The sequence below is a fragment of the Archangium sp. genome (assembly GCF_045802675.1).
In the GTDB taxonomy this organism is placed as follows: domain Bacteria; phylum Myxococcota; class Myxococcia; order Myxococcales; family Myxococcaceae; genus Archangium.
Genome location: NZ_JBJMQO010000093.1, coordinates 57,089 through 172,431, shown reverse-complemented (window position 1 = coordinate 172,431; position 115,343 = coordinate 57,089). Strand labels below are relative to the sequence as shown.

Sequence of the window (115,343 nt, the reverse complement as noted above, 5' to 3'; positions counted from 1 at the left end):
GGAAGCGTCTCGCGTCGCGGGAGGCTCCGTCGGGGGCTGCTCCCCCGGAGGGGCTCCGGGCCCGGTCTCCAGCTCTCGCAAGGACAGCAGGCGGGAGAGCAGCGGCCCTCCGTGCTTGAGCCGGGCAATGCGCTGCGACGGGTAGATGCCGCGTTGCCCCGTGAGGAGGTAGGCGGTGACGGTGACGATGACGACGTGAGGCAGCACGCCCGAGCCGAGCAGCTCCACGGCCATGAGGGACAGGGCCAGCGGTGTGTTGGCCGCGGCCCCGAAGAGCGCGGCGAGCCCCACGCCCGCCGCCAGGTCCAACGGCAGGCCGAGCAGCCGCGCCAGCACGTTGCCGAGCGCCGCGCCCACGAAGAAGAGCGGCGTCACCTCGCCGCCGAGGAAGCCGGCGCTCAGGGTGAGGGCGGTGAAGAGCAGCTTGAGGGCGAAGGCCTCGGGGGGCAGGGTGGGGTCCACGAAGGCGCGCTCGAGGGTGGGCACGCCCAGGCCGAGGTAGTCGCTCGTGCCCACCACCTTCCAGAGGACCACGACGGCGGCGCCTCCGAGCGCCATGCGCAGGGGGAGGGAAGGGACGCGCTTCTCCAGCCGCTTCTTGAGGAAGTGGACCAGCTCCACGAAGGCCACGGCCACCCCGGCCACGGCGACGCCGAAGACGAGCCACTTGCCGAGCACCTCCGGCGTGAGGGGCAGCGACGCGGGGGTGGGGTAGAGCGTGTGGTGGATGCCGAGCGAGCGGGTGACGAGGTCCCCCACCACCGCGGCCACCAGGGCGGGCACGAGCGCCTCGTAGCTCAGCTGCCCCACGGCGACGACCTCGAGCCCGAAGACGGTGCCGGCGATGGGTGTGCCGAAGACGGAGCCGAAGCCCCCGGCGATGCCGGCGGCGAGCAGCTCGCGGCGGGTGGCGGCCGGGACGCGGAAGCGGTGCGCCACGGCGTCCGCGAGGCTGGCCCCCATCTGCACGGCGGTGCCCTCGCGCCCGGCGCTGCCTCCGAAGAGGTGGGTGAGCACCGTGCCCAGCAGCACCATGGGGGCCATGCGCAGGGGGAGCTGCTTGTCGCCCTCGTGCACCGTGTCGATGACGAGGTTGTTGCCGCCCCGGATGGGGGTGCCCCACCGGGCGTAGAGCGCGCCGATGGCCAGGCCCGCCAGGGGCAGGGTGTAGACGAGCACCTCGTGGTGGGTGCGGAAGTGGGTGGCCCGATCCAACAGGTAGAGGAACACCGCCGAGGCCACGCCACACACCCCGCCCACCACGGAGCCGAGGACGAGCCACTGGCCAAAGGAACGCGCACGCTGGTTCAGGGACACTGTCCGTCCTGTTAGAGGCTCCCGGTGTGCGGGTCAATCCCTCCACTGCGAGCGAAATCCCCCTCTGAGGGGGGCGGGAGCCTACTCCCCCCATCCGACAGGGGGACTCGCGTAACTGGAAAACTGCGCTAGAGTCGCGGTCTCTCAGCACCCAATAGACGTCGCGCTCTCCCCCAGCGCCGAACAGAGTCCTGCCTTGTCCAACGCCCCTCTGCCCTCCCAGCCCCCTCCTGGTGGGTCGTTCGAGCATCAAGAGCCTACCCTGACGGGTACCGCCACCCGCGCGGCCGGGAATACCTCGACGTCCATCTCCCCGCTCTACCCGGAGATGACGGGCACCATCGTCGCCCCCATGGAGGCCGGCGAGCTGCCCGATGTGGCCGCCATCCGCGGCCTGCGGTTGGATCAGCTCCTCTTCGTCACCACCGGCCTGCTCGTGGGCGTCATCGTGGGCCTGCTCGCCGCCGTGGCCTGGGTGTCCACCAAGTCCCAGTTCGAGGCGACCTCGGGCCGCTTCACCGAGCAGGTGCAGGCCCAGGCCACCGAGCTCGGCCAGACGCTGAGCCACACCCTGTCGCTCACCTCGGCCACGTCGCTGCGCGACAACAACTACGCCTTCCTCAGCGAGGTGGCGCGCTCCATCATCGCCGACAACCCCAACATCCTCCGCGTGCAGATCTACGACGCGGACAGCCAGTTGGCGGCGGACTCGGCCCCGGACGCGAAGCTGGGCACCTCCACCGAGCGCAAGCCGGAGCGCCGCTGGACCAGCGCCCTCTACGAGGGCAAGCCCATCATCGAGTACCAGGAGCCCATCGACTACGGCTCGCAGAGCGGCAAGGGCGTGGTCGTCATCAGCTACTCGCTGGAGAGCCTGCAGAGGCAGCTGCACGCGCTGGAGTCCTCCAAGCAGGAGTCGCTGCGCCGCAACGCCACCACCATGGCGGGCCTGGGCCTGGGCTTCCTGCTGGTGGCCGGCGTGCTGGTGGCCATCCAGAGCCGCCGGATTACGCGGCCGCTGGGCGTGCTCACCGGCAAGGTGATGCAGCTGGCCGCCGGTGACCTGGGCGCGCGCGCCGAAGAGGTGGGGGGCGCCGGGCGCGAGGTGACCACGCTCGGGGTGGTGTTCAACCACATGGCCGAGCGCATCAACGTGCTGCTCGAGGACGTGCGCGCCAAGGCGCAGCTCGAGCGAGACGTGTCGCTCGCGCGCACCGTGCAGGAGACGCTGCTGCCCGGCCGCGAGGGCTTCCAGGCGGGTCCGCTGCGCATCGCCGGCCTCGTCGTCACCGCGGACGCGTGCGGCGGCGACTGGTGGACGCGCGCCGCCCTGGACGAGCAGCGCGTCGTCATCGGCATCGGCGACGTCACCGGCCATGGGCTGGCCACCGCCCTCGTGGCCACCAGCGCCACCAGCGGTTTCGCCGCGGCCATGACCATGCGCCCGCCCGCGGAGCTCTCCGCCCAGCTGCTCATCTCCTCGCTCAACGTCACCATGGCCCACGTGGGCAAGGGCGAGCACCAGATGTCCAGCGCGCTGGCCCTCATCGACGTGCAGTCGGGCGTCATCGACTACGCGAGCGGCGGCCACCCCAGCCCCATCGTCTACAACCGCCTCTCGCGCCAGGTGGCTTCGCTGCCGGCGCGCGGCGCGCTGCTGGGCGCCAACGCCAACTCCCAGTACGCCTCGCGCCAGGCGCAGCTGCGGCCCGGTGACATCATCGTCTGGTACTCGGACGGCCTCACCGAGTCGCGCGACGCCAGCCAGAAGCAGTACGGCACCCAGCGCCTGGCCGCCGCCCTCCAGGCCAACGCCCACCTGTCCGCCGAGGCCCTGCGCGATGCCATCCTCGCGGATGCGCGTGCCTTCAGTGCCGGCCAGCCCGCCCAGGACGACATCACCGTGGTCGTCGCCGAGTTCAGCCCCGCTTCCCCATGAGCCGCATGAGACGCCTCCCCCGTCCCCCCGTCCGCCGCCTCGTCGCGGCCCTCGTCCTCGCCTCCTCGCTCACCGGCACCGGCGCGTTCGCCCAGTACCGTCCGCCTCCCATGACCGAGTCCCAGCGGCTCGTCCGGGAAGGTGAGTCGGCCCAGGTGGACGCCAGCACCGCCGCCACCTCCGGCGACAAGAAGCGCGCCGAGTCCAAGTACCGCAAGGCGCTCGAGCTCTTCGAGAAGGCGCTCGCCACCGAGCCCACCTCCGTGCCGGCCGCCGCGGGCCTCGGTGCCGTGGGCCTGGCCCTCCAGGACTACACCCGCGTCGCCGAGCGCGTGGCCCCGGTGTACGCGGCCAACCGCGAGTCGCTGGACCTGGCCTATCCGCTGGGCATCGCGCTCTTCAAGCTCAAGCGCTACGACGAGGCCGTCCCCGTGCTGCAGCAGGTGACGGTGGCCAACAAGCCCGAGCACCTGCTCGTCCACTACTACCTGGGCAGCTACTACGCCCTCGTCGCCCAGGACGGTGAGGGCGTGGTGGCCGAGCTGCAGGCCTACCTGGCCCAGCGCCCGGAGAAGCTCGCCGGCAACGACTACCAGATCCACGAGCTGCTCGGCCGCGGCCACCTGCTGCGCAACGACGCGGCGGCGGCGCGCCTGTCCTTCGAGCGCGCCCAGGTGGGCCGGCCCGAGTCCGTCTCCATCCAGATGGGGCTGGGCGCGGTGCTGGAGCTGGAAGGGAAGCTGGCCGAGGCCATGGCGCTGCTCGAGGGCCTCACCGTGCGCTTCCCGCAGGTGCCCGAGGCCAAGGAGCGTCTGGGCCGGCTGCTGCTCGCCTCCAACGACGTGCCGCGCGCCGAGGTGCAGGCACTCGCCCAGGTGAAGCTGGGGAGCACGCCGTCGGCGCACATGCTGCTCGGTGACGTGCGCATGGCCCAGGCTCGGCCCGCCGAGGCGGAGACCGAGTACCGCAAGGTGCTGGACCAGGCCCCCGGCGACGTGGCCGCGCAGATCGCCGTGGGCATGGCGCTGCAGAAGCAGGGCCGCAACGAGGAGGCCATCTCCTTCCTGGAGGGCGCCGTGCAGTCGGGCGCCGACAGCCTGGAGCTGTGGTCCACGCTCGGCAGCGTCAACCGCCGCGCCGGCCGCTACGCGCGCGCCGTCGAGGTGCACCGCCGCGTGGTGGAGATGGCTCCCAAGCAGGCGCTCGGCCACGTGCTGCTGGGCGCGGACCACTTCGCCACCGGCCAGTGGGACCTCACCATCGACGACTACGCCAACGCCCTCAAGGTGGAGCCGGAGAACGCGGACGCGAAGAAGTGGCTGGCCCGCGCGCTGGCCCACCGCGCCCGCGACCGCGCCGGCAACGGGCGCGTGGACGACGCGGTGCGCGACCTGCGCCGCGCCTTCGACCTGGAGCGCACCTCCGACATGGCCCGCCGCCTGGGCGCCGCCCTCCTGCAGCAGGGCGCCTACGCCGAGGCCCGCAAGGTGATGGAGCAGGGTGTGCAGATGCCCGAGACCACCTGGCGCGAGCACCTGCTGCTCGGCTACGCGCGGCTCGGCGCCAACGCTCCCAAGGACGCGCTCGAGTCCTTCCAGAAGGCCGAGCAGATGGCTCCGGACGTGGCCTCGCTGGCGGATGTGTCGGCCGGCTCGGCGCTCGCGGAGATGGAGCTCGGGCAGGTGGACGCCGCCCTCAAGCGGCTGGCCGACCCTGGCACCTCCAAGCGCGCCATCGAAGTCACCCGCGCCAACCTCTCGCGCGCCTACCTGCGCCGTGCCTTCGCGCGGCTCGAGACCGGTGACGGCTCGGGTGCCCGCCAGGACGTGGAGGCCGCCGAGCGCGCCGGGGTCGGTGGCAATGCGTCCGACCTGGGCCGCCTGTCCGCCTTCACCAAGGCGCTCGCCCAGACGGAGGAGGGCCGCTTCGGGGATGCCAGCGCCGGTTTCAAGCGCTCGCTCAGCCCGACGCCCGCGTGGGCCCGGCCAAACACCCGCCAGCTCGTGGACGCCTTCGTCCTCTACCGCCGAGACCAGCTGCCCCAGGCGCGCAAGGCGCTGGCCGCCGCCACCAAACGCCCCATCCCCGAGCAGGCCCAGTGGACGGCCGCCTTCACCAGCGCCCTGTTCCGCCGCGAGGGCGAGCGCGCCTACGGCTCCGGCAACATGCGCGCCGCGGAGAAGGCCTTCAAGTCCGCCCTGGCGCTCGCGCCCGAAAGCCCGGGCCTGCAGCACAACCTCGCCTGCGTGGCCTACCGCGGCAAGAAGACCGCGGACGCCGTGGCCGTCTGGAAGAAGCTCGAGGGCACCGTGCCCCAGGCCACGCTCAACCTCGGCATCGACGCCCAGGAGCGCCGCCGCGACATGGGCGAGGCCGTGGACTCCTACCGCCGCTACCTCGCCTCCGGTGGGCCTCGCGCCGCCGCCGTCCGCGAGTGGAAGGACAGGCTGCAGATGATCTACGGCCTGTCCGATCCGGCCAGCCCCGCCCCGACCTCCAACCCCGTGCCCTCCAGCGCCACCGCTTCGGACAACACGCCATGATTTCCCTCCGCTCGCTCCTCCTGGGCCTCGCGCTCCTGTGCGCGTGGGTGCCCGCCGCTGGCGCGGCCCCCAAGAAGGCCACCCTGGGCGTCTTCCTGCCCTCCACCCTGTCCGACGGCCAGCAGCGCTTCCAGTACGCCGAGTCGCTCGCCGCGAAGCTGACCACGGCCACCGGCCGGCCCACCGGCGCCAAGAGCTTCGCCCGCTACGAGGACTTCTCGAAGGCCGTCTCCGAGGGCATCGTCGACTTCGCCGTGGTGGACTCCTGGGCCGCGGTGCAGCTGGGCGCCAAGGCCACCCCGGTGGCGCTCGCTCCGCTCTCCGGCGACACCTCCCAGCGCTGGGCCATCGTCTCCAACTCCAAGGGCTCGGTGAAGGATCTGGCGGGCAAGCGGCTCGCCATCGTCAAGGGCGCGGGCGCGGCCGACCCCAAGTTCGTCACCAACGTGGTGCTGGCCGGCGACCTGGATGCCAAGAAGCACTTCAAGCTCACCCCGGTGCCCAACGTGGAGTCCGCCCTCAAGATGCTGGAGGCCAAGGGCGCCGAGGCCGCGCTGGTGCCGCTGTCCCTCGTGCCCGAAGGCGTCCGGGTGCTCTTCCGCAGCAGCAAGGTGCCGGGCGCCGTCCTCGTGGGCATGCGCGGCGACGCGGATGACCTGACGAAGAACCTGCAGAAGCTCGAGCCGGTGGCCCCCTTTGGCGCCTTCGTCGCCGTGCAGGGCAAGGAGCTGGAGGACTTCCGCAAGCTGCTCCAGAGCGGCCCGGCCCGCCGCCAGCCCATCCTGGTGGATGCTCCCGCACTGCGCGTGGAGACGAAGGCCCTCATGGACCCCTCGGCCCTCCAACCGGTGTTGCCTTCCTTCGCCGACGCCCTGGACGTGTCGGCGGAGCAACCGGACGACTGACCCGGGGAGGGGGGCGACTTTTCCCTCTCCGAGAAGTTAGAGTAGCGACAATTCGACAAACCGGGCGCTCGGGGATGGCCGTCGCAACAACGGCCTGGGGGAGCGCACCGGTTGGCTGACCCAGGACGTGTCCTCGGACGTTTGTCCTTCACCTCGCGGGACGTAGAGAACGATGCAACCGACTCGAATCGCTTGGCTCCCGGCCCTCGTCGGGCTGATGTGCGGCCTCGCCTCCAACAGTGGGGCGGCGCAGACGAAGTCCACCTCGCCGGCCTCCTCGAGCGCGGGGGGCAGCGGTGCCGTGGCCCAGGCTCCGGCCTCCACGGCGTCGGATGCACCGAAGACGCGCAAGCCCCTGCCGCTGCCGGCTCCGGCCACGAGCAGCAACGTCCCGCAGCGCGCGCCCTTCACCGGGCCGTCCTCCGGGCGGCCGCTGCCTCCTCCCGCCAGCATGGCCGGCGTGGACATTCCGGATCCGCTCGCCGGCGGCGCCTCCAATGACTCCTCGCTCGAGGAGTCCGTGCAGCAGTTGCTCAGCGAGGCCGTGGTGTCCACGGCGTCCAAGCGCAACCAGCGCATCGCGGACGTGCCGATGACGGTGTCCTGGATTCCCGCCGAGGAGCTGGAGGGCACCGGCCAGTTCACCCTGTGCGAGGCCATCCAGTACTTCCCCGGCATGGAGTGCCGCCGTGGCGCCATGCGCAAGGCGGCGGTGAGCGCGCGCGGCCTGGGCTCCAACTACCTCTCCAACCGGCTCCTGCTGCTCAAGGATGGCCGCCCGCTGACGGACCCCTGGACGGGCCAGTTCTACGCGGACGAGACCACGCCGCTGAACAACCTCAAGCAGATTGAAGTCATCCGGGGCCCCGGCTCCTCGCTGTACGGCTCCAACGCCTTCAGCGGCGTCATCAACATCATCGAGCGCCAGCCGTCCGACCTGATGCAGGACGGGCGCGACTGGGGCGCGGACGCGCGGGTGCTGGCCGGCCAGGATCGCACCTGGCGCGCGCAGGCCACGGCGGCCGCACGCGGCGGCCCGGTCGAGGCGCTCGTCAGCTACTACGGCTTCGGCTCGGACGGCCCGCAGCTCTTCAATGACCCGAAGCTCAACCGCGTGGACACCAACGAGGACTCGCTGGTGCACCAGGTGAGCGGCAAGGTGAACGTGAAGGGCGTGGCGCTGGATGCCTCCTTCACCAGCGCCGAGCTCGGCCGTCCCGGTGGCGCGCAGATCTCCACGGTGGGCAACTGCGGCCGCTGCCACTACACGGCCAACGACGTGGAGCACGTGCAGAACTTCAACGCGAGCGCGCAGATCGACCAGCAGGTGTCGGACAACCTGCGCGTGTTCGCCCAGGCGTACACCCTCTTCAAGCGCCGCCAGGTGGAGATGGAGAACGCCTTCAACAGCGAGAGTCCCCAGGAGCCGCTGGGCAAGCGCCGCCGGCTGGGTGGTGAGGTTCGCGGGCTGCTCACCGTGGGCGACCTGAACGTCACCTTCGGCGGTGACTACAAGAACGACCTCGTCAACAACCCCAACGTGCTGCCCGGCCTCACGCTGGAGGACACCCAGCAGCAGATCCTCGGCGGCTTCGTGGACGCGGAGTACCGGCCCGTCAGCCAGCTCGTGGTGAGCGCGGGCGCCCGCTACGACAAGTACCTGATTCCGGAGAAGGTCTGGCAGGCGCGCACGGATCAGCTCTCCCCGCGCGCCAGCGTGGTGTTCCACGCCCGGCCGGACCTGACGCTGCGTGCCAACTACGGCCGCGCCTTCCGCGCGCCCACGCTGGCCGAGCTCGCCATCAACCAGCAGATGTACGCGGCCACGCTGCTCGGCAACGGCACCCTGCGCGCCGAGACGCTGGACACCGTCGAGGCCTCGGTGGACTTCTGGCCCTTTGATCGCACGGTGCGCGTGACGGGCACGGGCTTCTACAACCTGGCCAAGAACTTCATCAATCAGGAGCTCCTCTTCGGCTCCACCTCGCAGTTCCAGAACATCGGCGACGCGAGCGTGAGGGGCTTCGAGCTGGAGGCCGCGGCGCAGGTGGCGGCCATCAACTCCTCGTTCGACGTGGCCTATGAGTTCCTGGACGCGCGCTCGCTCGCCTTCGGGGACCGGCCGGAGCGCCCGCTCGACTACGCGCCCCAGCACCGCCTGTATGCGCGCGGCCGGACGAACTTCGGCAAGGTCGCCTTCGCCGAGCTGTACGCCCTCTACGTGGGCGACCGCTTCGACCCGGGCTTCCAGCTGAACTCCGACACCGGCCAGTTCGAGCAGGTGAAGCTGCCCGGCTACTTCACCGCCACCGCGCGCGTGGGCGCCAACATCACCAAGGGGCTGACGGTGTCCGTGGTCGGCTCCAACCTCTTCAACGCGAAGTATGAGGAGTCCCACGGATTCCCCGCGCCCCCGCTGAGCCTCTTCAGCGAGGTCAAACTCCAGTACTGAGCCGTCACCGTGAGAATCGCCCATCACCCGGGGGCCGTCACTGGCCTCCATCTGATCGCAGATGCGTCCCTGGCTCCCGCCACGCTGGAGCAGGCCGCGCCCACGCTCGTGCGCGGAGGCCTGCCGCTGGTGAAGGGTGGGGCGGGCGCGCGGGCTCCCGCGCGTGAGCTGGTCCTCTTCGACGGCCGCCTGGGGCCGGCTCACGCCGAGCTGCTTCAGAAGGACCCTCCGTCGCTGCTGCTGGCCACGCGCGAGCCGGGGGGCACCCCGTCCGCGTGGGAGGTGCGGGTGCTGGGCTCGCTCGTGCGCGGCGAGCCGCTGCTGCCTCCCAGTGCTCCGGTGGCGAAGCTGTGGTTGGAGCGGGTGGTGGACATCAAGTGCGCCTCGTCCGAGGCGATCGCGCTGGTGGAGGCCTCCAAGGGCAGCCGGAGCGCGGCGAACCTCGCGGCCGAGGTGATGCACGAGCTGGCGGCCAACGCGCTGCTGGACGCGCCGGTGGATGCCAGCGGCACGCCGCTCTATGCCCACCGGCGCGAGTCGGTGCAGGCCGTGGCGCCCGAGCACGTGTGCCAGGTGTCCATGGCGGTGGGCGAGGGGGGCATCTACCTGGAGGCGGTGGACCTGTTCGGGCGGCTGACGCCGGGGCCCCTCGCGAGGGCGGTGGGCTCGCTGGGCGGACGCATGCAGGTGAATGCCTCGGGCGGTGGGGCGGGGCTGGGGATGCGGCGGATCGTGGAGGCGTGCGAGCTGATCGCCGTGCGCGTGGTGCCGGGCAAGGAAACGCGGATGCTGGGCGTGGTCGGGTTCGGTGAGGCGCGCCGTCGTGCCGCGCTTCCCAAGTCCTTGTTGTACTTCAAGTCGGAATGAGGAGCGGGCCGGTGGAGACGCAGGGTTCCAATGCCACTATCAACCGTGTGCGCGTGGGTACCATCAACCACGTGCGCATTGGCGGCGTCATCGATGAGACGTTCCCGCTGACGTCCTCGACGCCGGACCTCGGTGGGCTCCTCATCGTCGACCTGGGCCAGGTGGAGCGCATCAGCTCCTTCGGTGTGCGGCGGTGGATTGAGTTCGCCAGCAAGCTGCCTCCCGGGGGCATCTCGCTGTACGTGGTGAACGCGCCACCGGTGATGGTGGACCAGCTCAACATGGTGGAGGGCTTCGTCGGCGTGGCCCGGGTGTTGTCGGTGCTGGCGCCCTACACGTGCCGCGCCTGTGGCGAGGACCGGCTGCGTCTGGTGGACCTGCAGGCCGAGGCGCCCATCATCGCCGAGGGCCGCGCCCCCGAGCACTCCTGCCCGGTGTGCGCCGGCAAGCTGGAGTTCGCGGATCTGCCGAGCGAGTTCTTCGACTACGCCCAGCGCCAGCAGTTCGGCACGGTGGATCCGGTGGTGATGCGCTACCTGCGCGCCACCACGCCCAGCGCGCCCAGTGCCCTCACCACGCACCTGAAGATCGTCCAGGACGACATCACGTACGTCACCCTCGCCAGCGAGCTGAAGGGCGACCTGAACGTGCGCCGGCTGGCCTCGGGCCTGGAGGGGCGCGTCGCCTTCGACTTCTCCCACGTCACCAAGGTGGAGCCCGAGGCCGTCCCCAAGCTGGAGCAGGTGCTGGCCACGGCGGCGCAGGGCGCCCAGGTGGTGCTGTGCCGCGTTCCTCCGCCGGTGCTCAACGCGCTCACGCGCTTCACCAGGCAGCTCACCGCGCAGATCGGCACGCTGTGGCTGCCCTGCGAGTGCCGCAACTGCGGCCATGAGCACCAGCAGCGCGCCCTGGCCTCCGAGTACCTCGCCAAGCTGCGCGCCAACGCCAGCCCCGAGCGCGAGTGTCCCATCTGCGGCGGTACGGCGCGGCTTCCCTCCATCCCCCAGCTGGTGCCGTTGCTCAGCCGCTCGTCGCTGGTGGACCGGCCCCTGGAGGACCTCGAGGCGCTCGAGCCCCGCGCCCTCAGCCAGTACCTCTTCGGCTCCACCAACGTGGATCCGAACGCCCCCAAGGGCAGCACCTCGGACATCAGCAACTCCATCAGCGCCACCAAGCTGCAGATCATCCGCCGGCTGGGCCAGGGCGGCATGGCCGAGGTGTTCCTCGCCAAGCAGGTGGGCGTGAAGGGGTTCGAGAAGTTCGTGGTGATGAAGAAGATCCTCCCGCAGTTCGCGGAGAGCGCTGAATTCGTCGACATGCTGTTCGCCGAGGCGCGAGCCAACGCGCGCCTCACGCACCCCAACGTCGTGCAGACGTTCGACGTGGGCATGAACGACGGCGTGGCGTACATCCTCATGGAGTACGTGCGCGGCCCGGATCTCAAGAAGCTGATGAACGAGCTGCGGCGCAAGGGCATCGCCCTGCCGCTCGAGCACTCGCTGCGCATCCTCGCCGAGACGGCCGCGGGCCTGCACTACGCGCACAGCTACGTGGACCCGGCCGGCGTGCCCCACCCGGTGGTGCACCGCGACGTGAGCCCCCACAACGTCCTCATCTCGCTCGATGGCGCCATCAAGCTGAGCGACTTCGGCATCGCCAAGGTGCAGGGCGAGGAGAACACCCAGGCCGGCGTGCTCAAGGGGAAGATCTCCTATATCTCCCCCGAGGCGGCCTCGGGCCGGCCCCTGGACGCGCGCAACGACGTGTTCGCCCTGGGCGTGATGCTCTTCGAACTCCTCACGGGCCAGCTGCCCTTCAAGCGCGACCATGACGCGGCCACGCTCAGCGCGATCGTCCGCGAGCCGGCGCCGGTGCCCTCGCAGCTCAAGCCGACCATTCCGCAGGACGTGTCGGACCTCATCCTGCGCGCCCTGGTGAAGGATCCCGCGCGCCGCACGCCCTCCGCCGCGGCCATGCGCGAGGAGATCGAAGCGGTGATGGCCCACCACCGGCTCAACTCGTCGCCAGCGGCGGTGGCCCAGTTCTTCAAGGCCACGCTGGGAGACAGGCTCGCGGAGTTCGGCCCCACCACCAGCAGCCCGGCCACCGGCTCCTTCCCGAGCGTGGCGGGGCACGGGAGTCCGGGCAGTGGGTCGCGCTCCGTTGCTCCCGGTGGGACGGGCGAGCCTTCGGGGTTCGCGGACACGCACGTGCCCGGGCGGACGGCCGGTTCGGGTACGGGCTCGCGTCCCGGAACCCCGTCGAGCACCGGGCAGTTTGGTGCCGTGCCGCAGCCTTCCGCGCCCCCGCGCGCTCCGGCGGCGCCGCCTCCTCCTCCCGCTCGGACGGAGACGGATGAGCGCACCGAGGTCTACCGGCCACCGCAGCAGGGCCTCATCGCCCCCAATGCGATGCCGCCCGAGCCTCCGACGGTGACCAACCCGGGCGCGCAGCCCGCGTCCTCCCGCCCCGCGCCTGTCGTGCCGCCGCCGCCTCCGACCGTGGCCTCTCGTCCGACGGCGTTGTCCTCGCCCGGGATGCCGTCCGTGCCGGCTCCGGCGTCCGCACCCATGCCGGGACGTCCTTCCTTCGCCTCCGCGCCCGCCGCGGCGGCTCCGGCCCCCGTGCCGGGGCGTCCGTCCCTGTCCCCCACGCCCGCGGTGCCGCCTCGTGCGTCCGGGCCCGCGCTGCAGCCCAACGTCCCGGTGTCCGGCCGCTCGGCGACCCACGTGGGGCCCGCGCCCGCTCCGGTGGGGGCTGCCGCCAGGGCCGCGGCGGCTCAGGCGCAGGCTCCGGCGAAACCCGCCGCGCCCAGGTCCTCGCCGCTCAAGTGGGTCGTCATCGGCATTGTCGGTCTGCTGATCGTCGGTGGGGCGGGCGTGGTGGTGCCCAAGATGCTCTCGGGGGGCGGCGTCGAGGTCGTCAACCGCGAGCCGGGCGAGCAGCTCTATGTCGCCGGTCTCCGCATGGAGGACCCCAGCGGCTTCAGCCTGGAAGGTGCCACCCAGAACGTCGTCTCGACCGCGGTGAACGGTCAGCTGCGGCGCTTCGGCATCGCGGTGCGCAAGGACGTCATAGATGTGCGCACCCTGCCCGAGGCGCGGCCGGAGCCCGGGAGCAAGGGCAAGCTGCACGTCGGCGGGCAGCCGGGCTGCTTCGTCAAGGTGGGCGCGGAGATGGCTCCCGGTGCGACGCCGGTGGCCATGTCCATCGAGGCGGGCAGGGAGATCGAGGTGCTCGTCACCTGCCCGAACCAGCCGGTGTGGACGCGTTGGGTGATGGCGGTGCCGGGGCAGGACGTGGAGGTCCTTCCGCTGCCGAAGAAATAGAGGGGACTCCCTCGCGAAGGCCAAAGGGCCGGGGTGCGTGACACATGAAGGGCTGGAATCTCTTTCCTCACCTCGTCGTGCGCACCACCGGGTTTGCCTTCGAGCGGCTGGATCGCCTGAGGTGTCCCGAGGCCGCGGCGAGTGCCCGGAAGCTCTGGGCCGAGCAGCGGCAGTTGGAGGCGCTGAAGGCGAGCGGTCCGCGCCTGCGCCGGCCGCCGTCCGCGGTGCTGGCGGCGTTGAAGGCGGGGCGCCCGGTGGAGGTGGAGGGCCTGGAGTCCCCCGAGTTCTTCACGGCCTACAACGTCCACGCCCGCGCCGCGCAGGAGGCCGCGTCCGCTTTCGAGGCGGCGTTCACCCGTGAGTCCGCCGGGGTGGAGGCGGCGCTCGCGGCGCTGCGCACCGAGCCCCGTTTCCTGGAGGCGGTGGCCAGCTCCAGCCCTCCGGTGGCGAGGGATCTGATCGCCGGCCGGGAGGGCGCGAGGCTGAAGCGGCAGGTGGCCAGCTACCTGCAGCGCCTGTGCGCGAAGAACGAGACGATGAGCTTCTTTGGCCCCATCAACTACGGCCGGGTGGAGCCCGACGCGCCCACGGGCGTCACGGTGCGCTGGTCCGGCCCGGAGCTGCTGGTGGGGCGCAACACCTTCGCGGCCTCGTGGTTGGTGCTGGGCCTGGTGCGCGCCATCGCGGCGGATCCCGAGGTGGCGCTCTGGCTCGTGCTGAGGCGCAAGTCCTTCGCGGCGATGCCTCCGCGCAAGGGCGCGGCCCCGAACCCCGCGAGCATGGAGGAGCTGCTGCCGAGGTTGGTGGAGGCGGTGGATGGGACGCGGCCCCTGGCGGAGCTGCGCGAGGCGCTCGGGGTGGAGTGGCCGCTGCTGATGGAGGCCGTGCGCTTCGGCCTGCAGCGCAACCTGTTCACCCATCAGCTCGAGGTGCCCGCGGCGTCGCACCATCCGCTGGAGGACCTGGCCGAGCGGCTCGCGGGCATCCCCGGCCCGGCGGCCCGTGGGCACCTGCGCGAGCTGGAGGGGTTGCTGCGGCTGATGTCGCGCTACGGCTCGGCGGACGCGGCGGCCAAGATGGCGCTCAACGAGGAGATGGCGAAGCGCGCCCGCGAGCAGTGGAACGTGACGCCACCGGCTCCCGCGCCTGCGTCCGCGGAGGGCTCGCAGCAGGCGCCGCGTGGGGACAGCCACAACTTCTACCAGGACCGGCTCCCCATGCGGGAGGAGTGCGGTGGAGACCTGCGCCTCACGCTGGGCGGCGAGCGCGCACGGGAGCTCACGCGGCGGTTGGAGCCGGCGCTCGGATTGATGGGCGAGGCGGCGCTGCGCACGCGAGAGGCGGCCCGCTCGGCTGTCGCGGCCCTGGTGGGCGCGAGGACGGTGCCGTTCTGGAAGGTGGTGGCGGCGTATGGGGACAAGCCGCTGCCCTATGACACCAGCGTGGCTTCGGCGCTCGCGGCGGCCATCACGGACCCGGCGGCCTCGTGCGTGGAGTTGGATCCATCCGTGCTCCCCACGCCGCGCGAGGATGTGGCGCTGCCGATCGTCACCTCGATCGACCTGCTCGTGGGGGCCTCGGACGTGGAGGCCTGGAGCCGGGGCGAGTACGACCTGGTGGTGGGCGATGTGCACGACACGGCCCTGGTGTGGGGCTGGGCGCTGCAGTTCCACGAGGAGCGCAGGCGGGTGGAGAGCGAGATGGTGCGGGCGCTCGGGGCGCTGCGGCGGCCGATGCCCTTCGTCACCGTGCTGGCCTCACGGCGTACCGGCCTGTTGCCCTCGGAGTTCCCCGGACCCGTCGTCGAGCTGGGTGGCGTGAGCGCCCGGGCCTCGGCGTGGCGGCTGCCCTTCGATGACCTCCAGGTGGAGAGCGATGGACGCACGGCCCGGCTGCTGTCCACGCGGTTGGGGACGGAGGTGTGTCTCTACAACGGCGAGATGGAGAGCCTGGTGCAGACGGCCTTCGCGCTGCCTCGCGTGCGGCCCTTGAGGGTGTCCCTGGGCGCGCACACGCCCCGGTTGAAGCTGGGCGGCGCGGTGCTGCAGCGGGAGCAGTGGCGGTTGGAAGCCGCGGACGCCGAGGCGCTCGTCGCGTGCAAGGACGACAAGGCGAGGCTCCGGACGGCGGTGGGCATCTGGGCGCGCATGGGGCTGCCGGAGCACGTGTTCGCGAAGTTCCCGGGCGAGCGCAAGCCGGTGCTCATCGACGTGCAGAGCCCCGCGCTGCTGCGTGTCTTCGTCAACCTGCTCGAGCAGAAGGGCGAGGTGGTGCTGTCGGAGATGCTTCCCTCGCCGGGGCAGTTGTGGCTCGGCGCGGCGGGCGGGCGGCACACGGCGGAGCTGCGCTGCTGCTTCATGTGGGGCACGGCTTCATGAAGCTGCTCGTCCTGCCGCCCCACCGTGACGTGACGTGCGTGCCGGAAGCTCCCGAGGGCTGGCGGGTGCTCGACGTGGCACGAGCCTTCTGCCAGCGCATGATGGCTCCGGAGACCCTGGCGCGAGCGGTGGAGACGCGCGAGCGCGGGCCCGCCACGCCCGAGACGATGCGGGAGTTGCTGCTGCTGCGCGCGGCGCTCGTGCTGTGGAAGCGGGGGCGGGCGGATGCGCACCGGCCCCTGCGTGCGCTCGGCGCGGTGCTGACGGCGCTCTCGGGTCCCCCGTTGGGCGTGCGCGTGCGGCTGGACGACATCGAGCTGGAGGGCGGCACCACCGAGCGCTCGGCCGATGTGCTGCGGAGTCTCGAGCGGCCCGCGCCCTACGATGAGGACCTGGCCCGTGCGGCCGGGAGTTTCGCGGGAGCGGAGCGGGTGCGGTTGTGGCTGGAGAAGGACCTGCAACTCCCGGCGGCGGTGGCGCTGGCGGCGGCGTGTCCGGCCTCGGTTCCGCTGGAGGTGGCGGGCCCCTTTGTGGCCACGCATCGCACGGTGCTATTGGCGCTCCCGGCCTTCCAGCGGGCCTCCTTTCCCGTGGACGTGGTGCCTCTGCGCTGGAGGGTGATGGGGCTGGACGCGACGGAGCCGCAGCCGCTCACCTGGGTCCCCGAGGGCGCACGTCCCCCGGCGGACGGTGGAGCCTGGGCCGGCCATGTGTCGCTGGGGGCCTTGCTCGACGCCGAGGCCCTCGTGGCGAGTGGCTGCCGTACAGCGGTGGTGGGTTTCTGCGCGGTGGACGAGGGCGGGGTGTTGGGCAGTGACGGCGGACGCGTGCCGCTGGAGCCGCTGGCCGCCGCGGTGGAGCGTTTGCGCTCGGCGGGAGCCCGCGTGGTGGCGGAGTGGTGGGTGGGCGCGCCCGGTGTGGACGAGGCCGCGCACGAGCGGACGTTCACGCTGCTCGGCCAGCGGCCCGTGTTCGATTGGGTTTCCGGAGTGAGGCAGTTCCACTGGACGCGCGGACGCTCTGGCGAGGACTTCGCGGGCGTGCCGGTGCGCTTCCTCGCGCCGCCCGGGGACCGGGACTTGTCTCGCACCGTGCCCTTCGAGGCGCCGGGGACGGTGGCGCACGCCCGCCTGCCGGAGTTGCTCACCTCGTTGGCGGGGAGGCTGCTGCAACGCGCGCCGCTCAGCCCGGGCCGGGTGGCGTGGGCTTCCATTCATCCGCCGAGCCCCGTGGCGCCGGGAGGTGACCGGGTGCGGCTGGATGGGGACTGCGCGCTGGTGCAACTGCCCGCGACGCTGGACGGAGTGGCGAAAACCTCCTGGTACGCGGCGAACCTGCGCACGGGTGGAGTGCTGGCCATGGACGGGCGGCTCGCGCCGATGGTGGCGGGGGCCGAGCAGCCGATGGCGGTGGGTGAGCTCTTCGCAACGCTGCCGGAGGCGCAGCGCGGCAAGGTGGAAGCGGCGCTGGTGGGCCGCGCGGTCCTCGAGAGGGTACACGCATGAGCGAGCGCTGGACGCTGGGCGACGTCTTCGTACTCCGGCACGCGGGTTTCCCGTTCGACTGGCTGGAGGGATTGGGTTTCTCCGAGGGGCTGCGCTCCGAGGTGGTGGCGCTGCTCGAGGACGAGCGGGCGTTGGTGGAGGCCGTGCGCAGCGCCGCGGGCGAGGACGCGGCCCGGACGGCGCGCGAGGCACTGGAGAAGGGCAAGGAGCCCTCGCTCAAGGCGAAGTACGGGCCCGGGTGTACCGAGGCGCTGGAGCGCTACCGGACCCGCCGGGCGGCGCTATCGGCCCGGTACGCGGAGGAGCGGCAGGAGTTGCGCAAGCGCCTGCGCGAGCGGGCGGCGGAGCCCGGTATCCAGGAGGCCGTCTTCTTCTCCAACCCGGCGATGTACGAGAACGTCTGGGAGCGCTACCTGGAGGGGGAGCAGCGGCCGGACAACTCGGACGCGCGGCGGGTGGAGCGGCAGGTCTACACGTACCTCCAGCGCTTCTGCGCGAAGAACGAGACGACGAGCTTCTTCGGCCCCATCTCCTATGGCGAGTGCGATGGAGAGGACGGCTCGGACGTGCGCGTGGTGCCGAGCGGGAGCACGCGGCGGCGCACCTTCCTCACCTTCTGGGCGGTGACGGAGCTGGCCCGAGCGGTGGGCCGCGAGCGCGTGGTACGCCCGCATCTGCCGCTACGAATCAACCCCATCTTCCAGGTGGGGCCGGGCCGAGCGAGCTGCGCGCCGTTGAAGCTGGAGGTGGCGCTGTCGCCGGAGGCGGAGCGGTTGCTCGCGGTGCTGCCCGGGGCTCCGACGTTGGACGTGGCCTCGCGCGCGCTGGGCCTGCCGGTGGAGACGGTGGAGCGGCTCGTGGTGCCGCTGGTGAAGTCGGCGCTGGTATTGCTGGGCCTGCCCTTCGCCGCCAATGACTTCGGCGCCTTCGCGAGCCTGCGCGAGGCGGTGGCGGCGCTGCCCGCCTCGGAGACCCGGGAGCGCTGGCTGTCGCGGCTGGACGAGCTGGAGCGCCTGCGCGCGGAGTTCGAGGGCGCTGGCCTGGCCCGCCGCCGCGAGCTGATGCAGACGCTGGAGGCGCGCTTCACCGAGTACACGGGCAAGCCCGCGCGGCGAGGCGAGGGGCAGGTGTACTCGGACCGGCTCATCCTCTACGAGGAGGCGTCCTCGCCCTTCCGGCTGAAGCTGGGCCGGCGCTTCAGTGAGGAGATGGCGGCGAAGCTGTCGGGAGGGTTGGAGCTCTCGGCGGCGTACGGGGACAGGGTGCAGGGCAGCTACCGCGAGCAGGTGCGCGACGCGCTCGGCTCCGAGGAGCGCCCGCTGGACTTCCTGGAGTACGCGGTGCGGCTGCGGCCGGACCAGGTGTCGGGGAGCCGCTTCGCGCCGGTGCCGCCCATCCTGCTCGACGAGGACATGTCGCGCGCCCGCACGCTGCCCGAGGACTTCCTGGGCACCTCGCAGCCAGGAGGCCGTTACGCGCTGCCGGACGTGTGCCTCGCGGCGACGGGGAACGGGTACGAGGTGATGTGCGCCCGCGTGCACCACCACCTGATGCTGTGGAGCTGGCTGAGCGCCTTCTATCCGGACCGGGCGCGCTATGAGGCGGTGGCCGGGCAGTGGCTGGAGCGCGAGCCCGCGGCCCGCGGCCTGGTGGGATTGGCCATCCGCCGGCGTAACAAGGGCTTCTACGTCTTCCCGGGACGGCGGCTGATGTACTCGGTGTCGGACGTGCTGGACGTGGAGCAGGGCGCGCTGAAGCCGCACGACGTGAAGGTGCTGCCCACGCGCGAGGGGCCGGTGCTGACGGATGGGGAGGGGCAGCGGCTCTCGCTGTACATGCCGCTGGATGACTTCAACACCTATCCGCCGTTCGCGGCGCTGGCGCACCCGCAGGTGCTGCACGCGAAGCTGCGCACCCAGGGCCGGCACCTGCCGAGGCTGAGTATCGGCGGCGCGGTGTACCAGCGCGAGCGGTGGGAGTTGCCGACCACCCCGTTCTCGCAGGTGAGCGGGATGGATCTGCTGCTCGCGGTGGAGCGCGTGCGCCAGGCGAGCGGTTGGCCGCGTTTCGTCTTCATGCGCAGCACCACGGAGCGCAAGCCGTACCTGATCGACACGGCGTCCCCGTTCGCGCTGGAGTTGCTGCTGTACTTGTCGCGAGCGGCGGATCAGCTCTCGGTGGAGGAGATGTACCCGGCACCGGAGCAGCTGTGGCTGAAGGACGAGCGGGGCCGCTACACCTGCGAGATGCGGATGCAGGCGGTGCGCTGGAGCGAGGCTGACCGATGAGCGCGAACCAGGACGTCCTCGTACTCGGGGCCGGAGTGATGGGTTTGTCCGTGGCGCGCCGGCTGGCGACGCTGGGGGCGCGGGTGACGGTGTTGGACCCGATGGACCCGGGAGGGCAGGGCTCGCGGGCGGCGGCGGGCGTGGCGATTCCCTCGGTGCGGTTGCTGGACGACCCGGACATGCTCGCCTTCACGAGGGCGGCGCACGGGGCGCTGGCCGAGGAGCTCGCCTCCCTGGGTGATGGCCTGCACCTGCGGCGGGGCCAGGGCGTGTTCCGGGTGGCGATGGACGCGAAGGGCCGGGACGCGCTCGGACAGAAGGCGGTGAGCCATCCCGAGTGGCTCGGCACCTGGATGGACGCCGCGCGTGTGGTGGAACTGGAGCCGGCGCTCGAGGGCACGCCCATCCTCGGGGCCTTCCTGACGGAGCAGGGCTTCATGGTGGACACGGAGGCCTACCTGAACGCGCTGTTGCACGACGTGCACCGGAGGGGCGTGCGGGTGCGCCTGGGCGAGGGCGCGCGCGGGGTGGCCGAGGTGGAGGGCGGAGTGGAGGTGCGGACGGAGCACGAGACGCTCCGCGCGGGGAGGCTGGTGGTGTGCGCGGGGGCGTGGTCCGGAGGAGTCGCCGGGCTGCCGCCGTTGCCGGTGAAGCCCATGCGAGGGCAGATGCTGACGATCTTCCACCCCGAGGTGAGGCTGACGCGGGTGGTGTCGGGGCCCACCTACCTGGCGCCCTGGCGGATGGGGGAGATCGTCGTGGGCGCGACCGAGGAGGACGCGGGCTTTGCCTGCCACGTGACGCCGACGGGACTGATGCACCTGGGAGCGACGGTGGCGAAGCTGGCACCGAGGTTGCGTGAGGCGCGCTTTGGGAGGGCATGGGCGGGACTGCGCTCGGTGACGCCAGGGGGCAAGCCGCTCATTGGCCGCTATCCGGGGACGAGGTCGGTGCTGATCGCCAGCGGGCATGCGGGGCAGGGCATCCTCACGAGCGCGCTCACGGGCCGCGCCGTGGCCGAGCTCGTCGAGCACGGACGCAGCGAGCTTGCCGCCGCCTTCGAGCCGGAGCGCGTGCTGGCGGTGAGCCCGGAGCGCCCATAGGTGCGTCCGCGGAGTGCAGCTGTCTCCGAATGGGGACGGCCGTCCACGGGGTAGATGTTGTCGGGCAGAGGAGGTGGCGTGGTACGGGGGGTTCTGCCGGGGGAACGCCTCGGAAGCGCCTGATTCCTCTGGGCGATGGATTCAACCTGCCTGAACCACACCACTGGCTCATGCCGTGCAGTGCACCCGTACCATGCACCTACGAAACAAGTACCTCTATCCACTGCTCCTGTTGTGCTCTTTCGGCTGCATCGACATTCCCGAGGTGGAGGGGCCATCCGATTCGAGTGGGTTCTCGCTGGCCCTCCCCGATTCCGCGCAAGCCAGTGTCGTCCAGGGCGATAGCCATACCTTCCAGGTCTCCCTCGCCCGCACGGACGGCTTCAACGACAGCGTGACGATCAGCCTGGTGAATCCCCCGGCGGGAGTCTCGGCGCAGCCCGTGTCGATTCCCTCTGGGAGCACGAGCACCTCCTTCACGGTGTCGGTGGGCGCGAGTGCGGAGCCCGGAATCAAGACGCTCACCGTGCGCGCGACCGCGGGCTCGCAGGTTCAGGAGACCACGGTGGAGCTCAGGGTGGTGCGGCCGGGAGATCTCCTGGTTCGGTGGATGAGCCCGAGTCAGGGAAGGGCGTACGTGAAGGACTCGGTTCAACTCCAGGTCTCGGTGGAAGGGGGGGCCGACTTCGTCGAGCTGCTGAAGGGGACGATCGTTCTGGCGCGGCTCTCCGGGCCCTCGTATCAGTACACCTGGGACACGACCCAGGTGCCCGAGGGGGACTACCCGCTCACGGCCCGAGCGAAGCTCGGGAGCGCGACGTTCACGAGCCCGGTGACCACCATCACGGTGGATCGCACGGCGCCTACCGTGCAGACACGCACTCCGGAGTTGGGGGCCGCCAACGTACCTGCTCGCCAGACCCTCCAGGTGAGCTTCTCTGAGGCATTGAAGACATCCTCCGTGACGGATGCCTCGGTGGTGGTAAGCGCGGGGGGCCTGAGCATCGCCAAGGCGCTCTCTCTGTCTACGGATGGGAAGACGCTGACGCTGGTGCCGACGGCGGCGCTGCCGGTCTCGAGCGCTGTCACCATTTCCTTGGGCATGCCCACGGCGCCCCTGATGGATCTCGCGGGCAACATGTTGGCCTCGTCGACCGCGTGGAGTTTCTCGGTGCCGACCTGGCTCCCGCTGGGTGGAGCGCTCAGTGCTATTCCGGGAAATACTCCCGCCGAGAATGTGACCATGAAGGTCGGAGTGGACGGCAATCCCGTGGTGGCCTGGGCCGAGCCCGACAGCGGCGGGGTGAAGAACATCTACGCCCGGCGTTGGAATGGGGCGAGCTGGGAGTCATTAGGGGGCGCACTGAGTGGAGTCGATGGAAGCACCAGCGCTGACATGCCAGCAATGGCGATCACTCCCGACAACCAGCTCTACCTTGTGTGGCAGGAGTTCAACGGGACCAACATCAATCTCCATGGGAAGAAGTGGAGTGGCACCTGGGAGGCTCTTCCGGCGTTTGATTCCTTGAGCGGTAGCGCTCAGCGTATCCGCCCGGCCATCACGCTCGCTATCTCCAATACTCCTGTTGTTGCTACGACCTACTATGGCGATGCAGGAAGCAGCCTGGAGCCTCTCTTCTGGCTGAATCCGACCTACAATGTATGGTCGTCTCAATCCGGTATCGAACAACCTAGTGGCAGCATCCACGATACTGCCGACGTCCAGATCGCCATTGTGGCTGCGAAGAATGCGTATGTCGTTGCCTATGATGCCTATTCGGATGCTCAGACCATTCGAGGTATCGCCGTGCAGAAGGGTCCTTCTTCCTCCAGTCTCTTGGGCGGAGGAGTTGTGACAAGCCCGGCGAAGCGAACGGCTACCCAGCCTTCGCTTGCTCTGGATGGGTCCGACAACCCCTACATCGCGTGGCAGGAGTGCCCGGATGGTTCCAGCCAGTCGGGCTGCGGCATCTACGCTGCCTTCTGGAATGGTTCCTGGCAGATGCTCGGTACCCTTGTCAGCAGCTCGACGGACAGCACTGCTCCTTCTCTCATCATGGGTAATGATGGACGTCCCATCGTTGCTTGGAGTGGTTTCTTCTCGGCCGAACGGTCCATCTCGGTGAGCCGTTGGACGGGCACTGCGTGGCAGGCCATGGGAGAGCCGCTCAGCGCGGCCTCGGGGGTCAGCACGGCGGCGTTCAAGCCGGCTCTGGCTCTCGACAAGAACGGTCGGCCCCTGGTCGCGTGGCAGGAGTCCGACGGCTCGGTTTCGAACATCTACGTCTACCGCTACAACGACTAGCATCGCGGGCAGAACCCAGAGGAGGACGGGTCCTCTCGTCCTCCAATCCGGGCAACCCCACTTCAGCCAGAGGCCCGCTCGAAGGATGCCACGCTCTCCGTCAGTGCGGGGAAGTCCAACTCGCGCGCGAGCCTCCAGAGTTGCCGCCGGAACACGGGTTCGGACGGCAGGGGCTCCAGGGTGCCCACGAGGATGAGGTTGTTGTACGCCGAGGCGCCGCGCAGCACCGCGCAGTCTTTGAAGGCCCTGGCGAAGGTTTCGATTCGCCAGGTCATGTTCCCCGGCGTCTCCAGCGCGATGTTGAGCACCGCGACGCCTCCGGGCGCGAGCCTGCGCCGGACGTCCTCCAGGAAGAGCGACTCCTTCAGGTGGTCCGGAGTCCCGTCGTCCGAGAACGCATCGAGCAGGATGAGATCGTAACGAGCCCCCTGCCGCGTCATGAAGCTGGCTCCGTCCTCCATGTGGAGGCGGAGCCGGGCGTCCTCCCGCACGCCGAAGAAGCGCCGGGCCACGTCCACCACCACCGGGTTGAGCTCCACCACGTCCACCCTCACCCTGGGCAGCAGCCGGTGCAGCAGCATGGGGAACGCGCCCCCGCCGAGGCCTACCACCAGCACTCGCGAGCGGCCCTCGGTGAGCGCGAGCCCCGCGGTGGCCACGCGCACGTAGTTCGTCGGGACCGCCAGCGGATCACTCTTGAGGATCGCGCTCTGCAGGGTGCCCTCGGGGCTGTTGAAGCGCAGCGTGCGCAGATCGCCCACGTCCACCACGTACACGGTCCCGAATGGCGAGGGCTCCTCGTGCACCACTGTTCCCGAATGGATCACCGCCTCCCAGTTCAACACGGCCCGACTGTCCGGACGAGGGACCTCCCGTCACTTTCCGCTTCACCTGGATCTGTGTCCGCGTGGCATGAGCGCGGGTCCTCTCGTCAGGGGATTAAGGCATGCTCGTTCCCGGGAGGAGGCATGGACTTATCCATCACCTTCGATGACTCGCTCTGGCCACTGCTCATCTCCCGGTTTCATGGGGCGGCCACGGACTCGGAGTACGAGGCCTACCTGGCCCAGGGGACGGCCTACCTCCAGCGCGGTGAGCTGTATGTCAGTGTGCTCGACATGGGGCGGCTCGTCGTGCCCACGGCGGCGCAGCGCCAGCGTCAAGCTGAGTGGCTCCAGGAGCACGACCACCTCCTGCGCGAGCAGTTCCTCGGCGCCGCGCTCGTCATCACCTCGCCCTTCCTCCGGCTGGCGCTGAGCACCGTCCTCCACCTCAAGCCCATGCCCATGCCGTACGTCACCGTCTACGACGTGCCCGGGGGGTTGAAGTGGGCCGTCACCCGGTTGGAGGAGGTCGGTCTGACCCAGTCCGCCGAGCGCATCCGCCACCACTTTGCCAAGTGCCGCTCCTGGTAGCACGTGGCCTGTCGAAGCCTCGGAGGCCATTCTTCCGGGTGCACCCCACGCCCGGCGTGGGCCCCCAGCGGGCGTGGAGCAGGGTAGAGTCCGCTGCGTCTCATGATTGTCCGGGAGCCCTGGGTGTCGCGCCTGTTGGTCGCAGCGGTGGGAGTCTTCGTGCTCGTCGTCTCGGGTTGTGCGCACGAAGGCGGGACCGCCGCGCGCTCCGAGCCGGCCGCTTCCCCCGAGGTCCGGGAGCCTCTTCCCTGGGGTCCCCTCGTCCTTCGCGGGGTGGTGACCTGGGAGGGCAAGCCGGTGGCGGGCGTGACGGTGAGCGCCGTCCCCCATGCCGACGTGCCGCTCTCGGCGCGCACCTGCCCTCATGGCGAGCCCGGGAAGACGATCTTCGACGAGTGCGGCGCCATGAATGGCGAGCTGGCACAGACGGCGGACTGGCTCGGCCGCAGGTCGCCGCTGCGACAAACCATGAGCGATGCCGATGGCTGGTTCGAATTCACCAACCTCCGGGCCTCCACCTATGACCTGTGGGCCAGCGGCCCCATGGGCACCGCCTTCGTGGCCTCCATTCCCGCTGGAGCCAACGTGGCTCGGGTTCCGCTGGAGGCTGGCAGATCCATCTCGGTACAGGTGGAGGACGGCAACTCGGGGCGGCCCCTTCCCGGTGCCCAGGTGGCGCTGCTGCCTCGGGCCGGGGGCTACGCGTTCCTGGCGGCCTCGGATGCTCAAGGCAGGGCCCTCTTCCCACGGGTGCCCTCGGGCGAGTTCCACGCGGTCGCCTCGGCTCGCGGGCGTCTCGTGGACGCGGGCCCGGTGAAGGGGGACGGCCTCTCCCTGCACCTGCACGTGCCTCGGACCCTGTCGGGCCGCGTGCTCCGGGAGGGCGAGGACGGCGCGGCCGGTGTCCGGGTCCAGCTCGAGGGCCAGGGGTTGCAGGGGCTCATGCAGACACAGCCGGACGGGAGCTTCCGGATGGAGCGCCTCCTTCCCGGTCCCTACTCGCTGGTGGCTCGCGAGGGGCAGGAGATCGCCACGGCCTCGGTCCGCATCCCCGAGGATGGGAACCTCTCCGGCGTCCAGCTCTCCCTGGCTCCTTGCGGCGAGGTGCTCGGGCGGGTGCTGCGTCCCAAGGAGGCGCCCGTCTCCGGAGTGGAGGTGGAGCTGGTCCTCACCCGCGATGACTTCTCGCGGAGGCTCCGCGCTACCACCGCCGCGGACGGACGCTTCCGCTTCGAATGCGTGGACCCGGGCCAGGTGCGCCTGTCCGTCAAGGCCGCGGGCCTCGTCCCCCCGCTCGAGCCGAGGGTCCGCGACATGAGCGCGGGCGCCTCGCTCTCGGCCGACTTCCTCCTGCAGCCGGCCGCCCTGGCTCGCGGGCGGATTCTCGACGTCGAGGGACGGGGCATCCGGGGCGTCCGGGTGCTCCTCTCTCCGCGCGAGGTGCCGGGCGTGCCTCCCGCGGGGGATGTGCGCGGCGAGATCCCCCCGGGCGGCGGCAGTGCCACCACGGCCGAGGACGGAAGCTTCGAGGTGGAGGGGCTCGCCGCGGGCCGCTACGCCTACGAGCTCGTGCCGGAGGACACCTTCTTCGGGGCTCGGGGCGAGGTGCGCCTGCCCTCGGCGAACCTGAAGCTCAAACTGCTTCGCCGGCCCGTCCCGGCTCGCGGATCCCCGCCCGGAGGGTGAGCGGCCGGGCGCGTTTCGGGATTTCCGGCCCGCGTGTTCCACCCCTCTTGCTGTGCCTGTTCAACCCGGGGCCGCCCTGGTAGATCCACCCCGACCCGCCTGGGGGGGAGACCCGCCCCGCGCACCCGAGAGGGAGCCTCGTGGCCGAGCAAGTACCGTTTGGAGCCTTGTCGTTCGCAGAGAACCCGGAGCCGCGCTGCCCGTGCGTGCTGCTGTTGGACACCTCCGGCTCCATGAACGGGCGCCCCATCGAGGCGCTCAATGCCGGGCTGCTCCAGTACCGCGACGAGCTGGCCGCCGACAGCCTCGCCTCCAAGCGGGTGGAGGTGGCCATGGTCACCTTCGGGGGCCAGGTGCAGACGCCGCACGACTTCTCCACCGCCGAGTCCTTCTTCCCCAACCCGCTGGTGGCCGAGGGCAACACCCCCATGGGCGAGGCCATCCTCCGCGCCACGGACATGCTGGCGGCGCGCAAGAGCCTCTACCGGCAGAATGGCATCCTCTTCTACCGGCCGTGGATCTTCCTCATCACCGATGGAGGCCCCACGGACGCGTGGCAGGGCGCCGCCGAGCGCGTGCGCCAGGGCGAGGCCGCCAAGGCCTTCTCCTTCTTCTCCGTGGGCGTGGAGGGCGCCAACCTCGACGTGCTCAAGCAGATCTCCGTGCGCGAGCCGCTCAAGCTCGATGGCCTGCGCTTCCGGGATCTCTTCCAGTGGCTGTCCAACTCGCAGAAGGCCGTCTCCCGCTCGCAGACGACGGACGAGGTGCGGTTGGCCAACCCGGCGGCCCCCGGCGGCTGGGCCTCCGTCTAGGAACAGGACGCACCCGTGATGTGGAGGCTGCTCCAGCAGTCCCTGGAGGGGATCTCGCACCGGCGCTCGGGCACACCGTGCCAGGACAGCTGCGCGGGCACGGCCACGGCTCCGGGGCAGGAGTCCTTCCTCGTGGTGGCGTGCTCGGACGGCGCGGGCAGTGCGGTGCTGAGCCAGGAGGGCTCGGCGCTGGCGTGCCGGCGCTTCGTCGAGGTGGCCTGCGAGGCACTCCAGCGTGAAGGCGCGGCGGCCCTGACGGAGCCCGAGGTGATCCGCGGCTGGTACCGGCAGGTGCGCCAGTCGCTGGAGGAGGAGGCCTCGCGGCGCGAGGTGGCGTTGCGCGAGCTGTCCTGCACCCTGCTGACGGCGGTGGTGGGCGAGCGCGCGGCCGTGTTCGCCCAGGTGGGGGACGGCGCCATCGTCGTGCGCCAGGGCGAGGGCTATGCGACCGTCTTCTGGCCCCAGGTGGGCGAGTACGCCAACACCACGTGGTTCGTCACCTCGGCGGACCTGGAGCAGGTGCTGCAGGTGCAGTGCGGCGAGGCGGTGGACGAGGTGGCCCTCTTCACCGACGGGCTGCAGATGATGGCGCTGCACTTCGCCACGCGCTCGGTGCACCGCCCCTTCTTCGAGCCCCTGTTCGCCGCGTTGCGCGGCGCCGCGCAGCCGGAGGACCTGGTGGTGCCCCTGCGCGCGTTCCTGGACTCGCCCGCGGTGAACGAGCGCACGGATGATGACAAGACGCTCGTGCTCGCCGTCCGCGAAGGGTAGGCCGTGTCGCAGACGTTCTTCTTCAACGCGCGAGGTGAGCGGCTGGCCCTGGGTCCCGAGCTGGGCCGGGGAGGCGAGGGCGCGGTGTACACGCTGCCTCGCGAGCCCCAGCGCGTGGCGAAGGTGTACCTGTCGGCGCCCCCGGCGGAGCAGGCCCGGAAGCTCCAGTGGATGGCGGAGCACGCGCCGCCGGGCGTGGAGAAGCTGGCGGCCTGGCCGCTCGAGCTGTTGCACGAGGGCCGTGCCGGAGGCCCCGTGCGCGGCTTCACCATGGCGCGGGTGCACGGCTTCAAGCCCATCCACCTGCTGTACTCCACGGCGAGCCGCCGCAAGGAATTCCCTACCGCGGACTGGGCCTTCCTGGTGCAGACGGCACTCAACTGCGCTGGCGTCTTCGAGGAACTGCACGCCGCCGGCCACCTGGTGGGGGACGTCAACGAGAGCAACCTGCTGGTGTCCCCGAAGGACGCCACGGTGCGGCTCATCGACTGCGACTCGTTTCAAATCCGCGCGGGCGGCCAGGTGTTCCGCTGCGAGGTGGGCGTGCCGCTCTTCACGCCTCCGGAGTTGCAGGGCCAGAGCTTCGCGGGGCGGGAGCGGACGGCGTCGCACGAGGGCTTCAGCCTCGCGGTGCTGCTCTTCCACCTGCTCTTCATGGGACGCCACCCCTTCACGGGCGTCTTCACCGGGCAGGGGGAGATGACGCCGGAGCGGGCCATCCGCGAGTTCCGCTTCGCCTACGGGCGCAACGCGAGGGCGCTGCAGATGGCGCCGCCCGCCATCCACCTGCCGCTGAGCACGCTGCCCGCGGAGCTGGCCACGCTCTTCGAGCAGGCCTTCGCGCCGGACGCATCGAGGACGGGACGGCCCACGGCCACGGTGTGGTACCAGGCCCTGCAGCACCTGGCGCGCGCGCTGCGCTCGTGCCCGCAGGAGCCCACGCACAAGTATCCGCAGCACCTGTCGGCCTGCCCGTGGTGCGAGATGATGGCCACGCGCGGAGTGGCCTTCTTCACCACGCCGCGCCACGGCTCGCCAGGGCCCCAGGGCTTCACATGCGGCCTGCCGGACCTCGAGCCGCTGTGGCTCGAGGCGCAACGGTTGCTGTCGCCGAACCTGGCCACGCCCGTGCTGGCCGCGCCAACGTTCCCGCTGCCCACCGCGCTCCCGGACGATCTCCAGGCGGAAGTGGACCGGGTGCGCCAGGCGAGCCTGGCCATGCTGGTGGGGGGCGTGCTGGCCACGGTGGGCTGGTGGCTGCTGTTGCTGGTGTCCTCGAAGGTGGGGCAGCTGGTGCTGGTGCCGGCGTGCACGCTGCTGGCGAGCGCCTCGGTGCTGTGGTGGCGGGCCCACAGGGGCTTGCGGCTCCCGGCGCTGGCGGCCGAGCAGCAGCGGTTGCTCCAACAGGCGGAGCCGGCCCTGGCCGCGGCGCAGGCCGAGTACGAGCGCTTCAAGGAGGAGCTCAACCGGCTGGCGGAGCGGGCGCGCCAGCTGCTGCACGGGCTGAGGGCGGAGTACGGCAAGCTTCAGCCGGACTACGAGGAGGAGCAGCGCCGGCAGCTCCAGCATCGCGAGACGCTGCAGCGCGAGCAGTTCCTGCGCAACGCGCTCATCGAGGACCATGAGCTCAAGGGAATCGCGCAGGGGCTGAAGTCGAGCCTGGTGCGCTACGGCATCGAGTCCGCGTACGACGTGCTGAAGGAGGACGTGACGAAGGTGCCGGGCTTCGGAGCGGTGCGCTCGGCGAAGCTGGTGGCGTGGGCGAAGGAGGTGGAGAAGGGCTTCCAGTTCGATCCGAGCCTGGCGGTGAGCGAGGCGGAGCGGCGGGCGTTGATCTCCCACTTCCTGCAGCGCAAGGCGGCGTTGCGCTCGAGGCTGGAGGCGGAGGTGGCGCCGCTGCGGACGTGGTCGCAGGAGATGGTGAAGCGCTCGGGAGAGCTGGCGGCGAAGGTGGAGGGGGCGCAGCAACTGAAGACGAAGGCCACGCTGTGGATGCCCGTGGCGCAGCCGGCGGTGGAGGCCGCGCTGAATCCGCCCGCCTGGGAGGACCGGCGCTACGTGCTGGGATTGATGGCGGCGGTGGTGCTCGGAGGGCTGGTGGGCCTGGTGATGCGGGCCACGGGCACGGTGGAGCCCGAGAGCATGGCCCCGCCGCCGGTGGTGCTGGAGCAGGCGGCGCCCGAGGAGCCGTAGTCCGTGAGGGGGTTGCCGCCCACGGCCGCCAGTCCCCGCACGCGGGTCATCTGGCCCTCGGCGTCACGGAGGCGCGTGACACCTGGTCGCGGGGCGTGGACGGCCGTTGCCGTGCTTGCCTTCGCGGAGGGCTGGAGCCCCGGCTCTCGGAAGGTGCCGCGGACCTCCCCGGCTTCGCGTGCAGCTCGGGGCGCTTCTTCAGGACCTCGAGCGCCAGCTCGCGGAAGGCTCGCACCCGCGCCGTGCCCAGCCGCCGTGAGGGATGCACGAGGTAGATGCCTCCGAAGGCGACGGTGTGCTCCGCCAGCACCTGCACCAGCTCTCCCCGCTCCAGGGCCCGGGCGCACGCGAAGTAGGGGAGGTTGGTGATTCCCAGCCCCCGCAGCGCCGCCTCGCGCGCGAGCCCCAGGTGGTTCACCCGGATGTGCGGGCTCACCGGCACCCAGCGCACGCCCGTGCCCTCCGGGAAGGCCCAGCGGGGCGGGCCTCCCTCGGGGGCGAGCGCGATGCAGTCATGGGCCGCCAGGTCCTCCGGCTTCCCCGGTGCGCCTCGCGTGGACACGTAACCGGGCGAGGCCACGAACACGAGCGTCGCATCCGCCACGCGCGCCGCCACGAGCGACGCATCCCCCGGCGTCCCCACGCGGAAGACAATGACGCGCTGTGGACCACGGGCGTCGTCGAGTGCCGGCCCCTCACGGAAGGCCTCCTGAGGACCGGGTCGCGCATCGAGCGGGTGTCCAAGATGCTCGGGCGCCAGTTCGCCTACCTCGTCGAGGTGACGGCGCACGCGGACGAGGCCTGGGTGGAGATGCGCGTCACGGAGCCCTTTCCCATGCGCATCCGCTACGAGTTTGGAGGACTGTGCCGAGGGCACTCGAGCCCGCATCCGCGCGCAGGGCGAGGCCCTGGGGTTCTTCCGCATCGCCGCGCCCTTCCTCAACCGGATGGTGCGCCGGAGCATCACCAACGACCTGGAGAACCTGCGCGAGTACCTGGAAGGGCAGGGCGATGCGTCGGGCGCCCTCCCGGCGCACGGCCGCGGGTGAGGCGGGTCTCTTCCTCTGGCTCAGTCGAGGTTCACCGCGTCGACGCGACGTCCCTGGCGCGTCCTAGGAACTCTTGCGTTCCTCCGGGTTACGCTCGGCCATGGATAGAGGAAAGAGGGCCCGGTGGTTGATATTGGGGTAGTACGCTGCGAGATAGAACTCTCCCCCGATCATCACCCATGCGCGTCTGGCGGGGTGGGTTTGACTCATCAACCATGCCTCCGCTTCTTCGAGCGTGGCAAACGAGGCTTGGGCAACGGGCGGATCGAACTCCTGGAGCCAGGCGAGATACCGGTGGAGACGGCGATTCCGTGGCAGGCGCCGGAAATTCGTTTCGCGCTCATAAACCACATCATGGGGTTTGTTGCCGATCAGCACCTCGGCGAAGAAAGGGGGACTCGGATGCTTCTGGAGCCATGCCTCCGCCTCTTCCCGATTGTCGAACGCGAACATGACATAGGGCTGTGCGTTGGCCTCGAGATGCTCGAGGAAATCAGTGAAGGCTTCGTGCTGGCGGGTGGAGGAGATGAAGCGAAGCGCGTCAAGGATGACCTGGATCCCCGGCTGTTCGTCCGCAGCCGTTGGATCATCGAGAAGCCTCTCGAAGAACGCCTCCGTCTTGCGCAACCGTTCGTGCAACTCCGTGGAGCGTTCCTCGGTGATAGCAGGGGCGCCGTGATGCCCACGGCTCGCTCGATAATCATCAAAGGGATACCATTGGCCGGTGGCGGAGATGAAATCCAGGGCGTCTCGTGCGAGGCCGAGAATTCGTGCCTGCTCTACCGGTTGCCCTCCGTTCCAACGTCTCCCAATCGCCTGCTGTCCATCCGAGAGGATGAGCGGATTCGTCATGGCTTCACCGCCAGGGCTCGGGGCTCGGAATCGGCATCGTACGACGCGAACACGATGACGGGTGCGAGCAACAGGACCCCGCCACTTCCCCCGGTGAGGACGACGAAGGTCACGCCCGCGATGACGACCACAGTTCCCGCCATCAGTTGCTCCCGGTGCTGCTTCACCCAGTCGACCGCTTGATCAATGGCACGGAACTTCACGGTGCCGCCTTCAGCCAGTTCCTTGAGCCGGCTGCAATCCAGGTAGGGTTGTCTGCATACCCCAATGCAGTGCTCCTTCTTCGCGCCCACGCTCATGTGACTCCAATTTTCGCCCGTCAGGCCCGCCACGCACCTGTCCTCGCACGCAATAAGCTCATCATCACAGTCGCGATTGAAGGCAACGTGGACGATGCGCTCGTGAACGTCGTGCGTGGCCACCGGATGGGGATACGCCGCCAGGTCGAAGTCCTTGACGGGCCTCCATGAATGGACCACCTGCCCATCCGGTGCGCTTTCGACGATGAGGACGTACCTGCTCAGATCCCGCGCACTGGTGGGGCCCGGGACCGAGTGCTGGGTTGCACTACAGGAGACCAGCAGCAAACTGAGGCTCAACGCCGTGAGCCTTCCAAGAAACGACCCCACCCACATCCTCATGCGCCCTCCCGCGAGGGCCTGCGTCTACCAGTGGGAGGCAGGGTGGGGCCGCTTATTTCCTTCTCTGGCTCAGTAGAGGTTTACCGCGTCGAACGGGCGGTTGAGCTTGCTGCGCGGGCGGGGCATCGCCTTGCGCAGGGCCTCGGCGTCACCGCTCGTGAGCGCCTTCACCAGCGGGTCCGTCTCCGCCGGAGTCGTGGTGCTCGCCTGGGCGCAGCGCAGCGCCTCCGTCCAATCCTTGCCGCCCTCGGCGAGCGCCTGGCCCGCGAGGCTTTGCGCCACCCGCAGCGGATCTCCAATCACTCGCGCCTGTTCGGCCGCCCGCGAGAACCACTGCGCCGCCGTCGCCGGTTGCGAGTCCAACAGGTGCAGCCCCAGGTCCGCGGCGATCACCTGCTGGTGCAGCGGATCTCCCAGCTCCCCGGCGCACGTGAAGGCCTCGGTGTAACTCGCCACCGCCGCCTCGCGCTCGCCATTGGCCATCTGCAGCGCGGCCAGCCGGTAGCGGTGGTGCTTGGCGAAGTTGGCGCCCCAGTTCGCGCTGATCTTCTCGAAGCGCCTCCAGATGGCGATCGACTCCGGGTAATTCCTCGCCGTCTCCTGCAGATAGCTCGCGTTGGAGATGAGATTGATTTTCAGGTGCGTGGCGCTCGCGTCGTGCAGGTCTCCCACGCAGCGCATGGCGTGCTTCTCCTGCACCTGCGCCTGGGAGAGGTTCTTCTCCAGGAAGTACGTGAGTGCGTAGACGTTGCGGATCCACGCCTCGTGCAGGTAGCGCAGCGGCGACTCGCGGCCGGCCAGCAGCGCGAGCCCGGCCTCGAGCTCGGCGCGGGCGTCCGGCATCTGCGCCAGGCGCTTGGTGCGCGTCAGGGCGCGGAACATGCGCAGGTGCGCGAGCCGCTCCGGCGGTGCCTGCCGCTCCAGTCCCCGGCCGAACGCCTCCAGCGCCTCGTCGTGCTGGCCGGTGAAGACGTGCACCACGCCAACGCTTCGCTCGAAGAGGATGCGCAGCTCCTCCGCGTCCCCGAGACTGCTCTTGTCGATCTCGATGGCCGGCGTGCTGAAGCCCGTGTCGAGCGCGTCCCAGCCCTCGGCCACCCGCGCGGGCGACAGGCCCCTGCCCGCGGCGTCGACCAGCGCCAGTCCGCGCTCGGCGGCGAGCATGGCGCCCTCGTAGTTGGTGGTGAAGAAGCAGCTGCGGATGGCCAGCACGGCCGCGGCGATGCGGTGCTCCAGCGGCGCCTCGTCGTCCACCACCGCGGCCAGGTAGCGGCCCTCCAGGTCCACCGCCGGCTCCAGCTCCCGGCCGGACGCGGGGCCCACGCCGCCGGGGCGCTCGGTGCGCATGCGCTCGCAGAGCGAGTCCAGGAAGGCCCGGCGCCGCTCCTCGAAGAAGGCCGCGTAGTGCGGCCGGCGCACGTTCCACCCGGTGAGGAGGATCCGGCCCTCGAGCTGCTCCAGCCGTCCCCACTCGGCCGCCCGCATCACCGCGCGCAGGCTCACCAGGTCACACTCGCCCGCGCCGTGGATGACGAGCGGCCGCCCTGTCACCCGCAGCGTCTCGACAATCGCCCGCGCCGCCAGGTTGAGCACCCAGAACATCTGCTCGGACTCGCGATGCAGCCGGCGCTCGGACGGCGTGAGGGCCAGGTCCGTCAGGTCCGGCGCGCCCTGGATGGTGCCGGGGAAGAGCCGGTTCCACTCGGCGGGCCGCTGCTGGGCCAGGGGCCGCACCGCCTCGGGAGCCGCGTCCTCGCACGCCCTGAGGATCTTCCGCAGCCCACCGAAGGCCACGGGCAGCGCCACGCCCGCGTCCACTTCGATGGCCGTGGTCGACAGCACGCCTGGCGAGCCACCTTCCACAGAAACCGCGATCGCGCTCCGATTGCTCACAGGGGTACCTCTGGGGGGTCGAGGTTGTTTCCAGGAGCAACGGCCCATTGCACTCCCGGTGGTCTCATTTTTCTTGGAATCCTGAAATGAGTCAAACCCCCTGGGGCATGCTTATCCCCCGGCCGGAATGGAGGGCTGCAAGGACGCGGGGTTTGGAGGAGACTGTGGGCGTCCATGAGTAACTCGGCTCCGGGAGAGTCCCCGGTCCTTTCCTTCCGCCACCTCCTGTCGGACGCCGTCGCCTCCTTCCTCCACGAGGCGGGCCTGGGCGCCGTGCAGGTGGTGGAGCCCCTCAGTGAGCTCATCGTGACGCTGTCGCGCTACCGCGAGGAGGGCGAGCCGCTCTTCCCGGTGGCCTTCCTGGGGGATGACCTGCAGGAGATGCTGCGGGTGCTCGACGGGAAGGACGCGGTGGCGATCGGCACGGGCCCTCGCACGCGCGAGACGATCCAGCGGGCGCTCAAGCAGTGCGCGCCATTGGGCCAGGGGCGGTGGTGGTCGCTGTACGTGCTGCTGGTGCCGGACGGCTTCGCCTACGGCATCTTCCGGACGGACCCCTTCCCGCTGGTGGAGACGCCGCTGGAGCGCATGCGCAGGGCGGGGGATCGCTCGTTGCGGATGGTGGGCGTGCTGCAGCTGGCGGAGAACGTCATCGAGCTGCGCGGCATGGGCGGCCTGTACCGGCACATCTTCCTGTCCGGCGCGAGGGCCGAGGTGACGCTGCCCACGGTGGCCATGGACGAGCTGTCGCTGGGGCTGACGGCGGACGTGAAGGAGCCGGCGCGCGGGCTGACGCGGGACTTCTACCGGCGGGTGCTCTTCGAGGCGATGCAGGCCTCGCACGGCACGCTGGTGGCGGTGCTGCCGCGGGACAGCGAGAGCTCACCGCTCTTCGTGGACGGGGTGATGCTCTCCGAGCCCATCGACATGGTGGCGCGGGTGATGCGCTACCACGAGAGCCCGGGGGTGGAGGCGGCGTCGGCGGTGAGCTCGGCGGCGCAGCTGTTGCGCGGGATGATGGCCACGGACGGCATCACGGTGCTGCGCTCGGACGGCTTCATCCTGGGCTACAACGTCTTCATCCGGCACCCGGAGACGCTCATCCGCGAGCCCGCGCGCGTGGGAGGCGCGCGGCGGCGGACGTACGAGGTGCTATGCGCCCGGGTGGGACGGGAGCTGACCACCGCCTTCTTCCGCTCGCAGGACGGCGCCATCGCCTGCTGCCGGGACTGAGGCCCCGGGCGGCTTCCACGCGGGATTGCGGAACACCAGGCCCAGGCGCACGCGCCACGGGTTGGGGCGCAGCACGTCGCGGACAATGGCGGCGTACTCGTGGAAGGCGACGCGCAGCGGGTTGTACGTGTGGAGGTTCTTGGTGAGGCCGTAGATGGGGCGCTCGTCCTCGGGCTGGAAGGTGCCGAAGAGCCGGTCCCAGATGATGAGGATGCCCGCGTAGTTCCTGTCCAGGTAGCGCGCGTTGGCGCCGTGGTGCACGCGGTGGTGCGAGGGCGTGTTGAGCACCCACTCGAGCGGCCCGAGGCGGCGCACGGTCTCGGTGTGGATCCAGAACTGGTAGAGCAGGCTGAAGGCGTGCTGGGTGAGGATGAGCGCCGGGTGGAAGCCGAGCAGCGCGAGCGGCGCCCAGAAGAAGGTATGCGTCATGGGCGTCCACGTCTGGCGCAGGGCGGTGGACAGGTTGTAGTGCTCGCTGGAGTGGTGCACCACGTGCGAGGCCCAGAAGAAGCGGGACTCGTGATGGACGCGGTGGAACCAGTAGTAGCAGAAGTCCTCGGCGAAGAAGAGCAGCACCCACGCGAGCACGCCGTCGCCGAGCCGCAGCGGCGTGGCCTCGTAGAGCACGGAGTAGAAGGCGTACTCCACGACCTTCCAGCCCATGTAGATGAGCGAGTAGACGGTGCCCATGGTGAGGCTGGCCGCGGTGTCCTTCGCGGCATAGCCCACGAGGCCTTCGTCGCGGTGGCGGGAGAGCCAGAGGCCCTCGACGGCCATCAGCAGGATGAACGCCGGAGTGGCGAACTGGGTGGGATCGAAGGAAGGAAGACTCGCCATGGAGCGACTCCCTAGGGGTGGAGTGGGGAAGAGAAGGCGGTACGGGCGAAGCGGACGAGCAGCGCGAGCATCTGGCTGTGAGCGGGATTGGCGGGCAGCGCCACGCCACCGACGGCGGCGCCCTGCACGGCGTTGAGGATGAGCTCGATGATGGCGTCGAAGTCGGGGTGGGTGGAGGCGACGTCGGGGAAGAGCTCGCGGGCGACGCGGTGCAGGTGGCGGCGGTGCGGCGGGTCCACGCCACTCAGGGCCGAGGCCAGCTCCGAGTCGGTGCGCGCGGCGACATAGAGCTCGATGGCGGCGAGCAGCTCGGGGCGCTGGTAGATGGACCACAGCCGCTCGATGGCCTGGGCGACGCGATCTCCAGCGGGGGCGAGCGCGGGGAGGTCCTCGAGCCCGGAGCGGTACTCGGCGATGAGGCGGGGGAAGAGGTGCTCGACGGCGGCGCCGAGCAGCCCGGCCTTGGTGGGGAAGTGCTTGAAGAGGGCGCCGTGGGAGATGCCGGCGCGCTGGGCAACGGCGAGCGTGGTCGTCCGCGCATGGCCGAGCTCCACCAGGCACTCGACGGTGGCGTCGAGCAGCTTGAGGCGGGTGGAGTCCCGGCGTTCCTGCTGGGTGCGCCGGGCGCGAGGCGAGGCCTCGGAACCCGGGGACGAATCAGCCATACGCGGAGTGTAGCGCCCCTTACTTTAAAAAGAAAGTGAGCACTCACTCTCCAGATTGTTCGAGCCAAACCCCCGAGGAGCCATCAGGGAAACAACCCCTCTCCCCCCGGGAGAGGGACGGGGTGAGGGGACGAGGGCCCCGGGTTCCCACCCTGGAGCCCCACTCCAGGCCCCTCCGGGCCCCTCCGGGCCCGCGTTCAGGCCTGGGGGAGCGCGCGATCGGGGTGGGCCTCGGCGGAGGCGCGGGTGGAAGCGTAGAGCTGGCGGGCCTCCTCGGCGGAGACGCCGCGGAGGAACCAGGCGCGAGCGGCGGTGCCGAGGGCGACGGTGCCGGCGAAGGCCACGGCGCCGGAGACGACATTGCCCGCGCCGGGGAAGACGAATTTGACGAGGGCGCGAGCGGTCTCGCGCAGGGCGAAGGCGGCGCCGACGTTGACGCCGAGGGCGGGGAGGAAGTCGCGAGCTGCCTGGAAGTCGAGCTGCCGGCCGGAGATCCACGCGATGCCGGCGATGAGACTCACCTGGGCGGAGGTGATGGGGATGATGTCGGCGACGGGGATGGGGACGACGGCGAAGCCCATGCAGAGCGAGGCCATGGCGCGGGTGAGGGTGATGGCGAGCTCCTCCTGGAGGGCGCGCACGCGCGTCACGCGGGCGAGGACGAGCCGGCCCTGCTCGGGCAGCTCGCGAAACAGCACCTGGGCGAGCTCGCCCAGCCTCCAGCGCTCGTCCGAGCGGATCGTCCCATCCGGGCGGAAGGACAGGTAGGCGGAGAGGCCGAGCACGGTGACGAGCTCGCCGCGCAGGTCCTCGCGGGAGCGGAGCTTCTCGCGCAGCTGGCGCTCGACGGCCTCGACGTGGCGGAGCTTCTCCTGGAGCTCGGCGGGGTCCTGCTGCTCGGAGAGGTGGAGGTCGGTGCGCTTGGGCTCGAGCAGATCGCAGTGCGTGGCGACGCCGATGAGGGGAGGGCGGAGGCCGTGGGCCTGCTCGACGGCGGAGACGATTTGAGCGAGCACGTCGAGGTCCGCGTCGATGGCGGCATCGACCTCGGTGGCCTTGACGAGGAAGAGGAGGGCGTCGGGGGCCTTGCGGCGGACCTCGGCGAGGATGGAGTCGAGGGGCGTATCGGCGGCGTCGGCCTCCTCGGGGCGGGATCCCTCCTGGATGCCGCGGGTGTCGAGGATGGAGAGGGTGCCGAGCTCGCCCTGGACATCGAACCAGCGGCCCTGGCCTGTCTGTGCCTTGACGTGGCCGACCTCGGCGACGCGGGCGCCGAAGAGGGCGTTGATGAGGGAGGACTTGCCCGAGCCGCGGCGGCCCACGAGGACGAGGTTGGGCGAGCGCTGTTCGAGCAGCAGGGCGCGCAGGTGGGAAATCTTCTGGCGGATGTCGCGGGCGAGCGGATCCGGGACGCGCTCGAGCATCTCCTCGAGCCGGCGGATGGTCTCGGAGATTTCCTGGAACGTGGGTTCGTTCGTGGCGGCCATGGGTCCTCCTCGGAGATGGCCATAACACGGGGCGCGAGGGAGTCTCGTGCTCACGGGTGGACGAGCTTCCGGTGGTGCACGGTGCTCGCCCGGCTGGGCAGCGAGAGGGAGGAGGGCGTCAGAAGGCGGGGAGTGCGACGAGGGATTCGCTCATGGGGCGCGGGCGTGGCAGCGCCCCGCAGCGGAAGAAAATCTCCGGCGCCTCTTCAGGGCGTGGCGTGCCGCATCACGGGTCGCGTGATAGACGGAGGCCCCCATCCCTCGAATCCGCCCCCAGTTTCCTCATGGATTCTGAAGCCTCTACCTCCCCGCGCTTCTTCGTCCTGGAAGATGGCGCCATCGGGTCCCGCTACGACACCGAGGTCGACACAGTCGAGCCAGACAACATCTCGGAGGATGCGCCTCGCTGCCCACAGTGCGGTGACATCATGGGCTTGCTGACCTGGCTTCCACCCTACCGCGTCGAGCTGGAACTCTTCGGCGAGGAGCTGGGGGATTTGATCGATGGCACGGCGTATGACCTGCTCATCTCCGAGCGGTTCATGGCGGGCTTCCGGGCGGAAGGGCTCACCGGGCTGGAGGGCTTTCATCCCGTCGAGGTCCTCCGGGTGCGTTGCATGAGGAAGAGACCGCGCAAGCCCCTCACCGTGCCTCGCTACTACGTCGTCTGGCCCTGCTTCGGCCGGGGAGCGGTGGACCTGGTGCTCAACCGGGTGCGCTTCTCCAAGCCCCCCACCTGCACCGAGTGCCGCTCGACGGGCATCAACGCCACCCACGGCTTCGTCCTGGAGCCGGGCACCTGGGCCGGTGAGGACATCTTCCGCCCCCGGGGTATGCAGGGAAAAGTCGTCGTCTCCGAGCGCTTCAAGGACTTCGTCGAGCGCCATGGGCTGACGAACATGGTGCTCACCCCTACCGAGCAGTTCGTGCGGGACCCCTCCAACCTCGGACCCGCCCCCCTGCCGACCGCGTAGCCGAGCCTCCAGAGCGAAGTGCTGATGGCACGAACGTCTCTTCAGGGCCTGACGTGCCGCATCACGGAACCACCGACTATTTTTTGCCCCGTTTTGCTCGCTTAACCACCTGAGGCAAGTCCCCGTTGATACGACGTTCTTTCCCGCTCCTGAGCCAGTCGACCACCGTGTTGAAATCGGTGGTCCAACAGTCATTGTCAGTTGGGGACACCGGCTGGAATGTGAGGATGTTCCGCGGGTCTTGAGGGTCGGGCAGTAACCAGCGCTCGACCGTGTAGATGAAGGCGCCCCAGCGGCCACGGGCAGGGCCAAGCGAAACGGCGAGCACGTCGAACTCGCTGAAGCGGTAAGGGCGCGTGGACTCCCCGTCCTTCTCTCCAGCACGGCTCTTCTGCAGTTCCACCACGAAGTGGGTGCTCGGCCAGCTTACACGGGTTTTCCACACTTCGTTTGCGTAAAGCGGCTGCTTCCCCTCGGATCGCTGCATCTTGACTTGAACCCTGACCAGCGCATCCCTTGTCGGTGCAGCTGAATCCTCGACCCTGAGCAGTTGTGGCTGCGGCGGACGTCCGAGATTCGGCGCGTCAGTCAACAAGAAATCATAGGGCGGATCACCGCTGATGGGCAGCTCCCTCCATCGTGACGCGATGGTGGGCAGGACATCCGTTGCGAATGCGGCCTCTGCGAAGACCCCACGAATCATGCGGACCGTGAAGTCGGTCGCACGTCCTAATGCGTAGAGCATTCCGTCCGCCGAGATCATCAGCTGCGTTTCGACGGGATGCGGCGGCAATAGCCCGCGGAGGTACACCAGCACATGGCGCCGCTGCTCCTCATTGAGCATATCGAGCAGTCGCTTGACTTCCGCTACCCCTACACTGTCGGTCATATCTTAGCCTTGGGCTTAGGCGGCCGCCCGGCGGCGCGTGGCTCGAAGTTCACCACGTCGGACCGGCGTACGAGCACGTAACCCGCTACCGTGGTCGTTGCGAGGCGGCCCCGCTTGATCAGGCGTGCGATGGCCTGCCGGGACACCTGCCTTAGGCGTGCCGCCTCTGCTTGGGAGATCCACTCGTCCTCGGACGATGGCGATTTTGGGGTTGACATTGTCAACCAATTTCCTTAGGTTACGCCGTAATGGCGCGATGCTAGCCGCGGCGTGTGGCCTGTCAAATTCCCTACTGGTATCTGGCTGTACGTTCTTTTCGTTGTGAATGCTCGTCATGCCCAAACCTCAGTCGACGCATCCTACTCGGGAAGATGTTCCCCACCCGGCAAGTCTGGTCCGCGCGCTCAAGCCGTTCTACCGAACGAACCTCGGCGCTACCTTTCTCGTGGACTCACGTGAGGTGCTGCATCAGCTTCCCGACGAGTCTATCAATCTAGTCTTTACGTCGCCCCCATACGCCCTTCACTTCAAGAAGGAGTACGGTAACGTCTCCAAGGATGAGTATGTCGAGTGGTTGCTGACCTTCGCTCGTGACATCTTTCGCGTTTTGAAGGATGACGGCAGCTTTGTGTTGAACATCGGCGGCAGCTACAACAAGGGTATTCCAACGCGGTCCACCTACCACTTCAAGGTATTGCTTGCACTGGTGGAGGAGGTCGGCTTTCACTTGGCGCAAGAGCTCTTCTGGTTCAACCCCGCCAAGATGCCGATGCCCGCAGAGTGGGTATCGGTACGCCGAATACGGGTGAAGGATGCGGTAGAGTATGTCTGGTGGTTTTCCAAGACGCCCTGGCCGAAAGCCAATAACCGCAACGTTTTGAAGCCCTACAGCGCCGACATGATTCGCCTGAATCAGCGTGGTGTCCGGGCGACCGTTCGACCCTCCGGGCACAACATCTCCGCAGATTTCAACAGGCTTGATGCAGGTGGCGCCATCCCGCCCAATGTCTTCGAGGACGAGCTACCCTCGGATTTCATCAAGGCGGGAAACAACGCCGCCAATGACCGGTACACGAAGCGATGCAAGGAGGCTGGTTTGAGGATTCACCCCGCGCGCTTCCCTGCAATCCTGCCGGAGTTCTTCGTCAAGCTACTCACCGACGAAGGGGACCTCGTTGTTGACCCATTTGGAGGTTCGAACACGACGGGCAAGGTGGCTGAGGACCTTGGTCGCCGCTGGCTAGTGATAGACGAGGTCGAAGAGTATCTTGAGGGAAGCAAGTTCCGCTTTGACGCTGTTACGCCGGGTCTGGCAGCCAAGCGCCAGGGTGGACTGCGAGGTAACAGGCACTGACCGCCCCGACGCAGCTTCAAGAGGATTCTAAATAGCGCGTAGCGCGCAGCGCTTGGCTAGCGGAGAGGGACATGAGACGCAGTTCACCGCGACTTTGCTACAATCTCCAGTGCTTTCACGGCGGTTCGAGGCGCTCATGAAGAGGTAAAGCGCCTGCTGCACGAGTCTTGGGTTATAGGCGTGTAGCTGTCGTCGAAACGACCGCAAGTCAATGCCACGGGCAAGTGCTTGGAGGAACGCTCGCCGTGCTTCGTATTCGGGTGCCCCACGGTACTTCACCGAACTGAGGAAGCGATCGACGTTGCTGTCAACGACAACGAAGTGCGTCCAGTCGAGTCGCGAGGCCCATGGTCCTTGTGGGTTGAGGTCCGGGTTGGCAAGGGCAGACAGGTACATGTTGGCAATCTTGTAGCTCACGCGCCAGACACGTACTAAGGCTTCCTCCAGTGCAAGGGATCGTAGGCGCCTAGTGCGCTGGGTGCGACACACATGCTGGTACAGCGCGGCTAGGTCAGCATGCCCAGCTTCATGCAGCATGAGGGCTGCTGAGGTGGGAACCTTCCCAAAGTCTCCATAGCGGCGAAGCAGCTCTGCATGACGCTTGAGGTGACAATCGGGAAATCCCACCTCCTGGCAGTCCCCCTTGCCAGTTGCGTCCTTCGCTAGCGTGCACTGGGAGTGAAGCGCAGTGAGCGAATGAGAATGCGGGCAAGGGCTCTCTGTCGTGTATCTCAAGAGGAGCGAAGCGCTCGTGAGTTGGCGCACCTCAAGCGGTGCCAGCCCTCGTAAAATGCGCAAGACCTGCACGTCCCGTTGGCGCTGAAAGAGCACTGTTCCAATCAAGAGCTGAAACAGGGCTCCCGGACTTCCCTCCCGTAGGGCCGCAGGCTTCAGCGCGAAGTGACCCAGCCGATCCGGACAGCAGAACATCGCGAGCGTTCCAGGGTCGTCTCGTGTACCGAAGTACGTTCGTAGATACCAAGCGACGACGTCAGACGTTGCGCTGTATTGAGCTCGCGTTGGAAGTATCATGGCGCTGGTGTCAGCCGCTGCCTTTAATTTCGTATCCGTCCGCAGGAGGGGCGCCTTAGCAGGAACGGTGCAGCTCGCCTTCATCCTGAGGTTCCTGCAGAAGGTTCTACCCGACTCCCTGACGAGTCGCCCAGCTTTGTACGCCGCGTATCGACGAGTGCTACGCCCAAGCCGCTGTCGTCTTCTCATGTACCCGGCCACCCCCCGGACGGCAAGGCCGCAGAGGGCGCCTTCGCCGCAGATGAACTGGACGGGGCGAGCGGCCGGAGGTAGCCTCCTCTGGGCGTGTTCGCTGATGCGAGCCGTCGATGCTGGTCGCCTGTCCGGCGCCAGAGCGTGCGCGAGCCCAGTCCGGGCGTACAGCGCGACACGGTGACTGCCGTGCGGAGAGAGAAGAGCGATGAAGCTGAAGTGGGTCTCGCATTTGAGACGTGCTGGCTCCCGTCCTGCTTGGGCGTTGGGTTGGGTGGGCTGAATTCTTGAGCGGAGTGGTGGAGCGGAGTGGGAAGTAACATGACTAAGCAAATGTCAGCCCAGCTCGTATTGCCAGGCGCGGGGTTAGATACACCCGATAAAGGAAATGCTGCCGCCATGCCGCAGCTGAGGCCGTTCTTTGGATACTACGGTGGCAAGTGGCGCGATGCGTTGAAGCATTACCCCCGACCTCGCTTTGACACGATCGTCGAGCCGTTCGCTGGGTCTGCAGGCTATGCTCTACGGTACGCCGATCGACGAGTAGTTTTGTGCGAGATCGACCCGATCATTGCAGGCGTGTGGCAGTACCTGATCAGCGTGAAGCCTAAGGAAATCCTCTCTATTCCGGATCTCCCACTCGACGGATCTGTCGACGACCTTAAGATCAGCCAGGAAGCGAAATGGCTTGTTGGCTTCTGGCTCAATCGTGGCGCGGCGAATCCTCGGAAAAAGCCGTCGAAGTGGATGCGTGACCGGATTCGGCCGGGATCTTTTTGGGGCCAGCGGGTTCGCGAGACTATTGCTTCCCAGGTAGATGCTATCCGTCATTGGAGAGTCTACAACTGTAGTTACGCAGACTGCCCCATGCTCGGCCCTGCAACGTGGTTCGTTGATCCTCCATATGAGAAAGCCGGAAAGCACTACCGGTTTGGCTCGGACGGGCTGGATTACAGCGCTCTTGCCCTCTGGTGCCGCTCACGCTCCGGTGAGGCCATTGTCTGCGAGAACGAAGGTGCCACTTGGCTTCCTTTTCGGGAGCTAGCAGATGTCAAAACAACCCGCTCAGGTCATAGATCCAAAGAGATGATTTGGATGCGATCCTTCGAGGAGCCCCTTGAATAGCGGTAGCTTCGCATTGCAGGGCGAGCAGAATCGCGGCCGTTGCCCGAAAGGCGGCGATGTAAGGCGTAATGCGCTCCGCTCCGACCGATGCTCGAGACGAGCACTTCAGCCGGAGTAGCGCATTGGCTTCCGAGAACCTATCCACTGGAAGATGGCCGCTGAACGGGGACTGCGGAGCGTGCCGACCCTCGACTTGCGCCTCGAGCCGCGCCATGACGGCTGCATATTCTTCAGTGCGCAAGTCAAGGCACTTACCAGCAGCAATCTGTCGTGCCTGTCAGTTTGATGGGCTAATCCCCTTCAGGTAAATCCACGAAGGCACGACCCTCGTGACGAGAAGACGCATCGCAAGGCGTAGCCATGCAGCACCGTTCGGCAACTTTGCTGAAGGGGATTAGGGTGTCGCTCTTGCAGCCCAGGCTCCGCGCCGCTGTGGACGGCTGTGCCCGCTCCCGCCGTGTTCCGAGGCCCCACATTCCGTCTCGCCCACCGGTTCAGGGCGAGTCAGCGTGCACTGTCATCAGCGGCCCGGCGCTACATCCCCGCGGTCTGGGCGATGATCTCCTTCATCATCTCGGAGGTGCCGCCTCCGATGGTGAGCATGCGCACGTCCCTCCAGGCCCGCGCGATGTTCGTCTCCTCGATGTAGCCCATGCCTCCGTAGAACTGCTGACAGTCGTAGGCCACCCGCTGCGCGAGGTCCGCCGTGTACAGCTTCACCATGGAGATCTCCTTCAACGGCCTCCGCTTGCGTTGGAAGAGATCCACCGTGTGATAGGTGAGCTGCCGGGCGGCTGCCACCGAGGTCAGGTGCTCGGCGAACTTGTGGCGCCACACCTGGTACTCGATGAGCCTCTTTCCGAACGCCTCTCGCTCGCGGCCGTATCGGATGGCTTCCTCCAGCATCCGCTGCATCATGGCCACGGCGTTGATGCCCGTCACCAGCCGCTCGCCCTGGAAGCTGTTCATGATGTGGAAGAAACCGTCGTTCTCCTTCCCCAACACGTAGCGCGCGGGAATGCGGCAATCCTCGAAGAACAGAATCGCCGTGTCCGAGGAGCGGTGGCCCACCTTGTCGAGCTTCTTCGACACCGAGAAGCCCTTCACGTCCGTGGGGAACGTCACCAGCGAGATACCCGCGGCGCCCGGGCCCCCGGTCCGCACCGCCAGCACGAGGAAGTCCGCCCGCGTGCCATTCGTAATCCACATCTTCGAGCCGTTGATGACGTAGTCATCCCCGTCCCGCCTCGCGGTGGTGCGCAGGTTCGCCAGGTCCGAGCCCGCTCCCGGCTCACTCATCCCGAGCGCGGCGATCTTCTCTCCCGCGAGCGCCGGGGCGAGGAACTCGCGCTTCTGCTCCTCGGTGCCGACGTCGTTGATGATGGGCGTGGCCATCTGGCCCTGGACCATCAGTGCCATGCTGACGCCCGCGTTGTCGCTGCGCGCCAGCTCCTCGGCGAAGACGGTCACGAACCAGTAGTCCAGCCCGCTGCCGCCGTACTTCGGATCATGGTGGATGCCGAAGAGGCCCAGCTCGCCGCACTTCTGGAAGAGCTCTCGCGGAAAGAGGCCCGCCTGGTCCCATTCCAGGGCGTGGGGAGCCAACTCCTTCTCCACGAATCGCCGGACTGTCTTGCGGAATGTGTCGTGCTCTTCGGTGAATGGATGACTCATGGCTTGGTGGGCAGCAGCGCGAGCACGCGCGAGAGCACCGCGACGCCTTCCTCGTATTCGTCGAGGCCGATGTGCTCATGGGGGGTGTGGTCCAGGGAGGAATCTCCAGGGCCGTAGGCGAGGGTGGGCACCTGCCACGCCGCCGCCACGGTGTTCCAGTCGGACGTCCCCGTCTTCAGCCGGAGCGTGGGTTTGGCACTTCGCTCACGGATGGCCTTCTTGAACGCGCGCGAGAGCTCATCGTTTCCATCCGTGCTGACGGCGCCCTTGTTGGAGAGCGCCTTCACACTGACGCCGGGAACGCCGCCCAGCAGCGCCAGCAGCCGCTCGCCATCGGTGGAGGGCCCGGTGCGGACGTTCACGCTGGCCCGGGCCCACTCCTCGGTGTCCGTCGAGCCCGTCTGGATGGACGTCAGCGAGGGGAGGTTCTGCTCGAAGAGCGGGCGCTCGCGGTTCCACGCGTCGCAGTCGGTGCGCAGCGCGTTCCAGGCCTCGACGATGTGCTCGGCGGCGGCGCGGTAGTCGCGGCTCGCCGTATGACGCCGGCTCGCGCGGTACTCGAGCTCGGCCCGCACGAGGCCCTTGTAGCCGATGGTGATGGCGTGGGCCCCGCTCGGCTCGCCGTTGATGACGAAGTCCGGACGGTAGCGCTCGCGTACGTGGAACGCGCCGCGGGTGATGGCCACCTCCTCCTCGACGCACCCGAGCAGCAGGAACTTCTTCCCCGCGCGCTCGCTCTCGTCGAGCAACTCCACGGCCTCGATGAAGGCGCCAATGGCTCCCTTGGCATCCACGGTGCCGCGCCCGAAGAGCCGTCCGTCTTCTATCCGCACCGGCACCTCTCCGGGCACCGTGTCGATGTGCCCGAGCAGCGCGATGCACGTGCCGCCCTCGCCGAGGCTCGCGATGGTATTGCCCACCTCGTCGGTGTGCGCGCGCCAGCCTCGCTGCTCGAGCCGCTCCGCCAGCGCGCGGGAGAAGGCCTGCTCGTGGTGGCTGGGGCTGTACTGCTCCACCATCCACTTCAGGAATTCGATCGTCTTCTCACGGGCCTGCATGGGCAGCCTCCTTCCGGGGGAGGGTGAATTTGGTTCCGGACTCCTCGGTGAGGGCGACGAACACCGGGCGGGGCACGCGGGAGGCGCTCACGTATACCGAGGGGACTCCGCCCTGGAGCGCCTTGCGCGCGGCGTCCAGCTTGTACCGCATGCGTCCGGCGGCCAGTTGCATGCAGCCCTCCACGTCGTCGCTGTGCCGCACGAGCGTCAGGGGCTCGTTCGGGTTCTCCAGCAGCCCGGGCACGTTCGACAGCATCACGAACGCACGGGCGCCGAGCGCGGTGGCGATGGACGCGGCGATCTGATCCGCGTCGGCGTTCACCAGCACGCCCTCCTCGGTGATCGCGGGAGGGCAGAGGACGGGCACGTAACCCTGGTCCAGCAGCGTCGCCAGGAGGCTCGTATTCACCGAGGTGATCTCCCCGGCGAGGTGCTCCCGGTCGATGCGGACACGCCCTCCGTCATGGATCTTCAGTGGGGGCCGGCGCCTGGCGATGAGCATTCGTCCGTCCGCGCCGCAGAGCCCGACTCCGGGGATGCCTCGCTCGCCGAGCGCCAGGATGACGCGTTTGTTCACCTCGCCCACCCACGCCATCATCAGGACGCGCAGGGTGGCCGCGTGGGTGAGCCGCACCACGTTGCCGGTGGGCGTCGTCACCTCGGGGCGCTCGAGCGAGAAGGCCTTCAGCACGCGCTCGCCCGCCTCCGAGCCGCCATTCACCACGACGACGCGCTCGCCCTGGCGGATGAGCTCCGCGACATCGTTGCAGACGTTCTCGAGATCAACCCCCGCGGCTCCGCCGATCTTGACCACGATGGGGCGGCCGTCCGGGACCTCCGGGTTGTTGGGAAGGGATGGGGCGCTCATCCGATCACACTCGCGCCGCCATCGACGAGCTGCACCGTGCCGGTGATGAACGAGGCGCGCTCGCTGGCGAGGAAGGCGGCGGCGGCGGCGAACTCCTCGGGGAGCCCCACCCGGCGCAGAGGAATGTGGGCCGCCATGGCGCGCAGCCCGGCGTCCACGTCCCCGTCGTTGTTCGTCCCGGCGGTGCGCTCCACTGGAGGCGTGCGGGTGTAGCCGGGGGCGAGGACGTTGACGGTGACACCGCAGTCCCCGAGCTCCTGCACGAGCGCGGACGAGAACCCGACGATGCCCAGCCGCGAGAAGCCCGAGAGGGCGAAGCGGGCCACGGGCCGCACGACGGTCTCCGAGGTGATGAAGAGCAGGCGCCCCCAGCCCGCCGCCTTCATGTAGGGGAGGGCGGCCAGGGCCAGGCTGATCGGCGGCAGGAGCACCGAGTCCAAGGCGTCCTTGTAGGCGCCGAGCTCGAACTTCGTCGCCGGGCCCGGAGGCGGCCCGCCGCTGTTCGTCACCGCGATGTGGAGCGCTCCCAGCCGGCCGGCCACGTCCTCGACCCAGTGGCGGACGGCGTCGGGATTCTTCAAGTCCACGGCGGTGGTGAGCACCCGGCCCCGGGCGAGCTCCTTCAGCCGGCGCTCCGCCTGCGAGAGCTTCTTGGGGTCACGCGCACCGATGGCGACGTGGGCTCCTTCCTTCGCCAGCTCCTCGGCGACGGCGAGCCCCAGACCACTCGAGCCTCCCGCGATGAGCGCGACCCTACCTGTCAGTCCCAGTTCCACGGATATCCTCCCTGTCGCTGCGGGTCGCGGTCTCGGAGCGCACCTGCTCGCGGGCCTGGGTGCGCTTGGGTTGGAAGTAGCCGTAGCGGGCCATCAGCGGCCAGGACAGCGCCTGGGTGATGTTCCTCGCTCGCGCGGGGAGCTCCTTGCGCCAGGCATCGTCCTCGGGACGCAGGAGCGTGGGTCCGCTGCGGAAGCGATCCGGATTGCCGGTGACGGTGTGGTTCCTTCCCAGGTGGACGGTGCGCCCCTGGACCGGATTGGCCGCGTCCCGCGCGCCGACATGCTCGAGCAGTGCTCCCACCACGGAAGCCGGCTCGGCGATGAAGTCCTCGTAGCGCAGGAAGAACGCGCGCTCGGGGTAGCGCTGGATGACGGCCTCGGAGGCGAGATTGAAGCCGACCCAGTAGCTGGTGCTGCGCAGCGCGGACATGGGGACGACGTATTGCTTCGTCTTCGTCCACGAGTGCGTGGCGGCGCGCGGATCCCTCACGAGGTAGAGGTAATAGGGCGTGATTCCTTCAACGTGCGGAAGGAGCGCCGCCTCGGACGGGAGCTTGCCACTGTCCACGAGGGTGTGGCTGTCCGTCGCTCTCGCGATGGCGTGGTAGGCCCGGCTCAGCGTGGCGGCGTACTCACGGACGTCCTCCGAGCGGGTGCCGTCCCGGAGGATGCTCCACGTGTGCCGGGTGCGCACGGACCTCGTCTGGCGCTTCACGACCTCCCGAGCATGGGACACGGGAGTGCTACCCGCGGGGGTCTCCTCCTCGAGCACCTTCGACCAGACACCACAGCGGGTGAGTGCCTCGCCGCAGCCGCAGAAGGTGTTCGAGCCGTTGCCGTAGGCATTCTTCCAGAGGAAGCTGAGCTCGCCAGTGTGAAAGAAGCCCTTCACCTCGTTGAGCACGTTTCCAAGGATGGTGCTGCCATTGCGGCACCAGCCGGTGATGTAGAGAACCTTGATGTTGGATTGAGACACGAGCGCCCCCTGTGCGCACTGCCTTGGGTGTCTTTGGAACCGTCCCGCCGTCAGGCCAGCGAGGCTACGTAGAAGTGCGTGGGCAGGTGGACGACGAGCGCCTCGTAGATCTCCCCGCACACGGCCAGCCCCTCGCGCGGGAAGATGCCCTTGGGGGGCTCGGCGAAACGGATGACGGAGCGGCCGCTATCGAAGATGGTGGCCGCGGCGGTGTAGTCCCCGACGATGACGGTGCCCGGGTTGACCATGCGCGCGCGAGCGATGCGCACGCCCATGTCCGCGAGGTCCTTGAGCAGGCTGCCCTGCCCGACGAAGTAGCGGTAGTAGTCCTCCGGGTTCATCAGGATGCCGTCGGCCGAGCCGCCCACCTGCTCGACGCGATTGCACGCCGCCAGCAGCGAGGCCACGGGCGTCTCGCGAGCCGCCAGCCGGGTGACGCCCGGAGTCTCCAGCAGGCCGCGCACGCGCTCGCCACCGGGGCCGCGAGCGAGCGCCTGGTTCTCCGCGGTGCACAGGCGCACCAGCAGCCGGTAGTCGATGAAGGTCGCGAGCGCCTCCGGGTCGTCCAGCAGCGCGGGGTTGATCTGCACCCACGCCGTGGTGGGCTTGAGCTGCGTCTTGTCCGAGTGGAACTCGAACGTGGCCTCCTGCCGCAGCTGCGCGTCGATGACGTGCTCGGTGGGCGCGGACTGGGGACGGGTCTCGTACCAGTATTTGACCTGCTGCTGCTCCGACTTCACGACCTTGAAGAGGCCCCGCACCGCGATGCGGGGACGGCGCTTGAAGCCCGGGAACGAGTCGGTGATCGTCGTGGAGAACTCCACGGACGCCTTCGTGCCCTGCGCGATGACGGCGTTGGCAAAAGCCCGCCCGGGGGACAGCTCGGTCCCCGCAGTACCATTCGTGCTCATGTGTTCACCTTTGTGTTGGAAGACTTCGGACAGCGAGAGGCTTCAGATGGGATGCAGACCTCGGAAGCCGAGGCCCTCGGTTTCCGCGCGGCCGAGCATCAGATTCATGGCGTGGACGGCCGTGCCCGCCGCGCCCTTCACGAGGTTGTCGATCGCCACGTTGACGACGATCCGGTTCCTCTCCGTGTCCACGTCCACGGCGAGGTCGCAGTAATTCGTGCCCTGCAGCGGCCCGGGCTCGGGGAAGGGCGAGGCGCTCGTATTGGGCCGGAGGAGCCGCACGAAGGGCTTCTCGCGGTAGGCCATCGCGATCGCGCGGAGCGGCTCGGCCTCGTCGAGGGGCCTCGAGGCGAAGCAGTGCACCGTGGAGAGGATGCCGCGCACGCTCGGCACGGCCGTGGCGCTGAAGTGCACACTCGGGCGCGTCCCTGTCACCCGCTCGACGATGTTCTCGATCTCCCCGGTGTGCCGGTGCCCCACCGCGCGGTAGCAGCGCAGGGCCGAGGCGCGCTCGGGATGATGCGACGCGCGATCCGGTGTGGCACCACCGCCGGAGGAACCCGTCTTCGCGTCGACGACGATCTCCGGCTTCACCAGGCCCGCGCGCACCAATGGGAGGATTCCCAGCAGTGAGGCGTGCGCCATGCAGCCGGGCACCGCGACATAGCGGGCCTCGGGCAGCTCGCTGGCGGTCCACTCGGGGAGGGCATAGACGAACCCGGGCACGTCCGCGGGCCGCGGGTGCTTCTTGTACCAGCGCTCGTGGTCCACCGGCTCCAAGCGGAAGTCCGCGCTGAGGTCGATCACCCGGCCCGCCAGCTCACGCACCCGGGCCCAGCGGTTGATGAGCCCGCCCTGGGGCATGCAGCTCACGAGCAGCTCACATGGCTCCAGCGCGTCGTGCGGGACGAAGCGCAGCGAGCTCATGCCGCGCAGGTTCGGATGCGGGTAGTCCAGCCGCTTGCCCGCGAATTGATCCGAGGTGGCCTGCACCACCTCCACGCCGGGGTGGGCCAGCAGCAGCCGCAGCAGCTCGCCGCCCGTGTAGCCCGAGGCCCCCAATACCGCCACGCGCGTCATGGGTGCACCCCGATGGCGTACTCCGCGATCAGCTCCGGCAGCGGAACCCGGGTGATCTCAATGCTTCGCGCGAACTCCACGCAGTGGTTGATCTCGTTCACGAGAATCTCTCCGCTTCGCGTCTCGAGCAGGTCCACGGCCGCGATGTCCGCTCCCACGGCCGCCGCCGCGCGCTCGGCGAGCTTCGCGTGTGCCTCGGGTACCTCGTACCGCTCGGGAACGGCTCCCCGTGCGGTGTTCGTCACCCAGTGCTCCGAGCGCCGGCGGATGCCGCCCACCGCCCTGCCCATCACATAGACGCGCAGGTCATAGCCGGGCTTGTCGATGTACTGCTGCTCGAGCGCGACATGGTCCGAGGCGCTTCCGGTTTCGAAGCGCATCTGCATGAGGCCCTCGGCCGCGCTGCGCCCGTCGATCCGCGCGACCATGCGCCCCCATGAGCCCACCGCCGGTTTCGTCACCACGGGATAGCCCCGGCGTTCGATCTCCGCGACGCAGGCCTCCTCCTCGAAGCCCGCGAACGACCACGGCATGGGGACTCCGTGCGCCGCCAGCGCCAGGTTCGTGAGGATCTTGTCCCCACACGTGGCGATGGCCCGGGCGCTGTTCACCACGCGCGCGCCCTTCACCTCGAGGATCGCCGCCAGATAGCGGGAGCGGGTGAGCGACATGCTCCGCATCAGGACGACGTTGCCACTGGATCCGCGCTCCGCGTCCAACGGCAGGACGAGGTCGGAGTCCTGGCGGAGCTCGACGGCGCAGTCCCTCTGGCGGAGCGCGTCGAGGATCATCCGCTCCTCGGTGCGCAGCCGTGTATAGACGAGATCGATCTTCTTCATGGGGGGTGACGAGGCGCCGGCTACTCGCCCCAGTCCTCCTCGACCTCGGGGGCCTCGGCGAGACGCAGGGGCTTGATGCCCACCACCTCGAGCTCGGCGGAGCAGCCCTCACACGTGAGGACCTCGCCCTCCAGATAGGTGTCTCCGAGAATCTCGAAGGCACACGTGGGGCAACCGTTGATTCCCGCGGCATCCAGCTGCTTTTGCACCTGCATCAGTTCCTCCTTGTGGACAGTGAAGTGAGAACGCGCTCGGCCACCGCCGCCCCGTCGAGCCCGTGCCCGCGCAGCAGCGATTCATGGGAGCCCGCGAGCGGGTCGTAGCGATCCTGGATGCCGATGCGGATCACCCGCCGGCCGAGCCCGTGGGCGCACACGGTCTCGCAGACCGCGCCGCCGAGCCCGCCGAGGATGTTGTGCTCCTCCACCGTGACGAGCAGCCGCGTGCGCTCCGCCGTCTCGAGGAGTGCCGCCTCGTCGAGCGGCTTGAGCGTGTGCATGTTCACCACGCGCGCCGAGACCCCTTGGGACTCCAGCCGCTGGGCGGCCTCCAGCGCGACGGAGACGCCAACCTCGCCGTGGGCAATCACCCCCACGTCCGAGCCCTCCCGGAGGCAGAGCGCCCGGCCGAGCGTGAAACCTCCGCGGTGTTCTTCCAGCCGGCTCACCCGGTTGCGGCCGAGCCGCATGTACACGGGGCCGTCGTGGTCGATCATCGCGCGCGTGGCGAGGATCGTCTCGAGGCCGTCCGCGGGGGAGAGCACCGTCATCCCCGGCATGGCCCGGAGGATGGCCAGGTCTTCGATGGCATGGTGGGTGGGCCCGAAGAACGCACCCGAGACACCGCCGTAGTCACAGACGAGCTTCACATTCGCCTGGGGGTAGGCCATGGCGAGCCGCACCTGCTCACACGCCCGCATCGCCCCGAAGGGCGCGAAGGTGTGGGCGAAGACGATGTGCCCCACGTGCGCCATGCCGCACGCCATGTCGAGCATCGTGGCCTCGCAGATGCCGAGGTTGAAGTAGCGGCCCTTGTGGCGGGCCTCGAAGGGGTCTCCTCCGCCGCCGAGGTCCGCCTCCAGCAGCACGAGGCGGGAATCCTGCTCGGCGAAGCGCGCGAGCGCGTGCCGGAAGATCTGCCGGTTGGAGAGCGTGGGGTTTTCCCGGAGCCAGGCCTCGGGGGTGGCCGCGAGATCCGCGCCGCTCGTCTGGGTCTCGCTCACGGGGTTTCTCCCATGGACACGAGCGCGCGCCGGAGCTGCTCGGGGGAGAAGACCGCGTAGTGCGGGCCCTTGCCCTTGAACATGGGGACGCCCGCTCCCTTCTGCGTCCGGGCGACGATGGCGCGTGGGCCGTTCCCCGCGGCGGGAGCCTCCAGGGCCTGGCAGAGCGCGCCCAGGTCGTGCCCGTCCACCTCGAGCGCCTCGAAGCCAAACATGAGCAGCCGGTCCGTCAGCGCCGCCTGCGAGAGAATCGACTCGGTCGGTCCGTCATTCTGTCCCCCGTTCCGGTCGATGATGATGGTCAGGTTGGACAAGCGCTGATGCGAGGCGATTTGAAGGGCTTCCCAGTTGGAGCCCTCGCCCATCTCCCCATCACCACAGATGACGAAGACACGGTTGGACAGGCCCTTGAGCCGGTACCCGAGCGCGAGCCCGGTGCCCAGGCCCAGCCCATGCCCCAGGCTTCCGGTGGAGAAGTCCACCCCGGGAACCTTCGCATTCACATGGCCCGTGAAGGGGCTGCCCTCCGCGTTGTAGCGCCGGACGAGCTCCTCGGGGTCGAAGAAGCCGAACGCGGCCAGGGCGGCATACAGTCCCGCCGCCGCGTGTCCCTTGGAGAGGATGAGGTGATCGCGTCCCTCCCAGCGGGGCTCGCTGGGATTGATTTTCATGACGCGGCCCAGCAGGGCCACGAGGATTTCCGTCAGGGAGAGCGAGCCTCCGAGATGGCAACCGGAGGGGGTCGCCGCGAGCCGGACGATGAGCCGCCGGATATGCCTTGCATACACTTCGAGAGGGACGAGGCCGTCGCCGGGGGGACGCTCAAGGCGTACGTCTGTCGTTGCTGCGGGCACCGAGCGAGTCATGATTTTTTTGGGGGGGGACGAGGCAACTCGTGACTTCGAAGTGTCGCGAGCAACTCTATAAAAAAATGAGAGAGACTTCGTCAATGTGTGAAGTTAGGCACCAATGTAAAAAAAAAATCCGACATTGGCCAGCCGCTGAGAAAGTGTTAGGGATTTCTCCCGCAAAGACATATACGTCTCAGGAAAACAGGGGAGTGGCTTAATGGTGGAAAAATTCTACAGCGCTGCCGCGCGGGCGAATGGGCTTGATTGGCGTGTTAAAGGTTGGTGGCGCGACCAGACCGTGGTCGATGACCTCCGGCGCGCGATCAAGAGCCACCCGGACAAGCCGGCGATCATCGCGGCCCGGTACTTCTCCAGGGACATCACGCGCATCAGCTACGCGGAGCTGGGGACGTATATGGAGCGGTTCGCGGGGGCCCTCCGCGAGCTGGGCGTCGAGCGCGAGCAGATCGTCGCCGTGCAGCTCCCCAACTGGTGGCAGTTCACCGCGCTGGCCCTGGCGTGCGCGCGGATCGGCGCGGTGCTCGCGCCCATCCCCCCCGACTACCGGCGCCGGGAGGTGGAGTTCATCCTCGGCAGGACCGAGGCCCGGGTCTACATCGGCCCGGCGACCTGGACCGGGTTCTCACACCGGGACATGCTCCGGGAGACGGCACCGGCGCTCCCCGCACTGCGTCATCGCGTCTTCATCGGGGCGGGAAGTGGCCTGGCGGAGGGCGAGCTCGATTTCGACGCGCACTTCGTCGCCACCCGGTGGGAGGAGCATTACAGGGCCAGTGCGCTGGATGAGCTGACGGCCCGTGCGGATGACGTGTTCAACATCCTCTATACGTCGGGCACGACCGGCGAGCCCAAGGGCGTGGTCCATTCCTACAACACCAACTACGCCATCACCCGGGCGCTCAACGAGACGATGGGACTGGGCGCTGAGGATGTCATTTCGCTTCCCAGCCTGCTCACCGCCTCGAGCGGCTTCACCTATCTCTTCCAGATGCCGGTGCTACTCGGGGCGACGGCCGTCTATCTGGATGTGGCGGATCCCGACTTCCATCTCAAGCTCATCGAGGAACACGGCATTTCGTTCATGTACGCGATTCCGACGTACTACCTGAACATGCTCGCCGCGCAGAAGCGCCGGCCCAAGAAGGTGAGCACGCTCGAGTGTCTGGCCACCGGCTCGACTCCCGTCCCGCCCCACCTCATCGCCGAGGTGCGGGAAGTCTTCGGTGTCCGGCTGCACACGCTCTGGGGCATGACGGAGAACGGCGCCGTCACCATCACCCGGCACGAGGATCCCCCCGATTGGCCCGCCAACAGCGACGGCGCCCCCGTCCCCTGGATGGAAGTGAAGATCGCTCCGGCCACCACCGAGGATGGCTCGGCCTTTCCGGATGGCGCGGGGCGGCTCCTGGTCCGCGGCGCGAGCCAGTGCCTGGGGTATTTCAAGCGCGAGGACATCTACAACGCCTGTCTGGACTCCGAGGGGTGGTTCGATACCGGGGACCTGGCGCGTGACGATGGACGCGGCGGCATCCGCATCGCCGGCCGGCTCAAGGACATCATCTTCCGGCACGGGATGAAGATTCCCGTCGTGGAGGTCGAGTCGGCGCTGTATGCGCATCCGAAGGTGCGGGAGGTCGCCGTCGTGGCCCACGCGGATGATCGCATCGGCGGTGAGCGCGTGTGCGCCGTCGTGGTGCCGCGCGACGAGGCGCCCACCCTCAATGAGCTGCGGGACCATCTGCGCAAGGCCGGCATGTCGGTGTCGTACTGGCCGGACCGTCTGGAGCTCATCTCCGAGATGCCGAAGACCCCCTCCGGAAAGATTCGCAAGTTCCTCCTGCGCGAGCGCCTGAAGGAGACGACCGCCAGCACGGCCTGAGCCTGTCTTCACCCCTGTCGTCGAGAAAGACCCGCTGCCTCCTGGCGGCGGGAGTGGTCCCTTTTTGTCTGCCTTTCCCCCAAAGGCAAGCGTTCCCCCCACGGGCCCCAGGGCCCCTCCGCGCCACGGAGGGCTCCTCCGCCCGGTTCAGTCCAGGCAAGTCGACATGAACATGCGCGATGTGCAGCCCCCGGCCGATGGCGTTTCGCGAGCCGCCCCCGAGAGAGCCGAACCGAAGCCGGGTGTGAAGCCGGTACGCAGGGCTCCGCCCCTGGTGCCGGTGTCTCGTGAAGAGGCGCCACCGTTGTCCTTCGCGCAGCAGCGGCTGTGGTTCATCGATCAGCTCACGCCCGGGAGCCACGCGTACAATGTCATTCCCTTCGCCCGGCTGAAGGGGCCGCTCGACGTGGCCGCCCTGGAGCGGAGCCTGGCCGAGGTCATCCGCCGGCACGAGGCGCTGCGGACGACGTTCACCCAGGTGAATGGGCAGCCGGTGCAACGGATTGTTTCGGAGCTGGCGTTCCAGCTCCCCGTGGAGAGCCTGGAGTCCGTGCCGGAAGGCGAGCGGGAGGCGGTGCTCCAGCGGCTCGCGGAGGAGGAGGCCCGCCGCCCGTTCGACCTGGAGAAGGGCCCGTTGATCCGAGGACGGTTGCTGCGCGTGGCGGCCGAGGATCACGCGTTGTTGCTCACACTGCACCACGTCATCAGCGACGTCTGGTCCCTGGGAGTGGTGGAGCGGGAGCTGACCACGCTGTACCGGGCCTTCTCCAGCGGTGCGGAGCCAGCGCCGCGGGCCTTGCCGGTGCAGTACGCGGACTTCGCGAAGTGGCAGCGGGAGTGGTTGAAGGGCGAGGTGCTCGAGGAGCAGCTCGGCTGGTGGAAGCAGCAGCTCGCCGGAGCACCGCCCGTGCTGGAGCTGCCGACGGACAGGCCGAGGCCTCCCGTGCAATCCGCTCGCGGAGCGGTTGTGCGGGTGATGCTGTCTCCGGCGCTCTCCGGTGCGGTGAAGGAGCTGAGCCGCGAGCAAGGCACCACCCAATTCATGACGCTGCTGGCGGGCTTCCATGCGCTGCTGGCGCGCTACAGCGGACAGACGGACCTCGTGGTGGGCACGCCCATCTCCGGGCGCAACCGGCGCGAGGTGGAGGGGCTCGTTGGCTTCTTCGCCAACACGCTGGCCCTGCGCGTGGATGGGACCGGAGCCGAGAGCTTCCGCGAGTTGCTGGGCCGGGTCCGTACGGCCTGCCTGGGCGCGTATGCCCATCCGGATCTCCCCTTCGAGCAGTTGGTGGATGCGCTGCAGCCGGTGCGAGACCTGAGCCGCTCGCCGCTCTTCCAGGTCATGTTCGTTCTCCAGGGGGCGATGCCGTATGCCGCCCTGGAACTGCCCGGTGTTTCCGCGAGCGAGCTCGCCGTGGATCCCGGCGTGTCCCGGTTCGACATCACACTGTCGGTGCGGGAGACCTTGGATGGATGGTTGTGCCTCTGGGAATACAACACCGACCTGTACGACGAGGCGACGGTGGAGCGGATGGCGGCCCACTACGTGCGGCTGCTGGAGGGAGCCGTCGCGCAGCCGGAGGGAAAGCTGTCGGCCCTGCCGCTGATGGACGAGGCGGAGCGGCGGCGGGTGGTGGTGGAGTTCAACGACACCAAGGCGCTGTACGCGCCGGCCCGTGGAGTCCATGAGCTGTTCGAGGCGTGGGCGGACCGGACGGCGGAGGCGGTGGCCGTCAGCTTCGGAGAGCAGGGGCTGACGTACGGGGAGCTGAACCGGAAGGCGAACCGGCTGGCGCACCACCTGAGAGGACTGGGGGTGGGGCCGGACGTGCCGGTGGGCCTGTGCGTGCGCCGCTCGTTGGATTTGGCGGTGGGGGTGCTGGGCATTCTCAAGGCCGGAGGCGCGTATGTGCCGCTGGACCCGGCGTACCCGGCCGAGCGCCTGGCGCTCATGCTCGAGTCCTCGCGGGCCCCCGTGGTGCTCACGCAGCGGGCGCTGAAGGACGCGCTGCCGGCGGGTGCGGCGCGGCGGCTGTACCTGGACACGGACGAGGGAGCATGGGCCGGTGGCAGTGAGGCCAATCCACAGCCGCTGATGGGGCCGCAGGCGCTGGCGTACGTCATCTACACGTCGGGGTCGACGGGCGTGCCCAAGGGCGTGGCGATGCACCACGGGCCGTTGCTCAACCTGATTCGCTGTCAGGTGGCGCGCTCGGTTGTGGCGAAGAGCAAGACGTTGCAGTTCTCGGCGCTGAGCTTCGACGTGAGCTTCCAGGAGATGTTCTCCACATGGGCGGCGGGAGCAGAGCTGGTGCTCATCCCCGAGGAAATGAGGCTGGATGCGAGGGCGCTGCTGGAGAAGATGGACAGCAGTGGAGTGGAGCGACTGTTCCTGCCCTTCGTTGCGCTGCAGAACCTGGCGGAGGTGGCGGAGAAGGAAGGGCTGGCGCCCAGGAAGCTGAAGGAAGTCATCACGGCCGGAGAGCAGCTGAGGGTGACGCCGGCGCTGCGCGGGATGTTCGCGCGGCTGCCCGAGGGATGCGTGCTGGAGAACCAGTACGGACCGACGGAGACACACCTGGCGACGGCGTACCGGCTGGAGGGGAACCCGGAGCAGTGGCCCGAGCTGCCGGGAATCGGCAAGCCCATCGCGAACGCGAGCGTGCACCTGCTGGACGGCAATGGAGAGCCAGTGCCGGTGGGAGTGGTGGGGGAGCTGTACATCGGAGGGGCGGGGGTGGCGCGGGGCTACCTGCACCGGGAGGAGCTGACGCGGGAGAAGTTCATCGAGGACAGGTTCGCGGCGGCGCCGGGAGGGAGGCTGTACCGGACGGGGGACTACGCGCGCTACCTGGCGGACGGGAGCATCGAGTTCCTCGGGAGGCGGGACGCGCAGGTGAAGGTGAGAGGCTTCCGCATCGAGTTGGCGGAAATCGAGGCCGCGCTCGCCCGGCATCCCGCGGTGAAGGACGTGGCTGTAGTGGCGAGGGAGATCGGCGCCGGTGGAAAGCGGCTGGTGGCCTACGTGGTGCCCGGCACGTCCCCCGAGCTCGATACCGCGGCCCTGAAGGCCTTCCTCAAGGAGAGCCTGCCCGAGTACATGGTGCCTTCGGCCTTCGTGCGCCTGGAGGCGTTCCCCCTCACTCCCAGCGGGAAGGTGGACAGGAAGTCGCTCCCCGCGCCGGAGCTGGAGGGCTCGGCGCAGGAAGGGTTCGTGGCGCCCCGGACGCCGATGGAAGAGCTGGTGGCGGGCACCTGGGCGCCGCTGCTGGGCCTGCGGCGCGTGGGCGCGCACGACCACTTCTTCGAGCTGGGTGGGCACTCGCTGCTGGCGACGCGGGTGGTCTCCCGTCTGCGAGAGGTGCTTCGCGTGGACCTGCCGGTGCGCGTGCTCTTCGAGGCGCCCACCGTGGCGGAGCTCGCGCATCGGCTCGAGTCGATGCCGGGCGGCCCGCGGGGTTCCCAGCCTCCGCCGCTCGTCCCCATGCGGGCGGACGGCGCGCCGCCACTGTCCTTCGCGCAGCAGCGGCTGTGGTTCCTCGAGCAGCTCGCGCCGGGTGGGTTCGCGTACAACCTGCCCTTCGTCACGCGGCTGAAGGGCCAGCTCGACGTGGCCGTGCTGGAGCGGAGCCTCGCGGCGCTCGTCCGGCGGCACGAGGCGCTGCGGACGACGTTCACCCTGGTGGATGGGCAGCCCGTGCAGCGCATCGCCTCGGAGCTGGCGCTCGCGTTGCCCGTGGAGAGCCTGGAGGCCCTGCCGGAAGACGCGCGCCCGGGAGCGGTGCGGCGCCGGGTGGAAGAAGAGGTCCGGTGCCTCTTTGATTTGGAGAAGGGGCCGCTGGTGCGAGCGACGCTGCTGCGCGCGGCCGCCGAGGAGCACGTGCTGGTGCTCGTCATGCACCACATCGTCTGCGACGGCTGGTCCATGGGCGTGCTCGTGCGCGAGCTGGCCGCGCTGTATCAGGCGTTCTCCTCGGGCGCCGAGCCCTCGCTGCCCGCACTACCGGTGCAGTACGCGGACTACTCCCGGTGGCAGCGCGAGTGGCTGCGGGGCGAGGTGCTGGAATCGCAGCTCGGCTGGTGGAAGCAGCGGCTCGCCGGAGCACCGCCCCTGCTGGAGTTGCCCACGGACAGGGCGCGTCCCGCGGTGCAGACCTTCCGGGGCGCCACGCTGCCGGTGCGGCTGCCCGCGGCGCTCTCCGGGCCGCTCCGCGAGCTCAACCGCCGGGAGGGGGTCACCCCCTTCATGACGTTCCTGGCGGCGTACCAGGCCCTGCTGGCGCGCTACAGCGGCCAGACGGACCTCGTGGTGGGCTCGCCCATCGCCGGGCGTACCCAGCGGGAGCTGGAGGGGCTCATCGGCTTCTTCGTCAACACGCTGGCGCTGCGGATGGACTCCTCGGGGGAGGTGAGCTTCCGGGAGCTGGTGCTCCGGGCTCGCGAGGCCTGCCTGGGAGCGTACGCGCACCAGGACGTGCCATTCGAGCAGCTCGTGAATGCGCTGCAGCCGGTGCGGGACCTGAGCCGCGCGCCACTGTTCCAGGTGATGTTCGCGTTGCAGGAGGCGGCACCCGCGCTCGCACTGCCCGGCGTGTCCTCGGAGGAGGTCTCCTTCGAGCTCGGACTGGCGAAGTTCGACCTCACGCTCTTCGTGCGGGAGACCGCGGACGGCTGGGAGAGCCTCTGGGAGTACAACACGGACCTGTTCGACGAGGCCCGGGTCGCGCGCATGGCGGCGCACTACGCGCGGCTGCTCGAGGGGGCCCTCGCGCATCCCGAGCATCCCGTGTCGGCGCTGCCACTACTGGAGGAGGCGGAGCGGCGGCGCGTGCTGGTGGAGTGGAACCAGACGCGAACCGGGTACCCGCGCAACGCCTGTGTCCATGCGCTCTTCGAGGAGCAGGTGGCGCGCCGGCCCGAAACCGTGGCGGCGGACTACGAGGGGCAGCAGCTCACGTACGCGGAGCTGGACCGCCGCGCCAACCAGATCGCCCGGTACCTGCGAGGGCTGGGCGTCACACCGGGAACGCTCGTGGGCCTGTGCGCCGGACGCTCCCTGGAGATGGTGGCGGCGACGCTCGGCATCCTGAAGGCCGGCGGCGCGTATGTGCCGTTGGATCCGGCGTACCCCCAGGAGCGCCTGACGTTCATGGTGGAGGACACGGCGGTGCCGGTGGTGCTGGTACAGCCGGAGCTCGTCTCGAAGCTGCCGCCGGTGGGCGCCAGCGTGGTGCTCCTGACATGGGAGACGTTCGCGCACGAGCGCGGGGAGGGGCTCGGGGAGCGGGTGGCTCCAGAGGCCCTGGCCTATGTGATGTACACGTCTGGTTCGACGGGCAGGCCCAAGGGCGTGTGCATTCCGCACCGGGGAATCGTCCGGTTGGTGCGTGACACCTCGTATCTTCAGGTGACGGCGGAGGACACGTTCACCCAGATGTCGAACACGGCGTTCGACGCCTCGACGTTCGAGCTGTGGGGAGCGCTGCTGAACGGGGCGCGGCTGGTGGGCGTGTCGAGGGAGGTGGCGCTGTCCTCGAAGGCGCTGGCCACGTTCCTCCGGGAGACGCGGGCGAGCGTGGTGTTCGTCACGACGGCGCTCTTCAACCAGATCGCCGCCGAGTGCCCGGAGGCCTTCCAGACGGTGAAGTCCGTGATTTTCGGCGGCGAGGCGGCGGACGCGAAGTCGCTGAGACGGGTATTGGAGCGGGGCGCGCCGAAGCACCTGGTGAATGGCTATGGGCCGACGGAGAACACGACGTTCTCGACGACCTTCGAGGTGAAGGAGGTGGCGGCGGGGGCGGTGTCGGTGCCCATCGGCGGGCCGGTGTCGAACTCGGACGCGTACGTGCTGGACGGGCGGATGCAGCCGGTGCCGGTGGGCGTCACCGGAGAGCTGTACGTCGGAGGAGACGGGCTGGCGCTCGGGTATTTGAACCGGCCGGAGCTCACGGCGGAGAGGTTCGTGGCGCACCCGTTCAGCACGGAGCCGGGCGCGAAGCTGTACCGGACGGGAGACCTGGTGCGGTACCTGCCGGACGGGAACCTCGAGTTCTTCGGGCGGCGCGATGCACAGGTGAAGGTGCGTGGCTTCCGCATCGAGTTGGGGGAGATCGAAGCAGCGCTGGTGAAGCACCCGTCCGTGGGCGAGGCGGTGGTGTTGGCTCGGGACGAGGGGCTCGGGGGCAAGCGGCTGGTGGCCTACGTGGTGCCCACGTCGTCCCCCGAGCTCGATACCGCGGAGCTGAGGGCCTTCCTCAAGCAGTCGCTGCCCGAGCACATGGTGCCCTCGGCCTTCGTGAGGCTGGAGAAGCTCCTGCTCACGCCGAACGGGAAGGTGGATCGCGAGGCGTTGCCCTCGCCAGAGGCGGAGGGGACGGAGCGCGCGGGCTACGTAGCGCCTCGGACGCGGATGGAGCAGGTGGTGGCGGACATCTGGGCGCCCCTGCTGAAGCAGCAGCGGGTGGGGGCTCGGGACAACTTCTTCGAGCTGGGAGGACACTCGCTGCTGGCGGCACAGGTGGCCACGCGCCTGCGCGAGGCGCTCCAGATGGAGCTGTCAGTCCGGGTGCTCTTCGAGGCCCCGACGCTGGCGGAATTGGCGGCACGGCTCGAATCGATGGCGAGCGGCGTACGGGGGCAACGGCTTCCGACGCTGGCACCCGTTCAGCGAGAGGGCGAGCTGCCCCTGTCCTTCGCGCAGCAGCGGCTGTGGTTCATCGAGCAGCTCGAGCCTGGGGGCTTCACGTACAACGTTCCCTATGCCTTGCGGCTGAAGGGCCGCCTGGACAGGGCCGTGCTGGAGCGGAGCCTCGGGGAGGTGGTGCGCCGGCATGAGGCGCTGCGGACGACGTTCGTGGAGGTGAACGGGCAGCCGGTGCAGTGCATTGCCCCGGAGCTGGTGCTGGTGCTGCCGGTGGAGGACGTGGAGGGACGGGCGGAGGGAGAGGTCCAGCGGCGCGTGGAGCAGGAGGCGCGGCGCCCGTTTGATCTGGAGAAGGGTCCACTGGTGAGGGCCACGCTGCTGCGCGTGGTGGCGGACGAGCACGTGCTGGTGCTCGTGATCCACCACATCGCCTGCGACATCTGGTCGTTGGATCTGCTGCTGCGCGAGGTGGAGACGCTCTACCGGGCGTTCTCCGAGGGGCAGGAGCCCCAGCTGCCGGCGCCGCCGGTGCAGTACGTGGACTACGCGAAGTGGCAGCGGGAGTGGCTGAAGGGCGAAGTGCTGGAATCGCAGCTGGGCTGGTGGAAGCAGCAGCTCGCGGGAGCACCGCCCGTGCTGGAGCTGCCGGTGGACAGGCCGAGGCCTCCCGTCCAGACCTTCCGGGGAAGCCATCTGGTGAAGCCCCTGCCTCCGGCGCTCGCCGGGGCGGTGAAGGAGCTGAGCCACAAGGAAGGCGTCACGCTGTTCATGGCGTTCCTGGCGGCGTACCAGGCCCTGCTGGCGCGCTACAGCGGGCAGAGTGACATCGTGATGGGCACGCCCATCTCCGGGCGCAACCGGCGCGAGGTGGAGGGGCTCATCGGCTTCTTCCTCAACACGCTGCCGCTGCGGGTGGACGGGTCCGGAGCCGAGAGCTTCCGGGAGTTGTTGGGCCGGGTGCGCGAGGCGTGTCTGGGGGCCTATGCCCATCAGGATCTGCCGTTCGAGCAACTGGTGGACGCGCTGCAGCCGGTGCGAGACCTGAGCCGTTCGCCGCTCTTCCAGGTGATGTTCGTCTACCAGACCGAGCTGAAGTCGATGTCGCTGCCCGGCGTGTCCGTGGACGAGTTCGCCTTCCAGGCCGGGATGGCGAAGTTCGACCTGACCCTGTTCGTGCGAGAGACGCCAAATGGGCTGCTGAGCCTCTGGGAATACAACACCGACCTGTACGACGAGGCGACGGTGGAGCGGATGGCGGCCCACTACGTGCGGCTGCTGGAGGGAGCCGTCGCGCAGCCGGAGGGCAAGCTATCGGCCCTGCCGCTGATGGACGAGGCGGAGCGGCGGCGGGTGGTGGTGGAGTTCAACGACACCAAGGCGCTGTACGCGCCGGCCCGTGGAGTCCATGAGTTGTTCGAGGCGTGGGCGGACCGGACGGCGGAGGCGGTGGCCGTCAGCTTCGGAGAGCAGGGGCTGACGTACGGGGAGCTGAACCGGAAGGCGAACCGGCTGGCGCACCACCTGAGAGGACTGGGCGTGGGGCCGGACGTGCCGGTGGGCCTGTGCGTACGCCGCTCGTTGGATTTGGCGGTGGGGGTGCTGGGCATTCTCAAGGCCGGAGGCGCGTATGTGCCGCTGGACCCGGCGTACCCGGCCGAGCGCCTGGCGCTGATGCTCGAGTCCTCGCGGGCGCCCGTGGTGCTCACGCAGCGGGCGCTGAAGGACGCACTGCCGGCGGGTACGGCGCGGCGGCTGTACCTGGACACGGACGAGGGAGCGTGGGCCGGCGGCAGTGAGGCCAATCCACAGCCGCTGATGGGGCCGCAGGCACTGGCGTACGTCATCTACACGTCGGGGTCGACGGGCGTGCCCAAAGGTGTGGCGATGCACCACGGGCCGCTGCTCAACATGCTTCGCTGGCAGGTGTCGCGCGCGGTGGCGCCGAAGGGCAAGACGTTGCAGTTCTCGGCGCTGAGCTTCGACGTGAGTTTCCAGGAGCTGTTCTCCACGTGGGCGGCGGGAGGAGAGCTGGTGCTCATCCCCGAGGAGCTGAGGCTGGAGGCTCGGGCGCTGCTGGAGAAGATGGACAGCAGTGGGGTGGAGAGGCTGTTCCTGCCCTTCGTGGCGCTGCAGAACCTGGCGGAGGTGGCGGAGAGGGAAGGGGTGGTGCCGCGCCAGCTGAAGGAAATCATCACGGCCGGAGAGCAGCTGAGGGTGACGCCGGCGCTGCGCGGGATGTTCGCGCGGCTGCCCGAGGGATGCGTGCTGGAGAATCAGTACGGGCCGACGGAGACGCACGTGGCGACGGCGTACCGGCTGGAGGGGAGCCCGGAGCAGTGGCCGGACCTGCCGGGAATCGGCAAGCCCATCGCGAACACGAGCGTGCACCTGCTGGACGGCAATGGAGCGCCGGTGCCAGTGGGGGTGGTGGGGGAGCTGTACATCGGCGGAGTGGCGGTGGCGCGGGGCTACCTGCACCGGGAGGAGCTGACGCGGGAGAAGTTCATCGAGGACAGGTTCGCGGCGGCGCCGGGAGGGAGGCTGTACCGGACGGGGGACTACGCGCGCTACCTGGCGGACGGGAACATCGAGTTCCTCGGGAGGCGGGACGCGCAGGTGAAGGTGAGAGGCTTCCGCATCGAATTGGCGGAAGTCGAGGCCGTGCTCGCTCGCCACCCCGCGGTGCGCGATTGCGTCGTCGATGCGAGGGAGGCGGCATCGGGGCAGAAGCTGCTGGTGGCGTACGTCGTCGGCAAGCCGGGACAGCAGGCGCCGGGCAGTGGGGAGTTGAAGCGCTACCTGAAGGAGACGCTGCCCGAGTACATGGTGCCTTCGGCCTTCGTGCCGCTGGAGGCCTTCCCGCTGACGCCCAGCGGGAAGGTGAACAGAAGGGCGCTGCCCGCTCCGGACCCTGGCCGCCAGGAGTCGTCGCGCTCGTACGTCGCACCGCGCACGGCGCTCGAGGTGCGGGTCGCGCGCGTCTGGGAGGAATTGCTGGGCATCCACCCCATCGGGGTGCGGGACAACTTCTTCGAACTGGGAGGCAACTCGCTGCTGGCCATCCGGTTGTTGTCCCGAATCCGGACGAGCACGGGGAAGAGTCTGCCGGTGGCGGCGCTGTTCCAGGACGCGACGGTGGAGCACCTGGCGGGACTGCTGCGACAGGAGGCGGGGCCGTGGTCGCCGCTGGTGGAGCTGCGCAAGGGGGACGGGAAGCGGCCCTTCTTCTGCGTGCATGCGGTGGGGGGCACGGTGCTCGGGTACGTGGAGCTGGCGCGGCTGCTCGGGCCGGAGCAGCCGTTCTACGGGTTGCAGTCGCGAGGGTTGGACGGAGACCAGGAGCCGTGCGGCTCGGTGGAGGAGATGGCCGCGCTCTACATCGAGGCGATTCGGAGCGTGCAGCCCAGGGGGCCCTATCTGCTGGGCGGCTGGTCGATGGGCGGCAGCATCGCGCTCGAGATGGCGAGGCAGCTCCAGGCTCGGGGCGAGCAGGTGGACCTGCTGGCGCTCATCGACAGCTATGACCTCACGCCGGCGGTGGCGGGATTGTCGCCGGAACACCAGGAGGCCTCGCGGCTGGGCGTGCTGTTCTACCGGGATCTGCTGAGAGCGGCGGGGCAGGAGCTGCCGGTCTCGGAAGAAGCACTCGCGCGGATGGGCCCGGAGGAGTTGAGCGGGACCCTGGAGGAAGCCAGCAAGGCCGCGGCCTCGGTGTTGGGTGCCGGTGTCCAGCCGCTGCAAGCGCTGCGGCGGGTCTTCGAGGAGAACCTGCGGGCGGCGTGGCGGTACGTGCCACCGCGGTACGAGGGGCGCATCACCGTCTTCGAGGCGAGCGAGTCCGCGCTGCGTGCGCAGGGGGGAACGCGTTTCGTGACCACCGGGGTGGACGTTCACGCGCTGGAGGGAGACCACTACTCCATCCTGCGCGGCCCGGGGGTGGAGGCGCTGGCGGCGCGGCTCTCGTCGTGCCTGGAGCGGGCCCATGAGCCGCGCGCGGAAAGGCGTCATGCCGACTGAAACCCCTCCATCCACGGCCGCCACCAGGAAGGCGCCGGTCAACAAGTGGCTCGTCACGATCTCGGTGTCCTTCGGCACCCTGATGGGCTCCATCGACTCGTCCATCGTCAACGTGGCGCTGTCGCAGATCCGCAGCTCCATCGGGGCCACCGTCCAGGAGATCACCTGGATGAGCACCAGCTTCATCATCGCCACGGTGCTGATGCTTCCGCTCACGGGCTTCTTCGGCCGGCTCTTCGGCCAGAAGCGCACCTATATGGCGTGCCTGGCCCTCTTCATCGTCAGCTCGTTCTTCTGCGGGATCGCCTGGAGCCTGCCCTCGCTGGTGTTCTTCCGGGCGCTGCAGGGCATCGGTTCCGGGCTGCTCGTTCCCACCGAGCAGGCCATCCTCCGGCAGACCTGGCCCCCCGAGGAGCAGGGGATGGCCATGGGCATCTTCGTGATGGTCGTTACCGTGGGGCCCGCCGTCGGCCCCACGCTCGGCGGCTACATCGTCGACAACTTCCACTGGTCGTGGATCTTCTTCATCAACCTGCCCATCGGGTTGCTCGGCCTGCTGATGGTGTGGCGCTTCGTCGAGGAGCCCGAGGACGTGCTGGCCGCCAACCGGGCCGCCGCCGAGCTGCAGCGCCGCAACATCGACTGGGCCGGCATCGGCCTGCTCTGGGTGGGCATGGCCACGCTCCAGTTCGTGCTGGAGGAGGGGCAGCGCCAGGACTGGTTCGAGTCGCGGGCGATCACCACCTGCCTGCTGGTGGCCGTCTTCTGCCTGGCGGCCTTCGTGCTGCGCGAGCTCACCGCGGTGGCGCCGGCGGTGGACCTGCGCCTCTTCAAGGATCCGGTGTTCTCCTCGGGGGCGGTGCTCGGCGCGTTGATGTTCTTCATCCTCACGTCGAACCTGTTCCTGCTGCCGCTCTTCATGCAGGAGCTGCTCGGCTTCACGGCCATGCAGGCGGGTGCGGCGCTCATGCCGCGCACGCTGGTGATGATCGTGATGATGCCCATCGTCGGGCGCCTCTACAACCGCGTGTCCCCACGGGTGCTCATCGGCGTGGGGCTGTTCATCATCGGCGTGGGCGTCCACCGCATGATGCGCGTCTCGCTGGATACGGGCAGGGCGGAGATCATCTCGTCGATCATGCTGCAGGGGCTGGGCACCAGCCTGCTCTTCGTGCCGCTCAACGTCGTGGTGTTCGACAAGGTGGAGCGGGCCCGGATGGCGGACGCCACCGGCATCAACACGCTGATGCGGCAGCTTGGCACCTCGGTGGGTCTGGCCCTCTTCGCCACGCTGATGACGCGCTACACCGCGCAGGCTCAGGTGGGGCTCTCCGCCCAGCTCGTCGCCGAGCGCCCCGAGCTGTACGAGCGCATCTCCTCGACGGCGAGCGGTCTCGTGGCGGGCGGTGTCGAGGGCTACGAGGCCACCGAGGCGAGCCTGCGCCTGCTGGCGAGCGGCCTCCAGCGGCAGGCGTCCCTGCTGGCCTTCAACCGGCTCTTCACGCTGTCCACGCTGCTGTTCGCACTGGCGCTGCCGCTGCTGGGCTTCCTCTGGGCCTCGCCGGGCACGAAGCCCGCGCAGAAGGCCCCGAAGGCCGAGCCGGACGAAGTTCACCTGGATGTGGAGGTCTGACGGGTCATGAGTGCCACCCCCCGATTGGTGGAAAAGGAAGCGCCCGCTCCGGGTCCCACGCCCGAGGAGGTGCTCAGGAAGAAGAGGGGCCGCAGGGGAGCACTGCTCCTGGGCTCGGCCGCGGTGGCGGTGCTCGCGGGCATGGGCGGCTACGTGGTGCTCACGCGCGGGCAGGAGGCGACGGACAACGCGCAGGTGCAGTCGGACATGGTGCCGATCAACGCCCGCGTGGGCGGCCCCGTGCTGCACGTGAACGTGGTGGACAATGCCCGGGTGAAGAAGGGCGACGTGCTGGTGGAGATCGACCCGCGCGAGTACGCCGTCCGGCTCAAGCAGGCCGAGGCGGACGTGGTGTCGGCGCGAGCCCAGGCACAGGCGGCCGAGGCCCAGGTGGACGTGGCGGAGGCGAGCGCCCGCGGTGGCCGCTCCACCGCGCGTGCCGTGGTGTCCAGCAGCACGGCGGCGGTGAGCAGCGCCGAGGCCCAGGTGGAGGTGGCTCGCGCGGCCGTGACCCGGGCGGAGACGGACGCGCAGCGCAAGGCGTTGGAGCTCGAGCGCGTGCAGCGGCTGCGCAAGTCGGAGATCGCCGCCCAGCAGGAGCTCGACGACGCCCTGGCCGCCCATCAGGCCTCGCAGGCGTCACTGGCCGGCGCCCGCGCGCAGCTCGCCGCGGCCGAGCAGTCCCACCAGGTCTCCCTCAGCAAGGTGGAGGAGGCCCAGGGGCAGTTGGATCAGAGCGCCCCGGTGGCCGCGAAGATCGCCGTGGCTCGCGCCAACGCGGAGCTCGCCCACGCCAGGGTGACCGTCGCCGAGGCCGCGTTGGAGCAGGCCCGGTTGCAGCTCGATTTCACCCGCATCCTCGCGCCCGCGGAGGGAACGGTGTCCAAGCTGACCGCGCGCGAGGGTCAACTCCTGACGGCCGGACAGCCGGTGGCGAGGCTCGTCCCGCCGCGGACGTATGTCGTCGCCAACTTCAAGGAGACCCAGGTGGGGCACATCCGTCCGGGCCAGCGGGTGGAGGTGCGGGTGGATGCCTTTCCGGGCCTCGCCTTGACGGGCCAGGTGGACAGTCTTTCCGGAGGAACGGGGGCCAGCTTCTCCCTGCTGCCGCCCGACAATGCCTCGGGCAACTTCGTGAAGGTGGTGCAGCGCGTGCCCATCCGTATTTCCTGGAAGGACCCACCCGGGGACCTGCCCTTGCAGGCCGGCCTGTCCGCGGAGGTCACCGTCTTCACCGGAGACTAGCTTCCCGGAAAAGGATGTCTTCCGGGTGGTGTCTTGTTTTACTGTTTGAGATTGTGATAAGTGATTGCCCGCTTTCAATTCCTGGCTTCCCAGGCCAGAGGAGCACTCCATGAGCATTGAACATCCTTCCAGCACGCAGATGGAGCAGAAGCTCGCCGGCTATTGGGGCGAGTTGCTGGGCCTCCAGGAGATTGGCCGGGGAGATCATTTCATCTCGCTCGGCGGCAATTCCCTGCTCGCGACCATGCTCGCCAACCGCATCGAGGATGAGCTGGGCATCCGCCCGACCATGGGGGAGCTGTTCAACACCCTCGGGGACGTGGCCACGCTCTGCGAGCAGTTGGTGCGGGAGCAGGCGGAGGCGGGGAGATGAGTTACGAGCTGTCTCATCTCCAGGCCCTGGAAGCCGAATCCCTCTTCATCATTCGAGAGGTGGTGGCCGAGTTCTCCCGGCCCGTGCTGCTGTTCTCGGGAGGCAAGGACTCGGCGGTGATGCTGTGGCTGGCGGAGAAGGCCTTCGCTCCGGCGCCGCTGCCTTTCCCTCTCATGCACGTGGACACCGGGCACAACTTCCCCGAGGTGCTCGAGTACCTGGATGCCCGCGCGGCCGCGCTGGGGGCCCGGCTGGAAGTGGCCTCGGTGCAGGCCTTCATCGACTCGGGCCGGGTGGTGGAGGAGAAGGGCCCGCGCGCCTCGCGCAATCGCTTGCAGACGGCGCCCCTGCTGGACGCCATCGAGAAGCACCAGTTCGACTCCGTCTTCGGTGGCGCCCGCCGCGACGAGGAGAAGGCCCGCGCCAAGGAGCGCGTCTTCTCCTTCCGCGACGAGTTCGGCCAGTGGGACCCGAAGAACCAGCGCCCGGAATTGTGGAGCCTCTACAACGGCCGCCACCGGCGCGGGGAGCACATCCGCGTCTTCCCCCTGTCCAACTGGACCGAGATGGACATCTGGCAATACATCGCCCATGAGCGCATTCCGCTCCCGTCCATCTACTTCAGCCACCGGCGCGAGGTGTTCCGCCGCGACGGCATGCTGATGGCGTGCTCGCCCTACCTGCCGCTGCTCCCGGGCGAGCGGGCCACGACGGCCCAGGTGCGCTTCCGCACCGTGGGCGACATGACGTGCACCGCCTGCGTCGAGTCCACCGCCACCACGGCGGAGCAGGTGATTCAGGAGGTCTCCGCTTCCCGGGTGACCGAGCGGGGTGCCAGCCGCGCGGATGACAAGTTCAGCGAGACGGCCATGGAAGACCGTAAGCGCGAGGGGTATTTCTAATGGAGCTGCTCAGGTTCGCCACGGCTGGCTCGGTTGACGATGGGAAGAGCACCCTCATCGGGCGGCTGCTCTACGATACGAAGTCCATCTTCGAGGATCAGCTCACGGCGGTGGAGCGCACCAGCAAGGCGCGCGGGGACGAGTACGTCAACCTCGCCCTCCTCATGGACGGCCTGCGCGCCGAGCGCGAGCAGGGCATCACCATCGACGTGGCCTACCGCTACTTCGCCACGCCGAGGCGTAAGTTCATCATCGCGGACACCCCGGGCCACATCCAATACACACGCAACATGGTGACGGGCGCCTCCACCGCGGACCTCGCCCTCATCCTCGTGGACGCGCGCAAGGGGCTTCTCGAGCAGACGCGGCGCCACGCCTTCATCGCCTCGCTGCTGCGCGTGCCCCACGTGGTGGTGTGCATCAACAAGATGGACCTGGTGGACTACGACGAGCGCGTCTTCGAATCCATCAAGGACGAGTTCCGCAAGTTCTCCATGAAGCTGGAGCTCACGGACCTTTCGTTCATCCCCATCTCCGCGCTCAACGGCGACAACGTGGTGATGCGCTCGGAGAAGATGCCCTGGTACCAGGGTCCCGTGCTCCTGCACCACCTGGAGAACGTGCACATCGCCTCGGACCGCAACCTCATCCAGGTGCGCTTCCCGGTGCAGTACGTGTCGAGGCCCATCTCCAAGAAGCTCCACGACTACCGGGCCTATTCCGGGCAACTCCTGGGCGGCGTGCTGCGGCCCGGGGACGAGGTGAAGGTGCTTCCCTCGGGCTTCACCTCGCGCATCCGCTCCATCGAGCTCGCCGGCAAGCCCGTGGAGGAGGCCTTCCCTCCCATGTCCGTCAACATCTCGCTGACGCATGAGATCGACATCAGCCGCGGCGACATGCTCTGCCGGCCGGGCAACCCGCCCATTGTCTCGCAAGACATCGATGCCATGGTGTGCTGGATGGTGGATCAGCCCCTGCAGCCGGGCGCGAAGCTGGCCATCAAGCACACCACGCGCTCGGCCCGCGCGGTGGTGAAGGACCTCCAGTACCGGATCGACGTCAACACGCTCCACCGGGACGAGGAGTGCAAGTCCTTGCAGCTGAATGAGATTGGCCGGCTGTCCTTGAGGACCACCGTGCCGCTCTTCTTCGACGAGTACCGGCGCAATCGTCATACGGGCAGTTTCATCCTCATCGACGAGGCGACGAACGCCACCGTGGGCGCCGGAATGATCAACGGCCCGGCGGCCTGAGCGTCTGGGTCGAGTCTCCGAGAAGTCCATACGCCTCCGCCGGGGTTGGCGGGGGCAAACCCACACAGGAGTGAGCCGAACGTGAGTGCGCGCGAGGCGGTCGTGACACAGATAAAGGCCGGTCTGGACCGGCCGGGCGGTTTCATCCTCTGGTTCACCGGAATGTCCGGGGCGGGGAAGAGCACGCTCTCCACGGCGGTGCGCCACCGGTTGGAGGGCGGCCACTCCGTGGAGGTGCTCGACGGAGACGAGGTCCGCACCTTCCTCTCGCGAGGCCTCGGCTTCACCCGGCCCGACCGCGAGGAGAACATCCGGCGCATCGGCTACGTGGCGCGGGTGCTCGCCAGGCACCGTGTGGCGGTCATCTCCGCCGCCATCTCTCCGTACCGGGAGTCGCGCAACGAGGTGCGGCGGCTGGCCACCGCCGCGGGCATCCCCTTCATTGAGGTGTATGCCCAGGCCAGCCTCGAGGCGCTCGTGCAGCGTGACGTGAAGGGCCTGTACAAGAAGGCGCTGGCGGGGGAGATCCCCCACTTCACGGGCATCTCGGATCCCTACGAGTCTCCCGAGTCGCCAGAAGTGACGGTGCGTACCGACTCGGAGACGGTGGAGGCAGGGGTGGAACGCATCCTCGCCGTCCTGCGCGAGCGCGGACTCACCGCGCAGCGCTAATGCAGTGCATGCGGTTGTCAGGGCGCGGCCGAACGTGCGGGCCGCCGATGACGGCTTCGCCAGTCATTCCTGACACAGGGTCTCGCCGTAGGGTTGGGTTTTCCGACGCTGGATTCCAGTAAACACCCGTCGTATTTGTTTGTCCTGTCTGGGTATAAATATGAGAAATCTTTCGCTGGCCCCGCGCAGGTCCACGTGGGATGTTTTCGCGGCCAAAGAGCTTGACCAGAATTCCTGGCAGCAGCTCATTCGCAACGAGATCCCCGCGGTTGTCATTCGAGGCTTCGCCACGCCGGACGAGTGCAGCCGTCTCGTCGAGCGGGCGCAGGTGATTGGCTTCGAGACGTATAAGGATGTCGTGCCGCCCATCGACCGGATCGGCGCGACGGTGTTCGAGCACAACGGCTCGGATGTCTCGGCCTACTTCGGGAGGGCCGAGCAGTGCCGGGCGCTCCAGGGAGAGATCTTCTCGCAATCGTTCTCTCCGCTCGAGCGCTTGATGAGCCGGTTGCGCCAGGCCACCGGGTCTCCGGTACAGATCGCCGCCGATCCGGCGCACGGTACCTACTGCGCGGGCCTCATCCGCCGCATCGAGAATGGGACCCTGCTCCACATCGACTACGCCCCCGCCGAGCAACCGGAGTGGTGGGTGGCCCAGGTCCAGGTCCAGCTCGCCTGGAACCTCTACCTCGAGCTCGACCCGGAGAATCCCGGCGATACGTATGTCTACAATCACGCGTGGACGCCTGAGGATGAGATCTACAAGCTCCCAGGGACCTATGGCTACAGCCGCCCCGTGGTCGAGGGCGCGGAGAGGTTCACTTTGCGGCCCACGATGGGCGACGTGTACATCTTCAGTACGCGGAACTTCCACGAGGTCGATTCGAGCGCGGGTCACCGCACCACCGTGACCTCGGCGATCGGCACCCTCCCCGACGGGAGGATTGTCCTGTGGTCTTGAGCGCACACCCCTCCTGCACCGCGGCGGTCATGCACGGTGCCAACCGCCCCGTCGAGCTCCAGCACTTCTCCGCACCCGAGCTCGAGCCGGGCGGAGTCCTGCTCGAGACGATCTTCTCCGAGGTATGCGGGACGGACGTCCACCTGTCGCACGGCCGGCTCGCCGGTGTGCCGTACCCGATCATCCCCGGCCACGTTTCCGTCGGAAAGGTGCTGGCCGTGCGCGGCGAGCCGCACGATGTTGACGGACGTCCCGTGCGCGTCGGTGCCACGGTCACGTTCCTCGACGTCGTCGGGACCTGCAACGCCTGCTGGTTCTGCCTGGTCGCCAAGATGCCGAACCGCTGTCCTTCGCGGCGTGTCTACGGCGTCACCTACTCGGCGAAGGAAGGGCTGTACGGCGGCTGGTCGCAGCTCATCTACCTCAAGCCCGGGGTGTCCATTCTCGAGCTCCCCTCGACGCTCACGCCGGAGCGCGTGATCGCGGGCGGCTGCGCGTTGCCGACCGCGATCCACGCCGTCGACACGGCGCGCATCAAGCTCGGAGATCGCGTGCTGATCCAGGGCGCGGGCCCGGTGGGGCTGAGCGCGGCGACCCTGGCCCTGCTCTCTGGCGCGGGCGCGGTCTACGTCGTCGAACGTCATGAGGTGCGGCTCGCGATGGCCCGCGAGTTCGGAGTCGATGAGGCCATCCCGCTCGACGTCACGGGTTCGAACAGCCACGTGGAGCGGATTCTCGCGCTCACCGAGGGACGCGGCGTGGACGTGACGATCGAGGCCACCGGCGTGCCCGCGGCGGTCAAGGACGGCATCCACATGACCCGCGACGGCGGGCGTTACGTGATCGTCGGTCACTACACCGATCACGGCGAGGTGGGGCTCAACCCGCACACGGAGATCAATCGGAAGCACCTCGAGATCCGTGGCGTATGGGGCGTGGACTTCAGCCACTTCCATCGCATGCTCCGCATCCTCGACCGGCACGGTGCCAGGGTCGCCGGTGGCAAGGGCTGGGAGCACATGGTCAGCCGCACCTACGGCCTCGAAGAGGTCAACCAGGCCCTGGCCGATGTCGAGACGGGTCGCATCGTGAAGGGACTCATCCGCCCCACTCCCGTCCGGACCTCACCATGACGGCCGATTCGATCGATGCCGCCGTGCCCTCGCGGAGACCCGCCCTGGGCTTCATCGGCGGGGGTGTGATGGCCGAGGCATTGATGGGAGCGGTCATCGAGGGCCGTCTGGCCGCACCCGGCACCATCCTCGTCGGAGAGGTAGACGAGGAGCGTCGCCGCGTGCTCCGCGAGCGGCATGGTGTCGAGGTGACCGCGGACAACCTCGCGGCGGCAACCGCGGAGCTCGTCGTGCTGGCCGTGAAGCCGCAACACCTGGGTGCTGTCCTCCAGCAGCTGCGCGGGCAGCTCCGCGAGGACACGATCGTCGTCAGCATCATCGCGGGCGCGCGCCTGCGGACGCTGTGCGAGGGTCTCGAACACCCACTCGTCGTTCGCGCAATGCCCAACACCCCCGCGCGCGTCCGCAAGGCGGCCACCTTCTGGATCGCGAGCGCGGGCTCGAGCAAGCCGGCGCTGCAGCGCGTACGCTCACTGCTGGGCGCACTCGGCACCGAAGTGGAAGTCGCCGACGAGGCCGGCGTGGAGATGGCGACGGGCCTCGCTGGGCCCATGCCCGCCTTCGTCTTTTTCCTCATCGAGGCGTTCATCGACGCCGGCGTGGCCCTGGGGCTGCCGCGCGAGCAGGCCACCCTGGCGACGGTGGAGAGCATGCGTGGAAGCCTGGAGCTGCTGCAGCGCACCCAGGAGTCCCCGGCGGCGTTGCGCAAGCAGGTCACGAGCCCCGGTGGCGCGACGCTGGCCGGCTTGAAGGTGTTCGAGAGCGCGGGCGTCCGGGAGGCGATGGGCGCGGCGGTACGCGCGGTGCACGCACGCGCGCAGGAGCTCGGCCGGCTTCCGCTCGCGCCCGGCAAGGAGGGCTGAAGTGCAGGCCGCATCACCCGGCAAAAGCCCGGAGCGCCTCATCCCAGCTCAGCCGGGAGCACCGCTCCACCCACCGCGCCACGGTCTCCGCTCCCGTTCGCGCGGCCAGCGCCACCACGGCGGCCTTCTCGAGCGGTGCATCGAAACGCTCGCGCGCGTCCCTGGCCAGCGTCTGCACGTCCACGGGGCTGGTCAGGTATGCCACCGCCAGGCCTCCCGGCCGGGTGAGCGCCTCGTAGGCGCGGCGCAACCGCTGGAACCCCTCCAGATCCTGGTGAGGTGGGTGCCGCGCCAGCGCGGCGAAGTACGCGCTCTTGACGGCGGCCGGGTCCATCGTAGGCGCCAACCCCAATACGGCGAACGGCTCTTCGGGCGTCATATCAGCTGCTCTCCTCCCCTTCCTCCGGAGAGACAGCCTTCGGGGGGCTTCTCCCGGACTCCTTCGGTGGCGCCGCGCCCTCCGCGGCGGGCTTCTTCTTCGAGCGTGATGCACGGCGCGCCGGGGTGCTCGCGGCCTTCTTCTTCCGCGAAGCCCCGCGCTTGCGCGGCCGGTACCCATGCTCGTGCGCCAACGCCCGCGCCTGCTCCACCACCGGGGCATGGAGAGCGGGTGACTGCTCCGACAGGGCCCGCATGAAGGCCTCCAGCACCGGGTGGAGGTACTCGCAAGGGGTGTTCATCCTCCCGGCGGCCACCACCGCCTCGGCGAGCGCCAGCACGTTGGCGGCGCGGCGCTCCAGCCAGCGTTCCAGAACGCGCCTGGCGAGCGCCTCCCGGCCGGACACCTCCATCGTCCGGAGCGCCTCGATATGCCCCGTGTTCCCAGGATGGGCCTCCAGGTACCGCACGGCGGCATCCCATGCCTCGGCGTCCGAGGAAGCCTGGCGCACCGCCACCTCGAGGAACTCCACCTGGTAGGTCAGCACCCTGGGAGCGAACCGGCGCCAGATGCGCAGGCCGTCCCCGGTCAGCTTCATCGAGGAGTAGACCTGCTCCATCTCCCTCTCCATCCCCATCAGCATCCGCTCCGCATCCTCCAGGTTCCGCACGCCGCGCAGCAGCCGCTCCAACTGCCGTCCTCCCTGCTTCAGCCGACTGCGGTGCAGCAGGATACGGACGGCTTCGCTGAGCTCCCTCCGGAGCTCCTCGTTCGCGCCCTCCCAGCAGACCTCCACCCATGACTCCACCAGGCCCGGTGCGCAGGTAGAGGCCACGCATTCGATCAACGCCCTACGCTCGGAGGGCACGGCCCCACCCAGCCAGGACAGCAGGGAAGAGGCCTCCGTGGCGACCAGCCGGCCCAAGGCTTCCTGGAGCCACCCGGGTGCGTTGGGCGCCTCGGGGTTCTGCTCGCACCAGGCCAGGAAGGCCCGCGCCCAGAGGGGCGCGTTCGCGCTCCGGGCCAGCAATTCCTGGTAGAGGCCCAGCGCCCGCGGCAGGGCTGCCCCCTCGAAGCGGAGCCCGGACACCGCCTGCACCACCCAGGACTGGGACGTCGGTTGGAGCGCCGCGGCCTGAGCCAGGGTGCAGAGGGGCTCGGCGTCCTCGATGCGCGAGATGGTCGTCCGCGCAAGCCCCGCGGCTACCACCCGCAGCGCCTGCGACGTAGGAGCGGACAGGGCCTCGGGAGCTCCTCCCTCACGCACCGCCCGGGCCAACAGCGAGGCTGGCTCCGAGAGAGCGGCGTGCCCCTTGCCCTCCGCTGCCCGGAGCCACAGCTCTCGCGCCGCCAGCTGTCCCGCCAGCTCCCATACCGCTCGAGCTACCTCGGCGGGTGCCGCTCGTGCCCACGCCTCGGCACGGCTGGCGAAGACGGGGAAGGGCTCGAGCGCGCACAGGGAGAGGAGCGCCCCTTCCACCTCCTCCAGCGAGCGGGGCGGCGGCAGGGAGACGCGCTGGCTCGGCGGCTCGACTCCCAGGAGCGAATCCACCGGGGGCAGGCGCTCGAGAGCCGGGGCGATGCGCTCGGGAGAGGGGCTCCCCTCGGAGGAGAGCCAGTCATCCATCGCCCTGGCCAGAAGGGGCGCATGCGCTCGCGCCGGGCCGGTGAGGGGTTGCCACAACCGCCGCGCGCGCTCCCAATCGCGGGCGCGGCCCGCCGCCCATACCAGTGGCCAGTACGTGGCCCAGGCCTCCTCTGGAGCCGCGCCTCGCTCCACCAGGCCGGGCTCGGCGTCCACGCGCACGGCCTGGGTGCTGAGCGTCCTCCAGGAGCCGTGGCGGTGCTGCTCCCGGACGGCCTGCCGGAAGAGGGCGGCGCCGCTGGGGAGCAGTTCCTCCCTCAGCGGCGGCGGCAGCCGCAGGAGCGCGGACAGCATCCCCTCCAGGTCCCCCCGTTTCTGGTACTTCCGGGCCTCCTCCAGCCACTGGCGGTGCTGGCGCCCGGTGCGGTCGTGCTTCACCATGGCTCAGGGTTCCGGGGATCCCGGCCCGTGTTCGAGATTGAGGAAGAAATCCAGGAGCGCCTCTTCCGCGCGCTCGCGCGCCGCGCCCTGGGCCTGCGCGTACTGGTCGAGAAGCCGCTTCAATTCGGCGCGGAGCTCGGGAGGGAGCTGCTCGAGCAGGGCGTGCCCCTTGCGCTCCACCGCGCTCTGCCCCGGCGCCAGGGCCGGGACGGCCTTGCCCACGTCCGCCACCGAGAGGGCCACCGTCTTGGCGTTCGTCGTGCCGGGCTGGCTGACGGAGACCTTCACCACCCCGTTGAGATCGTAGGCGAACTCCACCCGCACCGGTGAGTTCGCGGGCCGGGGTTCGAGCGGGAAGTCGAAGGCCCCCACCCGCGTGTTCTCCGAGACCCGGTGCGACTCGCCCTGAAACACCTCCACCTGGACGAGCTCCTGGTCGGGCACCAGGGTGTAGAACTCCTCCACCTTCGTTGCCGGCAACACCGTGTTGCGGCGGAGGACCGGGGCGAAGGTATCCGGTGTGGCGCTCCCGAGGTCGTCCTCTCCGATGACGCGCATGCCCAGGCTGTGCGACGTCACATCCACGAGGATGCGTCCCACCGGCTCGCCGGACAACATGCCGGCCTGGATGGCCGCGCCCAGCCCCACGGCCAGGTCTGGATCCACTTCCTCATGGATGTCGACTCCGAAGGCCTCCTCCAGCATCTGGCGGACCCGGGGGATCCGCGTCGAGCCTCCCACCAGGCATATCTTGGACAGCGACTGCCCCTCGAGCCGGGCCTCCGCCAGGGCCTGGCGGGTCAGGGCCACGGTGGACTCGAGCAGCGGCTCGATGAGCATCTCGAAGGCGCGCCGCCGCACCTCCAGCTCGAGGTGGATGGGCCTGCCTTGCGCCTGGGTGAGGAACTCCTCCTTCACGTGCACGGAGATGTCCGCGGACAGACGGATCTTCGTCTCCTCGGCCAGCTGGCGCAGGCGCGCCATGGCCCGCACATCCTCGCGAGGCTCCACGCCCTGCTTCTTGAGCTCCTCGAGGAAGAGCTGAACGAGCTTGTCGTCGAAGTCGTCCCCGCCCAGGTGGGTGTTGCCCGCGGTGGAGCGCACCTCGCGCACCCCCTGGAACACCTCGAGCACCGACACGTCGAACGTGCCGCCCCCCAGGTCGTAGACGAGAAGGATCTCGGGCTCGGCCATACGGAGGGCCTCGGGATGCAGCACGTGCTCATACAAGAGCGAGGCGCTGGTGGGCTCATTGAGCAGCCGCAAGACGTGCAGCCCCGCGCGCTGGCCGGCCTCGAGGGTTGCGCGGCGCTGGGCGTCATCGAAGTAGGCAGGCACGGTGATGACCACGTCACGCACGGGGACGCCGGTGGCCTTCTCGGCTCCCTGCTTGAGCGCGGACAGGATTTCGGCGGAGACCTCCTCGGGAGACACCTCGCGCCCGGCGATGGAGTAGCGGTGGAGCGTCCCCATCTTGCGCTTGGCCGAGCGGATGCACCGCTCGGGCCTCAGCAGCTCGAGGTTGCGCGCCTCGCGCCCCACGACGACACGAGTGTCCTCGTAGAGGACCACCGAGGGGACGATGCGACTGCCTTCCACTGGCACGGCCACCGGGCGGCCCTCCACCAGGTGGGCGATGACGGAGTTGGTCGTCCCCAGATCGATTCCAAAGACATGGCTCAAGGGGTATTCCTCACGATGATGGCTTCGCCCTCGCGAAGGAGGCGCTCGCCCCGCAGGGCGGAGGCGCGAACCACGCGGGCAATGGCGCCCTCGGCGAAGCTGGGGTGGGGCTGAGTGCCTACAATCCGGAACAGGCGCCCGTCGGGAAGGTGGCCGATGGACGCCAGGCGCGTGATTCCGGAGGAGGTCAGAAAGCGCTCGAGCCGGGCCGCCACTCCCATGAGTCCCGATGCGAGCGCCGCATCCGCCGCGACGCGGGAGGCCTCTTCGAGCAGATCCAGGGCATCCAGGAGCTCGTCCCAGGGGGGCTCGCTCCCCGAAGAGTTGCCCGGCGTAGCGCCGCGGAGAGAAGAGAGCGAGCCCCTCAGCTCCGCGAGTCCCCCTTCCAGCTTGCGCTCCAGATCCTCGACATGGAGGGCCAGACGGGCCTGGGCCCGGGAGGACTTCTGGACGGCATCCAGAAGCAGGGTGCCCCAGGTGGGAGGCGACTCGGCAGGTAGTGTGGCCCCGGGGAGTCCGGGCACTCCTGAACGTCCAATGAACAGGCGTCTCAGCCAGGTGAACATCAAATCAACGCCGCTCGTTTCCGACCGGCGCTCCATACAAAACAGGATTCGGAGCCGCAGCTTCAGTTCACGCACCAACGCTCGTGGCCACGCCAAACAGCTCGCCGTAACGCGAGGACCCCTCCTGCTCGCGCGGATGCGTCTCCCATTCTTCTGTCGATACGGGCATTCCCGGGGTCTACTTCTCCCGTGGTGCTCTATGGCATGACCTCTCCCGTCATGTCGAGTACTTCCTCCTCGCTTGTTATCGCGCACGCTTGTTGATGGAGATTTGGACCGTCTGGTGGATGGGAATCAGCGAGGACGCACGGGCGCGCATCTCACTCGTTGATGGAGCCCTCGCTGGACCTGAGCAGTGGGCGTGCACGTCCAGCGAGGGCTGGCCAGGGTGGGGTTCAGCTAGAGCACCGGACGGATTGAAGACCTAGAGATTTCGAGGGATTGGAAGGAGGCTCGACAGCTGAGCCATCCCCTCATTCAAGCGGTGGAGCAAGGGAGCGCTTCGCAAGCTGAGTGGTGCGCGAAGTAGGCTCGGGATGATTACCTCCGCGGTCATGCGAAAGCCTCGCCTGAATGGATTCTCCGTCCAGCGGGCGAATCCCCAGATGAAGGAAGCCTGCCGTGAACAGCGGCTCAGCGTTGACCTGCGACGCGAGCTGTTCCAACTGCTCGATTGCCGTCTGCCGCTCCTTGGAGAACCTGAGCGAAGCATAAGACGGATAGGGGCTTTGTTGAGGAGGGCTGGTGCAGAGGGGCCGAGCAGGCCAGCAGGCAGGAGGCCCTCAGGGAGGGGGTCTTCCGCTCCCCGGCTCCATCCACACTTTGAGCCCCCGCACCTCATGCGCGCCCTGCTCCAGGGGGATGGAGCCCCTCCAGAGCAGCAGCACGCGGCGCGCATCTGGCTCCAGGATGACGGTGTCCAGGTTCATCACCGGCTCGATGGGCCCGCCTTCTAGCGCCGCGCTCACCTGCGGACGCACTCCCGGAAGCTGGAATGTCAATCGCCCCTTGGGTGAGGCATTGACGAGGAGGACCGGCTCATTGCCCTGGAGGTAGCCCGGAGCCACTAGGCCCGGGGACGCGGCATTGAAGTAGCGCCGGTCGAAGTCCCTGGGCAGCAGCGGCTTGCGGCCTGACTCCCACGCCTTGTCGTAGGTGCCGGCGAGCGCAGCCCGGGGTTGCCAGTCCGGGGAGATGAAGCCGAACCCCGCCGGGGGGACCCGCTGCCCAAACTGCTTCAGGGGCCGGGCCGGGTCCTCAAGGTTGGGCAGCCGCAGCCCCTCCTCGTAGTGACGCGGACTAGCCCGGAAGCCCACTCCCACCGGGTTGTGCGGCTCGAACTGGGGGTTCGCCGGAGCCGTGGCCGTCCGGTCATGTCCGCCGAAGGTCCGCTCATAGACGAGGGGCATCTTCTCGAAGGGCAACGGGCGCGTCATCGAGACCTGCCCCAGGCTCCGGACCCAGACCCGCTCCCCCACCACGCGGACCACCTTGCGCAGGGGGCCCACCCGCACCTCCACCTCCAGTTCGGTGGTGTTCCGCGCGGGCGCATACGCGTTCCCGTTCAGGACCACGTCCGTGGCCAGCTTGGTGAAGGCCGTCTCGGGCTCGTACCGGTAGCTCGACTGGCCCGGCTCCCCCCACGCTTCTCCCGCGAGGCTGACCGGCACGGGCGTGTCCGCCAGCTTCAGCCCGTCCTTGTCGAGCAGGTAGGTGGCTTTGACCACCACCACCAGCAGCGGGCGCAGTTCCTCGTCCGCCAGGGCGAGCGGCTCGACCGCGAAGGGCGTCTGGTTGTTGACGGTGAGGCCCACACTTTCCTCGGTTCCCGGCTCTCTCGCCGGAGGGCAGTTCCAGGCTGGAGACTATCAGTGCCCGGTCCTCCGTTGGACGTGCCGCACCGAGGCCATGCCCTGGGGGGGCCGGGGCGCTATAATGGGGCCATGGGGAAGAACTTCGTGGGCGTGAACAAGCTGTCCATCGTCAATGCCGACTCGGGCGGGACGACCATCGCGTTCCCGGACGTGTGCAAGACGCCCACCCCGGCAGGCCCCGTCCCCATCCCCTATCCGAACATCGCCCGCTCGGCGGACACCGACAAAGGCTCCAAGAAGGTCACCGTGGAGGGCAAGCCCCTCTGCCTGAAGGACTCGAACTTCTCCACCAGTACCGGCGACGAGGCCGGCAGCGCGGGCGGAGTGGCCTCGGGGAAGACAAAGGGCAAGGCCGAGTTCGTCAACTACTCCTTCGACGTCTCCATCGAGGGCAAGAACGTGCCGCGCTCGTTCGACCTCATGCTCCACAACGACAAGAACACGCCGCCCTTCCCCGTGCTCCAGCCGCCTGTCATCTCCATGGACAAGGAGGACGAGAAGCTCAAGTGCCCCTGCTGCGGGGATCCGCAGTCCTGACGGGAGCGTACCCGCCACATGGCCCAGGACTCTCCCAAACCCACGGCGTCCTCCCAGCCTGGGGAGGAGGAGCCCCTCATCCACGGTATGCTCGTCGGCTGGGTGGCGGGCGTGGACCCGGACGGCTCGGTCCGGGTCGACTTCGCGGGAAACCAGCGCGGGCCGCTGCTGGCGCGCACCACCGTCCTGCTCGCGCCGGAGCAGTGGCGCCAGGCCGCGCGCGAGCGCCGGGAGGCGACGCTCTTCTTCGATGACGGCAGGCCCTCCCGCCCCGTTCTGACGGGCCTGCTCCAGCCCATGCCACCCACGCCCCTGCTCGATGCCGTGCTGGCCCAGCAGTTTTCCGAGGCGCCCCGGGAGGCCCAGGTCGATGGGCGACGTGTCCTGCTGGAGGGGCGCGACGAGGTGGTGCTGCGGTGTGGCAAGGCCACCCTCATCCTCCGCGCGGATGGCAGGGTCATCCTCCGCGGGGTGGAGGTCCTCACCGAGGCGGAAGGCGTCCACCGCATCCGCGCCGGGAAGGTGAAGATCAACTGACGCGGGCCGTTACAGCCCCAGATCCTCGGGAAACGGCTCGGACGGGGCCTGGAAGGCCTCCGCAGGCATGAAGGGCAGGCGCGGTCGCGCGGGGATGCCCCACCGTCCCGCCAGCCGGACCAACGCGAGGCCCTCCACGAAGATGGAGGCCTCCGTCTGCGCGAAGTATGCATCGAGCGCGTCCTGGCGCCGATCGGCCTCGAGGCCCTCCTCCCACTCCCGGGTGAGCACCGACAGGGCCTGCCAGAAAGCATCGGCGTCCTGGCGCACGAGCGCGGCCAGGGCATCGAAGCGGGCGGAGGGCTCTTCCAGGCAGCGCTCGAAGGAGGCCAGCCGTGCCTTGTCCGGCTGCCGCTCCAGCAGCGGCCCGGAGAGCAGGTCGAAGTAGCGGAAGTCCTCCTCTGGCTCCATCTTCGGTGTCCAGGGGGTGTCCAGCTTCGCGCCAATGCCACGGGCCAGCGGCAGTTGGTTGAGTGCCAGTGCATCCAGCAGGGGCCGTGCCCGGGACTTGCAGAGGTAGTACGTGTCCAGCCGGGGATGGGCGGCGCGCTGGTCCAGCAGCCACTCGTAGAGGCGGGCGCTCTGGAAGAGCGAGTGCTGGAAGCCATCCACGTCCAGGTCGATGAGCAGCAGGCCGCAGCCGAGCTGGCGGGAGCGGGCGCAGACGTCCAGCACCGTAGCCGCGTCCGGGCCGTCCTCGCGCAGCCGCTCCAGTCCGTCCTGGATCTCCTCCTCGAGGTTCTCCAGCGTGATGTCCAACTCGAGCATGCCCATGAGTGCTCCTAGGGAAGGGGCTCGCCCATGGCGGCGACACTGATGCCGGTGCAGCCAGCGGCCTTGAGCGTCTCCAGCAGATCGGAGCGGATGAGGATGCGGTTCTTCAGCTCGCCGAGCCGGAAGAACAGGGCGTCCTTGGGTACCTTGTCCTCCAGCACGTACAGCTTGCTGAGGCTGGTGCTCACCACCTTCCGCTTGTTCGGGTAGAGGTTGTACTTGGAGCGGTCCCAGTCGAAGCAGTCGAAGCTCTGGAGGGCGTTGGCGATGAAGTAGGGCTCGGCAACCTTCTTGCGCTTGCGGTCCTTGAGGGTGAAGGGCAGGAACTCCACCAGCTCGGGCCCCAGCCCCGCCTGCTCCAGGATGGCCCGGGCCTTCTCCGAGACCAGCACCACCTTGTGGATGTTGTCGATGAAGTCGGTGACCATGTCGCCGCTTTTGTTCGACAGAGCGAGCTCCAGCTTGGGGGGATACTTGCCCTGCAGCGCCATGCCCTCGTTCAGCATCCAGTAGTCGGCGAAGGCGTCATCGAGGTTCTTGATGGTGCCGACGCGGGGGTCACTGTTGATGACGAAGATGAAGTACTCGTGACGTGGCATGTCCTGACCTTAGCAGCTCACCCGGGCTTGACCCGGCCGATCTGCCTGCCTGTCTGCATGGTCTTGATCTGCTCGAGAATCTTCTCGGAGACGGAGTCGAGCTCGACCGCTACGTCCTCGGTGTCCTCGCAGGCTTTCGTCTGCACGGCCTTGTCGAGCTTCTGCTTTGCGTCCTTCAGCATGTCCTCCATGGACTTGGAATAGGCGGAGTGCTTCTTCAGCCCCCAGGGACAGTGCGCCGGCAGCTCGACAATCTTCGAGACGGAGGTCTCCTGCGGCAGCAGGACGATGTTGTTCGGGCCGTTGATGTTCCACTTCGAGGCACACAGGATCTTGACGCGGTCCTCCGTCTTGTCGTCGTTGCCGCAGACGAACTCCTGGAGCGCGCCCTGCGGAATCAGGTGGTGGTAGTTGTGGTGGTACGGGTACCACGCCCCGTAGCCCTCGACGGGCCCGTTCTTCACCTTGAAAGTCTTCTCGCGGCGCCCCATATACTTCTTGGGGACGTGCTCGGCCGGGAGTGTGTAGCCGTAGTGCCAGCCCTTCTCGTTGAGGCTCAGCCACTTGATGGACCCGCCGAAGCGGCGCTCGAAGAGCTTGCGGAACGCATCCCTCGCCTCGCTCGTCTTCCGGGCGGTCCGGGACTTGGCCTTCACCTCCTGCGAGATCTTCGAGGTGAGCTTGAGGTCACCGCGCCTGCGCTTGTCGCCCGAGAAATCCAGGACGTAGCCCAGCGCCAGAGCGTTCTTGCGGTGGTCCTTGTTGTACATGTCCAGGCGGGAGCCGCTGACCTTGTAGCCGTTCATGGCGTAGTGGCAGGCCGTCGTTCCATAGCCCCCAGAGTGGCGCCAGATGCAGCCGGTCGTGTCACCCTGGTGGTACTGCTCTTTGAAGTCCCAGGAAACGTGCTTCTTCTTTCCCATCGCGACCTCCCGCGTGCGGCCCGCTGGCGCTCAGTCCCGGGAGAGCCGCGCGGCCGCGAACTCTCCGGAGTCGGAGCTGGACCAGACGAGGGCCTGGTCTCCGTGAGCATAGCCTCTGGCGAATCCCTGGAGCACGGAGCACACCGAGATGAGTCCACTGGCCGCTCCGGTGTCCCCCAGGCACTCGGCGGGGGCGTGGAGGTGGGTCCGCTCCAACGGGTGCGTCTCCCGGAGCATCGACTGCGCGAAGCCCCACTCCAGGGCACGCGCGTGTTCGCCGTTGACGTCGCCGTAGATGTCTCCCACCGGCGGGGCACCGGCGGGCCAGGCCTGGCGGATGGCCTGGGCCAGGGCGCGCCCGGACTCCGCGCCCCTGCGAGCCTCTCCCGCCATCCGCCCCGTCCCCACCGAGGCCAGCGTGCCCAGCACGGACGCGTTGCGCCGGGCCGCCTCGGCGCCAGTCTCCAGCAGTACGGCGGTGGCCGCCTCGCCCGGCATCAGCCCCATGGGGTGCTCCGGCGTCTTCAGCCGTCTCCGGCTGGCGAGCCACTGGAGCGTGTCTTCCTCCACCAGGCTGTCGATGCCCAACACCAGGGTCCGTTGGAACCGCCTCTCCTGGAGGAACTGGGAGGCCTGCTGGAAGGCGATCAGCCCCGAGGCATGGCCCGCTTGCAGCACCGAGACGTTCTGGACGGGGAGTGCCAGACCGCCGTGCCGTAGCAGCCGCGAGGGGAGCTGCTCGGCGATGAGCTCGTCCTGGAAGTCGAAGTCGTCCCGCCGGGTGGGGGACAGGCAGAGCAGCAGCGCCGTCTGCCGAAAGAAGGCGGTGTCGCCTCTGGAGAGCTCCGTGGAGCGCAGCAGATCCTCCAGCGCGAGTGTCCCCAGCTTGATGAGCCGGGCCAGGCCGGTGAACCCGTCCACCAGCCCCCGCAGGGGGTGGCCCGTGACCACGGCCGCGCCGGGCTCGTCCAGCCGGAGGACCTGGAAGGGCAGGGGTCGGGGCCGAACGATGCGCGCCCGGAGCGAGGCACAGGACTCGACCGCTCCATGGCCGAGGGTGCTCACCATCCCCATGCCCGTGAGGACGAGCGCGCCGGGCACCCGTGCGCGAGCCTGGGGGCGGGTCACCGGCTCGGAGCGCGGCGCGGAGGGTGGCGGCGTCCAGCCCCGCATCAACTCTCGGAACCGGCCGGCGGGCACCCGGCCCAGGGCGCCACGCATCCGCTCCAGCTCTCGCAGCTGCCGGGCCGCGAGGAGCCGGGTATCGAGCTGGCACCGCCCTCCCGTGCGAATCGCCAGCTCCAGCGCCAGCACGGGCCGGCGGCGCATGGGACCCTGCTCCAGGTGCTCGACGAGCCGCTCGGGACTCCAGGGGGCGCCGCCCAGGTAGCGCTCGGTGGGGTTGAAACGGGAGCGCGCCTCCTTCCACCACGCCTCGATGCGCCCGGCGTCCGGAGAGGGCAGGTCGCCCTCCGGTCCCGCATCCTCCTCATCCTCCACGGGAGGAATGACGAACCCCCGCTCCAGCGGCAGGCCGGTGATGGCCGCGAAGGCCTCTGCGGCCACTCGGGCACATTCCTTGTCCCTCAGCCAGGGCAGCAGGGCTTGGGCTGCCACCAGCCTTCCACTGAAGCCGAGCGCCCAGAGGGCATCGCGCCGGGTCTCGGGGGCCTCGAGCCCCCGCAGCAGCGGCTCGAGTTCCTGCCCGGATGCGCCCAGCGCCCAGGCCTCGGCCACGGGCTTCCATGACTCCGAGGGGGATGCGATGGACTGCTCGTACGCATGCCACGCCTCCGGCAGCCCGAGTATCGAGCCCGTCTCCAGGGCGGCGCCGCGCACCGCTGGGGCTTCCGAGTGGAGTGCCTGCTGCAAGGAGGCCAGCTTGAGCAGGGTGGGGAAGTGGCGGGCCGCGCGCAGGGCGGCACATGCCAGGTCCGGGTCCTCGTCAGCCACGAGTGCGTCCAGGCTGCCAGGGGGAGGGTGCCGCCGGGCCACGAGGACGTCCAGGAGGGCGGCCCGGGCAGCGGGGCCGACGCGCTCGAAGGCGGCCAGTAGGTGAGGCTCCAGGCCTGGACGGGGGGAGAGGCGGAGCGCCTCTCGGAGCCCCTCGCGCTGGTGGGGCTCCCCCTCCTGCAAGACGTCCAGAATGGCCCCGCTCCAGTCCTCTTCCATGCCGAGGAGCGAGAGCCCCGCCGCAAAGGACTCCTCCCGACTGTCCGCAGCCAGCCGGGGAAGCAGCAGGCGCCGGGCGACCTGGGGGCCTCCCAGCGCCAGCGCATCCACGTGAGCCAGCAGCCGCTCCTCCGGGCCGCCCGCGACCTCCCGAGGCGTGTAGAGGGGGGAGGAGAGGCTCTCCTCCCACCGATTGAGCAGGAAGGCTGCCTCGTCCAAGTGCTCCTCCGCGATGTCCCAGCGTAGCGGAGGCGGGTCTGTAGGGCGTGACATGGTGGGTTGCATGTTAACCGTCAGCGGCCACGTGCGTCTGCGTGCCACCGGCCGGGCCGTCGTGTGAAGAGCGCCTCGAGGTAGCGGCTGAAGCGGAAGGCGTCATGGGCCGCCAGCTCGCGGGCCGCCTTCTTCGTCCAGTTTCTCGCTCGGGCCTTCAGCTGCCACGCGACCTGCTGGAGCGGGTCGGACGTCGTGCGAAAGTCGGTCGGACCAGCGGCCCTCTCAGCTCCGGTATCTTGGCAAAATGCACCGGCTTGTTTCCATACGAGCACAGGGGCATAGGCCGCATCATTGCTTCCCGGCACGCCCCTCTGAGGGACGTAAGAGAAGGGGAGGCAACGGCAGGGACGTAAAAGGGACGTAATCAAACGGACGCCCCCGAACGTCGGCGAACACTCGAGTCCGATGACTCAACAGCCGCAAATGCCCATTTTCAGAGGAGAAAACAGGTCGGTAGGACAGAGGAATCGAACCTCCCAGGGACATGTCTCCATGCCCCCCACCGGTTTTGAAGCCCCGCCACCCGGATCGGCGGGGTGCTCGTGGGGGGCGGCTCCCCTCTGGAGCAGGGCCGGCGGCGCGTCCGTGGAGGTCCACCCGCGTCCGGCCTTCTTGGGTACGACTTGGGTACGGAGAGAAGGGCGTCGCCCCAGCTTCGTATCGAGGTGATTCACCGTTGGCGCGGCCGGCGTTTTTGGGGGCGTTTCTTCTTGTTCGGGGCATCCCTCCCGAGGATGACCCACTCCAACCCGTCGGGCATCGGAACCGGTGGCCCCTCGCGGTCATCAAGGGCGTCGTGTTGGAAGAAGTCGAGAACCTTGATGGCGTGTTCCCGTCGCCTCTCCTTCGCTACCTGCCGAGCGCGCTCGAAGTGTTCCAGCACCTCATCCTTTACCTCGGTCACCTCGTTCAGATGGCAGTAGCGCAATAGCCGTCCAAGCAGCCGTGCGCCCGTGCTGATCACAGGAAGGCTGTTGAGGTACTTCACGCCATCGTAGACGAGACCCCAACCGTAATCGGACGCCTGCCGGAAGAGCGCCACATCATCCGGGCTTGGTGGCTCAGGCGCCCGACCGACGAGGCTGTACACGGGGAGTGCTTCGTTGATGATGTCTACGGCCGCTCGCGCCGCTTCCGGAGTGAGCCCTGCCCTGGGCACGGAGAGCACCTCTCCGGCGGCGGCGATCACCTCGCTATGAACGGGCGGTCCGAAGTTCAAATCCGCAACGTAGATGCGAAGTGGCTCCAGCAAGGAAACCATCTTTCCGAAGTCCCACGAGGCCGACCTGATGGCGTACTTGATCTTCCTGATCTCGACCAGGGCCATGGAGTCCAGCCGCTGCTGCGCCGCCAGCTCTTCATCAGCTTGAAAACTCGCGCGTACTTGGAGGTACGTCATCCTCCTCTTGGACTTGTCGGTGCGAATCCAGAAGTCCAGAGGGGCATCGCTCTTGCCCTGAACGGCATGCGGAAAGCCCACTTTCGACTCCCCGATTTCAACTACGACGACGCCCCTGGTTGCGTTCTGTGGGTCGAAGACGGTGCGTACCCGGAGCGCTGATTTCGTGAAGGGCGGATCGATAGAGCGGCTGAGCACATCCCTCATGTTGTTCTCGTGCGCCGCCGCATTCTCGATACCTGGAACGCTGCACGCCCGGCCCTGCGCGTCCTCCGCAACACCTATAAGCAGTCGGCCACCACCGCCGTTCGCAAAGGCGGTGGCATCACGTCGAAGCTCCTCCTTGTCCGCCTCTCTCTTTTCCAGGGGCTTACGCGAATCCGAGTAGGCGTCCCGCTTGAAGTCGAGATGCGGGCCCTCGGTAACGCCGTCGGTCACCAGGGCGAGGAGTCCATCCCAAGTCTCAGCGTACTCGTACAGCTTCTTCATGACTTCCCCCGGTCGTAGATGCCGGCAGGATCGAAGTCCAGCACGGGATGCTGTCGCAGCCTACTTCCTCTTGGAGTAGACGCAGTTCATGGACGAGAAGCTGCAACGCCTCCTTGGGGAGGCGGCCCGGGCTGTCCTCCTGCGGCTGGGACTCACGCAGGCCAACTTGAGAGTGGGGCTCTTGGCGCCTCGCGTTCAGGCTAGACGACCAATTCTCGGTACGAGGTCATCGCCTGGGCCCTGTTCTCAGTGAAGCTGGTCAGGCTGTACTTTGGTGTCGAAGAAGTAGCGTCGGCCCATTTCGAGGCGGCGGTCGAAGGTGCTTCGATCATCTGCATACAGGGTGGCCATCTCCTCTTCTCCGTGGTCTCGGAGGAACTGTACCGTCGCACGATCAAATGCAGCGTCGTACTCAGCCCTGAGCGCCTCTACATCATCGGGCGCCTCCCCGATTGGCCAGAACTCACCCTCCTTGAGTCCGTAAGCCTCTTCGAGGGCATCTATTTTCGCGCCGATCGCTTCCACAACCGGATCCTCGATGGACTCAAATGCTGCATCCAGCAGGACACGGGCTACGAGGTAGAAACCAGCATCCGGCGGAAACTTTCCGGAGTCACGAACCGCCTTCGCATCCAGCAACGCGATGTCCTTTGAGCGCATGTGCTCCCCACTGATTGGGTGTTCAGGTGGCTGCTAGCAGCGATCGAGCACCCCCTCAAGTATTTTGATGCTTCCGTCCTGTTGCCTCTGTTCCAGGAGATCACTCCCGAGATGGCGTTAGGAAGCTTTGGGTGTGCCTCTATTTTTTGCGATAGACGCAGTTCATGGACGAGAAGCTGCAACGCCTCCTGGGGGAGGCAGCCCGGGCTGCCCGCCTGCGGCTGGGACTCACGCAGGCGGAGGTGGCCAAGAAGGTCCGCCTGAAGTCCGGCGTCTACGGCCGGGTCGAGCGCGGGATGATGATGCCCAGCGTGCCCACCCTGCGGCGCATGTGCGAGACCCTGGGCATCTCCTCGGACGTGCTCCTGTCCCTGGGCGCCCAGGCCCACGCGGCGACAGTACCGGCCGAGACACCCCCGCCGGGGGCCGGTGAGCACCCGGAGCTGAGCCGCATCATTCACATCTTGCAGGGGTGGCCGCCGGAGAGGTTGGCGCTCTTGCGCAAGCTGCTGGAGACGGCGGACTCCAACCTCTCGACGTGAGCTAATGCGCTCCGGGTTCCTCTTCTTGGACGGACGGCTGCTGCCCGACCACTGGCTGTACGAGGCTACGCGCCACGAAGCCGACGGCCGTGAGCTGCTTCTCGTCCAACTGGCGCAGGGTGCGTAGCAGCCGGCGCAGGCGCGGCGAATCCTCCGTGGTGGGCTCGGATTCCTTCAACCAGGCCGCCGCCTCATCCGCTTCGAGTCCGAGGGCGGCATCGGCGTCCAACCGCAGCACCATGCAGAGCGCGCGTAGTCTGAGGACGCTGGGCGTCAGATTGCCCCGCTCCATCCGCCCGTACACCTCGGTGACCACGCCCACACGCTCGGCCACGTCCGCCTGGGTCAGCTCGGCTTTCAATCGGGCTGCTCGCAGCACCTCTCCCAGCTGGACGGTCAGCTTCTTCTTCGTCATGTGGATGTTCTTCTTCATGGTCACTCGCTCCGATCCTGCTCTTCCTCCGTAGCCTCCTCCTCGGGTGTAGGCAGGACCCCCTTCTCGATAGGGAAGGCGCGCGTCTCCTGGGGGGCGGGCTTCTCGTGGAGGAGGGTTTCCAGTTCCTCCGCCGCCCTGGCGCGGCCGAATCGCTTCCCCTGGTTGTTGAGCCACGCGCGCAGCTCGTCGCGCATCTCGCCCCCCGTCTGGTAGCGGTCGTCTGGGTTGCCGCGCAGGACCTTGTGGAGGATGCGCTTGAGCGGTTCGGGCATGCGCTGGGCCAACCGCTCCACGTCCTCCGGGCCGAACCGCAGGATTCGGTGAGGTGGTGCTCGCGCTGAACGTGGACCCCAGCGCCGTTATGCTCGGGCGCCCAGTTCAGGGACATGAGTTGCTGCGCGTTGAATTCGCTGACCACCGGATCTCGAGAGCTTGTGGACGGGTCTACCTACGAGTTGGTCGCCGGGAGCTTGAGCAGGACGGTCTTATCCAGGAGCCGGATCAGGTCGTTCTCGTCCGCGTTCGCCATCATCCAGTCCGCGATCATGAGCACCGGGGTGTCTCTCCTGTTGACGCCACAGGACACGATCTCCTGCGTGAAGCTGTTCAGGTACAGGACCTCCAGCGCGCCGCTGCTCAACTGCCTGATGGACCACTCGGCCATTCATCCTCCGTGGGCTCCGGAAAACCACGGAGGCGAATAATACGATTCTTTAAGTTCGTTTTATAGCTGGGCCTTGGCTACGACCTTCGAGGGCGTGCGCACCGTCGAAACGCCCAAGGCCGTTGCTCGGAACGTAGGTCGCCGCGTGGCGGAGCTACGGGGCGAGCGAGGGTTGACGCAGGAGGAGTTCTCGGCCGAGATCGGGGTGAGCTTGCGCTATCTCCAGCAGGTGGAGGCAGGCCGCGAGAACCTGACCATCGAGTCGCTGGTGAAGCTCGCCCGGCACCTGCGGGTCCAGGTAGCTGCTCTGTTCGAGCCCGCTCAGACTAATGCCGGGCGGCGCGGTCGGCCTCCGCGCCGTACCTGAGCGCGACCTCGGCTGTTGACTTCTCTCGACCGAGCGGTGCAACGCGGCGAAGCAGTGGTAGACTTCGCTATGTGGAGGCGCTGCATGAGTATCAAGTTTCCGGTGGCGAAGAACGGAAGCCCGTTATGCCCGGTGTGCAGAGTGCCACTGCCATGCCCGGAGGGTGGTATGGCCCAGGGGTTCTCGGGCTTGGACAGTTTGTCGAGTAAAGAGAAGGAGCCGGAATGGGTAACGACGAGGTGCCCAAAGTGCCAGAAGTTGTACCAACTGCCGGCGGGCTCATGGCCCAGGCCGATCATGATCATCGAGTAGGCGGAGAGGTCGAGCGGTACGTCGAGGGCCGGGAAGTCCCTACTAGCGACCTTGTTTGGCTCGATCTCCAAGAGCGCATTCCCCAGCAATCGCTCGAAGCAACTGTGCGTGGTGCCAATGCGATCATGACCATGCTGGGCATCTTGATTGCTGGGCACCTTGCGGTCGTAGCCTTCATCGGCACGAAGAAGGGCTGGTTGTTTCTCGCAGAGGTGCCGTGGCTGCTTGCCGGAGCGCTGGCGTTGAAAGTGCTCCTGCCGGAGTCGTGGAACTACCGCCCGAATCAGGTCGCCACCATCCGCGCCGCGTACGTCGCCATGGTCGAGCGAAAGCGCAAAACGGTTATCGCGTCCGCCGTCTGCCTGCTCTTGGGCATCCTAGCGGCCACGATCACGTGGGTATTGAGCCCATCGTGAGTGGAGTTCACCGGGTTCGGCCTTCCAGCGCGTCCTGGTACATGGGCTCACTGGTCCAGAGATTTGCCGTCCCTCAGAGGCGCGCCGTAAGTAGGGGACATGAGAACCCCTCACGAGCAGGCCGTCCGAGACGCAGTGATCAACTTGGCGTGGCCCAACAGCCCCAAGAAGCGAGCCAACCTCCTCGACGTGGTTCGCGAAAAACTTGATGCTCTAGAGCAGGAGCATCGGCGGGCATTGGCCGATGCTCGTGCTCGTGGTCTGGAAGAGGCTGCGCGTATCGTCGAGTTCAATTTACCCGAGGCTGAGGTGAAGGTGTGCGACGCGCGTGAGCAGCCCACGGCCAAGGCCGTCCACCGCTCGTGCCGCAGCCTCGCCGCCGTTATCCGCTTCATGAAGAAGGATCCGGAGCCGCCGGGCATGGATGCTGAACCGCCGTCCGCACCGTGCTCGCTGTGCGGCGACGCCCACCCGGACGGTACAGCAACAGGCGGCATTGTTACCTAACGCTCTGGGCGAGTTGGTACGAGACGCGCTCTCACCATTCGAACTTAGCGCTCCAGGGTAAAATGATCCTCTGAGGAAGCCCGAAATAACCAAGTACCATTAACCATCGGAATCTTCGTTCGCCCAATCGGCCGGATCGAAGTGCTCAAGAGCGTCGACGTCGACCGTCCCAACGCCTCGGCAAAACTTACACTCCCAATCATTGTGTTCGCGACTGCCTTTGCAGAGCGGGCATTTGGCCTGTTTGTATTCGCGCGGATCGAAGTGCTCAAGAGCGTCGACGTCGACCGTCCCAGCGCCTCGGCAAAAACTACACTCCCAATTATTGTGTTCACGACTGCCTTTGCAGAGCGGGCAGTCAGCCTGTTCGTATTCGTGCGGATCGAAGTGCTCAAGAGCGGCGACGTCGACCGTCCCAATGCCTCGGCAAAACCTACACTCCCGATTGTTGTGTTCGCCACTGCCCTTGCAGAGCGGGCATTTGGCCTGTTTGTATTCGCGAAGGTCAATTTCGTCGATCGCGCACGCGTCGACGGTGCCAACGCCGCGACAGATAGGACACCCCCAGTTGTTATGTTCGCCACTGCCTTTACAGAGCGGGCATTCCTCCTGGCGATACGGCTCCAGATCGATCTCGTTGACCAACTCCTCGGAAACCGTTCCCACGCCTCGGCATACGGGGCACTCCCAGTTGTTGTGTTCGCCACTGCCTTTGCAGAGCGGGCATTCGGCACGCCCGGTTTCGTCGAGAAACTTGGCACGCTCGCTGATCACCCTCTCAACAGGGGCGGTCTCGTCGTCAAGCGCGGACTTGAGTCTTTTCGCAAATTCCGGTGCTTTTTTCTTCAGGCTTGGCGCGAGCGCATGAGTTTTGATGTGTTCCATCAATGCGCTCCGAATATTAGCTACCGCTGGGAGATGCTTCTTCTTGAGCGCAGCATTCACCGATTGAAGTTGCTTGATGAGAGCGAGAATTTCGTCGAGGAGGCCTGCGTGAGCCCGCCATATGGCTGCGCGGGCATCAAGAATCTGCTTCTTCGCCTTTTCAATGTCCGACCTTGAAATCAATTTCTTCTTGTCAAAGTCGTCGTGGTCGTTTGGGCAGAGATAAATCAGGTTGTGTGGATGGTTGTTTTTGCTGTTATGTACCGGGTCGATGTGGGCAAATTGCCCGCCAGGGCGATCGCAGATCACGCACTTGAACGCCGCCTCTTCTTTGATTTCTTGCTCCACTCCAGTCGGAACGTCAGGACGCTTGCCCGGCTTGGCAGGCCATGGCTCGGCGAGGTAAGCCGAAAAGTTCTTGAGCTTCTCCGGCTCAAAGAGCAGATCGCCGTCTGCGCCCTTTGTATACTCAAGCTTTCGTGAATGTCCGGACTTGGGCGCATGCGTCGAAAACCACTCCAGTAGCTGGGGCGACATCCGCACGAGCGCGGCCGCCTTGTACTTGTTGACCGAAGCGGCGGGGTTTTGGTGTGATGTTTTTGTCTTCTTGGGCGGCACGGACCTACTCCTCTCACACTATGAGTCCTACCACGTTATCTTCCTGAAGCTCATTAGACCACTTGGGCCTGTGCCGCGCGCAGTACCACCGGATCCTCCGGATGCTCCAGGCGGATGGGCACGACGTACATCGGCGGGACCGTGGCGCTGACGTAGTGGAGAGCCGTGGTACGTGTACTGCTGTGGTTGAGCGCTTGAGCGACGGCCTCCAGGGGCAATCCGCCGCCCTTTTGATTGTAGGTACTGCCCCGCTCGACCAGCCACGTAGCGAAGCTGTGCCGGATGGCGCCGAAGTGGACGAACTCCAGGCCCGTGCGCTTGCACACCCGCTCGACGGCCTCGCGGATGGTCTGCCGATCCGGTGCTGAGCCTCGTACCTGGAGACGCTGGGCGGTGGCGAGCGCCTGGGCATCGAGGGACACGGTGAAGCGCTTGCCCGTCTTGTGCTTGAAGGTGACGGTGCCTGCGATCTCGCCCTGGTCCTTCAGTACCGCGATCTTGCCGTCACCGCTGGCCAGCCGATCCACCTCGGTGCCGTGCATCCCGCTCTTGGCCTGGAGGCACAGCACGTCGCGGATGGCCTGCGAGCCGAGGGCCGCGTAGAGCTTCTGGATGTGCTCGATGCCGTAGCCCTTGAGTTCGTGGTTCCGGCGCGCAGGAGGCACCTTCAGGAAGCGCCCCGGGTTCTCCATCGGGTCCAACTCGCCGGCCTCCTGAAGGTACGAGGTGAAGGACTTGAAGACGATGATGCGCCACTTCTTGCCCGTGTCCCAGGTGGCCAGCAGCTTCTTCAGCGCCGGACCTGTCAACGCACGCAGATCCTTGCCCGCGAGCGCCGTCGCCCATGCGGCCAAGTAGCCGCGCGTGCTCTTGAGGTATTCGACGGACCTGCCGCTGGCCTTCAAGTGCTGGAGGAATCCCTGAGCCCGGTTCTCGTCCAGGAACACCGCCTTCGCGGCGTCCTCCTGGGCCTTCTCCACGCGCTCCTGGCTCGCGGTCCGGTACGCGGCCGGGTTCCGGCGGAACGCCGCCAGCTCGGCCAGGGCCTCGGCCTCGCTCCGCACGTCCAGCGTGATGTTGTAGGCGGCCCCGGCGACGGTCTTGCGGATGATCCACCGCGTGCTGCCGTCGTTGGCCGTGTACGTGCGGCCTCCGAGCCACTTCCCGCTCCACTTGGGCATGTCCGGCTCCCGTACCCAACCCCCACTTGGGTAAAAGTTGGGTACAAGAGCTAACGGAGGGCAGGGCGTCCCGCAACCCCACCGGGGCGGTTCCGGAAAACCTCAATGAAAACGGGTCGGTAGGACAGAGGAATCGAACCTCCCAGGGACATGTCTCCATGCCCCCCACCGGTTTTGAAGACCGGGCCGGCCACCAGGTCCGGAGGTCCTACCACTCGCGATTACTGCCGGGCCTCGTGCTCCTCGTCAACGTCAGTCTTCACTCCGCGCCTCGTGTCCGACGCGTCCGCTTGCTGTATGCACCCCGCGTGTCCTCCTCGTCCTTCTCCCTCTGGCGCTGGGCCCTCGTCACCCTGCTGTGCTCCAGTTGTGCCACTCGCGGCACGGTCGCGGCGGCCCCGTCTCCCGCTCCGTCCCCCACCGTCACCGCCCCGCGCGCCGATTCCCCTCTTCCTCCGGATGCGCGTCTCTCCCAGGCGCAGCTCCGCACGGATCTCCGTCAGCTCGTCCGGCTGCTCGAGGACTCCCATCCCGACCCCTATTCACGCGCTGGCGGGCGGGTCGCCTTCCACCGCCGCGTGGACGAGCTGCTGCGAAGCCTTCCTCCCGAGGGCATGACGGTCGACGCCTTCTTCCGCTTCGCGCGTCCGCTCGCCGCCTCGCTTCATGACGGGCACACGTTCCTGCGTGCTCCCTCCGCCCCGGCGAGCGCCACAGCCTCGCTGCCCTGGAGCTCGAGGCCGTCGACGAGAGGCTCTATGTCAGCCGCGTCCGTCGCGCCGACCTCCGGCCACTGCTCGGGGCGACGCTCGTGGGCGTGGAGGGCTCGTCCTTCGAGTCGCTCTCCGCTCGCATGGAGGCGGCTCGCGGCGCGGACAACCGCTACCACAACCTCATCCACCTTGCGGATGCCCTCCGCTCGCCTTCCGAGCTCGGAGACCTGCTCGGCCGGCGGGTGCTCCCGGGGCCCGTGCGCTTCGAGCTGCGCCAGCCCGATGGTGCCCTCGTCACCGTCCCGGTGGAACGGGTGGATGCGGCCTCGGGCGAGGTGCTGGTTCCTCCCACGCGTCTCTCCGTGCCCGAGCCCAATGCCGCGGACCTCGCCTGGTCCTTCCTCGGCCCCGACACGTCCGTGGCGTACCTGCGCATCGACTCCATGGGCCGCTACCGCGAGGCCTTCGAGCTGTGGCGCTCGGTGGGCTTCACCCTGGCCCTGGGAGACCACCTGTCCTCGGTGGCTCGGGCCGCCGGCCAGCCGGACCTTCCCAGCGTGGACGAGCGCATCGCCGCCGTCCCCTCGGCGGCCGAGCTCTTCCGCGACCTCTTCTCCGCCATGCGCCGCGAGCACACCGCCACGCTGATCGTGGACCTCCGCCGCAACACCGGGGGCAACTCCTTCCTGGGCCACATCCTCGGCGCCTTCCTGTACCCGCTGGACTCGCTCGTCACCACCGAGTCCGGGTACCAGGTTCCCCGGTACTCGCCGCTGTACTTCGAGAGCCACCAGGGCGACTCGCTGGAGCAGGCGAGGGCGCGCAGCGGGTTGGCGCTCGAGCCGGGCGACCTGGACTTCAGCGAGGAGCGGGCCTGGCGTGAGCGTCAGCGCCAGGGGCTCACCCCCCAGGAGCGCGAGCGGCTCCGGCAGGAGTTCCTCGAGGGTGCCGCGCGCTCGCCCACGTTCGCGCGGGAGCTCGCCGCGGGGCCGCTCCACGTCCCGGAGTCTCCGCGCGTGCTGGTCCTCACCTCGGCCCGCACCTACAGCGCGGGGTTCGATCTCGTCGCGCTGCTCAAGGCCCATGGCGCCACGGTGGTGGGCGTGCCCCCGGCCCAGGCGGGCAACTGCTTCATCGACACCGCCCCGTTCCGGCTCGAGCACTCGGGGCTCACGGGCTCCATCTCCTTCAAGTACAGCGTGCTCTTCCCGGAAGACACCGCGAATGGCGAGCTGCTCCGGCCCGACCGGGAGCTGCGCTTCGACGAACTCGCGGCCCTGGGGTTCGATCCCCACGCCGCCGTCCTGCTCGCGCTGGAGCTGTCCCGGCCCGTGCCTAGTCCAGCCCCCGCTGCCACAAGTCATCCTCGTCGAGCCCCATCAGGTGCCCGACCTCGTGCATCACCGTGATGCCGATCTGCTCGAGGAGCTCCTCGCGCGTCCTCGCCACGCGCTCCAGGTTCTTGTGGTACAGCACGATGGAGGCCGGGTAGGGGTCGTAGCTCGCCGGATCGTCCAGGTAGAGGTGGGTGTCCCGATCGCCCACCGTCGGGCCGCGGAACACGCCCAGGATGCACGGGGACAGGGGAGGGGACTCGCCCAGCAGATCCTCGTCCCGGGGGATGTCCTCCACCGCGATGGTGACGTTATCGAGGTACTGCTTCACGTGCCGGGGCAGCGCCTTCACCGCGTCCTCGACGGCCTGATCGAAGGCCTCCTCGCCCAGCTCCACCCGGGAGGGGAACTCCTTGGGCGCCAGCGCCTGGGCCTTCGCGAACCGCTTGCGCGCCTCCTTCGCGTCCCCCCGGCGCTCCGCCAGCAGCCCGAGGTAGTGGTGCGCCCACGGCTCCTCTGCCTCGTCCTTCAGCACGTCCTCGAAGGCGGCCTGGGCTTCCGGGAAGCGGCACAGCTCGAACAGGGCGATGGCCCGCTCCAGCCGGGCCTCCACGGACCTCGGCACCAGCCCCAGCGCCGCCTCCAGGCTCCCCAGCGCCTGCGCACACTCGCCCACCTGATTGAGCCCGGTGCCCTCCAGCAGGAGGAGCTCGAAGAGGAGCTCCGCGTTGCCCGCCCGCTGGGCCAGCTTCTTGCCCCGGGCGCACAGCTCGAGGCCGTCCTCCACCGCCTCGCGGTCGTCTCCCGCCCGGCCCACCAGGCACTCGACGGCCCCGAGCAGCAGCTCGATGTCTTCCGGGGCCGCCTTCACGGCCCGCGCCCAGGCCTCCAGGGCCTCCTCCACGCGCTCCAGCTCGGTGAGGGCCGCCGCACGCCAGTGCAGGGCCTCCGGGAGCCCCGGGGCGTGGGCCAGCAGCGCTTCGGCGCTGGCCAGGGCCTTCTCGAATTCTCCCAACTCGAAGGCCGCCGCCACCCCGTCCAGTCGGACCTCCACGTCCGACGGCGCCGCCCTCTTCGACGTCCGCTTCCCCATGTGCGGCCACATACGAACCCCTTCCGCGCGTTGTCAACGTGCGTCACGGCTGTTACGTTCCGCGACCTTCCGCTGACACTGCTCGTAAGGGTCCGTGAACATTCTGGTCGTGGATGATGACGTCGAGCTGTGCACGCTGCTCTCTCGGTTCCTCGAGAAGCACGGGTACACCGTCTATTCCGCGGCCGATGCCTTGCAGGCCCTCGACATCCTTGAGCGGCACACGGTGGGCCTCATCATCAGCGACTACCGGATGCCCCACATGGACGGCATCCAGTTCACCGCGATGATCAAAGCCGACCCGCGCCACCAGAACACCTCCGTCATCCTCATGACGGGCAACGCGGACGGCAACGTGCACGACAAGGGGCTGCGCAAGGGCGTGGCCATGACGCTGGAGAAGCCCCTGGACTTCAATCAGCTTCTCAACCTCGTGCGCTTCGCCGAGTAGCCCGCCCGCCTTCCGGGCCGTCCGCTCCCCCACAGGCGCGCTGTTCCGTGTTGACAACCCCCGGCCGCCTCTTATTTTGGCGCTCGCCTGGGCCGAGTGCTAATCCCCGCACCCCGGCCCGCGTAGTCCATTCTTCAATCTTTTCAGGAGGTTACGATGGCAGCGAAGGAGATCTTCTTCCACCAAGCGGCCCGTGAGGCGATTCTGCGCGGTGTGCGCACCCTCTCGGACGCGGTGGCGGTGACGCTGGGGCCCAAGGGCCGCAACGTGGTCATCGAGAAGTCGTTCGGCTCGCCCACGGTGACGAAGGACGGTGTGACGGTCGCCAAGGAGATCGATCTCGAGAACAAGTTCGAGAACATGGGCGCCCAGATGGTGAAGGAGGTCGCCTCGAAGACTTCCGACAAGGCCGGCGACGGCACCACGACGGCCACCGTGCTGGCCCGGGCGATTTATGAGGAGGGCCTGAAGCTGGTGGCCGCCGGCCACAGCCCGATGGACCTCAAGCGCGGCATCGACAAGGCCGTGGAGACGGTGGTGGAGGAGCTCAAGAAGCTCTCCAAGCCGACGGCCGACAAGAAGGCCATTACCCAGGTGGGCACCATCTCCGCCAACGGCGACGAGACGATCGGCCACATCATCGCCGACGCCATGGAGAAGGTGGGCAAGGAGGGCGTCATCACGGTGGAGGAGGCCAAGGGCCTCGAGACGACGCTGGACGTGGTCGAGGGCATGCAGTTCGACCGCGGCTACGTGTCGCCGTACTTCGTCACCAACCGCGAGCGCATGGAAGTGGTGCTCGAGGACGCCTACATCCTCATCAGCGAGAAGAAGGTCTCGTCGATGCAGGACATGGTGCCCATCCTCGAGCAGGTGGCGCGCGCGGGCAAGCCGCTGCTGATCATCGCCGAGGACATCGAGGGCGAGGCCCTGGCCACGCTGGTGGTGAACAAGATCCGCGGCGTGCTGAACGTGGCGGCGGTGAAGGCGCCGGGCTTTGGTGATCGCCGCAAGGAGATGCTCAAGGACCTCGCCACGCTGACGGGCGGCATGGTGGTGAGCGAGGAGCTGGGCCACAAGTACGAGGCCCTCACGCTCAACGACCTGGGCCGCGCCAAGCGCATCACCATCGACAAGGACAACACCACCGTCGTCGACGGGGCGGGCAAGAAGGCGGACATCGAGGGCCGCATCAAGCTGCTGCGCGGGCAGATGGAGACGACCACCAGCGACTACGACCGCGAGAAGCTGCAGGAGCGGCTGGCGAAGCTGGCGGGCGGCGTGGCCGTCATCCACGTGGGCGCGGCGACCGAGACCGAGATGAAGGAGAAGAAGGCTCGCGTCGAGGACGCGCTGCACGCGACGCGCGCGGCGGTGGAGGAGGGCATCGTCCCCGGCGGCGGCGTGGCCTACCTGCGCACCCTGGGGGCGCTGGAGAAGCTGAAGCTGGGCGGTGAGCAGGACTTCGGCGTGGAGATCATCCGCAAGGCGCTGCAGGAGCCGCTGCGGAAGATCGCCTCCAACGCGGGCCTCGAGGGCGCCGTCATCATCAACAAGGTGCGCGAGGGCAAGGGCGCGTTCGGCTACAACGCCCGCACGGACGTGTTCGAGGACCTGGAGAAGGCCGGCGTCATCGACCCGACCAAGGTGGAGCGCACCGCGCTGCAGAACGCGGCCTCCGTCGCCTCGCTGCTGCTGACCACCGAGGCCATGGTGGCCGAGCGCCCGAAGAAGAAGGCCAAGGCCGGTGCGGGCGGCGGCGGCGCCCCGGACTACGGCGGCGACGACCTGGAGTACTGAGAAACGGCCCCACCGTGGGCTGAGCCGAGCTCCCGGCCCCGGGTGCCCCCCTTCGAGGGAGGTGCTCGGGGCCGCGGTGTTTTCAGGAGCGGGCTTGCTCGAGGAGGCGGGACAGCTCGTGGCTGAGCTCGGGGGCCTGGAGCTCCCGTGGCAGGCAGCCGGAGGCACCCGCGCGCAGGGCCTCCAGCATCGTCTCCTGGGAGAGGTACTCGGCGAGCACCACGAAGGGCGCCCCCTGGCCCAGCTTCCGCGCCAGTTCCAGCGCCTGGCGGCCATGGGCGGGGCCGAAGTCCCAGCTCACCACCACGGCCGCCGGTGGCTCCACGGTGGGCTCTCCGGGCTCGGCGTCGAGCACCCGGGCCTCCAGTCCCATCTGCGCGAGGGCCTCGGTGAGCCGGCGCGCGGAGGCCGGGCTGTCCTCGAGCACGTCCACGCGGCGGCTGCCGGGGCGGATTGCCCGCCGGATGGGCGTGGTGCTGGCGAGCGCCTGGCGCAGCTTCGCGCGCACCTCGCGGATGTCGTCGAAGGGCTTGAGGAGGTAGTCGAGCAGCCCCAGCTCCAGCGCCTGCTGCGCCGTCACCAGCGAGGGGTAGCCCGTCATCAGGATGACGCGCGAGCCCGGGTCGAGCTCGCGCGCCCGCTGCGCCAGCTCCAGCCCCGAGAGGCCCGGCAGGTTCTTGTCCGTGACGAGGAGGTCCACCGGCCCGCGCTTCAGGTGCGCGAGCGCCTCCTCGGCGTCCACGGCCTCGAGCACCTCGCACTCGCGGCCCATCAGGTCCTTGAAGACGCTGCGGATGATCTCCTCGTCATCCACCACCAGCAGGCGCCGGCGCGCGGGGGCCGGAGCGGGAGCGGCGGGCGACGGGGCGGAGGCCTGGGCGTGGGGCGCGGTGGGGAGGGCGGCGGGGGCGGGGAAGAGGACGCGGAAGACGGTGGTGGGCGCCGGTTGCTCCGCCAGCACCGAGGCGGGGACGAGCTCCAGCTGGGCGTGGTGCTCCTGGGCGATGCGCTTGCACACCGCGAGCCCCAGCCCGGTGCCGCGCTTGTTGCCCGTCACATAGGGCTCGAAGAGGTGGTGGCGCACGGCCTCGGGGACGCCCGGGCCCCAGTCCGCCACGTACATGACGGGCGAGGCGCCCTCGCGCCCCAGCACCACCTTCACCCGTGCCGGCCCCGACACCGCGTCGCGCGCGTTGTTGAGCAGGTTGAGGGTGAGCTGCTCCAGCAGCCGGCCATTGCCCTGGACGGTGAAGTCCTCGCGCGCCTCCACCTGGAGGCTGACGCGTGAGGAGTCCGGGTTGAGGCCGAAGGCGCGCGCCGCTGCCTGCACGTGCGCCACCAGCGACACCGTCTGCTGCGGCGCGGGGCGCTCGCTGGCCAGCCGGGTGAAGTCGGAGATGATCTGCTCCATCCGCTCCACCTGGGCCAGCATCTGCTTCAGCGGCCCGCGCATGCCCAGCTCCTCGGAGAGCATCTGCGCGTAGGCCTTCACGCCGAGCAGCGGCTGGCGCAGCTCGTGGAGCACCTCGGCGGCCAGCTGCGTGTTGCCCGAGGGCGAGCGCCGGAGCTCCGCGGCGGCCGCCTTCGCCGCCGGCAGGTCGCTTGCGTCCAGGGCCTGCAGCAGCTGTGCGAGCGGGGCCGGGATGTCCATGGTTCATCAGCATGGCCGAGCCTCCCGCCCGGCCGCAACGCGAGGCGTCGGAATCCGTTGACCAGCGACCCCTCCCGCACGGATGCTTCCGGCGCCTACACCTCCCGCTCATACTGGCCGTACGTCCCCGGAGAGCCTCCATGCCGCAGACCAACCCGTTCCACGCGATGGTGCCCAGGAAGTTGACGGACTCGGAGCTGGCCCGCGCCATCCGCCTGGACATGGAGGCCGAGCTGGACGCCATCAACCTCTACGCGGCCCACATAGACGCCACGGACAACGAGGAGGCCAAGGCCGTCCTCCACCACATCATGGACGAGGAGCGCGAGCACGCCGCCCTCTTCTGGGAGCTCATCGCCCGGTTGGATCCCGCCCAGGCCGAGCACGTCAAGGTCATGTCCCGCAAGTACGAGCTCATCGTCTCGGGCGCCCCGCACGAGGCCGTGGAGGCGGCGGGGGAGGGCGCCGAGGGCACGGCCGCCGAGCCCCGTCCCGACAAGAAGCTGACGGTGGGCTCGCTGCGGCGCTGAGCGCCCCTCAACTCCCGGTCGGCTGGCTGTGGCGCCCCGGGGGCGTGGCCTCGAGGTCCTTGGCCGCCACGTAGACGACGTTCCGGGTGCCCTTCTTGCCCCGGTACATGGCCCGGTCGGCCAGGTCCAACAGCGTGGCCTTCTCCTGTGTGTGCTCGGGGAAGCTGGCCACGCCGATGCAGGTGGAGAGCGCCAGCGAGTGGCCCTCGCGCGCGAGGAAGCGGTGGTTCTCCACGGTGCGGCGGATGCGCTCGGCCACCTTCAGCGCGCCGCCCGAGTCCGTCCCCCGCAGCAGCACCACGTACTCGTCCCCGCCGTAGCGCACCGCCACGTCCCTGTCTCGCACGCAGCCCTTGAGCACGCGCGCCATCTCCACCAGCAACTGCGAGCCCACCAGGTGCCCGTGGGTGTCGTTGATGCTCTTGAAGTAGTCCAGGTCCAGGAAGAGCAGGCTGAAGACGCCCTGCGTCTGCTGGGCGCTCTTCACCTCCCGGTCCAGCACCAGGTGCAGGTAGCGGACGTTGAAGAGGTGGGTGAGGTCGTCGAGGTAGGCCAGGTCCTCCACCTCGGCGATGCGGCCCAGGTTGCGCAGGGCGAGCGCCAGGCAGCGCGCGAGGAAGCCCGTGGCCTCGGCGATGCCCTCGGGCGGCGAGCCGGGGTAGAGCAGCAGCGTGTAGCCGAGCAGATCCTCCCCCTCGATGGCGGGGGCGACGAGGGCGCGCGGGAAGGGGCCCGGTAGCTGCTCCAGCACCCGCGCTTCGCGGGACGCGCCGAGCCGCGGCGCGATGGCGGAGACGAGGGTGGCCTCCAGGGCCTGGCCGGAGAGCCCCTGCTGGCCCAGCAGCCGGGGCAGCCCGGTGCCATCGGCCTGGAAGAGCAGCACCGCGCTGGCCCCCGTCATTCCGATGAAGGCGGCGCAGGACGTCTCCGACAGCCGGTTGCGGTCCAACGTGGTGGAGATGCGCTGTCCCGTTTCCAAGAGCGACACGTAGCGGCGCAGCGCGGCGTTCTCCTGCAGCAGCTCGCGCGTGGCGAGCGCCCGGTGCACGGCGTGCTGGAGCACCTCGGGGGCCACCGGCTTGACGAGGTACTCGGTGGCGCCGCTCTTGATCGCCCGCACCGCGGGGTCCACCTTGTCCAGGCCGGTGATGACCACCACCTCGACGCCCGGGTAGTGCGCCTTGGTGTGCTGGAGCACCTCCATGCCGTCGCCCTGGGGGAGGATGAGGTCCGTCACCACGACGTCGTAGGGGCCGAAGGCCAGCGCCTCCTTGGCGTCCGGGATGGAGCCCACGGCGGTGACCTCATGGCCCACGCCGCGCAGGTAGTCCCCGTACAGCGTCCGGGCCATCTTTTCGTCGTCGACGAGGAGGATGCGGGCCATCGCAATGGGCTTAGCACCAAGGTCCCGGGGCTGCTAGCCTGCCCCCGTGCCTCCCTACGAAAGCGGACGCCGGCTCTGTCTCCTGATGGAAGCGGGCGAGACGCGCTACTCCGTCGAGGCCACCTCCGTCATGGAGGTCGCCGCGCCGGGACCCGATGAGACCAGCCTGCGTGGAGTGCTGGAGGTGAGCGACTTGTCCGTGCTGCTCGGCGGCGAGCCCGAGCGCGCCCCCGGCATGGTGGTGGTGTTCGACGTGAGCCCCACCCTGGCCGTGCGCGTCCGCTCGATCGTCGAGGTGGTGGACGTGGCCCCGGCTCCGCACTACCTGCTGCCCTCGGGGCTGGGCGACACGCTCGCCGCGCTCAGCCGCAGCGCGGTGCTGCACAAGGACCGGCTCTACCTGGAGCTCAACGCCGAGGCGCTCCCCCACGAGCCGGGCACCGTCCGCCCCCCGCCAGAGCACCCCGTGCACTTCCTGGGCTCGCGGCCCGAGCGCTCGCTCGTCTTCGAGTCACAGGGGCGCTTGTTCGGCCTCCCGCTCTCCCTCATCTCCCAGGTGGTGACGCAGGGGCCCGCCTTCAGCGCGCTGCCCGGGAAGGGAGGGGCGGTGGCGGGTGTCATGCCGCATGGGCAGGCCCTCTGGCCCCTCTACTCGGCCCCGGCCCTGCTGGGGAGTGCTCCGGCCCACGTGGAGCCCTTCCTGGTGCTCACCGAGGTGGAGGGGCGGAGCCTGGGGCTGTGCGCCTCGCGCGTGCTGGGCGTCCACCCGCGCTTCGAGCCCACCGGGGAGCCGGGGGAGTTCTCCGCGCCCGGTGTTCCGGCTCCCGTGCTCTTTCTGGACGTTCGCCGCATGTTTTCTTGAGCTTCCGCTTGTTTTCTTGAAGGCCCGGGTGGTGAACCGTAAGCTGCCCGGCTTGACAGTGGGACGCATCGTCCCGATTTCTCACCGAATTCCAGGGGGTTTGGACCCCCGAGGCCCCGAACCGATGCCCAAGAATCTGCTGGTCGCCGACGACTCGCTCACCATCCGCAAGGTGATCGGGATGATCTTCGCGACCGAGGACTTTCAGGTCACCGCGGTCGACAACGGGCTGGACGCCATCACCCGCTCGCGGGAGCTGCGCCCGGACGTGGTGCTCGCGGATGTGATGATGCCGGGTAAGAACGGCTACGAGGTCTGCGAGGCGCTCAAGAATGATCCCGCCACGCAGGGCATCCCCGTGGTGCTGCTGGCCGGCACCTTCGAGGCCTTCGACGAGGCCCGCGCGCGTTCAGCCAGGGCGGACGACCACATCACCAAGCCCTTCGAGAGCCAGGTGCTCCTGGACAAGGTGAAGACGCTGGTGGGTCAGAAGTCCAACACCATGCCCGCCTCCGCCGCCACGCAGGTGACGGCCCCTGCCCCCGCCGCCGCGGCCCCGCAGCAGCCTCGTCCCGCGGGCCCTCCGGGTCCTGGCATGCCGCGTCCTCCGGGTCCGGGGATGCCGGGGCCGGGCGTGCCTCCGGGTCCGGGTGGCGCTCCGGGTATGGCGCGTCCGGGCGTGCCTCCGGGGCCGGGCATGGCTCCGCGTCCGGGCATGCCGGGGCCGGGTGGTCCGCCGGGGCCGGGCGGCCCTCCGGGCATGGCGCGTCCGGGCGTTCCTCCGGGGCCGGGCATGCCTCCGGGTCCTCGTCCCATGCCGGGGCCGGGCGGGATGCCGCCTCCGGGCGGGCCGGGCGCTCCGGGCATGGCGCGTCCGGGTGGCCCTCCGGGGCCGGGCATGCCTCCGGGTCCTCGTCCCATGCCGGGGCCGGGCGGTCTGCCTCCTCCGGGCCAGGGCGGCGTTCCGCCTCCGGGCATGGCGCGTCCGCCGGGTCCGGGCATGCCGGGTCCGGGCGGTGCTCCGGGTATGGCGCGTCCGGGGGTTCCTCCTCCGGGTGCCGCTCCCGCTCCGGGCGCCGCTGGCGGTCTGCCCCGTCCTCCGGGCGCCACGCCCCTTCCCGGGTCGACGCCCGCCGTCTCGGGCCGCGGCAGGGATCCCTTCGGCCTGAGCTCCGCTCCCGCGGCCCAGCCCGCTCCCGTCGAGGAGCCGATGGATGCCGGGGGCCTCGAGGAGCTGTCGCTCGATGAGCCCGTGGCCGAGCCCGAGCCTTCCACGCCGACGCCTACCCGGACGCCGGCGCCCGTCGCCCAGGCGCCCCGGCACGCTCCCTCCGCCGATGGCGGCGAGGCGCAGCTGCGCGAGGCGCTCTCCCGGGCCTCTCGCGAGGTCATCGAGAAGATCGCCTGGGAGGTCGTCCCCCAGCTGGCCGAGACGATCATCCGCGAGGAGCTCGAGCGGTTGATCAAGGACCGCGAGACGAAGCACTGATTCGAAGCGTCGTAGCTGGCTTCCACACCCCGACCGGCCCCCGTCGGGCCGGTCCTTCCACCGGCCCGCGTGGGCCGGTTCGCGTTTTCCATGAGCGATACGACCGAACTTCCCAAGGCCTATGATCCCAAGGAGGTCGAGGCGCGCTGGTACGCCCACTGGATGGAGCGGAACTACTTCCGCGCCGAGGCGACCTCCGGCAAGCCCGCCTTCTGCATCGTGCTGCCGCCGCCCAACGTGACGGGCAGCCTGCACCTGGGGCACGCGCTCACCGCCACCATCCAGGACATCCTCATCCGGTGGAAGCGCATGAGCGGCTTCAACACCCTCTGGGTGCCGGGCACGGACCACGCCGGCATCGCCACGCAGATGGTGGTGGAGCGCGAGCTCAAGGAGAAGGAGAAGAAGAGCCGCCACGACCTGGGCCGCGAGAAGTTCCTCGAGCGCGTCTGGGAGTGGAAGCACAAGTACGGCCAGCGCATCAACGAGCAGCAGAAGGTGCTCGGCGCGAGCCTGGACTGGAGCCGCGAGCGCTTCACCATGGATCCGGGCGTCTCGGCCGCCGTGCGCGAGGTGTTCGTGCGGCTGCACGAGGAGGGCCTCATCTACCGGGCCCAGAAGCTCATCAACTGGTGCCCCTCGTGCCACACCGCGCTCAGCGACCTGGAGGTCGAGCACGAGGAGAAGCAGGGCTCGCTCTGGCACCTGCAGTACCCGGTGAAGGGGAGCGAGCGGAAGCTCACCGTGGCCACCACGCGCCCGGAGACGATGCTCGGCGACACCGCCGTGGCCATCCACCCGGACGACGAGCGCTACAAGGGCCTGGCCGGCCAGAGCGTGGTGCTGCCGCTCACCGGCCGCGAAATCCCCATCATCGCCGACGCGCAGCTGGTGGACCCGGCCTTCGGCACCGGCGTGGTGAAGGTGACGCCGGCCCATGACTTCAACGACTACCAGACGGGCCTGCGGCACCAGCTGCCGATGATCAACGTGCTGGACGAGTCCGCGCGCATCAACCAGGAGGGTGGGGCGTACGCGGGCATGGACCGGCTCGCCGCGCGCAAGAAGATCCTCGAGGACCTGGCGGCCCAGGGCCTGCTGGAGAAGGAAGACCCCCACAAGCTGAGCGTCGGCGGCTGCCAGCGCTGCGGCACCGTGGTGGAGCCGCGCCTGTCCCCGCAGTGGTTCGTGAAGATCGAGCCGCTCGCGAAGCCCGCCATCGAGGCGGTGGAGCAGGGCCGCACCAGAATCATCCCCGAGTCGTGGACGAACACGTACTTCCACTGGATGCGCAACATCCACGACTGGACCATCAGCCGCCAGCTGTGGTGGGGCCACCAGATTCCGGCCTGGTACTGCGGGGAGTGCAGCCCGCGCCTGGAGGCCACCGGCGGCATCGACTTCTCGCGCGCCGAGCCGCTCGTGGCCCGCGCCGCCCCGGAGAAGTGCCCCAAGTGCGGCGGCTCGCACCTGGAGCAGGATCCGGACGTGCTCGACACGTGGTTCTCCTCGGGACTGTGGCCCTTCAGCACCCTGGGCTGGCCCGAGCAGACCCCCGAGCTGAAAACCTTCTACCCGAACTCCGTCATGGAGACGGGCCACGACATCCTCTTCTTCTGGGTCGCCCGGATGATGATGTTCGGCCTGCACTTCATGAAGGACGTGCCCTTCCGCACCATCTACCTGCACGCGATGGTGCGCGACGAGAAGGGCGAGAAGATGTCCAAGACGAAGGGGAACGTGATCGATCCCCTCGACATCATCCAGGGCTCTGCGCCCGAGCAGCTCGCCAAGAACCTGCGCAACAAGTTCCCCCAGGGCATGCCGCCCCACGGCGCGGACGCGCTGCGCTTCACCCTGGCCTCGCTCACCCAGCAGGGCCGCGACATCAAGCTCTCGCTGGACCGCGTCGCCGGCTACAAGGCCTTCGCCAACAAGCTGTGGAACGCCAGCCGCTTCGCCCTGATGAACATGGGCGACTTCCAGCTGGATGAGCGGCCCCTCTCCGAGCGCGAGCTCACCCTGGCCGACCGGTGGATCCTCTCGCGGCTGCAGCGCGCCATCGCGGTGACCCGCACGTCGCTCGACGCCTACGCCTTCGGCGAGGCCGCCTCCACGCTCTACCAGTTCCTCTGGTCCGAGTTCTGCGACTGGTACATCGAGCTGGCCAAGGGCTCGCTCTACGGCGAGGACGCCAGGGCCAAGGACACCACCCGCGCGGTGCTCGTGTACTGCCTGGACCGGATTCTCCGGCTGCTCCACCCGTTCATGCCGTTCATCACCGAGGAGATCTGGCAGAAGCTGCCCATGTCGCGGCCCGCCGAGTCGATCATGATCTCCCCGTTCCCCGAGCCGGAGACGGCGCTCGAGGACACGGCCGCCGAGGCGGAGATGGGGCCGGTCATCGCGGCCATCGAGGGGTTGCGCAACATCCGCGGCGAGAGCAACCTGCCGCCCTCGGCCCGCATCACCGCGTACGTGCAGAGCCCGGACACGCGCACCCGCGAGCTGCTCGAGCGGTGGCGCGGCTACCTGATGCCGCTGGCCGGCCTGGGGGAGCTGCGGATTACGGGCCCCGGTCCCAAGCCGGCGCAGTCCGCCGCCTTCGTGGGTCCGCGGATGGAGGTCTTCGTGCCGCTCGCGGGCCTCATCGACGTGGACGCCGAGCGCGAGCGCCTGCGCAAGGAGATCACCCGCTCGGAGCAGGAGGTGGGCGGCATCAAGCGCAAGCTGGACAACCCCAACTTCGTCGCCAAGGCGCCCCCGGACGTGGTGGAGAAGGACCGCGCCCGCGTCGAGGAGCTGGAGGCGCGCATCACCAAGCTGCAGGACAGCCTGACCCGGCTCGCTCCGGACGAGACGCCCGCGCCCGCGGCTGGTCCGGCGGACGCCGAGGGTGAGGTCGTCAAGGAGGAGTCGGGCACTGTTGATGGCGAGGTCGTCGAGTCCAAGACCGTCGCGGAGCGGATCGTCGAGCTCCAGAAGGACGAGGACGAGGACGACGCGGATGTCCACGATGTCGGCAGCATCGACGTCGAGGATGCGCGCGCTCCGAGGAAGCCCAAGGCCAGGGCCACGCCCGCCCGCGCGCCCGCGGAGAAGAAGGCTCCGGCGAAGAAGGCCGCTCCTGCTCCCGTCAGCGAGGCGCCCGTGAAGAAGGCGGCGCCCGTGAAGAAGGCGGCGCCCGCGAAGAAGGCACCCGCGAAGAAGGCACCCGCGAAGAAGGCACCGGCGAAGAAGGCACCGGCCAAGAAGGCACCGGCGAAGAAGGCCGCAGCCAAGAAGGCACCGGCGAAGAAGGCCGCGGCCAAGAAGGCTCCGGCGAAGAAGGCGGCGGCCAAGAAGGCACCCGCGAAGAAGGCGGCGGCCAAGAAGGCACCCGCGAAGAAGGCGGCGGCCAAGAAGGCTCCAGCGCGGAAGAAGTCGGCGCCTTCCCGTGTAGCCAAGACCCGGCGCTGAGCCCGATCGGAGACGTCACTCGCATGGATACCTTCGTCGATCGCCTCATCTCGCTCGCCCTCGAGGAAGACCTCGGGGCGGCGGGTGACATCACCACCGATGCCCTCGTCCCCGTGGACGCCCAGGGCTCCGCCGAGCTCATCGCCAAGGAGCGGCTCGTGCTCGCCGGGCTGGACACCTTCGCTCGCGTCTTCGAGCACGTGGACCCCGACTCGCGCGTCGAGCTGCTCGCGCGCGACGGGCAGGAGGTGCAGAACAAGGCCCTCGTCGCCCGGGTGCGCGGCCGCATGCGCGCGCTCCTCACCGCCGAGCGCACCGCCCTCAACATCGTCCAGCGCACCTCGGGCATGGCCACCATGGCCTGGCAGGTCATGTCCGCCGTGCGCGGCACCAAGCTGCGCATCCTCGACACGCGGAAGACCTCCCCCGGCATGCGCTCGCTGTCCAAGCAGGCCGTGAAGGCCGGGGGCGCCTTCAACCACCGCTTCGGCCTCTTCGATGGCGTCCTCATCAAGGACAACCACATCGCGGCCGTGGGTGGCTCCGTGCGCGAGGCCCTCCGCCGCGCCCGCACCAACGCGCCCCAGTTGGTGAAGATCGAGATCGAGGTCACCAACCTCGAGCAGCTCGCCGAGGCGCTCGAGGAGGGCGCGGACGTGGTGATGCTCGACAACATGGACGACGAGCAGATCCGCCGCGCCGTGGAGCTGACGGCGGGCCGCATCCCGCTCGAGGTCTCCGGTGGCATCACCCTGGAGCGCCTGCCCCGGCTGGCGAAGCTCGGGGTGGACTTCGTGTCCATGGGCGCGCTCACGCACTCGGCGCGCGCCATGGACCTGTCCCTGGAGATCGTCCAGGCGCCGTAGCCCTCAGCGGCCGGAGCCGAGGGCCTCGTACCGGGGCTCTCCCTCGGCGGACGCGGGGAGGCTCAATCCCAGCGCCGCCGCCACGGTGGGCGCCACGTCCGTGGTGCTGATCTCCCGCGTGTACGTGCCCGGCTTCACCCCCTTGCCCGCCAGGATGAAGGGCACGAGCTGGTCGTACGCATACGGGGTGCCGTGGTTGGTGCCGGTGGGCTCGGCGCTGATGACGTGGAAGGGCTTCACCACGAAGAGCACGTCCCCGCTGCGCCCCGGGAAGTAGCCGCGCCGCAGGGGCATCACCAGCCCCGCCACGTCCGGCATCGAGTAGAGATCATCCCTCGCCACCGCCAGGGTGATGGCTGGCTGCTTCAACAGCCAGGCCGCCGCGGCCCGCCGCACCGCCGCCCCGTCCACCTTGCCGCCCTCCAGCGTCTTGCCTCCCAGGTACACGTCCAGCTCCTCGACGGTGGCGAGGATGTCTCCGCCGAACTGCGCCCGCAGGGCCTCGGTCAGCCCCTTGGAGAGGACGCCCGGATCCACGCGCTGCGCATCCATTCCCTCGGCGGCCCAGTGCTCGGGCACCGCCGCGCCACCGTGGTCGGCCGAGAGCACCACGAGGAGGTTGTCCCTGCCGCCCGCGGCGCGCTCGGCCGCGGCCACCAGGTCTCCCAGCGCCTTGTCCAGCCGGTACATCGTGTCCTGCATCTCCCACGAGTTGGGGCCGTACTGGTGGAAGACGCGGTCGGTGGCGCTGAAGCTCACCGCGAGCAGGTCCGGCACCTCGTCCTTGCCCAGGCCCTCGCCGTCGATGGCGGCGCGCGCGGCCTTCACCACCAGGTCCAGGGACAGCGGGGAGATGGCGAAGGCGGTGTACGCCTGGGGGCCCGGGGAGGTGAGGCCTCCGGTGAGCGGATGCGGGAAGGTGCGCCCCAGCCCGTAGAGCTCGCCCTCGTAGGGCCGGTCATCCTCGCCCGTGTACGCGGTGCGCGGCAGGAGCGGCTCCCACGTCACCTTGCCGAACCACGCCTCGGGCGGATTGGCGGCGTTGAAGGCCTTCAGCCAGCCGGGCAGCTCCTTCGTGTACCAGGTGCCCGTGACGAACTTCCCCACCGTCTCGTCGTACCAGTAGGCCTGGCCGAGCCTGCCAGCCAATGGAATGGCCGAGCGCGCCTTGCCCGACAGCGCGATGGCCTTGCCCTGCGCCTGCGTGGCCAGCCGCAGCCGGTCCGCCACCGTCTCCGCCATGAGGTTGGCCGGGCTCACGTCCTCGTTGGACAGGGCCGCCTCCAGCACCGGGTGCGTGGGGTCCGGGAAGACGCGCTCGGGCTTGCCCGTGGCCCGGTCGATGATCCGGTTGTCCACGATGCCGTGGCGCCAGGGGTTGGCGCCGGTGGCCAGCGTGGCGTGGCCCGGCGCGGTGCGCGGCTTGGCGTAGCCGTAGCGCGCATACGGGTAGAAGGCCCCCGAGTCGATGAGCTGCCGCAGCCCGCCCTTGAGCCGGGGCTGGGTGCGCAGCAGCAGATCCGAGCCCATGGCGTCCACGGTGATGAAGAGCGTCAACCGGGGCGGCTTCGCCAGGGCGGGCAGGGCCAGGAGCAGCAGCAGGAGGGGGAGGGCGCGGAGGCGGAACATGGCCGCCCATCCTCCATGGCTCGTGCTCAGAAGCAACCAACTCCCGAGCAGCAGTGCTTTCCGGTCGGACACTGCCCTGTTACGGTCGATTCGATCCATGGTCGAGGCACGAATCCGAGTGATCTACGGCGACACGGACCAGATGGGTGTCGTCTATCACGCCAATTACTTCCGCTACTTCGAGCTCTCTCGCATGGAGTACTTCCACGCGCGAGGGGGCAGCTATCGTGAGATGGAGCGCGAAGGGCTGATGCTGCCCATCGTGGAGGCCACCGCCTCCTACAAGTCGCCCGCCCGCTACGAGGACGTGCTGCTGGTGCGCCCCCGCGTGAGCGAGGTCAAACGGGTGTCGCTGGCCTTCACCTACGAGGTCTTCCGCGAGGGGGGCTCGGACACCCCCCTGTGCACCGGGCGGACCGTGCACGCCTGTGTGAGCCGCGAAGGCAGACCCACCCGCCTGCCGGACGCGCTCCTGCGCCTGTTGCAGGACGCTTCCTGAATTCCCACCTCTTCAAACGTTCTTCTCAAGGAGACACTCAATGGATCGCAACCTGGCAATGGAGGTCGTGCGCGTCACCGAGATGGCGGCCATCGCTTCCGCCCGCTTGATGGGCCGCGGCGACAAGAACGAGTCGGACCAGGCCGCCGTGGACGCCATGCGCAAGGCGTTCGACTCGCTGCACATCAACGGCACGGTGGTCATCGGCGAGGGTGAGCGCGACGAGGCCCCCATGCTCTACATCGGCGAGAAGGTGGGCCGCCGCAACCCGGAGGACCCCGAGGTGGACATCGCGTTGGATCCGCTCGAGGGCACCAACCTGTGTGCCTACGGCCGCCCGGGCGGCATCTCCGTGGTGGCCATGGCCGCCAAGGGCAGCCTGCTCAACGCGCCGGACACCTACATGGAGAAGATCGCCGTGGGCCCGCGCGCCAAGGGCGCCATCGACCTGCGCCGCACCCCCACCGAGAACCTCCACGCCATCGCGGAGAAGATGAAGGTCTACGTGGCGGACCTGACGGTCATCATCCTCGACCGGGAGCGGCACGCGGACCTCATCAAGGAGGTGCGGGCCGCGGGCGCGCGCATCCGCCTCATCGATGACGGTGACGTGGCCGGCGGCATCGCCACCTGCTTCGAGGACACCGGCGTGGACGTGCTGATGGGCATTGGCGGCGCGCCCGAGGGCGTCATCGCCGCCGCGGCCATCCGCTCGGTGGGCGGCGACATGCAGGGCCGGCTGGTGCCCCGCAACAACGATGAAATCGCCCGCGCCAGGCGCATGGGTGTCTCCGACATGTCGAAGATCTACACCGCCGAGGAGCTGGCCGGCGGCGAGGTGATGTTCGCCGCCTCCGGCGTCACCACCGGCGACTTC

General features: G+C 68.8%; 90 protein-coding genes and 1 tRNA gene (2 of these 91 running past the window's edge). 48 read left to right on the top strand and 43 right to left on the bottom strand.

Going from position 1 to position 115,343, the window contains the following annotated elements:
- A protein-coding gene (locus tag ACJ8AN_RS27200) for a chloride channel protein (protein WP_407758396.1) crosses the window boundary here: on the bottom strand, window positions 1–1,317 show its 5' portion. Its footprint begins 15 nt before the window's first position; only the first 1,317 of its 1,332 coding nucleotides appear in the window; the start codon lies at window positions 1,315–1,317; its stop codon lies beyond the left edge, outside the window.
- A gap of 328 nt (window positions 1,318–1,645) precedes the next feature.
- Between ACJ8AN_RS27200 and ACJ8AN_RS27195 the strand changes: the two genes are divergently transcribed.
- The 11 genes from ACJ8AN_RS27195 to ACJ8AN_RS27145 all read left to right on the top strand — a co-directional run bounded on the left by ACJ8AN_RS27195 (window position 1,646) and on the right by ACJ8AN_RS27145 (window position 22,931).
- Window positions 1,646–3,256: a SpoIIE family protein phosphatase gene (locus tag ACJ8AN_RS27195; RefSeq protein ID WP_407758425.1), complete on the top strand. Its 1,611-nt coding sequence runs from the start codon at window positions 1,646–1,648 to the stop codon at window positions 3,254–3,256.
- Window positions 3,257–3,261: 5 nt separating this feature from the next.
- Window positions 3,262–5,799, top strand: a complete 2,538-nt coding sequence (locus ACJ8AN_RS27190) for a tetratricopeptide repeat protein (RefSeq protein ID WP_407758395.1) — start codon at window positions 3,262–3,264, stop codon at window positions 5,797–5,799.
- Window positions 5,796–6,704, top strand: a complete 909-nt coding sequence (locus ACJ8AN_RS27185; RefSeq protein WP_407758394.1) for a PhnD/SsuA/transferrin family substrate-binding protein — start codon at window positions 5,796–5,798, stop codon at window positions 6,702–6,704. Before ACJ8AN_RS27190 ends, ACJ8AN_RS27185 begins: the two co-directional genes overlap by 4 nt.
- Window positions 6,705–6,876: 172 nt before the next feature.
- Complete coding sequence (locus tag ACJ8AN_RS27180) at window positions 6,877–9,156, top strand: TonB-dependent receptor domain-containing protein (RefSeq protein WP_407758393.1); 2,280 nt, start codon at window positions 6,877–6,879, stop codon at window positions 9,154–9,156.
- 9 nt (window positions 9,157–9,165) lie between these two features.
- Window positions 9,166–10,023 carry a hypothetical protein gene (locus ACJ8AN_RS27175; protein WP_407758392.1) on the top strand — a complete coding sequence of 286 codons (858 nt, stop codon included), beginning with the start codon at window positions 9,166–9,168 and terminating at the stop codon, window positions 10,021–10,023.
- Window positions 10,020–13,352, top strand: coding sequence for a protein kinase domain-containing protein (locus tag ACJ8AN_RS27170; protein WP_407758391.1), 3,333 nt, complete (start codon window positions 10,020–10,022; stop codon window positions 13,350–13,352). The genes ACJ8AN_RS27175 and ACJ8AN_RS27170 overlap by 4 nt, the downstream gene beginning before the upstream one ends.
- A gap of 44 nt (window positions 13,353–13,396) precedes the next feature.
- Window positions 13,397–15,730: a lantibiotic dehydratase gene (locus tag ACJ8AN_RS27165; RefSeq protein WP_407758390.1), complete on the top strand. Its 2,334-nt coding sequence runs from the start codon at window positions 13,397–13,399 to the stop codon at window positions 15,728–15,730.
- A complete protein-coding gene (locus tag ACJ8AN_RS27160) occupies window positions 15,727–17,235 on the top strand; it encodes a hypothetical protein (RefSeq protein ID WP_407758389.1) in 1,509 nt (502 codons plus the stop codon). The genes ACJ8AN_RS27165 and ACJ8AN_RS27160 overlap by 4 nt, the downstream gene beginning before the upstream one ends.
- Complete coding sequence (locus ACJ8AN_RS27155) at window positions 17,232–19,523, top strand: lantibiotic dehydratase (protein WP_407758388.1); 2,292 nt, start codon at window positions 17,232–17,234, stop codon at window positions 19,521–19,523. The genes ACJ8AN_RS27160 and ACJ8AN_RS27155 overlap by 4 nt, the downstream gene beginning before the upstream one ends.
- Window positions 19,520–20,626, top strand: coding sequence for an NAD(P)/FAD-dependent oxidoreductase (locus tag ACJ8AN_RS27150; RefSeq protein ID WP_407758387.1), 1,107 nt, complete (start codon window positions 19,520–19,522; stop codon window positions 20,624–20,626). The genes ACJ8AN_RS27155 and ACJ8AN_RS27150 overlap by 4 nt, the downstream gene beginning before the upstream one ends.
- A gap of 193 nt (window positions 20,627–20,819) precedes the next feature.
- Entirely contained in the window at window positions 20,820–22,931 is a 2,112-nt protein-coding gene (locus ACJ8AN_RS27145; RefSeq protein ID WP_407758386.1) for an Ig-like domain-containing protein, read from the top strand.
- Between the two features lie 62 nt (window positions 22,932–22,993).
- Here the strand turns inward: ACJ8AN_RS27145 and ACJ8AN_RS27140 are convergent, their stop codons facing one another.
- On the bottom strand, window positions 22,994–23,758 hold the full coding sequence (locus ACJ8AN_RS27140) for a spermidine synthase (RefSeq protein ID WP_407758385.1): 765 nt from the start codon (window positions 23,756–23,758) through the stop codon (window positions 22,994–22,996).
- A gap of 141 nt (window positions 23,759–23,899) precedes the next feature.
- Between ACJ8AN_RS27140 and ACJ8AN_RS27135 the strand changes: the two genes are divergently transcribed.
- The 5 genes from ACJ8AN_RS27135 to ACJ8AN_RS27115 all read left to right on the top strand — a co-directional run bounded on the left by ACJ8AN_RS27135 (window position 23,900) and on the right by ACJ8AN_RS27115 (window position 29,808).
- Complete coding sequence (locus tag ACJ8AN_RS27135) at window positions 23,900–24,346, top strand: hypothetical protein (protein WP_407758384.1); 447 nt, start codon at window positions 23,900–23,902, stop codon at window positions 24,344–24,346.
- 123 nt (window positions 24,347–24,469) lie between these two features.
- On the top strand, window positions 24,470–26,032 hold the full coding sequence (locus ACJ8AN_RS27130) for a collagen binding domain-containing protein (protein ID WP_407758383.1): 1,563 nt from the start codon (window positions 24,470–24,472) through the stop codon (window positions 26,030–26,032).
- A 167-nt stretch (window positions 26,033–26,199) separates the two neighbouring features.
- Window positions 26,200–26,844, top strand: a complete 645-nt coding sequence (locus ACJ8AN_RS27125; RefSeq protein ID WP_407758382.1) for a vWA domain-containing protein — start codon at window positions 26,200–26,202, stop codon at window positions 26,842–26,844.
- Window positions 26,845–26,862: 18 nt separating this feature from the next.
- The gene (locus tag ACJ8AN_RS27120; protein WP_407758381.1) at window positions 26,863–27,615 is read left to right on the top strand and encodes a PP2C family serine/threonine-protein phosphatase; all 753 of its coding nucleotides are present in this window, start codon (window positions 26,863–26,865) and stop codon (window positions 27,613–27,615) included.
- A 3-nt stretch (window positions 27,616–27,618) separates the two neighbouring features.
- Window positions 27,619–29,808, top strand: coding sequence for a helix-hairpin-helix domain-containing protein (locus ACJ8AN_RS27115; protein WP_407758380.1), 2,190 nt, complete (start codon window positions 27,619–27,621; stop codon window positions 29,806–29,808).
- Between the two features lie 46 nt (window positions 29,809–29,854).
- Here the strand turns inward: ACJ8AN_RS27115 and ACJ8AN_RS27110 are convergent, their stop codons facing one another.
- Complete coding sequence (locus ACJ8AN_RS27110) at window positions 29,855–30,697, bottom strand: substrate binding domain-containing protein (RefSeq protein WP_407758379.1); 843 nt, start codon at window positions 30,695–30,697, stop codon at window positions 29,855–29,857.
- Here ACJ8AN_RS27110 and ACJ8AN_RS27105 point away from each other — a divergent pair.
- Complete coding sequence (locus ACJ8AN_RS27105) at window positions 30,663–30,857, top strand: hypothetical protein (protein WP_407758378.1); 195 nt, start codon at window positions 30,663–30,665, stop codon at window positions 30,855–30,857. The two genes, ACJ8AN_RS27110 and ACJ8AN_RS27105, sit on opposite strands and share 35 nt — an antisense overlap.
- A gap of 63 nt (window positions 30,858–30,920) precedes the next feature.
- Here ACJ8AN_RS27105 and ACJ8AN_RS27100 read toward each other — a convergent pair whose 3' ends face one another.
- From ACJ8AN_RS27100 to ACJ8AN_RS27090, 3 genes are all read right to left on the bottom strand, one after another.
- Window positions 30,921–31,709 carry a hypothetical protein gene (locus ACJ8AN_RS27100; RefSeq protein ID WP_407758377.1) on the bottom strand — a complete coding sequence of 263 codons (789 nt, stop codon included), beginning with the start codon at window positions 31,707–31,709 and terminating at the stop codon, window positions 30,921–30,923.
- Window positions 31,706–32,296: a hypothetical protein gene (locus ACJ8AN_RS27095; protein WP_407758376.1), complete on the bottom strand. Its 591-nt coding sequence runs from the start codon at window positions 32,294–32,296 to the stop codon at window positions 31,706–31,708. The genes ACJ8AN_RS27100 and ACJ8AN_RS27095 overlap by 4 nt, the downstream gene beginning before the upstream one ends.
- Before the next feature lie 123 nt (window positions 32,297–32,419).
- Window positions 32,420–34,192 carry a hypothetical protein gene (locus tag ACJ8AN_RS27090; RefSeq protein WP_407758375.1) on the bottom strand — a complete coding sequence of 591 codons (1,773 nt, stop codon included), beginning with the start codon at window positions 34,190–34,192 and terminating at the stop codon, window positions 32,420–32,422.
- 225 nt (window positions 34,193–34,417) lie between these two features.
- Here ACJ8AN_RS27090 and ACJ8AN_RS27085 point away from each other — a divergent pair, with 225 nt between their 5' ends.
- Entirely contained in the window at window positions 34,418–35,476 is a 1,059-nt protein-coding gene (locus ACJ8AN_RS27085) for a hypothetical protein (RefSeq protein ID WP_407758374.1), read from the top strand.
- On the opposite strand, the gene ACJ8AN_RS27080 is transcribed toward ACJ8AN_RS27085, so the two are convergent.
- The 3 genes from ACJ8AN_RS27080 to ACJ8AN_RS27070 all read right to left on the bottom strand — a co-directional run bounded on the left by ACJ8AN_RS27080 (window position 35,396) and on the right by ACJ8AN_RS27070 (window position 38,465).
- Window positions 35,396–36,313 (bottom strand): sterol desaturase family protein, encoded by a 918-nt coding sequence (locus ACJ8AN_RS27080; protein WP_407758373.1) that lies wholly within the window; start codon window positions 36,311–36,313, stop codon window positions 35,396–35,398. The genes ACJ8AN_RS27085 and ACJ8AN_RS27080 overlap by 81 nt on opposite strands.
- Before the next feature lie 11 nt (window positions 36,314–36,324).
- Window positions 36,325–36,978: a TetR/AcrR family transcriptional regulator gene (locus ACJ8AN_RS27075; RefSeq protein ID WP_407758372.1), complete on the bottom strand. Its 654-nt coding sequence runs from the start codon at window positions 36,976–36,978 to the stop codon at window positions 36,325–36,327.
- Window positions 36,979–37,175: 197 nt separating this feature from the next.
- Window positions 37,176–38,465 (bottom strand): GTPase family protein, encoded by a 1,290-nt coding sequence (locus ACJ8AN_RS27070; protein WP_407758371.1) that lies wholly within the window; start codon window positions 38,463–38,465, stop codon window positions 37,176–37,178.
- 428 nt (window positions 38,466–38,893) lie between these two features.
- Here ACJ8AN_RS27070 and ACJ8AN_RS27065 point away from each other — a divergent pair, with 428 nt between their 5' ends.
- Window positions 38,894–39,439, top strand: a complete 546-nt coding sequence (locus ACJ8AN_RS27065; RefSeq protein ID WP_407758370.1) for a hypothetical protein — start codon at window positions 38,894–38,896, stop codon at window positions 39,437–39,439.
- A 76-nt stretch (window positions 39,440–39,515) separates the two neighbouring features.
- Here the strand turns inward: ACJ8AN_RS27065 and ACJ8AN_RS27060 are convergent, their stop codons facing one another.
- On the bottom strand, window positions 39,516–40,328 hold the full coding sequence (locus tag ACJ8AN_RS27060; RefSeq protein WP_407758369.1) for a hypothetical protein: 813 nt from the start codon (window positions 40,326–40,328) through the stop codon (window positions 39,516–39,518).
- Window positions 40,325–40,546 carry a helix-turn-helix domain-containing protein gene (locus tag ACJ8AN_RS27055; RefSeq protein WP_407758368.1) on the bottom strand — a complete coding sequence of 74 codons (222 nt, stop codon included), beginning with the start codon at window positions 40,544–40,546 and terminating at the stop codon, window positions 40,325–40,327. The genes ACJ8AN_RS27060 and ACJ8AN_RS27055 overlap by 4 nt, the downstream gene beginning before the upstream one ends.
- Window positions 40,547–40,662: 116 nt before the next feature.
- Here ACJ8AN_RS27055 and ACJ8AN_RS27050 point away from each other — a divergent pair, with 116 nt between their 5' ends.
- Together ACJ8AN_RS27050 and ACJ8AN_RS27045 are read left to right on the top strand one after the other, a co-directional pair.
- Entirely contained in the window at window positions 40,663–41,682 is a 1,020-nt protein-coding gene (locus ACJ8AN_RS27050; RefSeq protein WP_407758367.1) for a DNA-methyltransferase, read from the top strand.
- Window positions 41,683–43,227: 1,545 nt separating this feature from the next.
- Window positions 43,228–44,031 (top strand): hypothetical protein, encoded by an 804-nt coding sequence (locus tag ACJ8AN_RS27045; protein ID WP_407758366.1) that lies wholly within the window; start codon window positions 43,228–43,230, stop codon window positions 44,029–44,031.
- Window positions 44,032–44,565: 534 nt separating this feature from the next.
- Here the strand turns inward: ACJ8AN_RS27045 and ACJ8AN_RS27040 are convergent.
- The 11 genes from ACJ8AN_RS27040 to ACJ8AN_RS26990 are packed head-to-tail and all read right to left on the bottom strand — an operon-like array spanning window position 44,566 to window position 54,304.
- Entirely contained in the window at window positions 44,566–45,705 is a 1,140-nt protein-coding gene (locus tag ACJ8AN_RS27040) for an acyl-CoA dehydrogenase family protein (RefSeq protein ID WP_407758365.1), read from the bottom strand.
- Complete coding sequence (locus ACJ8AN_RS27035) at window positions 45,702–46,763, bottom strand: M20/M25/M40 family metallo-hydrolase (protein WP_407758364.1); 1,062 nt, start codon at window positions 46,761–46,763, stop codon at window positions 45,702–45,704. The genes ACJ8AN_RS27040 and ACJ8AN_RS27035 overlap by 4 nt, the downstream gene beginning before the upstream one ends.
- Window positions 46,750–47,631 (bottom strand): [LysW]-aminoadipate kinase, encoded by an 882-nt coding sequence (locus ACJ8AN_RS27030; RefSeq protein ID WP_407758363.1) that lies wholly within the window; start codon window positions 47,629–47,631, stop codon window positions 46,750–46,752. Before ACJ8AN_RS27030 ends, ACJ8AN_RS27035 begins: the two co-directional genes overlap by 14 nt.
- Window positions 47,628–48,407, bottom strand: a complete 780-nt coding sequence (locus ACJ8AN_RS27025) for an SDR family NAD(P)-dependent oxidoreductase (protein ID WP_407758362.1) — start codon at window positions 48,405–48,407, stop codon at window positions 47,628–47,630. The genes ACJ8AN_RS27030 and ACJ8AN_RS27025 overlap by 4 nt, the downstream gene beginning before the upstream one ends.
- Window positions 48,385–49,386 carry a sulfotransferase gene (locus ACJ8AN_RS27020; RefSeq protein ID WP_407758361.1) on the bottom strand — a complete coding sequence of 334 codons (1,002 nt, stop codon included), beginning with the start codon at window positions 49,384–49,386 and terminating at the stop codon, window positions 48,385–48,387. The genes ACJ8AN_RS27025 and ACJ8AN_RS27020 overlap by 23 nt, the downstream gene beginning before the upstream one ends.
- 50 nt (window positions 49,387–49,436) lie before the next feature.
- Window positions 49,437–50,297 carry a family 3 encapsulin nanocompartment shell protein gene (locus ACJ8AN_RS27015; RefSeq protein WP_407758360.1) on the bottom strand — a complete coding sequence of 287 codons (861 nt, stop codon included), beginning with the start codon at window positions 50,295–50,297 and terminating at the stop codon, window positions 49,437–49,439.
- Window positions 50,298–50,339: 42 nt separating this feature from the next.
- Entirely contained in the window at window positions 50,340–51,377 is a 1,038-nt protein-coding gene (argC, locus tag ACJ8AN_RS27010; RefSeq protein WP_407758359.1) for an N-acetyl-gamma-glutamyl-phosphate reductase, read from the bottom strand.
- Complete coding sequence (locus tag ACJ8AN_RS27005) at window positions 51,374–52,216, bottom strand: RimK family alpha-L-glutamate ligase (RefSeq protein ID WP_407758358.1); 843 nt, start codon at window positions 52,214–52,216, stop codon at window positions 51,374–51,376. Before ACJ8AN_RS27005 ends, argC begins: the two co-directional genes overlap by 4 nt.
- 20 nt (window positions 52,217–52,236) lie before the next feature.
- Entirely contained in the window at window positions 52,237–52,431 is a 195-nt protein-coding gene (gene lysW, locus ACJ8AN_RS27000; RefSeq protein WP_407758357.1) for a lysine biosynthesis protein LysW, read from the bottom strand.
- The gene (locus tag ACJ8AN_RS26995; RefSeq protein ID WP_407758356.1) at window positions 52,431–53,438 is read right to left on the bottom strand and encodes a transketolase family protein; all 1,008 of its coding nucleotides are present in this window, start codon (window positions 53,436–53,438) and stop codon (window positions 52,431–52,433) included. The genes lysW and ACJ8AN_RS26995 overlap by 1 nt, the downstream gene beginning before the upstream one ends.
- A complete protein-coding gene (locus tag ACJ8AN_RS26990; protein WP_407758355.1) occupies window positions 53,435–54,304 on the bottom strand; it encodes a transketolase in 870 nt (289 codons plus the stop codon). Before ACJ8AN_RS26990 ends, ACJ8AN_RS26995 begins: the two co-directional genes overlap by 4 nt.
- A gap of 283 nt (window positions 54,305–54,587) precedes the next feature.
- Between ACJ8AN_RS26990 and ACJ8AN_RS26985 the strand changes: the two genes are divergently transcribed.
- The 11 genes from ACJ8AN_RS26985 (at window position 54,588) to proC (ending at window position 75,884) form a co-directional block, all read left to right on the top strand.
- Window positions 54,588–56,189, top strand: a complete 1,602-nt coding sequence (locus tag ACJ8AN_RS26985) for an AMP-binding protein (RefSeq protein WP_407758354.1) — start codon at window positions 54,588–54,590, stop codon at window positions 56,187–56,189.
- A 304-nt stretch (window positions 56,190–56,493) separates the two neighbouring features.
- Window positions 56,494–66,849, top strand: coding sequence for an amino acid adenylation domain-containing protein (locus ACJ8AN_RS26980; protein ID WP_407758353.1), 10,356 nt, complete (start codon window positions 56,494–56,496; stop codon window positions 66,847–66,849).
- A complete protein-coding gene (locus ACJ8AN_RS26975) occupies window positions 66,839–68,482 on the top strand; it encodes a DHA2 family efflux MFS transporter permease subunit (protein ID WP_407758352.1) in 1,644 nt (547 codons plus the stop codon). The genes ACJ8AN_RS26980 and ACJ8AN_RS26975 overlap by 11 nt, the downstream gene beginning before the upstream one ends.
- Window positions 68,483–68,488: 6 nt before the next feature.
- Window positions 68,489–69,727: an HlyD family secretion protein gene (locus ACJ8AN_RS26970; RefSeq protein WP_407758351.1), complete on the top strand. Its 1,239-nt coding sequence runs from the start codon at window positions 68,489–68,491 to the stop codon at window positions 69,725–69,727.
- A 109-nt stretch (window positions 69,728–69,836) separates the two neighbouring features.
- Window positions 69,837–70,100 (top strand): phosphopantetheine-binding protein, encoded by a 264-nt coding sequence (locus tag ACJ8AN_RS26965; RefSeq protein ID WP_407758350.1) that lies wholly within the window; start codon window positions 69,837–69,839, stop codon window positions 70,098–70,100.
- Window positions 70,097–71,002, top strand: a complete 906-nt coding sequence (cysD, locus tag ACJ8AN_RS26960) for a sulfate adenylyltransferase subunit CysD (RefSeq protein WP_407758349.1) — start codon at window positions 70,097–70,099, stop codon at window positions 71,000–71,002. The genes ACJ8AN_RS26965 and cysD overlap by 4 nt, the downstream gene beginning before the upstream one ends.
- Window positions 71,002–72,255 (top strand): sulfate adenylyltransferase subunit 1, encoded by a 1,254-nt coding sequence (locus ACJ8AN_RS26955; RefSeq protein WP_407758348.1) that lies wholly within the window; start codon window positions 71,002–71,004, stop codon window positions 72,253–72,255. Before cysD ends, ACJ8AN_RS26955 begins: the two co-directional genes overlap by 1 nt.
- An 81-nt stretch (window positions 72,256–72,336) precedes the next feature.
- On the top strand, window positions 72,337–72,927 hold the full coding sequence (gene cysC / locus ACJ8AN_RS26950) for an adenylyl-sulfate kinase (protein ID WP_407758347.1): 591 nt from the start codon (window positions 72,337–72,339) through the stop codon (window positions 72,925–72,927).
- Between the two features lie 160 nt (window positions 72,928–73,087).
- Entirely contained in the window at window positions 73,088–73,888 is an 801-nt protein-coding gene (locus ACJ8AN_RS26945; protein ID WP_407758346.1) for a hypothetical protein, read from the top strand.
- Window positions 73,885–75,021, top strand: a complete 1,137-nt coding sequence (locus ACJ8AN_RS26940) for a zinc-binding dehydrogenase (protein ID WP_407758345.1) — start codon at window positions 73,885–73,887, stop codon at window positions 75,019–75,021. Before ACJ8AN_RS26945 ends, ACJ8AN_RS26940 begins: the two co-directional genes overlap by 4 nt.
- Window positions 75,018–75,884 (top strand): pyrroline-5-carboxylate reductase, encoded by an 867-nt coding sequence (gene proC / locus ACJ8AN_RS26935; RefSeq protein ID WP_407758344.1) that lies wholly within the window; start codon window positions 75,018–75,020, stop codon window positions 75,882–75,884. Before ACJ8AN_RS26940 ends, proC begins: the two co-directional genes overlap by 4 nt.
- 13 nt (window positions 75,885–75,897) lie before the next feature.
- Here the strand turns inward: proC and ACJ8AN_RS26930 are convergent, their stop codons facing one another.
- The 5 genes from ACJ8AN_RS26930 to ACJ8AN_RS26910 all read right to left on the bottom strand — a co-directional run bounded on the left by ACJ8AN_RS26930 (window position 75,898) and on the right by ACJ8AN_RS26910 (window position 82,352).
- On the bottom strand, window positions 75,898–76,263 hold the full coding sequence (locus ACJ8AN_RS26930; protein ID WP_407758343.1) for a J domain-containing protein: 366 nt from the start codon (window positions 76,261–76,263) through the stop codon (window positions 75,898–75,900).
- Between the two features lies 1 nt (window position 76,264).
- Window positions 76,265–78,289 carry a DUF6109 family natural product biosynthesis protein gene (locus tag ACJ8AN_RS26925; protein ID WP_407758342.1) on the bottom strand — a complete coding sequence of 675 codons (2,025 nt, stop codon included), beginning with the start codon at window positions 78,287–78,289 and terminating at the stop codon, window positions 76,265–76,267.
- A gap of 3 nt (window positions 78,290–78,292) precedes the next feature.
- Window positions 78,293–79,972, bottom strand: a complete 1,680-nt coding sequence (locus ACJ8AN_RS26920; RefSeq protein ID WP_407758341.1) for an Hsp70 family protein — start codon at window positions 79,970–79,972, stop codon at window positions 78,293–78,295.
- On the bottom strand, window positions 79,969–80,496 hold the full coding sequence (grpE, locus tag ACJ8AN_RS26915) for a nucleotide exchange factor GrpE (RefSeq protein ID WP_407758340.1): 528 nt from the start codon (window positions 80,494–80,496) through the stop codon (window positions 79,969–79,971). Before grpE ends, ACJ8AN_RS26920 begins: the two co-directional genes overlap by 4 nt.
- 824 nt (window positions 80,497–81,320) lie before the next feature.
- Entirely contained in the window at window positions 81,321–82,352 is a 1,032-nt protein-coding gene (locus ACJ8AN_RS26910; protein ID WP_407758339.1) for a DUF2169 domain-containing protein, read from the bottom strand.
- Between the two features lie 129 nt (window positions 82,353–82,481).
- On the opposite strand from ACJ8AN_RS26910, the gene ACJ8AN_RS26905 reads away from it, so the two are divergent.
- Both ACJ8AN_RS26905 and ACJ8AN_RS26900 read left to right on the top strand, forming a co-directional pair.
- The gene (locus ACJ8AN_RS26905) at window positions 82,482–82,949 is read left to right on the top strand and encodes a DUF4150 domain-containing protein (protein WP_407758338.1); all 468 of its coding nucleotides are present in this window, start codon (window positions 82,482–82,484) and stop codon (window positions 82,947–82,949) included.
- Between the two features lie 87 nt (window positions 82,950–83,036).
- Window positions 83,037–83,486 (top strand): DUF6484 domain-containing protein, encoded by a 450-nt coding sequence (locus ACJ8AN_RS26900; protein ID WP_407758337.1) that lies wholly within the window; start codon window positions 83,037–83,039, stop codon window positions 83,484–83,486.
- A gap of 9 nt (window positions 83,487–83,495) precedes the next feature.
- Here the strand turns inward: ACJ8AN_RS26900 and ACJ8AN_RS26895 are convergent, their stop codons facing one another.
- From ACJ8AN_RS26895 to ACJ8AN_RS26870, 6 genes are all read right to left on the bottom strand, one after another.
- Entirely contained in the window at window positions 83,496–84,260 is a 765-nt protein-coding gene (locus ACJ8AN_RS26895) for a hypothetical protein (RefSeq protein ID WP_407758336.1), read from the bottom strand.
- 8 nt (window positions 84,261–84,268) lie between these two features.
- A complete protein-coding gene (locus tag ACJ8AN_RS26890) occupies window positions 84,269–84,859 on the bottom strand; it encodes an imm11 family protein (RefSeq protein ID WP_407758335.1) in 591 nt (196 codons plus the stop codon).
- Window positions 84,860–84,876: 17 nt separating this feature from the next.
- Window positions 84,877–85,782 (bottom strand): AHH domain-containing protein, encoded by a 906-nt coding sequence (locus ACJ8AN_RS26885; RefSeq protein WP_407758334.1) that lies wholly within the window; start codon window positions 85,780–85,782, stop codon window positions 84,877–84,879.
- 30 nt (window positions 85,783–85,812) lie between these two features.
- Entirely contained in the window at window positions 85,813–88,227 is a 2,415-nt protein-coding gene (locus ACJ8AN_RS26880; RefSeq protein WP_407758333.1) for a TIGR02270 family protein, read from the bottom strand.
- A gap of 673 nt (window positions 88,228–88,900) precedes the next feature.
- A complete protein-coding gene (locus ACJ8AN_RS26875) occupies window positions 88,901–90,118 on the bottom strand; it encodes a helix-turn-helix domain-containing protein (protein WP_407758332.1) in 1,218 nt (405 codons plus the stop codon).
- 246 nt (window positions 90,119–90,364) lie between these two features.
- Complete coding sequence (locus tag ACJ8AN_RS26870; RefSeq protein ID WP_407758331.1) at window positions 90,365–90,778, bottom strand: hypothetical protein; 414 nt, start codon at window positions 90,776–90,778, stop codon at window positions 90,365–90,367.
- 164 nt (window positions 90,779–90,942) lie between these two features.
- Between ACJ8AN_RS26870 and ACJ8AN_RS26865 the strand changes: the two genes are divergently transcribed.
- On the top strand, window positions 90,943–91,320 hold the full coding sequence (locus tag ACJ8AN_RS26865) for a multiprotein-bridging factor 1 family protein (RefSeq protein ID WP_407758330.1): 378 nt from the start codon (window positions 90,943–90,945) through the stop codon (window positions 91,318–91,320).
- Between the two features lies 1 nt (window position 91,321).
- On the opposite strand, the gene ACJ8AN_RS26860 is transcribed toward ACJ8AN_RS26865, so the two are convergent.
- The 3 genes from ACJ8AN_RS26860 to ACJ8AN_RS26850 form a co-directional block, all read right to left on the bottom strand.
- Window positions 91,322–91,753, bottom strand: a complete 432-nt coding sequence (locus ACJ8AN_RS26860; RefSeq protein ID WP_407758329.1) for a helix-turn-helix domain-containing protein — start codon at window positions 91,751–91,753, stop codon at window positions 91,322–91,324.
- Window positions 91,754–91,755: 2 nt separating this feature from the next.
- The gene (locus ACJ8AN_RS26855; protein ID WP_407758328.1) at window positions 91,756–92,028 is read right to left on the bottom strand and encodes a hypothetical protein; all 273 of its coding nucleotides are present in this window, start codon (window positions 92,026–92,028) and stop codon (window positions 91,756–91,758) included.
- A gap of 176 nt (window positions 92,029–92,204) precedes the next feature.
- Window positions 92,205–92,420, bottom strand: a complete 216-nt coding sequence (locus ACJ8AN_RS26850) for a hypothetical protein (protein ID WP_407758327.1) — start codon at window positions 92,418–92,420, stop codon at window positions 92,205–92,207.
- A gap of 73 nt (window positions 92,421–92,493) precedes the next feature.
- Here ACJ8AN_RS26850 and ACJ8AN_RS26845 point away from each other — a divergent pair, with 73 nt between their 5' ends.
- From ACJ8AN_RS26845 to ACJ8AN_RS26835, 3 genes are all read left to right on the top strand, one after another.
- Complete coding sequence (locus tag ACJ8AN_RS26845) at window positions 92,494–92,787, top strand: helix-turn-helix domain-containing protein (RefSeq protein ID WP_407758326.1); 294 nt, start codon at window positions 92,494–92,496, stop codon at window positions 92,785–92,787.
- Between the two features lie 224 nt (window positions 92,788–93,011).
- Window positions 93,012–93,515 (top strand): hypothetical protein, encoded by a 504-nt coding sequence (locus ACJ8AN_RS26840; protein WP_407758325.1) that lies wholly within the window; start codon window positions 93,012–93,014, stop codon window positions 93,513–93,515.
- 99 nt (window positions 93,516–93,614) lie between these two features.
- Window positions 93,615–94,022, top strand: coding sequence for a hypothetical protein (locus ACJ8AN_RS26835; protein ID WP_407758324.1), 408 nt, complete (start codon window positions 93,615–93,617; stop codon window positions 94,020–94,022).
- Window positions 94,023–94,121: 99 nt separating this feature from the next.
- Here the strand turns inward: ACJ8AN_RS26835 and ACJ8AN_RS26830 are convergent, their stop codons facing one another.
- The 3 genes from ACJ8AN_RS26830 to ACJ8AN_RS26820 form a co-directional block, all read right to left on the bottom strand.
- Window positions 94,122–95,525: a zinc finger domain-containing protein gene (locus ACJ8AN_RS26830; protein ID WP_407758323.1), complete on the bottom strand. Its 1,404-nt coding sequence runs from the start codon at window positions 95,523–95,525 to the stop codon at window positions 94,122–94,124.
- Window positions 95,526–95,578: 53 nt separating this feature from the next.
- Window positions 95,579–96,706 (bottom strand): tyrosine recombinase XerC, encoded by a 1,128-nt coding sequence (gene xerC, locus ACJ8AN_RS26825; protein WP_407758322.1) that lies wholly within the window; start codon window positions 96,704–96,706, stop codon window positions 95,579–95,581.
- 117 nt (window positions 96,707–96,823) lie between these two features.
- A tRNA-Sec gene (locus ACJ8AN_RS26820) sits at window positions 96,824–96,919 on the bottom strand.
- 598 nt (window positions 96,920–97,517) lie between these two features.
- Here ACJ8AN_RS26820 and ACJ8AN_RS26815 point away from each other — a divergent pair.
- Window positions 97,518–98,828, top strand: coding sequence for a S41 family peptidase (locus ACJ8AN_RS26815; protein ID WP_407758321.1), 1,311 nt, complete (start codon window positions 97,518–97,520; stop codon window positions 98,826–98,828).
- Here ACJ8AN_RS26815 and ACJ8AN_RS26810 read toward each other — a convergent pair.
- Complete coding sequence (locus ACJ8AN_RS26810) at window positions 98,755–99,846, bottom strand: metallopeptidase family protein (protein ID WP_407758320.1); 1,092 nt, start codon at window positions 99,844–99,846, stop codon at window positions 98,755–98,757. The genes ACJ8AN_RS26815 and ACJ8AN_RS26810 overlap by 74 nt on opposite strands.
- Before the next feature lie 94 nt (window positions 99,847–99,940).
- Between ACJ8AN_RS26810 and ACJ8AN_RS26805 the strand changes: the two genes are divergently transcribed.
- The gene (locus ACJ8AN_RS26805) at window positions 99,941–100,297 is read left to right on the top strand and encodes a response regulator (RefSeq protein ID WP_407758319.1); all 357 of its coding nucleotides are present in this window, start codon (window positions 99,941–99,943) and stop codon (window positions 100,295–100,297) included.
- A 156-nt stretch (window positions 100,298–100,453) separates the two neighbouring features.
- Entirely contained in the window at window positions 100,454–102,097 is a 1,644-nt protein-coding gene (gene groL / locus ACJ8AN_RS26800) for a chaperonin GroEL (protein ID WP_407758318.1), read from the top strand.
- 82 nt (window positions 102,098–102,179) lie between these two features.
- Here groL and sinK read toward each other — a convergent pair whose 3' ends face one another.
- Window positions 102,180–103,748, bottom strand: a complete 1,569-nt coding sequence (gene sinK, locus ACJ8AN_RS26795) for a hybrid histidine protein kinase/response regulator SinK (RefSeq protein WP_407758317.1) — start codon at window positions 103,746–103,748, stop codon at window positions 102,180–102,182.
- Window positions 103,749–103,888: 140 nt separating this feature from the next.
- Here sinK and ACJ8AN_RS26790 point away from each other — a divergent pair, with 140 nt between their 5' ends.
- A complete protein-coding gene (locus ACJ8AN_RS26790) occupies window positions 103,889–104,278 on the top strand; it encodes a demethoxyubiquinone hydroxylase family protein (RefSeq protein WP_407758316.1) in 390 nt (129 codons plus the stop codon).
- A 7-nt stretch (window positions 104,279–104,285) separates the two neighbouring features.
- Here the strand turns inward: ACJ8AN_RS26790 and ACJ8AN_RS26785 are convergent, their stop codons facing one another.
- On the bottom strand, window positions 104,286–105,662 hold the full coding sequence (locus ACJ8AN_RS26785; RefSeq protein ID WP_407758315.1) for a diguanylate cyclase: 1,377 nt from the start codon (window positions 105,660–105,662) through the stop codon (window positions 104,286–104,288).
- Window positions 105,663–105,708: 46 nt separating this feature from the next.
- Here ACJ8AN_RS26785 and ACJ8AN_RS26780 point away from each other — a divergent pair, with 46 nt between their 5' ends.
- The 4 genes from ACJ8AN_RS26780 to nadC all read left to right on the top strand — a co-directional run bounded on the left by ACJ8AN_RS26780 (window position 105,709) and on the right by nadC (window position 112,338).
- On the top strand, window positions 105,709–106,524 hold the full coding sequence (locus ACJ8AN_RS26780; protein ID WP_407758314.1) for a chemotaxis protein CheW: 816 nt from the start codon (window positions 105,709–105,711) through the stop codon (window positions 106,522–106,524).
- 124 nt (window positions 106,525–106,648) lie between these two features.
- Complete coding sequence (locus ACJ8AN_RS26775; protein WP_407758313.1) at window positions 106,649–108,013, top strand: PleD family two-component system response regulator; 1,365 nt, start codon at window positions 106,649–106,651, stop codon at window positions 108,011–108,013.
- A 90-nt stretch (window positions 108,014–108,103) separates the two neighbouring features.
- A complete protein-coding gene (locus ACJ8AN_RS26770; RefSeq protein ID WP_407758312.1) occupies window positions 108,104–111,472 on the top strand; it encodes a valine--tRNA ligase in 3,369 nt (1,122 codons plus the stop codon).
- Between the two features lie 23 nt (window positions 111,473–111,495).
- Complete coding sequence (gene nadC / locus ACJ8AN_RS26765) at window positions 111,496–112,338, top strand: carboxylating nicotinate-nucleotide diphosphorylase (protein WP_407758311.1); 843 nt, start codon at window positions 111,496–111,498, stop codon at window positions 112,336–112,338.
- A gap of 3 nt (window positions 112,339–112,341) precedes the next feature.
- Here nadC and ACJ8AN_RS26760 read toward each other — a convergent pair whose 3' ends face one another.
- Entirely contained in the window at window positions 112,342–113,967 is a 1,626-nt protein-coding gene (locus ACJ8AN_RS26760; protein WP_407758310.1) for an alkaline phosphatase family protein, read from the bottom strand.
- 97 nt (window positions 113,968–114,064) lie between these two features.
- Between ACJ8AN_RS26760 and ACJ8AN_RS26755 the strand changes: the two genes are divergently transcribed.
- Complete coding sequence (locus tag ACJ8AN_RS26755) at window positions 114,065–114,466, top strand: acyl-CoA thioesterase (protein ID WP_407758309.1); 402 nt, start codon at window positions 114,065–114,067, stop codon at window positions 114,464–114,466.
- Between the two features lie 40 nt (window positions 114,467–114,506).
- Window positions 114,507–115,343, top strand: partial view of a class II fructose-bisphosphatase gene (gene glpX, locus ACJ8AN_RS26750; protein WP_407758308.1) — the 5' portion only. 129 nt of this gene lie beyond the right edge of the window; 837 of the gene's 966 nt are visible here — the first part of the coding sequence; it begins with the start codon at window positions 114,507–114,509; its stop codon lies beyond the right edge, outside the window.

Coding starts and splice junctions, on each gene's coding strand:
- ACJ8AN_RS27195 (WP_407758425.1), top strand. CDS start 1,646: ATGACGGGCACCATCGTCGCCCCCATGGAGGCCGGCGAGCTGCCCGAT.
- ACJ8AN_RS27190 (WP_407758395.1), top strand. CDS start 3,262: ATGAGACGCCTCCCCCGTCCCCCCGTCCGCCGCCTCGTCGCGGCCCTC.
- ACJ8AN_RS27185 (WP_407758394.1), top strand. CDS start 5,796: ATGATTTCCCTCCGCTCGCTCCTCCTGGGCCTCGCGCTCCTGTGCGCG.
- ACJ8AN_RS27180 (WP_407758393.1), top strand. CDS start 6,877: ATGCAACCGACTCGAATCGCTTGGCTCCCGGCCCTCGTCGGGCTGATG.
- ACJ8AN_RS27170 (WP_407758391.1), top strand. CDS start 10,020: ATGAGGAGCGGGCCGGTGGAGACGCAGGGTTCCAATGCCACTATCAAC.
- ACJ8AN_RS27165 (WP_407758390.1), top strand. CDS start 13,397: ATGAAGGGCTGGAATCTCTTTCCTCACCTCGTCGTGCGCACCACCGGG.
- ACJ8AN_RS27160 (WP_407758389.1), top strand. CDS start 15,727: ATGAAGCTGCTCGTCCTGCCGCCCCACCGTGACGTGACGTGCGTGCCG.
- ACJ8AN_RS27155 (WP_407758388.1), top strand. CDS start 17,232: ATGAGCGAGCGCTGGACGCTGGGCGACGTCTTCGTACTCCGGCACGCG.
- ACJ8AN_RS27150 (WP_407758387.1), top strand. CDS start 19,520: ATGAGCGCGAACCAGGACGTCCTCGTACTCGGGGCCGGAGTGATGGGT.
- ACJ8AN_RS27145 (WP_407758386.1), top strand. CDS start 20,820: ATGCACCTACGAAACAAGTACCTCTATCCACTGCTCCTGTTGTGCTCT.
- ACJ8AN_RS27135 (WP_407758384.1), top strand. CDS start 23,900: ATGGACTTATCCATCACCTTCGATGACTCGCTCTGGCCACTGCTCATC.
- ACJ8AN_RS27120 (WP_407758381.1), top strand. CDS start 26,863: ATGTGGAGGCTGCTCCAGCAGTCCCTGGAGGGGATCTCGCACCGGCGC.
- ACJ8AN_RS27110 (WP_407758379.1), bottom strand. CDS start 30,697: ATGCGGGCTCGAGTGCCCTCGGCACAGTCCTCCAAACTCGTAGCGGAT.
- ACJ8AN_RS27100 (WP_407758377.1), bottom strand. CDS start 31,709: ATGACGAATCCGCTCATCCTCTCGGATGGACAGCAGGCGATTGGGAGA.
- ACJ8AN_RS27085 (WP_407758374.1), top strand. CDS start 34,418: ATGAGTAACTCGGCTCCGGGAGAGTCCCCGGTCCTTTCCTTCCGCCAC.
- ACJ8AN_RS27080 (WP_407758373.1), bottom strand. CDS start 36,313: ATGGCGAGTCTTCCTTCCTTCGATCCCACCCAGTTCGCCACTCCGGCG.
- ACJ8AN_RS27075 (WP_407758372.1), bottom strand. CDS start 36,978: ATGGCTGATTCGTCCCCGGGTTCCGAGGCCTCGCCTCGCGCCCGGCGC.
- ACJ8AN_RS27070 (WP_407758371.1), bottom strand. CDS start 38,465: ATGGCCGCCACGAACGAACCCACGTTCCAGGAAATCTCCGAGACCATC.
- ACJ8AN_RS27065 (WP_407758370.1), top strand. CDS start 38,894: ATGGGCTTGCTGACCTGGCTTCCACCCTACCGCGTCGAGCTGGAACTC.
- ACJ8AN_RS27060 (WP_407758369.1), bottom strand. CDS start 40,328: ATGACCGACAGTGTAGGGGTAGCGGAAGTCAAGCGACTGCTCGATATG.
- ACJ8AN_RS27055 (WP_407758368.1), bottom strand. CDS start 40,546: ATGTCAACCCCAAAATCGCCATCGTCCGAGGACGAGTGGATCTCCCAA.
- ACJ8AN_RS27050 (WP_407758367.1), top strand. CDS start 40,663: ATGCCCAAACCTCAGTCGACGCATCCTACTCGGGAAGATGTTCCCCAC.
- ACJ8AN_RS27045 (WP_407758366.1), top strand. CDS start 43,228: ATGACTAAGCAAATGTCAGCCCAGCTCGTATTGCCAGGCGCGGGGTTA.
- ACJ8AN_RS27040 (WP_407758365.1), bottom strand. CDS start 45,705: ATGAGTCATCCATTCACCGAAGAGCACGACACATTCCGCAAGACAGTC.
- ACJ8AN_RS27035 (WP_407758364.1), bottom strand. CDS start 46,763: ATGCAGGCCCGTGAGAAGACGATCGAATTCCTGAAGTGGATGGTGGAG.
- ACJ8AN_RS27030 (WP_407758363.1), bottom strand. CDS start 47,631: ATGAGCGCCCCATCCCTTCCCAACAACCCGGAGGTCCCGGACGGCCGC.
- ACJ8AN_RS27015 (WP_407758360.1), bottom strand. CDS start 50,297: ATGAGCACGAATGGTACTGCGGGGACCGAGCTGTCCCCCGGGCGGGCT.
- argC (WP_407758359.1), bottom strand. CDS start 51,377: ATGACGCGCGTGGCGGTATTGGGGGCCTCGGGCTACACGGGCGGCGAG.
- ACJ8AN_RS27005 (WP_407758358.1), bottom strand. CDS start 52,216: ATGAAGAAGATCGATCTCGTCTATACACGGCTGCGCACCGAGGAGCGG.
- lysW (WP_407758357.1), bottom strand. CDS start 52,431: ATGCAGGTGCAAAAGCAGCTGGATGCCGCGGGAATCAACGGTTGCCCC.
- ACJ8AN_RS26990 (WP_407758355.1), bottom strand. CDS start 54,304: ATGACTCGCTCGGTGCCCGCAGCAACGACAGACGTACGCCTTGAGCGT.
- ACJ8AN_RS26975 (WP_407758352.1), top strand. CDS start 66,839: ATGCCGACTGAAACCCCTCCATCCACGGCCGCCACCAGGAAGGCGCCG.
- ACJ8AN_RS26970 (WP_407758351.1), top strand. CDS start 68,489: ATGAGTGCCACCCCCCGATTGGTGGAAAAGGAAGCGCCCGCTCCGGGT.
- ACJ8AN_RS26965 (WP_407758350.1), top strand. CDS start 69,837: ATGAGCATTGAACATCCTTCCAGCACGCAGATGGAGCAGAAGCTCGCC.
- cysD (WP_407758349.1), top strand. CDS start 70,097: ATGAGTTACGAGCTGTCTCATCTCCAGGCCCTGGAAGCCGAATCCCTC.
- ACJ8AN_RS26955 (WP_407758348.1), top strand. CDS start 71,002: ATGGAGCTGCTCAGGTTCGCCACGGCTGGCTCGGTTGACGATGGGAAG.
- ACJ8AN_RS26945 (WP_407758346.1), top strand. CDS start 73,088: ATGAGAAATCTTTCGCTGGCCCCGCGCAGGTCCACGTGGGATGTTTTC.
- proC (WP_407758344.1), top strand. CDS start 75,018: ATGACGGCCGATTCGATCGATGCCGCCGTGCCCTCGCGGAGACCCGCC.
- ACJ8AN_RS26930 (WP_407758343.1), bottom strand. CDS start 76,263: ATGACGCCCGAAGAGCCGTTCGCCGTATTGGGGTTGGCGCCTACGATG.
- ACJ8AN_RS26925 (WP_407758342.1), bottom strand. CDS start 78,289: ATGGTGAAGCACGACCGCACCGGGCGCCAGCACCGCCAGTGGCTGGAG.
- ACJ8AN_RS26905 (WP_407758338.1), top strand. CDS start 82,482: ATGGGGAAGAACTTCGTGGGCGTGAACAAGCTGTCCATCGTCAATGCC.
- ACJ8AN_RS26900 (WP_407758337.1), top strand. CDS start 83,037: ATGCTCGTCGGCTGGGTGGCGGGCGTGGACCCGGACGGCTCGGTCCGG.
- ACJ8AN_RS26895 (WP_407758336.1), bottom strand. CDS start 84,260: ATGGGCATGCTCGAGTTGGACATCACGCTGGAGAACCTCGAGGAGGAG.
- ACJ8AN_RS26890 (WP_407758335.1), bottom strand. CDS start 84,859: ATGCCACGTCACGAGTACTTCATCTTCGTCATCAACAGTGACCCCCGC.
- ACJ8AN_RS26885 (WP_407758334.1), bottom strand. CDS start 85,782: ATGGGAAAGAAGAAGCACGTTTCCTGGGACTTCAAAGAGCAGTACCAC.
- ACJ8AN_RS26880 (WP_407758333.1), bottom strand. CDS start 88,227: ATGTCACGCCCTACAGACCCGCCTCCGCTACGCTGGGACATCGCGGAG.
- ACJ8AN_RS26875 (WP_407758332.1), bottom strand. CDS start 90,118: ATGAAGAAGCTGTACGAGTACGCTGAGACTTGGGATGGACTCCTCGCC.
- ACJ8AN_RS26870 (WP_407758331.1), bottom strand. CDS start 90,778: ATGCGCTCAAAGGACATCGCGTTGCTGGATGCGAAGGCGGTTCGTGAC.
- ACJ8AN_RS26865 (WP_407758330.1), top strand. CDS start 90,943: ATGGACGAGAAGCTGCAACGCCTCCTGGGGGAGGCAGCCCGGGCTGCC.
- ACJ8AN_RS26860 (WP_407758329.1), bottom strand. CDS start 91,753: ATGAAGAAGAACATCCACATGACGAAGAAGAAGCTGACCGTCCAGCTG.
- ACJ8AN_RS26855 (WP_407758328.1), bottom strand. CDS start 92,028: ATGCCCGAACCGCTCAAGCGCATCCTCCACAAGGTCCTGCGCGGCAAC.
- ACJ8AN_RS26850 (WP_407758327.1), bottom strand. CDS start 92,420: ATGGCCGAGTGGTCCATCAGGCAGTTGAGCAGCGGCGCGCTGGAGGTC.
- ACJ8AN_RS26840 (WP_407758325.1), top strand. CDS start 93,012: ATGGGTAACGACGAGGTGCCCAAAGTGCCAGAAGTTGTACCAACTGCC.
- ACJ8AN_RS26835 (WP_407758324.1), top strand. CDS start 93,615: ATGAGAACCCCTCACGAGCAGGCCGTCCGAGACGCAGTGATCAACTTG.
- xerC (WP_407758322.1), bottom strand. CDS start 96,706: ATGCCCAAGTGGAGCGGGAAGTGGCTCGGAGGCCGCACGTACACGGCC.
- ACJ8AN_RS26810 (WP_407758320.1), bottom strand. CDS start 99,846: ATGGGGAAGCGGACGTCGAAGAGGGCGGCGCCGTCGGACGTGGAGGTC.
- groL (WP_407758318.1), top strand. CDS start 100,454: ATGGCAGCGAAGGAGATCTTCTTCCACCAAGCGGCCCGTGAGGCGATT.
- sinK (WP_407758317.1), bottom strand. CDS start 103,748: ATGGACATCCCGGCCCCGCTCGCACAGCTGCTGCAGGCCCTGGACGCA.
- ACJ8AN_RS26790 (WP_407758316.1), top strand. CDS start 103,889: ATGCCGCAGACCAACCCGTTCCACGCGATGGTGCCCAGGAAGTTGACG.
- ACJ8AN_RS26785 (WP_407758315.1), bottom strand. CDS start 105,662: ATGGCCCGCATCCTCCTCGTCGACGACGAAAAGATGGCCCGGACGCTG.
- ACJ8AN_RS26775 (WP_407758313.1), top strand. CDS start 106,649: ATGCCCAAGAATCTGCTGGTCGCCGACGACTCGCTCACCATCCGCAAG.
- ACJ8AN_RS26770 (WP_407758312.1), top strand. CDS start 108,104: ATGAGCGATACGACCGAACTTCCCAAGGCCTATGATCCCAAGGAGGTC.
- nadC (WP_407758311.1), top strand. CDS start 111,496: ATGGATACCTTCGTCGATCGCCTCATCTCGCTCGCCCTCGAGGAAGAC.
- ACJ8AN_RS26760 (WP_407758310.1), bottom strand. CDS start 113,967: ATGTTCCGCCTCCGCGCCCTCCCCCTCCTGCTGCTGCTCCTGGCCCTG.
- ACJ8AN_RS26755 (WP_407758309.1), top strand. CDS start 114,065: ATGGTCGAGGCACGAATCCGAGTGATCTACGGCGACACGGACCAGATG.